This is a genomic window from Streptomyces sp. 142MFCol3.1 (assembly GCF_000424945.1).
Classification (GTDB): domain Bacteria; phylum Actinomycetota; class Actinomycetes; order Streptomycetales; family Streptomycetaceae; genus Streptomyces; species Streptomyces siamensis.
The window spans coordinates 1-114,066 of sequence record NZ_AUKV01000003.1 but is presented as its reverse complement, the minus strand read 5'-3'; the positions used below and the strand labels follow the sequence as shown (position 1 = coordinate 114,066).

100 protein-coding genes, 3 pseudogenes and 1 riboswitch (1 of these 104 only partly in view) are annotated in these 114,066 nt (G+C 71.8%); of the genes and pseudogenes, 58 read left to right on the top strand and 45 right to left on the bottom strand.

Features of this window, described 5'->3' with window-relative positions; all coding sequences use genetic code 11:
- The 3 genes in view from H305_RS0105140 to H305_RS0105130 are tightly spaced (each overlapping or abutting the next) and all read left to right on the top strand, a layout consistent with a single transcriptional unit that may run on beyond the window.
- Positions 1–460: the 3' end of an SAM-dependent methyltransferase gene (locus H305_RS0105140; protein WP_028799472.1), read on the top strand. The gene continues 809 nt to the left of window position 1, outside the view; 460 of the gene's 1,269 nt are visible here — the last part of the coding sequence; the start codon falls outside the window, past its left edge; it ends in the stop codon at positions 458–460.
- On the top strand, positions 457–1,767 hold the full coding sequence (locus tag H305_RS0105135) for an SAM-dependent methyltransferase (protein WP_028799471.1): 1,311 nt from the start codon (positions 457–459) through the stop codon (positions 1,765–1,767). The genes H305_RS0105140 and H305_RS0105135 overlap by 4 nt, the downstream gene beginning before the upstream one ends.
- Positions 1,764–2,597 (top strand): DUF1295 domain-containing protein, encoded by an 834-nt coding sequence (locus H305_RS0105130; RefSeq protein WP_028799470.1) that lies wholly within the window; start codon positions 1,764–1,766, stop codon positions 2,595–2,597. Before H305_RS0105135 ends, H305_RS0105130 begins: the two co-directional genes overlap by 4 nt.
- A gap of 117 nt (positions 2,598–2,714) precedes the next feature.
- Here the strand turns inward: H305_RS0105130 and H305_RS0105125 are convergent, their stop codons facing one another.
- The gene (locus H305_RS0105125) at positions 2,715–3,467 is read right to left on the bottom strand and encodes an anti-sigma factor (protein ID WP_028799469.1); all 753 of its coding nucleotides are present in this window, start codon (positions 3,465–3,467) and stop codon (positions 2,715–2,717) included.
- The gene (locus H305_RS0105120; protein ID WP_028799468.1) at positions 3,464–4,048 is read right to left on the bottom strand and encodes a sigma-70 family RNA polymerase sigma factor; all 585 of its coding nucleotides are present in this window, start codon (positions 4,046–4,048) and stop codon (positions 3,464–3,466) included. The genes H305_RS0105125 and H305_RS0105120 overlap by 4 nt, the downstream gene beginning before the upstream one ends.
- 569 nt (positions 4,049–4,617) lie before the next feature.
- Between H305_RS0105120 and H305_RS44520 the strand changes: the two genes are divergently transcribed.
- The gene (locus tag H305_RS44520; RefSeq protein ID WP_037762490.1) at positions 4,618–5,661 is read left to right on the top strand and encodes a MerR family transcriptional regulator; all 1,044 of its coding nucleotides are present in this window, start codon (positions 4,618–4,620) and stop codon (positions 5,659–5,661) included.
- 33 nt (positions 5,662–5,694) lie between these two features.
- Here H305_RS44520 and H305_RS0105110 read toward each other — a convergent pair whose 3' ends face one another.
- The 3 genes from H305_RS0105110 to H305_RS44515 all read right to left on the bottom strand — a co-directional run bounded on the left by H305_RS0105110 (position 5,695) and on the right by H305_RS44515 (position 9,603).
- Entirely contained in the window at positions 5,695–6,453 is a 759-nt protein-coding gene (locus H305_RS0105110; protein ID WP_028799467.1) for a DUF4142 domain-containing protein, read from the bottom strand.
- Positions 6,454–6,621: 168 nt separating this feature from the next.
- Complete coding sequence (locus H305_RS0105105) at positions 6,622–7,995, bottom strand: cryptochrome/photolyase family protein (RefSeq protein WP_028799466.1); 1,374 nt, start codon at positions 7,993–7,995, stop codon at positions 6,622–6,624.
- 78 nt (positions 7,996–8,073) lie between these two features.
- Positions 8,074–9,603 (bottom strand): SDR family oxidoreductase, encoded by a 1,530-nt coding sequence (locus H305_RS44515; RefSeq protein ID WP_037762487.1) that lies wholly within the window; start codon positions 9,601–9,603, stop codon positions 8,074–8,076.
- A 197-nt stretch (positions 9,604–9,800) separates the two neighbouring features.
- Here H305_RS44515 and H305_RS53925 point away from each other — a divergent pair, with 197 nt between their 5' ends.
- From H305_RS53925 to H305_RS0105085, 3 genes are all read left to right on the top strand, one after another.
- A complete protein-coding gene (locus tag H305_RS53925; RefSeq protein WP_179332286.1) occupies positions 9,801–9,968 on the top strand; it encodes a hypothetical protein in 168 nt (55 codons plus the stop codon).
- A 284-nt stretch (positions 9,969–10,252) separates the two neighbouring features.
- Positions 10,253–10,609 (top strand): YciI family protein, encoded by a 357-nt coding sequence (locus tag H305_RS0105090; RefSeq protein WP_028799465.1) that lies wholly within the window; start codon positions 10,253–10,255, stop codon positions 10,607–10,609.
- A gap of 260 nt (positions 10,610–10,869) precedes the next feature.
- Positions 10,870–12,069, top strand: a complete 1,200-nt coding sequence (locus H305_RS0105085; protein WP_028799464.1) for an RNA polymerase sigma factor — start codon at positions 10,870–10,872, stop codon at positions 12,067–12,069.
- Between the two features lie 102 nt (positions 12,070–12,171).
- Here the strand turns inward: H305_RS0105085 and gndA are convergent, their stop codons facing one another.
- The 3 genes from gndA to H305_RS0105070 form a co-directional block, all read right to left on the bottom strand.
- Complete coding sequence (gene gndA, locus H305_RS0105080) at positions 12,172–13,614, bottom strand: NADP-dependent phosphogluconate dehydrogenase (RefSeq protein ID WP_028799463.1); 1,443 nt, start codon at positions 13,612–13,614, stop codon at positions 12,172–12,174.
- A 101-nt stretch (positions 13,615–13,715) separates the two neighbouring features.
- The gene (gene thiD, locus H305_RS44510) at positions 13,716–14,546 is read right to left on the bottom strand and encodes a bifunctional hydroxymethylpyrimidine kinase/phosphomethylpyrimidine kinase (RefSeq protein WP_051370375.1); all 831 of its coding nucleotides are present in this window, start codon (positions 14,544–14,546) and stop codon (positions 13,716–13,718) included.
- A 48-nt stretch (positions 14,547–14,594) separates the two neighbouring features.
- Entirely contained in the window at positions 14,595–16,010 is a 1,416-nt protein-coding gene (locus tag H305_RS0105070) for a purine-cytosine permease family protein (protein WP_037762484.1), read from the bottom strand.
- Positions 16,001–16,095: riboswitch (TPP riboswitch) on the bottom strand. (Overlaps the previous gene by 10 nt.)
- Before the next feature lie 165 nt (positions 16,096–16,260).
- Between H305_RS0105070 and H305_RS0105065 the strand changes: the two genes are divergently transcribed.
- Both H305_RS0105065 and H305_RS44505 read left to right on the top strand, forming a co-directional pair.
- Positions 16,261–17,115 carry an alpha/beta fold hydrolase gene (locus H305_RS0105065; protein WP_028799461.1) on the top strand — a complete coding sequence of 285 codons (855 nt, stop codon included), beginning with the start codon at positions 16,261–16,263 and terminating at the stop codon, positions 17,113–17,115.
- Positions 17,112–17,945 (top strand): alpha/beta fold hydrolase, encoded by an 834-nt coding sequence (locus H305_RS44505; RefSeq protein WP_051370374.1) that lies wholly within the window; start codon positions 17,112–17,114, stop codon positions 17,943–17,945. Before H305_RS0105065 ends, H305_RS44505 begins: the two co-directional genes overlap by 4 nt.
- Before the next feature lie 153 nt (positions 17,946–18,098).
- Here the strand turns inward: H305_RS44505 and H305_RS54435 are convergent.
- From H305_RS54435 to H305_RS0105040, 5 genes and pseudogenes are all read right to left on the bottom strand, one after another.
- A pseudogene (locus H305_RS54435) lies at positions 18,099–18,439 on the bottom strand (ricin-type beta-trefoil lectin domain protein); the annotation flags it as partial.
- Positions 18,440–18,563: 124 nt separating this feature from the next.
- Positions 18,564–20,645 (bottom strand): beta-galactosidase, encoded by a 2,082-nt coding sequence (locus H305_RS0105055; protein WP_028799460.1) that lies wholly within the window; start codon positions 20,643–20,645, stop codon positions 18,564–18,566.
- A 102-nt stretch (positions 20,646–20,747) separates the two neighbouring features.
- On the bottom strand, positions 20,748–22,091 hold the full coding sequence (locus H305_RS0105050) for an ABC transporter substrate-binding protein (protein WP_028799459.1): 1,344 nt from the start codon (positions 22,089–22,091) through the stop codon (positions 20,748–20,750).
- Positions 22,092–22,214: 123 nt separating this feature from the next.
- Complete coding sequence (locus tag H305_RS0105045; protein WP_028799458.1) at positions 22,215–23,162, bottom strand: carbohydrate ABC transporter permease; 948 nt, start codon at positions 23,160–23,162, stop codon at positions 22,215–22,217.
- Positions 23,163–23,166: 4 nt separating this feature from the next.
- Positions 23,167–24,090, bottom strand: a complete 924-nt coding sequence (locus H305_RS0105040; protein ID WP_028799457.1) for a carbohydrate ABC transporter permease — start codon at positions 24,088–24,090, stop codon at positions 23,167–23,169.
- A gap of 193 nt (positions 24,091–24,283) precedes the next feature.
- On the opposite strand from H305_RS0105040, the gene H305_RS0105035 reads away from it, so the two are divergent.
- The 6 genes from H305_RS0105035 (at position 24,284) to H305_RS0105010 (ending at position 29,310) form a co-directional block, all read left to right on the top strand.
- A complete protein-coding gene (locus H305_RS0105035; RefSeq protein WP_037762481.1) occupies positions 24,284–25,375 on the top strand; it encodes a LacI family DNA-binding transcriptional regulator in 1,092 nt (363 codons plus the stop codon).
- A 115-nt stretch (positions 25,376–25,490) separates the two neighbouring features.
- The gene (coaD, locus tag H305_RS44500) at positions 25,491–25,919 is read left to right on the top strand and encodes a pantetheine-phosphate adenylyltransferase (RefSeq protein ID WP_051370373.1); all 429 of its coding nucleotides are present in this window, start codon (positions 25,491–25,493) and stop codon (positions 25,917–25,919) included.
- Positions 25,920–26,005: 86 nt separating this feature from the next.
- A complete protein-coding gene (locus tag H305_RS0105025; RefSeq protein WP_028799455.1) occupies positions 26,006–26,536 on the top strand; it encodes a GNAT family N-acetyltransferase in 531 nt (176 codons plus the stop codon).
- A gap of 159 nt (positions 26,537–26,695) precedes the next feature.
- Positions 26,696–27,433 (top strand): hypothetical protein, encoded by a 738-nt coding sequence (locus H305_RS0105020; RefSeq protein WP_028799454.1) that lies wholly within the window; start codon positions 26,696–26,698, stop codon positions 27,431–27,433.
- A 408-nt stretch (positions 27,434–27,841) separates the two neighbouring features.
- Complete coding sequence (locus H305_RS0105015; RefSeq protein WP_107439960.1) at positions 27,842–28,780, top strand: aldo/keto reductase; 939 nt, start codon at positions 27,842–27,844, stop codon at positions 28,778–28,780.
- A gap of 140 nt (positions 28,781–28,920) precedes the next feature.
- Complete coding sequence (locus tag H305_RS0105010; protein WP_028799452.1) at positions 28,921–29,310, top strand: hypothetical protein; 390 nt, start codon at positions 28,921–28,923, stop codon at positions 29,308–29,310.
- Between the two features lie 366 nt (positions 29,311–29,676).
- Here H305_RS0105010 and H305_RS0105005 read toward each other — a convergent pair whose 3' ends face one another.
- Both H305_RS0105005 and H305_RS44495 read right to left on the bottom strand, forming a co-directional pair.
- The gene (locus H305_RS0105005) at positions 29,677–30,387 is read right to left on the bottom strand and encodes a dienelactone hydrolase family protein (protein ID WP_028799451.1); all 711 of its coding nucleotides are present in this window, start codon (positions 30,385–30,387) and stop codon (positions 29,677–29,679) included.
- Positions 30,388–31,084: 697 nt separating this feature from the next.
- A complete protein-coding gene (locus tag H305_RS44495) occupies positions 31,085–31,828 on the bottom strand; it encodes a phosphatase PAP2 family protein (RefSeq protein ID WP_037762563.1) in 744 nt (247 codons plus the stop codon).
- A gap of 359 nt (positions 31,829–32,187) precedes the next feature.
- Between H305_RS44495 and H305_RS0104990 the strand changes: the two genes are divergently transcribed.
- Entirely contained in the window at positions 32,188–32,586 is a 399-nt protein-coding gene (locus H305_RS0104990) for a VOC family protein (protein WP_028799449.1), read from the top strand.
- Positions 32,587–32,716: 130 nt separating this feature from the next.
- Positions 32,717–33,787 carry an adenosine deaminase gene (locus H305_RS0104985; protein ID WP_028799448.1) on the top strand — a complete coding sequence of 357 codons (1,071 nt, stop codon included), beginning with the start codon at positions 32,717–32,719 and terminating at the stop codon, positions 33,785–33,787.
- Positions 33,788–33,835: 48 nt separating this feature from the next.
- Here the strand turns inward: H305_RS0104985 and H305_RS0104980 are convergent, their stop codons facing one another.
- The 3 genes and pseudogenes from H305_RS0104980 to H305_RS0104970 form a co-directional block, all read right to left on the bottom strand.
- Positions 33,836–34,348, bottom strand: coding sequence for a mycothiol transferase (locus H305_RS0104980; protein WP_028799447.1), 513 nt, complete (start codon positions 34,346–34,348; stop codon positions 33,836–33,838).
- Positions 34,349–34,375: 27 nt separating this feature from the next.
- Positions 34,376–34,623: pseudogene (locus H305_RS0104975) on the bottom strand (carotenoid oxygenase family protein); the annotation flags it as partial.
- 93 nt (positions 34,624–34,716) lie between these two features.
- The gene (locus H305_RS0104970; RefSeq protein WP_028799445.1) at positions 34,717–35,610 is read right to left on the bottom strand and encodes a LysR family transcriptional regulator; all 894 of its coding nucleotides are present in this window, start codon (positions 35,608–35,610) and stop codon (positions 34,717–34,719) included.
- Positions 35,611–35,737: 127 nt separating this feature from the next.
- Between H305_RS0104970 and mgrA the strand changes: the two genes are divergently transcribed.
- Both mgrA and H305_RS0104960 read left to right on the top strand, forming a co-directional pair.
- On the top strand, positions 35,738–36,730 hold the full coding sequence (gene mgrA / locus H305_RS0104965) for an L-glyceraldehyde 3-phosphate reductase (protein WP_028799444.1): 993 nt from the start codon (positions 35,738–35,740) through the stop codon (positions 36,728–36,730).
- A gap of 212 nt (positions 36,731–36,942) precedes the next feature.
- Positions 36,943–39,438 carry an ATP-dependent Clp protease ATP-binding subunit gene (locus tag H305_RS0104960; RefSeq protein WP_028799443.1) on the top strand — a complete coding sequence of 832 codons (2,496 nt, stop codon included), beginning with the start codon at positions 36,943–36,945 and terminating at the stop codon, positions 39,436–39,438.
- 92 nt (positions 39,439–39,530) lie between these two features.
- On the opposite strand, the gene H305_RS0104955 is transcribed toward H305_RS0104960, so the two are convergent.
- Positions 39,531–39,908 carry a nuclear transport factor 2 family protein gene (locus H305_RS0104955; protein WP_028799442.1) on the bottom strand — a complete coding sequence of 126 codons (378 nt, stop codon included), beginning with the start codon at positions 39,906–39,908 and terminating at the stop codon, positions 39,531–39,533.
- 429 nt (positions 39,909–40,337) lie between these two features.
- Here H305_RS0104955 and H305_RS0104950 point away from each other — a divergent pair, with 429 nt between their 5' ends.
- The 3 genes from H305_RS0104950 to H305_RS0104940 all read left to right on the top strand — a co-directional run bounded on the left by H305_RS0104950 (position 40,338) and on the right by H305_RS0104940 (position 43,808).
- Positions 40,338–40,748 carry a hypothetical protein gene (locus tag H305_RS0104950; RefSeq protein ID WP_028799441.1) on the top strand — a complete coding sequence of 137 codons (411 nt, stop codon included), beginning with the start codon at positions 40,338–40,340 and terminating at the stop codon, positions 40,746–40,748.
- A 96-nt stretch (positions 40,749–40,844) separates the two neighbouring features.
- Positions 40,845–43,184, top strand: a complete 2,340-nt coding sequence (locus H305_RS0104945; protein WP_028799440.1) for an FHA domain-containing protein — start codon at positions 40,845–40,847, stop codon at positions 43,182–43,184.
- 6 nt (positions 43,185–43,190) lie between these two features.
- Positions 43,191–43,808 carry a hypothetical protein gene (locus H305_RS0104940; RefSeq protein WP_028799439.1) on the top strand — a complete coding sequence of 206 codons (618 nt, stop codon included), beginning with the start codon at positions 43,191–43,193 and terminating at the stop codon, positions 43,806–43,808.
- A 36-nt stretch (positions 43,809–43,844) separates the two neighbouring features.
- Here the strand turns inward: H305_RS0104940 and H305_RS44490 are convergent, their stop codons facing one another.
- Positions 43,845–45,167 carry a streptophobe family protein gene (locus H305_RS44490; protein WP_051370372.1) on the bottom strand — a complete coding sequence of 441 codons (1,323 nt, stop codon included), beginning with the start codon at positions 45,165–45,167 and terminating at the stop codon, positions 43,845–43,847.
- A 161-nt stretch (positions 45,168–45,328) separates the two neighbouring features.
- On the opposite strand from H305_RS44490, the pseudogene H305_RS54430 reads away from it, so the two are divergent.
- Positions 45,329–46,420, top strand: a pseudogene (locus H305_RS54430) (DUF6777 domain-containing protein); the annotation flags it as partial.
- Between the two features lie 71 nt (positions 46,421–46,491).
- Here H305_RS54430 and H305_RS52110 read toward each other — a convergent pair.
- Positions 46,492–47,085 carry a hypothetical protein gene (locus tag H305_RS52110; RefSeq protein WP_051370371.1) on the bottom strand — a complete coding sequence of 198 codons (594 nt, stop codon included), beginning with the start codon at positions 47,083–47,085 and terminating at the stop codon, positions 46,492–46,494.
- Between the two features lie 290 nt (positions 47,086–47,375).
- Between H305_RS52110 and H305_RS54425 the strand changes: the two genes are divergently transcribed.
- Positions 47,376–47,888, top strand: a complete 513-nt coding sequence (locus H305_RS54425) for a helix-turn-helix domain-containing protein (RefSeq protein ID WP_028799436.1) — start codon at positions 47,376–47,378, stop codon at positions 47,886–47,888.
- Between the two features lie 15 nt (positions 47,889–47,903).
- Here H305_RS54425 and H305_RS0104910 read toward each other — a convergent pair whose 3' ends face one another.
- Complete coding sequence (locus H305_RS0104910; protein WP_028799435.1) at positions 47,904–48,506, bottom strand: ClpP family protease; 603 nt, start codon at positions 48,504–48,506, stop codon at positions 47,904–47,906.
- A 1-nt stretch (position 48,507) separates the two neighbouring features.
- Positions 48,508–49,161 (bottom strand): ATP-dependent Clp protease proteolytic subunit, encoded by a 654-nt coding sequence (locus H305_RS0104905; protein ID WP_028799434.1) that lies wholly within the window; start codon positions 49,159–49,161, stop codon positions 48,508–48,510.
- Between the two features lie 333 nt (positions 49,162–49,494).
- Here H305_RS0104905 and H305_RS0104900 point away from each other — a divergent pair, with 333 nt between their 5' ends.
- Both H305_RS0104900 and H305_RS44475 read left to right on the top strand, forming a co-directional pair.
- A complete protein-coding gene (locus H305_RS0104900) occupies positions 49,495–49,977 on the top strand; it encodes a VOC family protein (protein ID WP_028799433.1) in 483 nt (160 codons plus the stop codon).
- Positions 49,978–50,284: 307 nt separating this feature from the next.
- Positions 50,285–50,767: a hypothetical protein gene (locus tag H305_RS44475; RefSeq protein WP_199791342.1), complete on the top strand. Its 483-nt coding sequence runs from the start codon at positions 50,285–50,287 to the stop codon at positions 50,765–50,767.
- A gap of 19 nt (positions 50,768–50,786) precedes the next feature.
- Here the strand turns inward: H305_RS44475 and H305_RS0104890 are convergent, their stop codons facing one another.
- The 4 genes from H305_RS0104890 to H305_RS0104875 all read right to left on the bottom strand — a co-directional run bounded on the left by H305_RS0104890 (position 50,787) and on the right by H305_RS0104875 (position 54,403).
- A complete protein-coding gene (locus H305_RS0104890) occupies positions 50,787–51,710 on the bottom strand; it encodes an SGNH/GDSL hydrolase family protein (protein ID WP_028799432.1) in 924 nt (307 codons plus the stop codon).
- Positions 51,711–51,881: 171 nt separating this feature from the next.
- Positions 51,882–52,004: a hypothetical protein gene (locus H305_RS55680; protein ID WP_267880780.1), complete on the bottom strand. Its 123-nt coding sequence runs from the start codon at positions 52,002–52,004 to the stop codon at positions 51,882–51,884.
- Positions 52,005–52,069: 65 nt separating this feature from the next.
- Entirely contained in the window at positions 52,070–53,323 is a 1,254-nt protein-coding gene (locus H305_RS44470) for a PP2C family protein-serine/threonine phosphatase (RefSeq protein WP_078628882.1), read from the bottom strand.
- A gap of 63 nt (positions 53,324–53,386) precedes the next feature.
- A complete protein-coding gene (locus tag H305_RS0104875; protein WP_028799431.1) occupies positions 53,387–54,403 on the bottom strand; it encodes a zinc-binding alcohol dehydrogenase family protein in 1,017 nt (338 codons plus the stop codon).
- Positions 54,404–54,546: 143 nt separating this feature from the next.
- Here H305_RS0104875 and H305_RS0104870 point away from each other — a divergent pair, with 143 nt between their 5' ends.
- From H305_RS0104870 to H305_RS0104860, 3 genes are all read left to right on the top strand, one after another.
- Positions 54,547–55,344, top strand: a complete 798-nt coding sequence (locus H305_RS0104870) for a VOC family protein (protein ID WP_028799430.1) — start codon at positions 54,547–54,549, stop codon at positions 55,342–55,344.
- A 108-nt stretch (positions 55,345–55,452) separates the two neighbouring features.
- Complete coding sequence (locus tag H305_RS0104865; protein WP_028799429.1) at positions 55,453–56,451, top strand: ArsR/SmtB family transcription factor; 999 nt, start codon at positions 55,453–55,455, stop codon at positions 56,449–56,451.
- Positions 56,452–56,568: 117 nt separating this feature from the next.
- A complete protein-coding gene (locus H305_RS0104860) occupies positions 56,569–57,261 on the top strand; it encodes a ribonuclease H family protein (protein ID WP_028799428.1) in 693 nt (230 codons plus the stop codon).
- A gap of 97 nt (positions 57,262–57,358) precedes the next feature.
- Here H305_RS0104860 and melC2 read toward each other — a convergent pair whose 3' ends face one another.
- On the bottom strand, positions 57,359–58,183 hold the full coding sequence (melC2, locus tag H305_RS0104855) for a tyrosinase MelC2 (RefSeq protein ID WP_028799427.1): 825 nt from the start codon (positions 58,181–58,183) through the stop codon (positions 57,359–57,361).
- 32 nt (positions 58,184–58,215) lie between these two features.
- Positions 58,216–58,596, bottom strand: a complete 381-nt coding sequence (gene melC1, locus H305_RS0104850) for an apotyrosinase chaperone MelC1 (protein ID WP_028799426.1) — start codon at positions 58,594–58,596, stop codon at positions 58,216–58,218.
- Between the two features lie 338 nt (positions 58,597–58,934).
- Between melC1 and H305_RS0104845 the strand changes: the two genes are divergently transcribed.
- The 3 genes from H305_RS0104845 (at position 58,935) to H305_RS0104835 (ending at position 61,481) form a co-directional block, all read left to right on the top strand.
- On the top strand, positions 58,935–59,228 hold the full coding sequence (locus H305_RS0104845) for a hypothetical protein (RefSeq protein WP_028799425.1): 294 nt from the start codon (positions 58,935–58,937) through the stop codon (positions 59,226–59,228).
- 178 nt (positions 59,229–59,406) lie between these two features.
- Positions 59,407–60,852 (top strand): MFS transporter, encoded by a 1,446-nt coding sequence (locus H305_RS0104840; RefSeq protein ID WP_037762472.1) that lies wholly within the window; start codon positions 59,407–59,409, stop codon positions 60,850–60,852.
- Positions 60,849–61,481 carry a TetR family transcriptional regulator gene (locus H305_RS0104835; RefSeq protein WP_037762469.1) on the top strand — a complete coding sequence of 211 codons (633 nt, stop codon included), beginning with the start codon at positions 60,849–60,851 and terminating at the stop codon, positions 61,479–61,481. Before H305_RS0104840 ends, H305_RS0104835 begins: the two co-directional genes overlap by 4 nt.
- A 36-nt stretch (positions 61,482–61,517) precedes the next feature.
- Here H305_RS0104835 and H305_RS0104830 read toward each other — a convergent pair whose 3' ends face one another.
- Together H305_RS0104830 and H305_RS0104825 are read right to left on the bottom strand one after the other, a co-directional pair.
- The gene (locus H305_RS0104830) at positions 61,518–62,147 is read right to left on the bottom strand and encodes an alpha-ketoglutarate-dependent dioxygenase AlkB (protein ID WP_028799422.1); all 630 of its coding nucleotides are present in this window, start codon (positions 62,145–62,147) and stop codon (positions 61,518–61,520) included.
- Between the two features lie 148 nt (positions 62,148–62,295).
- Positions 62,296–63,003 carry an SDR family NAD(P)-dependent oxidoreductase gene (locus H305_RS0104825; protein WP_028799421.1) on the bottom strand — a complete coding sequence of 236 codons (708 nt, stop codon included), beginning with the start codon at positions 63,001–63,003 and terminating at the stop codon, positions 62,296–62,298.
- 101 nt (positions 63,004–63,104) lie between these two features.
- Between H305_RS0104825 and H305_RS0104820 the strand changes: the two genes are divergently transcribed.
- A complete protein-coding gene (locus H305_RS0104820) occupies positions 63,105–63,947 on the top strand; it encodes a helix-turn-helix transcriptional regulator (RefSeq protein WP_028799420.1) in 843 nt (280 codons plus the stop codon).
- 57 nt (positions 63,948–64,004) lie between these two features.
- Here H305_RS0104820 and H305_RS0104815 read toward each other — a convergent pair whose 3' ends face one another.
- The gene (locus tag H305_RS0104815) at positions 64,005–64,892 is read right to left on the bottom strand and encodes an aminoglycoside phosphotransferase family protein (protein ID WP_028799419.1); all 888 of its coding nucleotides are present in this window, start codon (positions 64,890–64,892) and stop codon (positions 64,005–64,007) included.
- A gap of 383 nt (positions 64,893–65,275) precedes the next feature.
- Here H305_RS0104815 and H305_RS0104810 point away from each other — a divergent pair, with 383 nt between their 5' ends.
- The 3 genes from H305_RS0104810 to H305_RS0104800 all read left to right on the top strand — a co-directional run bounded on the left by H305_RS0104810 (position 65,276) and on the right by H305_RS0104800 (position 69,494).
- On the top strand, positions 65,276–66,322 hold the full coding sequence (locus H305_RS0104810) for a tetratricopeptide repeat protein (protein ID WP_028799418.1): 1,047 nt from the start codon (positions 65,276–65,278) through the stop codon (positions 66,320–66,322).
- On the top strand, positions 66,319–67,368 hold the full coding sequence (locus tag H305_RS0104805; protein WP_028799417.1) for a polyprenyl synthetase family protein: 1,050 nt from the start codon (positions 66,319–66,321) through the stop codon (positions 67,366–67,368). The genes H305_RS0104810 and H305_RS0104805 overlap by 4 nt, the downstream gene beginning before the upstream one ends.
- A gap of 350 nt (positions 67,369–67,718) precedes the next feature.
- On the top strand, positions 67,719–69,494 hold the full coding sequence (locus H305_RS0104800; protein WP_028799416.1) for a M4 family metallopeptidase: 1,776 nt from the start codon (positions 67,719–67,721) through the stop codon (positions 69,492–69,494).
- A gap of 78 nt (positions 69,495–69,572) precedes the next feature.
- Here the strand turns inward: H305_RS0104800 and H305_RS0104795 are convergent, their stop codons facing one another.
- Both H305_RS0104795 and H305_RS0104790 read right to left on the bottom strand, forming a co-directional pair.
- On the bottom strand, positions 69,573–70,250 hold the full coding sequence (locus H305_RS0104795; RefSeq protein ID WP_028799415.1) for an AIM24 family protein: 678 nt from the start codon (positions 70,248–70,250) through the stop codon (positions 69,573–69,575).
- Between the two features lie 127 nt (positions 70,251–70,377).
- Entirely contained in the window at positions 70,378–70,941 is a 564-nt protein-coding gene (locus H305_RS0104790) for an NADPH-dependent FMN reductase (protein ID WP_028799414.1), read from the bottom strand.
- A 116-nt stretch (positions 70,942–71,057) separates the two neighbouring features.
- Here H305_RS0104790 and H305_RS0104785 point away from each other — a divergent pair, with 116 nt between their 5' ends.
- Both H305_RS0104785 and H305_RS0104780 read left to right on the top strand, forming a co-directional pair.
- Complete coding sequence (locus H305_RS0104785) at positions 71,058–71,738, top strand: TetR/AcrR family transcriptional regulator (protein ID WP_028799413.1); 681 nt, start codon at positions 71,058–71,060, stop codon at positions 71,736–71,738.
- A gap of 79 nt (positions 71,739–71,817) precedes the next feature.
- The gene (locus H305_RS0104780) at positions 71,818–72,945 is read left to right on the top strand and encodes a sulfite oxidase (RefSeq protein ID WP_028799412.1); all 1,128 of its coding nucleotides are present in this window, start codon (positions 71,818–71,820) and stop codon (positions 72,943–72,945) included.
- Positions 72,946–72,993: 48 nt separating this feature from the next.
- Here H305_RS0104780 and H305_RS0104775 read toward each other — a convergent pair whose 3' ends face one another.
- Positions 72,994–74,163, bottom strand: a complete 1,170-nt coding sequence (locus tag H305_RS0104775; protein ID WP_037762552.1) for a glycoside hydrolase family 64 protein — start codon at positions 74,161–74,163, stop codon at positions 72,994–72,996.
- Between the two features lie 325 nt (positions 74,164–74,488).
- Between H305_RS0104775 and H305_RS0104770 the strand changes: the two genes are divergently transcribed.
- The 4 genes from H305_RS0104770 (at position 74,489) to H305_RS0104755 (ending at position 79,118) form a co-directional block, all read left to right on the top strand.
- Complete coding sequence (locus H305_RS0104770) at positions 74,489–75,175, top strand: FadR/GntR family transcriptional regulator (protein WP_028799410.1); 687 nt, start codon at positions 74,489–74,491, stop codon at positions 75,173–75,175.
- Complete coding sequence (locus tag H305_RS44465) at positions 75,172–76,554, top strand: hypothetical protein (protein WP_037762463.1); 1,383 nt, start codon at positions 75,172–75,174, stop codon at positions 76,552–76,554. Before H305_RS0104770 ends, H305_RS44465 begins: the two co-directional genes overlap by 4 nt.
- Positions 76,551–78,401 carry a GMC family oxidoreductase gene (locus H305_RS0104760; RefSeq protein ID WP_028799409.1) on the top strand — a complete coding sequence of 617 codons (1,851 nt, stop codon included), beginning with the start codon at positions 76,551–76,553 and terminating at the stop codon, positions 78,399–78,401. The genes H305_RS44465 and H305_RS0104760 overlap by 4 nt, the downstream gene beginning before the upstream one ends.
- A 93-nt stretch (positions 78,402–78,494) precedes the next feature.
- On the top strand, positions 78,495–79,118 hold the full coding sequence (locus H305_RS0104755; protein WP_028799408.1) for a hypothetical protein: 624 nt from the start codon (positions 78,495–78,497) through the stop codon (positions 79,116–79,118).
- Positions 79,119–79,238: 120 nt separating this feature from the next.
- On the opposite strand, the gene H305_RS0104750 is transcribed toward H305_RS0104755, so the two are convergent.
- Entirely contained in the window at positions 79,239–81,347 is a 2,109-nt protein-coding gene (locus H305_RS0104750; protein ID WP_028799407.1) for an alpha-galactosidase, read from the bottom strand.
- A gap of 185 nt (positions 81,348–81,532) precedes the next feature.
- Between H305_RS0104750 and H305_RS0104745 the strand changes: the two genes are divergently transcribed.
- The 7 genes from H305_RS0104745 to H305_RS44460 all read left to right on the top strand — a co-directional run bounded on the left by H305_RS0104745 (position 81,533) and on the right by H305_RS44460 (position 91,536).
- Positions 81,533–82,711 (top strand): ROK family transcriptional regulator, encoded by a 1,179-nt coding sequence (locus tag H305_RS0104745; RefSeq protein ID WP_028799406.1) that lies wholly within the window; start codon positions 81,533–81,535, stop codon positions 82,709–82,711.
- 18 nt (positions 82,712–82,729) lie between these two features.
- The gene (locus H305_RS0104740; protein WP_028799405.1) at positions 82,730–84,043 is read left to right on the top strand and encodes an ABC transporter substrate-binding protein; all 1,314 of its coding nucleotides are present in this window, start codon (positions 82,730–82,732) and stop codon (positions 84,041–84,043) included.
- Positions 84,044–84,069: 26 nt separating this feature from the next.
- Entirely contained in the window at positions 84,070–85,005 is a 936-nt protein-coding gene (locus H305_RS0104735) for a carbohydrate ABC transporter permease (RefSeq protein WP_028799404.1), read from the top strand.
- Positions 85,006–85,013: 8 nt separating this feature from the next.
- On the top strand, positions 85,014–85,919 hold the full coding sequence (locus H305_RS0104730; RefSeq protein WP_037762550.1) for a carbohydrate ABC transporter permease: 906 nt from the start codon (positions 85,014–85,016) through the stop codon (positions 85,917–85,919).
- 66 nt (positions 85,920–85,985) lie between these two features.
- Positions 85,986–87,818: an alpha-galactosidase D gene (locus H305_RS0104725; protein ID WP_028799402.1), complete on the top strand. Its 1,833-nt coding sequence runs from the start codon at positions 85,986–85,988 to the stop codon at positions 87,816–87,818.
- A gap of 56 nt (positions 87,819–87,874) precedes the next feature.
- The gene (locus tag H305_RS0104720) at positions 87,875–90,250 is read left to right on the top strand and encodes a glycosyl hydrolase family 95 catalytic domain-containing protein (protein ID WP_028799401.1); all 2,376 of its coding nucleotides are present in this window, start codon (positions 87,875–87,877) and stop codon (positions 90,248–90,250) included.
- Entirely contained in the window at positions 90,247–91,536 is a 1,290-nt protein-coding gene (locus tag H305_RS44460) for an SGNH/GDSL hydrolase family protein (protein ID WP_037762460.1), read from the top strand. Before H305_RS0104720 ends, H305_RS44460 begins: the two co-directional genes overlap by 4 nt.
- Before the next feature lie 21 nt (positions 91,537–91,557).
- On the opposite strand, the gene H305_RS0104710 is transcribed toward H305_RS44460, so the two are convergent.
- Positions 91,558–93,357, bottom strand: coding sequence for a hypothetical protein (locus tag H305_RS0104710; protein WP_028799400.1), 1,800 nt, complete (start codon positions 93,355–93,357; stop codon positions 91,558–91,560).
- Positions 93,358–93,697: 340 nt separating this feature from the next.
- On the opposite strand from H305_RS0104710, the gene H305_RS0104705 reads away from it, so the two are divergent.
- Together H305_RS0104705 and H305_RS0104695 are read left to right on the top strand one after the other, a co-directional pair.
- Positions 93,698–94,738, top strand: coding sequence for a LacI family DNA-binding transcriptional regulator (locus tag H305_RS0104705; RefSeq protein WP_028799399.1), 1,041 nt, complete (start codon positions 93,698–93,700; stop codon positions 94,736–94,738).
- Between the two features lie 392 nt (positions 94,739–95,130).
- On the top strand, positions 95,131–96,003 hold the full coding sequence (locus H305_RS0104695; protein ID WP_028799397.1) for a universal stress protein: 873 nt from the start codon (positions 95,131–95,133) through the stop codon (positions 96,001–96,003).
- Between the two features lie 254 nt (positions 96,004–96,257).
- Here the strand turns inward: H305_RS0104695 and H305_RS0104690 are convergent, their stop codons facing one another.
- A complete protein-coding gene (locus H305_RS0104690) occupies positions 96,258–96,611 on the bottom strand; it encodes a hypothetical protein (protein WP_028799396.1) in 354 nt (117 codons plus the stop codon).
- 107 nt (positions 96,612–96,718) lie between these two features.
- Here H305_RS0104690 and H305_RS0104685 point away from each other — a divergent pair, with 107 nt between their 5' ends.
- Both H305_RS0104685 and H305_RS0104680 read left to right on the top strand, forming a co-directional pair.
- A complete protein-coding gene (locus tag H305_RS0104685; RefSeq protein WP_028799395.1) occupies positions 96,719–97,384 on the top strand; it encodes an NUDIX domain-containing protein in 666 nt (221 codons plus the stop codon).
- 71 nt (positions 97,385–97,455) lie between these two features.
- Positions 97,456–98,442 (top strand): aldo/keto reductase, encoded by a 987-nt coding sequence (locus H305_RS0104680; RefSeq protein ID WP_028799394.1) that lies wholly within the window; start codon positions 97,456–97,458, stop codon positions 98,440–98,442.
- 12 nt (positions 98,443–98,454) lie between these two features.
- On the opposite strand, the gene H305_RS0104675 is transcribed toward H305_RS0104680, so the two are convergent.
- Both H305_RS0104675 and H305_RS0104670 read right to left on the bottom strand, forming a co-directional pair.
- A complete protein-coding gene (locus H305_RS0104675; protein ID WP_028799393.1) occupies positions 98,455–100,995 on the bottom strand; it encodes a SpoIIE family protein phosphatase in 2,541 nt (846 codons plus the stop codon).
- Positions 100,996–101,232: 237 nt separating this feature from the next.
- Entirely contained in the window at positions 101,233–102,147 is a 915-nt protein-coding gene (locus H305_RS0104670) for a LysR family transcriptional regulator ArgP (RefSeq protein WP_028799392.1), read from the bottom strand.
- Positions 102,148–102,213: 66 nt separating this feature from the next.
- Between H305_RS0104670 and H305_RS0104665 the strand changes: the two genes are divergently transcribed.
- From H305_RS0104665 to H305_RS0104650, 4 genes are all read left to right on the top strand, one after another.
- Positions 102,214–102,825 carry a LysE/ArgO family amino acid transporter gene (locus H305_RS0104665; protein ID WP_028799391.1) on the top strand — a complete coding sequence of 204 codons (612 nt, stop codon included), beginning with the start codon at positions 102,214–102,216 and terminating at the stop codon, positions 102,823–102,825.
- Between the two features lie 101 nt (positions 102,826–102,926).
- Positions 102,927–104,231, top strand: a complete 1,305-nt coding sequence (locus tag H305_RS0104660) for an MFS transporter (protein WP_028799390.1) — start codon at positions 102,927–102,929, stop codon at positions 104,229–104,231.
- A gap of 37 nt (positions 104,232–104,268) precedes the next feature.
- Complete coding sequence (locus H305_RS0104655; RefSeq protein ID WP_028799389.1) at positions 104,269–105,087, top strand: methyltransferase domain-containing protein; 819 nt, start codon at positions 104,269–104,271, stop codon at positions 105,085–105,087.
- A gap of 144 nt (positions 105,088–105,231) precedes the next feature.
- Positions 105,232–105,600 (top strand): DUF6479 family protein, encoded by a 369-nt coding sequence (locus H305_RS0104650; RefSeq protein WP_028799388.1) that lies wholly within the window; start codon positions 105,232–105,234, stop codon positions 105,598–105,600.
- A gap of 40 nt (positions 105,601–105,640) precedes the next feature.
- On the opposite strand, the gene H305_RS0104645 is transcribed toward H305_RS0104650, so the two are convergent.
- Positions 105,641–106,624 carry an ATP-dependent DNA ligase gene (locus H305_RS0104645; RefSeq protein WP_028799387.1) on the bottom strand — a complete coding sequence of 328 codons (984 nt, stop codon included), beginning with the start codon at positions 106,622–106,624 and terminating at the stop codon, positions 105,641–105,643.
- 135 nt (positions 106,625–106,759) lie between these two features.
- The gene (locus tag H305_RS0104640; protein ID WP_028799386.1) at positions 106,760–107,659 is read right to left on the bottom strand and encodes a Gfo/Idh/MocA family protein; all 900 of its coding nucleotides are present in this window, start codon (positions 107,657–107,659) and stop codon (positions 106,760–106,762) included.
- 290 nt (positions 107,660–107,949) lie between these two features.
- Between H305_RS0104640 and H305_RS0104635 the strand changes: the two genes are divergently transcribed.
- Positions 107,950–109,374 (top strand): M1 family metallopeptidase, encoded by a 1,425-nt coding sequence (locus H305_RS0104635; RefSeq protein WP_028799385.1) that lies wholly within the window; start codon positions 107,950–107,952, stop codon positions 109,372–109,374.
- 39 nt (positions 109,375–109,413) lie between these two features.
- On the opposite strand, the gene glgB is transcribed toward H305_RS0104635, so the two are convergent.
- The 3 genes from glgB to H305_RS44455 form a co-directional block, all read right to left on the bottom strand.
- A complete protein-coding gene (glgB, locus tag H305_RS0104630) occupies positions 109,414–111,573 on the bottom strand; it encodes a 1,4-alpha-glucan branching enzyme (RefSeq protein ID WP_028799384.1) in 2,160 nt (719 codons plus the stop codon).
- 95 nt (positions 111,574–111,668) lie between these two features.
- A complete protein-coding gene (locus tag H305_RS0104625) occupies positions 111,669–113,045 on the bottom strand; it encodes a maltokinase N-terminal cap-like domain-containing protein (RefSeq protein ID WP_028799383.1) in 1,377 nt (458 codons plus the stop codon).
- A gap of 51 nt (positions 113,046–113,096) precedes the next feature.
- Positions 113,097–114,066, bottom strand: a 970-nt coding sequence (locus H305_RS44455) for an alpha-glucosidase C-terminal domain-containing protein (protein WP_037762455.1), incomplete at its 5' end; no start/stop codon positions are given.

The following is a 114,066-nucleotide window of genomic DNA, read 5'->3' as shown; positions in this document are numbered from 1 at the left end:
GGTGAGCGTCGAGATGATCGAGGCGGTGGGCGAGGAGTTCTGGCCCGTCTACTTCCGCACGCTCGACGAACGGCTCGCCCCCGGGGGCCGCGCCGCCCTCCAGGCCATCACCATGCCGCACGACCGGATGCTCGCCAGCCGGCACACCCACACCTGGATCCAGAAGTACATCTTCCCGGGCGGGCTGCTGCCCTCCGTCGAAGCCGTGGAGCAGACCGTCCGCGACCACACCCGGCTGCGCGTCACGAGCAGGGACGCCTACGGCGCGCACTACGCCGAGACACTCCGGCTGTGGCGCGAACGCTTCACCGCCCGAACCGACGACGTCGACGCACTCGGCTTCGACGAGACCTTTCGCCGCATGTGGACGTTCTACCTGGCGTACTCCGAAGCCGGATTCCGCTCCGGCTACCTCGACGTCCAGCACTACCTGCTCACCAAGGAGGACCTCTCCCGATGACTACCGTCCGCCCCGCCCACGAGGGCGCCGCCCACCGGCTGGCGGCGCTGGCCGAGGACGCGCTCGGCGGTCCGCTTCCCGTGCGGCTGCGCGCCTGGGACGGCAGCGAGGCCGGTCCCGCCGACGCGCCCCTGGTGGTCGTCCGCTCGCGGCGCGCCCTGCGCCGGCTGCTGTGGCAGCCCGGCGAACTGGGTTTGGCGCAGGCGTACGTGACCGGTGAGCTCGACATCGAGGGCGACCTCGCCGACGGGCTGCGCAGAATGTGGGGCGCCGTGCGCGAACGCGGAGTGCACCCGCCCCGCCTCACCCACGCCGACCGTGCGCGCGCGGCCGCCGCCGCCCTGCGCCTGGGAGTCGTGGGCCCGCCGCCCCCGGCACCCGCGTCCCAGGCACGGCTGCACGGAGGCCTGCACACCAAGGCCCGCGACCGGGCCGCCGTCAGCCATCACTACGACCTGTCGAACGAGTTCTACCGGCTCGTCCTCGACGAGACGATGGCCTACTCGTGCGGCTACTGGACCTCCGACGAACCCGGCTTCACACCGGCCGACGCCCAGCGGGCCAAACTGGAACTGATCTGCCGCAAGCTGGGCCTCGTCCCCGGCGCGCGCCTGCTCGACATCGGATGCGGCTGGGGCTCCCTGACCCTGTACGCGGCCGAACAGCACAAGGCGCAGGTCACCGCCGTCACCCTGGCCCGCGAACAGGCCGCGTACGTCCTTGAGCAGGTCCGCGAACGCGGCCTGGAGCACCGCGTGGACGTGGTGTGCCAGGACTACCGGGACATCGAGGGAGGCGCCTACGACGCCGTTGCCACCGTGGAGATGGGCGAACACGTCGGCGACGCCGAGTACCCGGCCTTCGCCGCCGCCCTGCGCCGGCTGGTCCGCCCCCAGGGCCGCGTCCTCGTCCAGCAGATGTCGCGAGGGACCACCGCTCCCGGCGGCGGCGCCTTCATCGAGGCGTTCATCGCCCCCGACATGCACATGCGTCCCCTCGGGCAGACCGTCGGCATGCTGGAGGACGCCGGACTCGAAGTACGGGCCGTGGAGTCGCTGCGCGAACACTACGTCCGCACGGTCGAGGCCTGGCACCACACGCTGGAGGACCGCTGGGGCGACGTCGTGCGGCTCGTCGGCGAGGAGACGGCCCGGGTGTGGCGGCTGTATCTGGTCGGCGGGGCCCTGGCGTTCGAGGAGCGCCGCATGGGCGTCGACCAGATCCTCGCCGTACGGCCCACGGCCCACGGACGCAGTGGACTGCCCGCGACCCCGCGGCCCTGGTACACGGGACCGGTCGAGCCGTGACCGGCTTCCCGTGGGGCGCCTTCGCCCAGAATCTGGCTCTCGCGGCAGGCGCCGCGCTCGCCGTCATGCTGGCCACCTTCGCCGTCGCCGTCCGCAAGGGCGTCCATCGCATCGTCGACATCGCCTGGGGGCTCGGCTTCACCGCCGTCGCCCTCGTGACGTTCGCCGCGTCCGGCGGCGCGGGCGACGACGGACGCCGGATCCTGGTGACCGCGCTGACCTCGGTGTGGGGGCTGCGGCTCGCCGTGCACATCGCGCGGCGGGGCCGCGGCCACGGCGAGGACCCCCGTTACGAGGCGATGCTGGCCAAGGCGCCGGGAAACCGCGACCTGTACGCGCTGTACAAGGTCTACCTGCTCCAGGGGGGCCTGGTGTGGCTGGTGTCGCTGCCCGTCCAGGCGGCCCAGTACGTGCCCGGACCGCTCACCGCGTTCGCCTGGGCCGGCACCGCGCTGTGGACGCTCGGCCTGTTCTTCGAGGCGGTGGGCGACGCCCAGCTGGCCCGGTTCAAGTCCGACCCGGCCAACCGGGGCCGGATCATGGACCAGGGGCTGTGGAGCTGGACGCGGCACCCCAACTACTTCGGGGACTTCTGCGTCTGGTGGGGTCTGTACCTGCTCGCCTGCGACTCGGGCGCGTCGGCGGCGGTGGCCGCCGTGTCCCCCCTGGTGATGAGCGCCCTGCTCATCAAGGGCAGCGGAAAGCCCATGCTCGAACGGCACATGGCCCAACGCCCGGGATTTGCCGAGTACGTCGCGAGGACCAGCGGATTCTTCCCCCTGCCGCCGAAGCGGCGCGGGACCGCGTCCACACCTCCGAGCTCGACCTGACAGGCCCCCTTCCGGCCGGCCACACCCCGCTGAGGGTGCGTCGCCCGCCGGAGGGGGCCCGACGGGCGACGCGGGGAAGACCGTCCCGCCCCCGGAGGCCGGAGGGGGACGGGACGGTCAGGCGGGGAAGTCCAGCAGCGCCACCGGCGCGGAGGTCGGCTCGGTCGAACCGCCCGCCGGTTCGACGGTGACGCCCAGACCGGACGCACTGTCCACGGGGCCGCGCATCAGTACCGCCTCGTCGGTGCGCCCCGGGTCCATCAGCCCGGCCGAGCGCATGCTGCCCCCGTCGTCGAACCACAGCTGATAGACCTTGCCGTCCGGCGGCGCCGCCATTCCCGAGACGATGAACACGGCCCGGTCCAGGCCCTTGGACACCACCACGGTGCCCGTCGCGCCGTCCGCCAGCTTCGCCGTCCGCGTCCGGGCGTCCGGGGCGGCCAGCACGGAGGCGAGCTCGTCGCCCTGCCGTTGCGACCGCCGCGCCCGGTCCTGTGCCTCCTCGGCGAGGTCGTGCTGCCACACCGCCACACCGCCGAACAGAGCCGCGGCGGCCAGGCAGGCGGCCGGCACCCAGCGCGACAGGCGGTGCGCGCGGGCCGCGAGACGGCCCGGCCGCGCGAGCGCAACCGTGCGGGGCGCCTCCTGCCGCACGGCAGTGACGCGCCGCAGGACCTCGGACTTGAGCCCGGGGGCGGGGGACACCGTGACCGCGAGGGCCAGCCGCGCGGCGGCGGCCCGCAGCTCCCTGACCTCCTGCGTGCAGGCGTCGCAGTCCGCGGAATGCGCCTCGAACCGCGCCCGCTCGTCGTCGTCGAGGGCGTGCAGCGCGTACGCGCCGGTCAGCGTGTGCAGATCGGCCGTCCTCACGCCGCCACCCCCAGGCAGTCGCGCAGGCGGATGAGACCGTCGCGCAGCCGGGTCTTGACCGTGCCGAGCGGCAGCGACAGCAACTCCGCCACCTCGCGGTACGTCAGCCCGCGGTAGTAGGCGAGCGTCACCGACTGCCGCTGAAGCTCCGTCAGGGTGCGCAGACAGCGCCGCACCTGCTCGTGCTCCAGGCGCGCCTCGACCTGCTCGGTCACCTCGTCGAACTCGGGCGTGCGGTCCAGCAGGGCGGCCCGCTGCTCCCGGGCGGCCGACGCCTCGACCGAGCGCACCCGGTCCACCGCCCGCTGATGGGCGAGGGTGAGGACCCAGTTCATCACCGAGCCGCGTTCGGGACGGTACCGGGCGGCCGTCCGCCACACTTCGACCAGCACTTCCTGGGTCACCTCCTCCGACTGGGCCCCGTCCCGCACCACCCTCCGCACGATCCCCAGGACCGGGCCCGCCACGACGTCGTAGAGCGCGGCGAAGGCCTCCGTGTCGCCACGGGCGACCTCGGCCATCAGATCCGGCAGATTCGGTTCCGCAGCCGGGTTCTTCCCGATCTCCACGGCTTCCTTCACGGGGTGGTCCTCCAGGACGGGCTAGCGCGACGGTACGTACGTGATCCGGAACAGGTACGCGGACGGATTGGCCGGATCGCGGCGAGGCTGCGACGAATTTCCCCGGCGGGCCGTGACAGGGGCTCGGACGCCGGGGACGTCCACGCGAGGGTGTGCACCGGAGCGCCCCCGCGGCGGTGGGCGGCGGCCGGACCGGTCTCGTCGCCCGCCACCAGGTCCGCAGCGATGGGCGCGTCCGCGATCAGGCCGGTCACGAGGACCGGTTCGGAGCGCGCCGGTACGGATGGCGGTGCCGTTGATCCGCGGGCGGGGGAGCAGGACCACCTCGCGGCGCCGCGCGTCGGGCGCGATCGGTGGGGCACCGCACGGCTCCGGGATCGGATCTGCGGTCATGTCCGGGGCTCCTCGGTCGTGCGGGTTCGGTCCCGGCCGCGGCCGGGACGGCCGGACCCGTCCGGCACGGGCCGTCGGGTGCGGACTGCTGCCCACCGGCACGTCCGGATCCCCATCGTGTGAAGCGCACGACCATGCCCACAACTCGCGTCGTTTCTGCGTCGTATAGTCGCCGCATGGGTGACCTGCCACCGGCGGACCGGCACGGACCGGCCGCACGACCCGCCGAGCCGGGACTCACCACGGGCGCCCTGGCGCGCCGCCTCGGGGTGTCGCCCACCACCCTGCGGTCCTGGGACCGGAGGTACGGCGTGGGACCGGCGGCGCGCTCCGGCGGGCACCATCGCCGCTGGACGCCGCAGGACGTGGCGATGCTCGAGGAGATGTGCCGGCTCACCTCGGCCGGTGTTCCGCCCGCCGAGGCGGCCCGGGCCGCCCTGGAGGGCGCTGACCGGTCACCGTCCGAGCACGACCGACCGCCGGCCGACCGCGCGGACACCGCCCGGCCGCGGTCACGGGCTCCCGGCGCCCTGCCGCTGGGGGACGCGCGCAAGGAGTGCAGGGGCCTCGCGCGCGCCGCGGTCCGGCTCGACGCACCCGCGGTGGACGACCAGTTGACCGGGCTCGTCACCGGGCACGGCCTCGTCGTGGCCTGGGAGGAGGTGATGGTGCCGACCCTGCACGCGGTCGGCCGCAAGTGGGAGTCCTCCGGGGACCGCTACGTGGAGGTCGAGCACCTGCTGTCCTGGCACATCTCCCGCGCGCTGCACCGCGCCACCGCCGAGGTCGTACCCGCAACGCCGGGCGTGGGCCCCGTGCTGCTGGCCTGCGTCCCGGGCGAACAGCACAGCCTGCCGCTGGAGGCACTCGACGCGAGCCTCACGGAACTCGGCCTGCCCACACGGATGTTCGGCGCGGCCGTCCCCACGGAGGCGCTCACCGCGGCCGTGCGGCGCCTCGGCCCGGTGGCGGTCGTGCTGTGGGCGCAGGCACGCTCCACGGCCGACCATCCGCTGGCCCGGCACGTCGCGAGCACCGGCTGGGGCGTCAAGGGCGCGCGGTCCCGGCCCACCGTCCTGCTCGGCGGGCCGGGCTGGGCGGGACGGCAGGTGCCGGGGACGCTCCGCCCGCAGGGACTGAGCGAGGCGCTGGCCACCCTCGCGAGCCTGTACGACTCCTTCGCCGCGCCCGGTGAGAACCGGTTGTTGCAGGTGCCCTGACACGGTTCCCCGGCGCCCTGCCGCCGGCCGCGCTCACCCCACCGTCGGGGAGGGGGACGGGGAGGCGGCGGCCGGCGGGGACGCCGGGGAGGACGGGGAGCCGCCCGCGGGCGGGGTGAGCACGACGGTCGGCTCGCCCGGCTGCGGCGCCGGGGGCGTCAGATTCTGCTGGGGCAGTTTCGGAGTGCTGGTCTCCTGGACCAGCACCTGGCCGAAGTTCACCAGTCCGGTCTTCTCCATCACCGTGATGTGGTCCAGCACGGTGTCGTTGGCCTGGTCCGCGAGTTGCCGTACCAGCGTGTTCCGGGTGGTGGCCCGGATCTTCGCGATGACCGGGAAGATCTGACCGTGCGTCACCCGCAGGATGTTGGCCAGGTCGGTGTCGAACTGCCTGCCGCTGTCGCCGCTCAGCGTCGCCACGAATCCCTGCTGCTGCGGGGACGGCTTGTTCGGCAGCGTGATGCCGAGCCGGGCGGCGACCTCGCGGCAGGTGGCGTCCAGCGCGGCGTGGCCCCTGACGAGGTGCTGACCCGCTGTCCTGACGGCCGGGACGGTGCCCTTCTGCAGGGCCAGTAGCCCGGAGGGGTACTCCCACAGGCCGGCCGCGCGCACCTTCACCACGAAGTCACGGTCGGCCTCGGTCAGCGGGCCCGCCGCCGTGTTCGCGATGACACGGCTCTGGTCGCCGGCCGTCGTCTGCAGGCCGAGCACCGCGGGATAGGCGAGCGCGGCCAGGGTCATGGTCAGCGCGCCGGTCACGAAGAGGGTTCCCACGTTCCGTGCGATGCGCATGAGGCCTCCTGGCCGGTGCGGCGGCCCGGAGCCGGACACCGCGGCCGGCCGTGTCGTGAACCGGTCCGGTGCGGACGGGTCCGGTACGAGTGGTTCGGTCGCCCACCAGTACGGCCGCCTGCGGAAAGGAATCCTCTACCCCTGGTAAAGACCGCCCCCCGGAACCGGTCAGAGGCGGCCCCGGGCGTTCTTGAACCGGGCGAGTCCCTCGGCGAGTTCCACCACCGGGTCCGGATAGTCGCAGGCGGCCCGCTCCAGGCCCCGCAGCTTCCACGGTTCGTGCACGGAGGCGTCCGTGAGGCCCTCCAGCTCCGGTACCCAGCGGCGTACGTAGATGCCGTCGGGGTCGTAGCGCTTGCCCTGCACCACCGGGTTGAGGACCCGGTTGGGGCGGGTGTCCGTGCCCGTCCCGGCCATCCACTGCCAGTTGAGCTGGTTGTTCGCGACGTCACCGTCGACCAGCAGCTCCAGGAAGTACCGCGCGCCGACCCGCCAGTCCACGTACAGCGTCTTGGTGAGGAAACTCGCGGTCAGCAGGCGCCCGCGATTGTGCATCCAGCCCTCGTGCCGCAGTTGGCGCATCGCCGCGTCGACCACCGGGTAGCCGGTGCGGCCCTGCTTCCACGCCTCGATGTCCTGCTCGGCGCGCGCCCCGGACCGCCAACGGTCGTGCTGCGTACGGTAGTCCGCGTCCGAGGCCGCCGGACGGGCGGCCAGCACCTGGTGGTGGAAGTCCCGCCAGGCGACCTGGCGCACGAAGGCCGCGGCGCCGGGGCCGCCCGCCGCACGTGCCCGGTGGACGAGCTCCACCGGCGAGAGCGTGCCGAAGTGCAGGTGGGGGGAGAGCCGCGAGGTGGCGTCACCGGCCAGGTCGTCATGGCGGTCGTCGTACGAGCCGATGCCCTCGCGCAGCCACGCCGTCAGGCGTCGCCGGCCCTCGCCCTCGCCGCCCGCGGCCAGCCCTTGCGACACCCCGGCGACCTTCCCGCGGGCGGGCACCTCCTCGGAACCGACGCCGTCCGGCACCCGGACCACCCGGGGCGCGCCCAGAGCCTCCCGCAGATGCTGCTGCGACCAGTGACGGTAGTACGGCGTGAAGACGGCGAAGTGGTCGGAGGCGGCCGGGGTGACGGCACCGGGAGCGACCGCGGTGACCACCGTGTCGTGGACGTGCAGACGGCATCCCTCCGCCTCCAGGGCGGCGCGCAGCCGCTCCTCCCTCCGCTGGGCGTACGCGCTGACTCCGGCGGCCATGTGCACCTCGTCGGCGTCCGCCTCGGCGACCACCGCGCACACCTGATCGACGGCCTCGCCCGACCGCACCACCAGACGGCCGCCGCGCTCGCGCAGCCCCCTGTCGAGGTCGGCCAGACAGTCCGCGAGGAACGCCGCCCGGTTGGGAGCGGTGAACCCGGACGCGGCGATGCCCTCGTCGCGCACGAACAGCGGCACCACGGCGGTCGAGCCGTCGAGGGCCGCCCGCAGCGGCGGGTGGTCGTGCAGCCGCAGGTCCGAGGTGAACAGGACGATGGAGAGGGTCATGGCGTGGCTCCGAGTGGGGGCTGCGGGGGTTTTGGCGTCCACCTGCTTCGGTCCGGGCTACGTCCTCGGATGCGGCCGTCAACGTGACGTCGCGCTGTGCCCCCTGCGCGAGCAAGACTCCTTGGCCGCCGTCCTGGCGATGTTGCGGGCCATGCCGTTGAACACGACGGCGTGGAACGGCGACACGCTCCACCAGTACAACTGGCCGAGCAGTCCGTGCGGGTGGAACAGAGCACGCTGCCGGTACCGGGTGCGCCCGTCGTCGGTCACCTCCGAGTACATCTCCAGCCAGGCCAGGCCGGGCAGCCTCATCTCGGCGCGCAGCCGCAGCAGACGGCCCGGCACGATCTCCTCGACGCGCCAGAAGTCCAGTGAGTCGCCGACCCGCAGTCGCGTGGCGTCCCGCCGCCCGCGCCGCAGGCCCACACCGCCCACCAGCCGGTCCATCCAGCCGCGCACCGCCCAGGCGAGCGGGAAGGAGTACCAGCCGTTGTCGCCGCCGATCCCCTCGATGACCTTCCACAGCGCTTCGGGCGGTGCGTCCACGATCAGTTCGCGTTCGTCGGTGAAGAGGCTGCCGCCGGCCCAGTCGGGGTCGGTGGGCAGCGGGTCGCTGGGCGCACCGGGGTAGGAGGCCGACGACCACCGGGTGGTGACCTGGGCGTCCTGCACGCGTTGCAGGGCCAGTGCCACCGCCTCGTCGAAGCCGATCGGCCGGCCCGGCGGATCGGGCACGTAACGGGTGATGTCGTGCTCGTGGCACACGACCTCGTGCCGCAGCGACTCGGTGAGCGGACGCGCGATGGACGCGGGCACCGGGGTGACCAGTCCCACCCAGTGACTGGAGAGTCCGGGAGTGAGTACCGGCACGGCAAGGATGATCCTGCGGGGGAGCCCGGCAACGGCCGCGTACCGCCGCATCATGTCCCGGTACGTCAGGACGTCCGGGCCGCCGATGTCGAAGGCACGGTTGACGTCCGAGGGCATCCGGGCGCTGCCGACGAGGGTGCGCAGCACGTCCCGTACGGCCATGGGCTGGATGCGGGTGTGCACCCAGCTCGGCGTGACCATGATGGGCAGCCGTTCCGTCAGGTAGCGCAGCATCTCGAAGGAGGCCGAACCGGAGCCGATGATCACCGCCGCCCGCAGCACCGTGGTCGGCACCCCCGATTCCAGCAGGATGCGGCCGACCTCGGCCCGGGACCTGAGGTGCGGGGAGAGCTCCTCCTCCGGCACCCCCGGCGGCGTGAGGCCGCCGAGGTAGACCAGGCGGCGCACTCCGGCCGCACGCGCCTGCTCCGCGAAGATCAGGGCCGCCTTGCGGTCGGTGTCCTCGAAGTCCCCGCTCGAACCGATGGCGTGCACGAGGTAGTACGCGACGTCGATGCCGCGCATCGCCTCGGCGACGGAGCTGGCGTTCGTGACGTCGCCGCGCATGACGTCCACGTCGCTCGCCCAGGGGTGGTCGCGCAGCTTGTCGGGAGAGCGGGCCAGGCAGCGCACATGGTGCCCCTCGGCCAGCAGCTCGGGCACCAGTCGTCCGCCGATGTAGCCGGTGGCGCCCGTCACCAGGCAGTTCAGCCCGGTGCGGGCGTCGTCGTCGCTCATGGGGTCCCTCCGTCAGTCCGGCTCGCCGCCCCCCTTCCGCACTCTCCACCGATCTCTTCCACGCGAGCGGCACCGGCGGATGCGAACGGCGGATCTTCGCACGATCGATGGGACATGTCCGCGGAAAACGCGGGCAAGCGGAGGTCACGGGACTCGTCGGCCCGAGTCCGAGGCCACAGGTGGAGGTGTCTGCCGGTATGGGTACGAAGGTGCTGGAGCGATTTCCTGCCGGAGCCCCGCGCGGATCCTGGACCGCGGAGGAGTACGCGGCCCGGCGCCGCACCGAGGGCGTCCCCGCGACCGTGGTCATGGATCTGAAGACGGACGCGTTCCTCGTGGTCGTCCCCGCCGGGGACGAGGACTGACCTCGCCCGTGCGGGCACGGTGCGGGCTCAGCGGCCCCCTCCGTCGCCGACCGGTTCCAGCGACGCTGCCGATGTCGAGGCGTGCGGCTGTCCGTCGGCACGCCTTCCTGTCGAGGCGCTCCGCCCGGGGCGCCGGCGCCCTGGCCGCCGGCCGCCCGGCGGAGGTGACGAGCGGACGGGGTGGGATGGCCGTCGAAGATTTCTCCCGCTCCTCTCGTGGCGTGTGTCGATCCGGCGGTCTCCCGTTCGTGTAGTCAGGGAGAGACCACCGAGGAGGCCACACCATGAAGTACTACCTCTTGAGCGTCATGCAGCCGGTGGGCGAGCCGCCCGCGCCCGAGGCCCTGGAAGAGATCATGCACAACCTGGACGTCTTCCACGCGGAGCTGCGCGAGGCCGGTGCGTGGGTGTTCGCCGGCGGCCTGCACGGGCCGGAGACGGCCACCGTGCTGCGCGCCCGGGACGGCGACGTCCTGGTCACCGACGGCCCCTACACGGAGAGCAAGGAGTACCTGGGCGGGATCTGCCTGATCAAGGCACCCGACCTGGACGAGGCGCTCGCCTGGGGCCGCAAGGCGACGCTGGCGACCACGCTGCCCATCGAGGTACGGCCGTTCACGCACGAGGCCGAGGGCCGATGATCCGGCCGCGGCCGGGCGGGGCGGAGCGATCGCCACGACGGCTCGGCGGGACCGACGACCCCAGCGCCACGGGAGGGGCACGGGAGGGATGCGGTCGGCCGTCACCATGGGGCAGGGGGATCGTATGACCGTCAAGACGGGGGAGAGGCCCTGTGACGGCCACCGAGGCGGCGGAGATCACCGTCATCGCGGCGCAGGAGGGGATCCGGTGACCACGGCGGAGGAGGACGTATGACCGTCACCACGGCGGGGCGGCGCGCGTGACCGCCACCGCGGCGGAGATCGAAGCCGTGTTCCGCGCCGAGTACGGTCGCGCGGTCGCCGTCCTCATCCGCTTCCTCGGCGACATCGACCTCGCCGAGGAAGCGGTGCAGGACGCGTTCACCACGGCCCTGCGCAAGTGGCCGGAGACCGGCACTCCGGCGAGCCCCGCCGGGTGGATCATCACCACCGCCCGCAACCGAGCCGTCGACCGGCTGCGCCGGGAATCCACCCGGGACGCGCGGCACGCCGAGGCCGCCCGGCTGTACGCACCGGAGGCACCCGCCGAGGAGGGACGCGTGCGCGACGACCGGCTCCGCCTGATCTTCACCTGCTGTCATCCCGCGCTCGCCACCCAGGCCCAGGTGGCGCTCACCCTGAGACTCCTGGGCGGTCTGACCACCCCGCAGATCGCGCGCGCCTTCCTGGTCCCCGAGCCCACCATGGCGCAGCGGCTGGTCCGGGCGAAGGCGAAGATCCGCGACGCGGGCATCCCGTACCGGGTCCCGCGCGACGCCGACCTCCCGGAGCGAGTCAAGGGAGTGCTCGCCGTCGTCTACCTGATCTACAACGAGGGCTACGGCGGCCGGGAGGATCTCTGCGCGGAGGCCGTCCGCCTGGCGCGACTGCTCGTCGAGCTCATGCCGGACGAGCCCGAGGCGCTCGGCCTGCTCGCACTGGTCCTGCTCATCGAGTCGCGCCGGCCCGCCCGCGCGGCAGCGGACGGCGACCTGGTCCTTCTCGCCGACCAGGACCGCTCCCTGTGGGACCGGGGCCTGATCGCCGAGGGCCAGGCCCTGGTGCGGCGCTGTCTGCGCCTGAACCGGCCGGGCCCGTACCAGATCCAGGCCGCGGTCAACGCCGTGCACAGCGACGCTCCCACCGCCGACGCCACGGACTGGGGCCAGATCCTCCGCCTCTACGACCAGCTGACGGTCGTCGCGCCCGGTCCGGTGGTCGCCCTCAATCGCGCCGTCGCGGTGGCGGAGACCGACGGCCCGGCGGCGGCCCTCACGATCGTCGACGCACTCGACCTGGACGGCTACCACGCCCACCACGCCGTACGGGCCGAGCTGCTGCGCCGGCTGGGCCGCACGGCGGAAGCCGCGCGGGCCTACGAGGCGGCCCTCGCGCTCACCCCGAACGACGCCGAGCGAGCACACCTCGAACGCCGCCGCCGGGCCCTGCCGGACGCGTAGCCGGGCTCGCCGTCCACCGGCGATCACGGCCGTGCTCGGCTGAGCCGAAACGACGGTCCGCGCCGGTGAACTCCGGTGCGGGGCACCGTACTTCGGGGTCGGTCACAGCACCTCGGTCTCCGCCCGGCCCGCCTCGCCCCACAGCGTGTGGAAGCTGCCGTCGCGGTCGGTGCGCCGGTAGGTGTGGGCGCCGAAGTAGTCCCGCTGGCCCTGGGTGAGGGCGGCGGGGAGGCGATCGGCGCGCAGCGTGTCGTAGTACGACAGGGCGGCCGAGAACGCCGGCACCGGCACACCCCGGCGTGCGGCCGTCGCGATCACCTCACGCCAGGGGACCTGCGCATCCTTGATCTCGGCGGCGAAGCCCGCGTCCGAGAGCAGGCTGACCAGAGCGGGGTCGACGGCGTAGGCGGCGCGGACCCGGTCCAGGAAGGCGGCCCGGATGATGCAGCCGCCGCGCCAGATCTTCGCCACCTCGCCGAGGTCGATGTCCCAGCCGTATTCGTCGGCGGCGTCCAGGATCATCTTCCAGCCCTGGTCGTAGGCGATGAGCTTGGACGCGTACAGGGCGTGCTCGACCTGGCTGGTGAAGCGTTCCGCCTCGGTGGCGGACAGCTCCCAGTGGGTGCCGCCGGGCAGGTCCCGGTACGCGGCGCGCAGCCCGGACTGGCTGGAGGCGGCACGGGCGAACGTGGCCTGAGAGATCGCCGTGACCGGGGATCCCAGATCGAGCGCGGTCTGTACGGTCCAGCGGCCGGTGCCCTTCTGCCCGGCGGCGTCCACCACGACGTCCACGAACGGAGCGCCGCTCGAGGGATCGGTGTGGGCCAGCACCTCGGCGGTGATCTCGATCAGATACGAGTCGAGGCGGCCCTTGTTCCAGCGGCGGAAGATCTCCGCGATCTGCGCGGGTGTGTAGCCTCCGACGCGCCGGAGCAGGTCGTAGGCCTCGCCGATCAGCTGCATGTCGGCGTACTCGATGCCGTTGTGGACCATCTTCACGAAGTGCCCGGCGCCGTCCGTGCCGATGTGGGTGGCACACGGCTCGCCGTCGACCTTGGCGCTGATCGACTCGAACATCGGGCCGAGTGAGGCGTACGACTCCGGTGACCCGCCGGGCATGATGCTCGGGCCGTTCAACGCGCCCTCCTCGCCGCCCGAGACGCCCGCCCCCACGAAGTGGATGCCACGCTCGCGCAGTGACTGCTCGCGGCGGCGGGTGTCGGCGAAGTGGGCGTTGCCACCGTCGATGATCATGTCGCCCGATTCGAGCAGCGGGGCGAACTCCTCGATGACGGCGTCGGTCGCCGCGCCCGCCTGCACCATGATCATGAGGCGGCGCGGGCGCTCCAGCGCGGCCACGAAGTCCTCCGCCGTCGCGGCCGCCACGAAGGCGCCCTCGTGCCCGAACTCCTCGGTCAGTGCCTTGGTCCGGGCGGGTGTGCGGTTGTGGACGGCGACGGTGTACCCGTGCCGGGCGAAGTTCCGGGCCAGATTGCGGCCCATCACCGCGAGCCCTGTGACACCGATCTGCGCGGTCGCCTTCATGGTGTGCTCCTTGTATCCGGATCTGCGTCCCCGCGTACCCGACGGGCGAGCAGTCGACTGTCGCTCTCCTGGTCAAGTACGGACGGCGGGGGCCGCGGCGTTCAGCGTGACGGCGTTGTCCGCGCGGTGAGTTCCGCGGGCCGCTCCCGCAGCCGCCATCCGTGGTCGACGGGGCCGATGCCGGCACCGAGCGCGAAGCCCGCCGCGATGGCCGACGTGACGTACTCCTTGGCCTGCCGCACGGCGTCGGGCACCGAACGGCCCTCTGCCAGCCCCACCGCGATCGCCGAGGCGAGGGTGCACCCCGTGCCGTGGGTGTGCCGGTTGTCGTGCCGCGGCGCGCGCAGCCAGTGCTCCTCCCTCCCGTCGGTGAGCAGATCGACGGCCTCTCCCGGAAGATGACCGCCCTTCACCAGGGCCCAGCGGGGGCCGAAGTCCAGCAGGCGTCCGGCCGCCCGGCGCATGCCCGCCTCGTCGTCCACGGTCACGCCGGTGAGCTCGGCGACCTCGTCGAGATTGGGCGTCACCACCGTCGCCACCGGCAGCAGCCGGCCACGCACCGCGTCCAGCGCGTCGTCGGCCAGCAGCCGGTCCCCGTGCTTGGAGACGCTCACCGGATCGACGACGACGGGAGCGGCCACGTCCGCCAGCAGTTCGGCCACCGCCGTGACCAGTCCGGGCGACGCCAGCATCCCCGTCTTCACGGCCTGTACGCCGATGTCGTCGACGACGCTGCGGTACTGGGCGCGCACGGCCTCCACGGGCAGTTCCCAAGCACCCTGCACACCCACCGAGTTCTGCGCCGTGACCGCGGTGAGCACGCTCATGCCGTGCGCGCCCAGCGCCAGCATCGTCTTCAGGTCGGCCTGGACTCCGGCGCCACCGCCGGAGTCGGAACCGGCGATCGTCAGGACCAGGGGTGGCCGGGACATGGGAGTGCTCCTCTCGGCGGTGCTGCGTGCGGACGGTGTGCAGGGCCGTCAGCGGACGGGAACGGCGGTGCGGCCGCGTGACCGCAGCGGGGCGTAGACGGCGAGCGCGACGAGGAACGCCACGTAGTAGGAGAGATCGGCGCCGTGCAGCGCTTCGGCGACCGGACCCACGTACAGGCCGGTGTCCATGAACGGGACGGCCGCGGCGAACGCGGCGACGAACGCCAGCAGCGCGGGCCAGGCCGGCTGCGGCAGCGACACCTCGGCGGTGACGTCGAACGCGGCACCACCGCGGGCGCGGGCCCGTGCGACCCAGTCCACGACGACGATCGCGACGAACCCGGGGATCCAGTAGCCGACGAACAGCAGCACGTTCTGGAACCGTGCGGTGGTGTCGGCCGCGTGCATCCACAGCACCAGCGGGAAGCCGAGCACGGCGGCGAGTGCGGCGGCCACCGGGCGGGGGACACGCACCCCCACGGTCTGCAGGGCCAGCGAACCGCTGTAGTCGTTCATCGCGTTGCTGCACACCGCAGCCAGCGCCACCGCCAGCAGCCCGAACGCGCCGGCGGCCCCGCCGCCCAGCAACTCGTCGACGCCCGCGGCCGTCTGGTCCGTGAGCACGGACGCCCCCCACAGTCCGAGGGCCTGCACAACCACGAACGACACCACGAGACCCAGCAGCGTGCACCAGAACATGCGCGGACGGGAGGTGCCCCGCGGCAGATACCGGCTGAAGTCCGTCGCGTACGGCGCCCAGGACAGGGCGAGACTCAGCGCGATGGTGCTGGTCAGCACGAACGCGCCCGCACGGTCGGCGCCCACCGCCGCACCCGTCGAGGCGGGGTGGACACCGTCCAGCATCCGCCAGGCGATGACCGCGAACGAGACGGCGAGCACGAAGGTCATGACGACCTGGAGGCGGTGGATCGCCTCGTACCCCAGGACGCCCAGGGCGCCCTGCGCGGCCATCATGACCAGCACTCCGACCCAGAACGGCCAGCCGCACAGACGGGCCAGCGCGTCCCCGCCGAACAGCCCGATCAGCGCGTCCCAGGCCACCGACGACACCCACTGCAGGATGCCGGGCAGCGCCACGGCACGGCCGAAGGCCAGCCGCGACAGAGGGAGTTGGCCGGTTCCGGTGAGGCCGCCCCAGGTGCTCAGATACGCGGTGGGCAGGGCACCGAGCACGGTGCCCAGGACGACCGCGGCGAGCGCGGTGCCGAAGTCCAGGCCGAGCGCGACGCCGATGGTCCCGGTGAACACACCCGTCATGGTCAGATTGGGTGCGAACCACACCGTGAACAGCCGTCCGGGCCCGCCGTACCGGTTCCCCTCCGGGACCGGCTCGATTCCGTGTCCCTCGACCCTCAGGTCACCGGGAGCGGCCGGCATCCTGCCGTCGAAGACGGCCGGCCGGCCGTCGGCGGGCAACCCGCCGGAAACATGCGCCGATGGCATGAAGACATCCCTCCGCCAGTACGAACTGGTTCAGGTTCGACGGGTGTGATCTCAGCCCTCGATCGGGGCACCCCGTGTCCGGTACGACGCACACCCTAACGGACGCCGCGACCGGCGGGTGAGTCCAGGTGTTAGCCCGTATGTCCGACGTGGGGGCGACGCCGCACACGTCCCGGCGGACACTGGGGGCAACCGTACGGCGGGCCGGCCCGCAGCCCTTTCATCCCCGGACGCGCTGAGGAGTCACGGCATGCCGCTTCTTCACTCGGGCGACCTGGGCATCCACTACCAGGTCGTCGGGGAGGGCGACCCGCTCGTCCTGGTCCACGGCTCCTGGAACGACCACATGTCGTGGCGGCCGGCCATCGACGCCGACGCCCGCGCGTCGTTCCGGGTGATCACCTACGACCGGCGGGGCCACGGCCGCAGCGAGGCGGCACAGGGTCAGGGCACTCGGCGGGAGGACGAGGACGACCTCGCGGCCGTGATCGAGCAGGTGGCAGGGGAGCCCGCGCATGTGGCGGGCAACTCCTTCGGAGCCTCGATCACGCTGGGCCTGGCCACACGCAGCCCCGGGCTGTTCCGGAGCGTCACGGCCCACGAACCTCCGCTCTTCGCGATCGTCGCCGACGACCAGGACGCCATGGCGCAACTGCGCCCGACCCAGGCCTCGGTCGACGCGGCCCTCGACCATCTCCGCAACGGCGAGTACGAGCAGGCCGCCTGGCTGTTCGTGGAGGAGGTCGCCCTCGGCCCGGGCATGTGGGACCGGCTGCCCGCCGAAGCGCGCGAGACGTTCGTGCACAACGCGCCCACCTGGCTGGACGAACAGTGCGATCCCGGTTGGGCGACCCTGGATCTCGACGGCCTCGCCCGCTGCTCCGTACCGCTGCTGCTGAGCCGGGGTTCCGAGAGCCCGGCCTGGACGGCGAAGGTCCTCGACCGGCTGGCGGCGGCCGTGCCACAGGCGCGGTACCAGGTCCTCGAAGGGGCGGGGCACATCCCCCACGTCACCCACCCGGAGCAGTACGTCGACGCGCTCACCCGCTTCATCTCCCGGCTGCCGGCCCCGGGCGGACGGGCGGAAGGAGGCAGCACGCCGTGACCGTGATCTCCCTGAAGTCCGCGCAACTGCGCGACGGACCGACCCTCCCGTACGCCGAGGCCGGGTACCCCGGGGGCACACCGGTCGTCTTCGTCCACGGGCTGGCCGACTCCTGGTGGTCCTTCGAGCCCCTGCTGCGGCGTCTGCCGGCGTCGCTGTACGGATACGCGCCCACCCAGCGCGGCCACGGCGACGCCGACCGCCCTGCCACCGGGTACGCGCCCGAGGACTTCGCCGCCGACCTCGTGGCCTTCCTCGACGCCACGGACATCCCGCGCGCCGTCCTCGTCGGCGCCGCCGGGGGTGGTGTGCCGGCCCGGATCGTCGCGGGCAGCCACCCCGACCGGATCTCCGGGCTGGTGCTGCTCGGTGTGCCGGCGACGCTCGCGGACAAACCGGCGGTCGACGCGATGCGGGAGAGCGTGCGGGGGCTGTCGGATCCGGTGCCGCGTGATGTCGTCGAGGCCTTCATGGCCCCCGCCGTGGGGGACCGCCCGGTCGCCCGTGGCCTCGTCGAGACCATGGTCGAGGAGAACCTCAAAGTTCCCGCGCACGTCTGGAAGGAGACCCTGGACGGTCTGCTGCAGGCCGATCTCCGAGCCACCCTCGCGGGCATCCTGGTGCCCACCCTCGTGATCTGGGGCGAGCAGGACGGGATCCTGCCCCGTGAGGACCAGCAGACGATCCTCGACGCCATCCACGGATCACGCCTGCTCACCTACGAGGGGACGGGCCATGCCGTCCACTGGGAACAGCCCGAGCGGGTGGTCGCCGACATCGCCGCCTTCGTCGCGGGCATCGAGCACCCCGGCACCTCCGCCATGCCCTGACGACCCGCGGTCCCGGCATCCCGCGGAGGTCGATGTGCCCCCCGAGAGGGGCAGGCACACGCACGGGCGAAGGAGGACGGAGACGGTGCGGTCCACGAAGAGTGACGGTCTGTCACCTCGTGATTCTCCATTGCTGGTTGGCGCCGGAGTTGTGTCGCCCTCGCCCTCGCTCATCCACAGCGGCTTGTCCGACGCCTCGGCCAGGTCGCGGACACCGGTGCGCCCGCCCGTGCCGTATGTGTGCACATTCATCCGGCCGACCAGCGAGCGGACGTCCCGCGGGTAGGTGTTCCGGTTCTGCGTGAACAGGCCCGGGTTGGTCTCGTCCGTCGCCGAGACCTTCGTGCCCGTCCTCGCGGCCTTCAGGGCCGGGGCCGGCGCCCGGATCACCTTCTGCTGGAGCTCCGGCCCGATGTGGCGCCTTCCGGACAGCCCCCGACCGGCTTGCCGTCCGCGCCCAGCCGGGTGCTCCGGTAACCGGTGGCGGGCTCGTTGCTCGCCGGTCGACGTTTCGGTGCACCGCCGTGTCCCGCGCGGGGTGCGGCGGAAGGCCCCCCGGACGGGGGCCTGACCGTCCGGGGGTGTCAGGGGAGGGCGACCGCGCGACGGACCTCGTCGTCAGGTCGCCGGCTGCCGCAGCACGGCGACGCCCCTGGGGGACAGGACGAGCGCTCCGTCCTCCTCGGCGCGGCCGGTCAGCGGTTCTCCGGTGATTCCGGCCACCGGCACCGGCTCGTCGGTGCGGTTGACGAGGAAGAGGTAGCGGTTGCCGGCGTCGCGGCGCACGACGAGCTCGACCTTTCCCCGTGCGCCGTCGGGCAGTTCACTGCCGACCCCGGCGTGGGCGAGCAGCGCGGGCAGCAGGCCGCCGAGGCCGTCCGGGCCGAGCCTGGTGGAGACGTACGAGGCCGAACCCCGGCCCACTGTCCGGCGGGTGACGGCGGGAAGGTCGGCGGAGGGACCGGTGAGGTACCGCGCCAGTACCTCCACCTCGGGGTCGACCACCGAGATCCGGTCGGTCCACAGGGTGCCCGTCGCGACGCGCCCCGCGGCCCCGTCCGGCACGCCGTCGTCGTCCAGCCGGACGTCGGCCGTGTCGCCGTCGAGCAGCGGCCCGAACTCCTCGACGCGGATGCCCAGCAGTTCGCGAAGGGCGCCCGGATAGCCGCCGAGCCATACATGGTCGTTCTCGTCCACCACTCCGGAGAAGTACGTGGTGACCAGGTGGCCGCCGTTCTCGGTGTACCGGGTGAGCTGCTTGGCGAGCGCCGCGGGGACCACGTGCAGTACCGGGGCGATCAGGACCTGGTACGTGTCGAGGTCGGCGCGCGGGGGGACGACGTCCGCCCGGACGCCGAGCGCGAGCAGGGCGGAGTACCAGTCGAGGGCCTCCCGCCGGTAGTCGAGCAGGGAGGTGGGGTGCGAGTCCTGCTCGCTCGCCCACCACGACTCCCAGTCGAAGACGATCCCGACCCGGGCCGGCTCCCGCGTGGTCCCGGCGACCGGGGCGAGCTCCCGCAGGGTCCGGCCGAGCCCGGAGACCGCACGGAACACGGCGCTGTCGGGCCCGGCGTGCGGCACCATCGCCGAGTGGTACTTCTCGGCGCCCGCGGCCGACTGGCGCCACTGGAAGAAGCAGACCGCGTCGGCGCCGTGCGCGACGTGCAGGAGCGAGTCGCGGGCGAGCTCGCCGGGGCGCTTGGCCACGTTGACGGGCTGCCAGTTGACGGCGCTCGTGGAGTGTTCCATCAGGAACCACGGGCGTCCGCCGGAGATGCCGCTGACGAGGTTGGCGGAGAAGGACAGTTCGTCCCGGTCCTGCGGATCGGGCACCACGTAGTGGTCGTTGGAGACGAAGTCGATCTCGTCGGCCCAGTCGGCGTAGTTCATGCCCTTGGTGCCGCCCATGACCATGAAGTTCGTGGTCACGGGGATGTCCGGGGTGATCTCCCGCAGTACGTCCCGCTCCGCGCGCAGGTAGTCCTTCAGCGCGTCGGACGAGAACCGCTTGAAGTCCAGCTGCTGCGTGGGGTTGGGGTGGGAGGCGGCCAGCCGGGGCGGCAGGATCTGCTCCCAGTCGCTGTACCGCTGCGACCAGAACGCCGTGCCCCAGGCGTGGTTGAGCCCGTCGAGGGTGGTGTAGCGGACGCGCAGCCACTCGCGGAAGGCGCGGGCGGCGTCGTCCGAGAAGTCGTAGACGTTGTGGCAGCCCAGCTCGTTGGAGACGTGCCAGGCCACCAGCGCGGGGTGGTGCGCGTACCGCTCGGCCATCTTCCGCACCAGGCGCAGCGCGTGGGCGCGGAAGACGGGCGAGGTGGGCCGCCAGTGCTGCCGCGCGCCCGGCCACACCGTCTCACCGGACGCGGTCACCGGGAGGATCTCCGGGTGCGCCGCGGTGAGCCAGGGCGGCGGGGACGCCGTGGCGGTGGCCAGGTCGACTCCTATGCCGCCCGCGTGCAGCAGGTCCATCACGTCGTCCAGCCAGGCGAAGTCCCACTCGTCCTCCGTCGGCTGGATGCGTGCCCACGAGAAGATCCCCACGGAGACGATGTTGACACCGGCCTCCTGCATCAGCCGGATGTCGTCCTGCCACACCTCGCGCGGCCACTGCTCGGGGTTGTAGTCGGCGCCGTACGCGAGACGTGGGGTGGGGTCACCGTCCGGCCCATGGGGGTGCTGGGACAGGAGGGTGGAGATCATGGTGGTCCTTCCGGTGTTCCGTACGGTGCGGCACGGGGTGCGTGGGCGCGCCCGACCGGTCGCGCCCACGGGGACGCTTCCGGTCGGTCGCTTCCGGGCCGGCTACTTCTGAACGGTGAAGCCCTGCTCGTTTCCGTACTTGACGGAGGCGTCCTGCCAGCTCTGCAGACCGGCGGTCAGCTTGGTGCCGGAGACGTAGGCCTTGCCGACGGTGTCGTTGAAGATGGAATTGGCGTAGACCTGGTAGGGCAGGTACGACCAGTCCGCGGCGACGTTCGCGGCCGAGTCGGCGAATACCTTGTTGGCCTTCTGCCCGCCGAAGTACGGGAATTCGGTGTTCTGGAACGAGCTGGACCGGAGGTCCGCGGTGGTCGCGGGGAAGGCGCCGGCGGCGAGGCGGGTCTGCACCCCCTTGCCGGCGTTCGCGTACTCGACGAAGGCGTAGGCGAGTTCCTTGTTCTTGCCCAGCGCGGGCAGCGCGAGCGAGCTTCCGCCGTTCTCCGCGCTGGCCTTGTCGCCGGCGGTCCAGGCGGGCAGCGGCGCCGCGCGCCAGTCGCCGGACGCGGCCTTCACACCGGTGGCGAAGTTGGCGGGCATCCAGGCGCCGGTGGCCAGGGTGGCGATGGTGCCGTCACCCAGTCCCTTGTACCAGTCGTCGCTCCATCCGGTGATCGGCGCGAGCAGCTTCTCGTCGATGAGCTTCTGCCAGACCTCGGTGTACTTCTTCGCGCCCGCGTCCGAGAAGTCGATCTTCACTGTGGTGCCGTCGACCTTGTAGGGCCGCGAACCGGCCTGCCACAGCAGGCTCGTGGTCTCGCCCGCGTCGCCGGTGTCGTTGGCGATGTACGCCTTGGGGTCGGCCTTGTGCAGGTCGCGAGCGGCCGTCAGGTACTCGTCCCAGGTGGTCGGCACCTTGATCTTGTACTTGTCGAAGACCTTCTTGTTGTAGAACAGCGCCATCGGCCCGGAATCCATCGGCAGGGCGTAGATGTTCTCGGTCCCGGCCTTCACGGCGTTCAGCGGGCCGGGCGAGTACTTGTCCGCGAGCTTGTCCGCCCCGTACGGGTTCAGGTCGTCGAGCCCCTTGGTCAGCGCGTACTGGCCCAGCGCGTAGTACTCGATCTGCGCGACGTCGGGGACGCCCTTCTTCGCGGAGATGGCGTTCTGCAGCGCCTTGTACTGGTCGTTGCCGGTGCCCGCGTTGACGAGCTTGACGTGGACGGCGGGGTGTTCCTTCTCGAAGTCGGCGACGACCTGCTTCAGCGTGGGCTCCCAGGCCCAGACCGTAAGGTTGCCGCCCTTCTTGAGGGCCGCGTCTATGTCCTTCGCGGACACCGCCTTCTGCGCGGCGTCGCTGTCGTCGGAGCCGCCGCAGGCGGTCGCGCCCAGGGCGAGGGCGGAGACCAGGGCGAGGCCGCGCAGCAGGCGGCGAGGGTTCATGTGCATGGAGGTGCTTCCACTTCGTCGTGGCCGAAACCGTGCCTGATGAGGGTTGAGGAACTGTGGGGGAGTCGGAGGGCGGGGGAGCGGGTGCGCCGTGGCGCGGAGGCGGGAATCCGGGGCGCGGGGCTACTCCTTGACGCTTCCGGCGGCGAGCCCGGACTGCCAGTACTTCTGGAGCAGGAGGAAGGCGGCGATCAGCGGCAGGATGGTGATGAGCGAGCCGGTGATCACCAGATGGAACACGGGCTGTCCGCCGGCGGTGGCGGCCTGGGCGTTCCAGCTGTTCAGGCCCAGGGTCAGCGGGTACCAGTCGGGGTCCTTGAGCATGATCAGCGGCAGGAAGTAGTTGTTCCAGGTGGCGACCATCGTGAACAGCGAGACGGTCACGATGCCGGGTGCGAGCAGGGGCAGAACGACCTGGAAGAAGGTGCGCACCTCACCCGCGCCGTCGATGCGGGCGGCCTCCAGCAGCTCGCCGGGGACGGCCTCGGTCGCGAAGACCCACATGAGATACAGACCGAACGGAGAGATGAGGGACGGAATGATCACGGCCCAGGGAGTGTCGGTCAGTCCCATCTTGCTGAACATCAGGAAGGTGGGTACGGCCAGGGCGGTGCCCGGTACCGCGACGGCGCCGATGACGATGGCGAAGACGGCGCGCTTGCCGGGGAAGGTGAACTTGGCGAGGGCGTAACCTCCGAGGACGGCCAGCAGGGTGGCACCGCCCGCGCCGGCCACCACGTACAGGACGGTGTTCAGCAGCCAGCGGGAGAAGACGCCGTCGTTGTAGGTGAACGTCTCCTTGACGTTGTCCCACAGGGCGAAGTCGCCGTTGAACCACAGTCCGAACGAACTGGCCAGCCCCTCCTGGGTCTTGGTGGCGCTGATGACGAGCCAGGCCAGCGGCACCAGGGAGTAGAGCAGGACCAGTCCGGTCAGTGCGGTGAGCAGCATGCTGCGCCGGGGGCGGCCGGGGCTGCGCCGCCGACGTGAGGCGCGCAGCCGGGGCACCGGGGCGGCGGTACCGGCCGGCTGAGGTGCGGGCTGGGAGACGGTGCTGACGGGGGTGCTCATCGCTTCACGCTCCCTTGCGCATGCCGCGCAGCTGGACGATGTAGGCGATGACCATGGTGATCAGGCCCATGACGATGGCGACCGTGGCGGAGTAGTTGTGCTGCTGGCCCGAGAAGGACAGCGAGTAGGTGTAGTAGTTCGGGGTGTAGTCGGTGGTGATGGCGTTGGGCGCCAGCTTCTGGAGGATGCTCGGCTCGTTGAAGAGCTGGAAGGTGCCGATGATCGAGAAGATCGTCGCGATCACCAGGGCGCCTCGGATGGCCGGGAGCTTGATGGCGGTGATCACGCGTATCTGTCCGGCCCCGTCGATCTGCGCGGCCTCGTAGAGGGAGTGCGGGATGACACGGAGTGCCGAGTAGAAGATCAGCATGTTGTAGCCGACGAACTCCCAGGTCACGATGTTGCCGATGGACGCCAGGATGAGGTCGGGCCCCAGCGGGTTGGGCAGCGAGACGCCGAGGGCGTCGTTGATGTCGCTCACCAGGCCGAACCGGGTGCCGTACATGAAGCCCCACATGAGCGTCGCGACCACGGCGGGCACCGCGTAGGGCAGGAAGATCGAGATCCGGAAGAAGTCCCGGCCGTAGAGCCGTCCGCTGTCCAGGGCCAGGGCGACGAGCAGCGCGATGCCCAGCATGATCGGCACCTGGACCAGCAGGAACAGCGAAACGCGGGCGAGTGAGGACCAGAACTGGTCGTCCTGAAGGGCCTGTTGGTAGTTGTCCAGGCCCACGAAGGTGGTGCCGCCGATGAGCTGGTCGCGGAACAGACTGAGGTAGATCGAATACGCGATGGGTGCCAGGAAGACAAAGGCGAAGACCACCGCGAAGGGGCCGATGAATCCCCACCCCGTCCAGGAGCGGCGGTCCCGTCTCGCCGGTTGCCGGATCGGCGGCCGTGTCGCGGCCGGTGGCTGAAGCGTCGTCATGTCGTTCCTCGCTCGTCCATCTCGGAACCGGCGCCGGGCGCCGTTACGATGTTTACGCAAACATCGATGCCGCGAGTGCGCTGCGGGCTGTTATGTTTACGTAAACATCTGATGGCGGCATGTCTACACTGCCCCCATCTCGGTGGTCAAGAGTCACCTGATGAATCTGAGACTCGGGCAGTAGGGGAGACGGGTGGACACAGCGGACGGTGCCTCGACGAGCGAGGACCGGGCACGAACACTCACCGGGCGGCGGAGCCGGCGCCGCGCGCAGACCGCGTCCATGGCGGACGTCGCCCGTCTGGCAGGCGTCTCGTCCCAGACGGTGTCGCGCGTGTCCAACGGCTACGCGGGCGTCAACGAGGAGACGCGACGGCAGGTGCTCGCCGCGATGAAGGAGCTGGGCTACCGGCCCAACAGTGCGGCCCGCGCCCTCAAGCGCGGCGAGTTCCGCACCATCGGTGTCATCACCTTCAACCTCTCCACCACGGGCAACATGCGCACCCTGGAGGCGATCGCCACGTCCGCAGCGCAGGAGGGGTACGCCGTCACCCTGCTCCCCGTCGCGGTCCCGACCCAGGACGAGGTCCGCGGCGCCTTCTCCCGACTCGGCGAACTCGCCGTCGACGCGGTCATCGTCATCATGGAGGTCCATCTCCTCGACGCCGCGACGATCTCCCTGCCGCCGCACGTCCAGGTCGTCGTGGCCGACTCCGACGCCGGTGACCGGTACACCGTGGTCGACACCGACCAGGTCGGAGGAGCGCGCTCCGCGGTCCGGCACCTGTTGGACCTCGGCCACCGCACGGTCTGGCACCTGGCCGGTCCCGAGGAGTCGTTCGCGGCCCATCGCCGAGCCGACGCCTGGCGCGCCGAACTCGTCGGGGCGGGCCGGACCGTGCCCCCCGTGGTGCGCGGCGACTGGTCGGCGGAGTCCGGCTACCGTGCCGGGCTGCAGCTGGCCGACCGGCAGGACTGCACGGCCGTGTTCGCCGCCAACGACCAGATGGCACTGGGCCTGCTCCGGGCCCTGCACGAGCGGGGCCGGAGGATTCCCGAGGACGTCAGCGTCATCGGTTTCGACGACATCCCCGAGGCGGGCTCCTTCCTGCCTCCCCTCACCACGGTGCACCAGGACTTCGCCGAGATCGGGCGGCTGTGCGTCGAGGGCGTTCTGCGGAGAATGCGGCAGGAGGGGGTGGAGCACGGCACCACGCTGGTGCCCACGCAACTGGTGGTGCGCGACAGCACGGCGCGGCCGGCTGCTGAGCCGGAGGACCGATAGTGACGTTGCGGTTGTCCCGTCCCGCTGGACGCTCTCCCTGTCACGCTTGATCCGGGTGGTTCGGCTGCCCTGGCACCCCGGTACCGAGGGCGGCCGCTTGTTACTGTTTCCGATCATGCGAGCCCTCTTCCCGGGATCCTTCGACCCGGTCACTCAAGGTCACCAGGACGTACTCCGGCGCGCTGCCCGCCTGTTCGACGAGGTCGTGGTGTGCGTGATGTTCAATTCGAACAAGACCGGCCGCTTCTCCATCACGGAACGGCTGGACCGGCTCCGCGCGGCAGCAACCGGCCTGAGCAACGTCACGGTCGACTCCCACACCGGCGGCCTGCTGGTCGACTACTGCGGTCGAGCCGGAATCGACGTCGTCATCCGCGGAGTCCGCGGCGTCCCCGACCTGGACTACGAAATGCCGATGGCCCGTATGAACCACGAACTGTCCGGAGTCGAAACGTTCTTCATCGCCGCAGACCCCGCCCTGGCCCACATCTCCTCCACCCTCGTCACCGCGATGAGCCGACAGGACCGTGTCCCCGAAGGATGACTCGCGTGAGCCTCCTCCAGGAGGTGGGCGGCGACGAGGGTTCCCATCCGATTGATCGCCCCGGTGCCGTGAGGTAGTCATACCGGATGATGAACGGCGAAAAGATCGGGCTCAGGGCCCGGCACGAAGCGGACGTGCCCGTGCTGCACACGGGGCTCCACGAGGACGTGGCCGTCCGCTCGCAGAGCGACACCCGGCCCTGGCAGCCGATCGCGCAGGACTCGGCGGCCTCCCCCTTCGCGGTGTCCGAACCTTCGGAGAAGGTGGCCCCCTTCTCCGTGGTCGCCCTCGACTCGCAGGAACTGGTCGGCGCGGCCATGCTGTGGTCCATCGACAGCCACAACAGGACTGCGCACCTGGGCATTTCCGTCCTGCCCGCCTTCCGCGGGCGGGGGATGGGCTCGGACATCGTCCGGGTACTGTGCGAGTACGGCTTCGCGGTCCGCGGAATGCAGCGCCTGCAGGTGGAGACCCTGGCGGACAACGCGCCGATGATCGCGGCCGCGCGGAAGAGCGGCTTCACGATCGAGGGCACGCTGCGTCGCTCGGCCTGGGTGTACGGCGGGTTCAAGGACGTGATGGTGCTCGGACTGCTCGTCGACGAGTGGACCGCCTGACCGCGTGCGCGTGAACGGCCGGACGGGCGCGGCGACGACGGACGAGTACGCCGGCCGAGCGCGGCGGTCGGCAACGCCCTTCCGCCGGGCCGTCAGGGCGCCCGGCTTCGTCCTGGCGGGCCGACTGACCGAAGTCCGCTCAGGATGAAGGGAGTTCGTATGCCGCTGAAAGAACCGCGCCACGTGCTGGTGCACGCCAGGGGCGAGCCGTCCCCCTTGTACGAGCCGTACGAGGGCGAAGCGCCCGAGGACGTAAGGACGTTCTCCCGCGGCATCGCGCTGGACGCGCCCGGGCTCGGCCTGCCGGACGACCTGGCCGATCCGCTGCGCTCGTGGTCGCCGGCTCGCCCGCCGGAGGGTTTCGTCTCCCGCCCGGCCCTGCGCAAGCACGTCGGGCTGGGCCTGGCGGTCACCCGGCGGCCGGCCCGGCATCCCGGGCCGTCATGGGCCGTTCGCTACCGGGACGAGCGGTCGAAGTGGGTGTGCTGGGGCTGCGGCCGGCTGCACTGGGGGCGCGACAGCCATGGCACGCCACCGCATCCGGTGGACGTCACCGTGAAAGGCGAGTTCGGTTTCGGCCCGCTGCGCGCCGACGGGTTCGGGGACTTCGCCCCCGACGACCCGGCTGCCGCCCTGCACCTGTCCGACGGGCTTGTCACGGCCCTGTGCACGTGGGCCGCCGGCATCGACACCACGATGAACCTGTACGTCCGGGACCTGGTGGACGGCAAGTACGACGCCGACTTCGATCGGCTGTTCCGCCAGGGGAAGGACCTGGCGCGACAGGTCGCGCGCGAGCTCGGCCCCGCCAGGAAGGTGACGTACAAGGGCCTGGCCAACGGCGGGCCGGCCGCCATGACCTCAGTCACCTGGCAGGGGGACCGGGAGCTCTGGTGAGTGTCGTCCGGATCAGCTCGGATCAGGCCGTATCAGGCGTCGCGGCCCCGGGCTGCTCCGAACGACACCCCCTGGACGCCGGGCGGGCGCTGTGCCCGGCGTGTTGAGAAATGCTCGGGCGGGCGCCTGGCGCGGTACGCACTAGCATGCTGCGCGGAGACGGATCCTCTCGTGGGATGCCGGCTTCACCCACAGACGGCCTCCTGCCATAGCAGGGGGCCGTCGTGCGTGGGGGCTCGCCGGGAACGGGCGCAAGGGGCCTGGCGGGCTCGGGGCCCCTCGCACGACCATGGGCCACATGAGCTGGAAGGCTGGGCCAGGGACGTGAGCCGGTCGGCTCCGCGGCGGGACCGCACGCGGGCCGGCCGTGCGGGCCGGATGTTCGTTGGCCCCGCCGCGCATGACGGCATGTGCCAAACTGCCCCGATGACCTCAGAGATGATCACCGCGGACGCCGCGGGAACGTGGAGGCTGGGCGAACTCAGCGTCAACCGGGTCGGTTTCGGGGCCATGCGGCTGACAGGCAGCGCCGCGTTCCACCACGGGACGCCGAGCGACCGAGGGCGGTCGATCGCCGTGCTCCGACGGGCTGTCGAGCTGGGCGTCAATCACATCGACACGGCCGCCTTCTACTTCTCGTCGCTGCGGTCCGCGAACGAGTTGATCAACAGCGCGCTGGCGCCGTACGCCGACGACCTGGTGATCGCCACCAAGGTCGGACCGTACCGCGACTACGCGGGGGACTGGGGTACCTCGGCCAGGCCCGACCAGCTGCGCGCCCATGTCGAGGAGAACCTGCGGCAGCTCGGCCGCGACCACCTCGACCTCGTGTATCTGCGACGCATGCGGCAGGACTCGATCGCCGAGCACTTCGGGGCGCTGGCCGAGCTGCGCGAGGCTGGACTCGTGCGGAACCTGGGCGTCTCCGACGTCGAGGTCAGGCACCTGGAGGAAGCTCGGGCGATCGCGCCGGTGGTGTCCGTGCAGAACCAGTTCGGGCTCGGCACCCCGGATCCGCAGGCCGACACCGTCCTGCGCGCCTGCGGCGAACTGGGCATCGCGTTCGTGCCGTTCTTCGCCATCGCCGGCCAGGGCGGTGCGATGGGCCCGGGGGAGGCCGACGCGCCAGAGGTGACCGCCGTCGCGCAGGCACACGGCGCGACGCCTGCCCAGGTCCGCCTGGCGTGGACGCTCCGGCAGGGTCCGCACGTGCTCGCCATCCCCGGCACCGGCAACCCGGACCACCTCGCGCAGAACGTGGCGGCCGGCGCGCTTCGCCTCACCGACGAGGAGACGGCCCGCCTCGACGCGGTCCGCGCCGGGGGGCCGGTGACGCAGAGGCGCTGAGTGGGACAGAGGGCCCCTGCCGGTCGTGGCGGGAGCCCCTCGTTCGTCAGCCCGCGTACGCGCTCAGCGGGTCACAAAACGATTTGGACGCGTTCTCGTCTCCACAGGCACCCCTTGGACCACACCTTCAGGAGGAACCGGTGTCATACCCGCAACGGCTCACCCCCGAGGAGAAGCTCGCCGATGCGAAGAAGCTGTTGAGCCTCCCGCGTATCGTCGTGATCTGCGGCTCCACCCGCTTCATGACCGAGATGAACGAGGCCGATCTGCGGGAGACCGAAGCCGGAAAGATCGTCGTCAAACCGGGCTGTGACATGAAGTCGCCGCACGCACTTTGGTCCGATCCCGGCGAGGCCGAGGCGCTGAAGGTTCGACTCGACGATCTGCATCGGGCGAAGATCCGGCTCGCTGACGAGGTGCTCGTAGTCGGCGACTACATCGGAGACAGCACCCGATCCGAAATCGCCTACGCCCGGTCGCTGGGCAAGCCCGTGCGATTCACACACCCCGAAGTCGACCCTGATGCCTGACCGCCCGCTGGCACCTCGACAACCAGGGCCGGCGGCCCGCCGCCCGACCGTTTCGCGGTGGCTTCGGCCGCCGCCCTCCCCACACCCTCCGCCGGCATCCCGCTCCCGGGTGCGACGGATGTGCGGGTTGTCCCGTCGGATGAGCAATGCGCGGAATCCCAGGAGTCGGGACTACGACCTGTCGAAAGCCGCGGACTGTGCGATGGAGCTCCGACGGCACCCGCGCGGGGATGCGGAGGGGCGTCGTGACCACTGCCCTCAGGGTGAACGCCTACCCGGAAGTTCCCGCGACGCGGATAGCGCTCGACAACGCGGGGTTGACGCCCAAGTGCCGTCCCTGGCCGAGCGGGTGCGGTGGTGCCGCGCTCAGTCCAGCTGCTCCCGCAGGAAGGCCAGTGTGCTCTGCCACGCGGACGCGGCGGAGGCGGGGTCGTACGTTTCCGGGCGTCCGTCGTTGAAGAAGGCGTGGCCGGCGGGGTGGAGGCGGATGTCAGCAGTGATGCCCGACTGCCGCTCGATCGCCTCGACCAGCCGCTCGCGGCTCTGCTTCGTGATGCTCGTGTCCTGTTCGCCGTAGTGCCCCAGGATCTGGGCCTTCAGATGGGAGAAGTCGGGCAGCTCGCCCTGGACCACTCCGTAGAAGGGCACTGCCGCGCCGACGCGGGGGTCGGCCGCGGCCTGCTCGATGACGAAGCCGCCGCCCATGCAGAAGCCGATCGAGCCCACCGACTCCGAGGTGACCTCGGGCAGTGCCAGCAGATGGTCGACGGCGCCGGAGAGCAGCTCGACGCCGCGCGCGACGGGCAGTTCCCGCATCATCCGCAGGGCCTCGCCGCTGTCGTGGGCGACGCTGCCGCCGTACAGGTCCGGGGCGAGGGCCACGAAGCCCTCGGCCGCGAGCCGGTCCGCGACGTTCGCGATGTGATCGGTCAGGCCCCACCACTCCTGGATGACGATCACTCCCGGGCCCGATCCCGACGGCGGCAGCGCGAGATAGCCGTGCGCGGTGCCTCCGGCGCTCGGGAACGTCACGTTCTGACGGGCCGGGGCGCCCGTCGACTTCGGCAGCTCGGACATGGCGGTCCACTCCTGTGGGGCAGAGTCGGAACGGGGTCCCGATGGGGGATGCGGGCCCTGGACGATCTTCACGATCGATCTCCACCATGCCATGTGCGCACCCGACGCCGTCGACCGCCTCGCACCACCCGGCCCGCCGCCACCGTCTGGAGCAGCCGCACGCGAGGATCGGGAGCGGGACGTGCGATCGGTCCGGCGGTGTCGTCGCGACCGGCACCGCGTCGGCACTGCTGTTGGTCATCCCGCGGGCCAGGGTGACGGAGGCGCCGACAGGCGCGTCGAGACGCAGCAGCCGGGTGGTGATCGCGCCCAGCGCGAAGGACAGGCCGCGGACGGCGGCGGACACGGCCGGCGCGGCCGCGAAGAGCAAGGGCTCCGGGCGGGTGAGGACGGTGCGAGCGCAGCGCCGGCGTTGACACAGGTCAGAGGCAGTGAGCCGGGCAGCGCCGCCGGGACGGCCGGGTCGAGCAGGCGGGCGGTGAGTCGCTGCGGCAGGGCCGTGCGGCACAGGTCTCCGGCGCCGCACGGCGGCATCCCGGACAGCGCGAAACCGCTGCCCGCGGACTGCGCGGCCCCGGCCGGCGTGCCCGCGTGCGCGCGGCCACGGACCAGGACCGGGCGCCGTCGCGGCGGCGAGGTAGGCCGCGCCCGCGGCCCAGCAGAGGTGGCTGCCGCGCCCACGGCCTCGCCGAGGTCGCTAGGGAGCGGATGGAGGGCGGGCTTCCGGCTCGGTGTGCGATGCATGGCGGCGCTCTTCCGTCGTGGGACCGGGGCGGAGAGAGGGCGCCGATATCGCTGAGTGGGCACGGGGTGCGAACCGTGCGAGGGCATAGGTGCACAGGCCGAGCCAGCAGGTGGCGAACAGCCAGCCGCCGAGGACGTCGGAGAACCAGTGGACGCCCAGATAGACCCGCGACAGCCCGACCAGAACGGCCCAGCAGCCGATGGCCAGGGCGATCGGCCGGCGGCCGCGCGGAGCTCTGGCGAGCACGGCGAGCGCGAGCAGTCCGGCGGCGACGGCCGACGTGGTGGTGTGGCCCGAAGGGAAGGACCAGCCCGAGGCGTGGGTGGCCCAGCCGGCGGACGCGGGGCGGGGGCGGACGACGAGTGACATCACGCCGTACCGGACCGCCTGCGCGGCGGCCAGGCAAAAGAGACAGGCGATGACGGCGGTGAGCCGCTGACGAGCCGTCCGCGCGACCATGAGGCCCGCCAGGGTGGCCAGTACGTACGGAAGGACTCCGGTGCCGGTGTCCGTCACGCCGCGTGCCAGGGCGAGCGCCACGTCCGGACGGTGCCCCAGCGACCAGGCGGTCAGGTCCTCGTCGCCGAACAGCGCGGTCCCGCCGCGCCCGGCGACGACCAGCGTCAGCAACACGAACGCGACCGCGCTGCCCAGCGCCGTCGAACCGGCGGGCTCCGTGGTGTCCTCGCGCTTCACGACAGCGTCCGGAGACCGTCGGCGTCGCGCGACGACGCCGCGCACCGGGCTGCTGCGGACATCGGGACCCCTTCCACCACGGGCGCGCGGTTCACCGAGCACCCGATGACTACAATTCTGTAGACGGTCTACAGAACAGTAGACGATTCGCGCGACACGTGCGTTCCCGGGACGGCCCGGCCGATTTCGCCGCCTGTGCGGACTCGCCGGTTCCGCTCCCTGTGCGACCGCTCGAATCCGGCGGCTCCGCGGCTCCGCGGCTCGCGGATCTTCGTGACGCACGTCGCTTCCGCTGGTCATCCCGACCATCCAGGGGATGCCGTACTCTACGTGTTACGTATAACCCTGGAGGGGCTCCGATGAGACGCATCGCCCTGGTCACCCTCGTCGTCGACGACTACGACGAGGCGATCCGCCACTACACCCAGGCCCTCGGCTTCCGGCTGGTCGAGGACACGCCGCGGCCCGACGGCTCACGCTGGGTCGTTGTCGCGCCGGACGCCGGGCGCGACGGCAGCGGGCTGTTGCTGGCCAGGGCCAAGGACGACGCGCAGCGCGGCCGGGTCGGCGACCAGACCGGCGGGCGCGTGGGCTTCTTCCTGCACACCGACGACTTCGCCCGCGACCACGAGCGGATGCGGGCGGCGGGCGTGACCTTCCTGGAGGAACCGCGGCACGAGCCGTACGGCTCGGTCGTGGTCTTCCAGGACCTGTACGGAAACCGCTGGGACCTGCTCCAGCCGGCCCCCGCCCCCTGAGCGGTCCGCCACCCCCTCCACACGGCCCGGCGGCGCACCCGCCCGGCCCGCACCCGACGTCCCACCCGCCGAGCCCCGAGTGCCACCGGAGCTTTGCCGAGCCTGCCGAGAACCCCGAGGAAAGACACGCATGACCGCGCCCAGCATCGACATCGACACCATCCGCGGCCTCCCCAAGGCCGTGCTGCACGACCACCTCGACGGCGGTCTGCGCCCCGCCACCCTGGTGGAGCTCGCCGATACGGTCGGCCACACCCTGCCGACCACCGACCCGCAGGCATTGGCCGACTGGTACTACGAGGCCGCCAACTCCGGTGACCTGGTGCGCTACATAGCGACCTTCGAGCACACGCTCGCCGTCATGCAGACTCGCGAGGGGCTGCTGCGCACCGCCGAGGAGTACGTCCTCGACCTGGCCGAGGACGGCGTCGTCTACGGCGAGGTCCGCTACGCGCCCGAGCTGATGGTGAACGGCGGGCTGACCCTGCCCGAGGTCGTCGAGACCGTGCAGGAGGGCCTCGCCGCCGGCATGGCCAAGGCGGCCGCCGCGGGCAGCCCCGTACGCGTCGGCACCCTGCTCTGCGGCATGCGGATGTTCGACCGCACCCGTGAGATCGCCGATCTTGCGGTCGCCTTCCGTGACGCCGGCGTCGTCGGCTTCGACATCGCCGGCGCCGAGGACGGCTTCCCGCCCGCCGACCACCTGGCCGCCTTCGAGCACCTGCGCGGCGAGAACGTCCCGTTCACCATTCACGCCGGCGAGGCCCACGGCCTGCCGAGCATCCACCAGGCCCTCCAGGTGTGCGGCGCCCAGCGCATCGGGCACGGCGTGCGGATCACCGAGGACATCATGGACGGCAAGCTCGGCCGGCTCGCCGGGTGGGTGCGCGACCGTCGCGTCGCCCTGGAGATGTGCCCGACGTCCAACCTCCAGACGGGCGCGGCCACCTCGATCGCCGAGCACCCCATCACCGCACTGCGCGACCTCGGCTTCCGTGTCACCCTCAACACCGACAACCGCCTCGTCTCCGGCACGACGATGACCCGCGAGATGTCACTGCTGGTCGAGGAGGCGGGCTGGACCGTGGAGGACCTGCGCACCGTCACGGTCAACGCGGTCAAGAGCGCGTTCATCCCCTTCGACGAGCGCAACGCCCTCCTCCACGACGTGGTACTGCCGGGCTACGCGGCTGCGCTCTGAGAAACCCCGGGGCCCTGCTCCGCCGCCCGGCAGCCTACGTACGGGCGCCTATGCACGGGCGCCGAGCAGCCCCCGTACGTAGGCGGCCTGGCCGACGTGCTGCAGATCGTCGGCCAGGACGCTCACCAGCCGGACACCGAAGGTGACCGCCGGGGTCCAGCGCTCGTCCACGACGCGCTCCAGGTCCTTGGCGGTCACCTCGCGCAGGACTCCGAGGGTCTGCTCGTGGACGGCGTCGTAGTACCCGGTCAGCAGGTCGCCCGAGTCCACGCGGACCTTGGCCACCTGCTGCGAGCTGTGCCCGTACCCCGTGTCGTGGCGGGGCAGGCCGAGCCCGAAGCGCTTCTCCCAGCCCTGCGCGAGCCACACCTGGTCGAGGCCGGCCGCGTCGGCGACGTGGTCGTCCTGGACGCGGGTGAGGTGCCAGACCAGCCACGCGATGGAGTTCGCGTCGGCGGAGGGACGGGCGTCGAGGTCCTCGACGGAGAGTCCCTCGACGGCGGCACGGACTTCTTCCTGGATGCGGCTGAACGCGTCGATGAGGACGTCCTTTGCATGCATGCGTCCACCATCGCGCATCACCGCTCCTCACGCGTCCGGGATCCGGCTCCCGTGGAAACCGAGCGGTACCCGTCCCGGCAGGTGGATGCGGGCGAGCGGCGCGCCGGTGAAGTCCTGGGCGGCGAGGACGACCAGGTCCGCGGCGCCGCGGTCGGGGTCGTGCACGTAGGCGAGCGCGTATCCGTCGTCCTCGGCCCTCGCCCCGTGCGTGGGGACGAACACCGCCCCCCGGCGGAGGCGTCACGCGGCAGACGATGGACCTGGGTGGTGCCGCGTCGCTCCCGACTCGCGTTCCCGTACGGACGTCCACGAGTCTGCGGCGGCCGAGCGGTGGTGCCAGGAGTGCCAGAACCCCTCTCGGGGTGGTGTCAGACCCCCTCTTCGGCGGTCTCCAGGAGTGCCATCAACGCGCGCGCCGCCGGACTGGTCGCCTCCGGCGGCGGAAGCATGGCGACGGTCTCGTACGACGTCTCACGTGCTCCCTTGAACGGGAGCGAGACGAGATCGCCCGCTTCGCGCTTCAGGCCGAAGTGCCGCGGCACGACGGCGATGCCGAGACCTTCGTGGACCAGCTCCAGCAGGCTGTGCACGTCGTTGACCTCCAGTGCCACGGTCCGCCGTACGTCCGCCGCGGCGAAGGCCGCGTCCGTGGTGCGGCGCGGTCCCCAGTCGTGGTGGAAGTCGACGAACGCCTCCCCGCCCAGCTCCTCGGGCGTGACCACCGCGGCACCCGCGAGACGGTGTGCCGGGTGGCAGAGCACGGTCATCGGCTCACCGGTCAACGGGACCGAACGCAGCTGGTCGGTGTCCGCCCGGGTCCACACCCCGAAGGCCAGGTCGAGCCCGCCCGCCGCGACCTCCTCGGCCAGCGCTTCCGCGCCCGCCTGACGCAGCCGGATCTCCACGTCGGGGTGACGCCTCCGGAACCGGGCGAGCAGCCGGGCCACCTGGACCCCGGCGATGCACTGTTCGGTGCCGAGCGAGAGAGTTCCGCGCAGCACGCCCTGCACGGCGGCCACCGCGTCCTGGGCCGACCGGACCTGCGCGAGGATCCGCTCCGCCTCGCCGAGCAGGGCCCGACCGGCCTCGGTGAGCGTCACACGGCGGGTGGTGCGCACGAACAGCGCGGCCTGAAGCTCCCGCTCCAGGGCGCGGATCGACGACGACAGCCCCGACTGCGACACCATGAGCCGCTCGGCGGCCCGGGTGAAGTGCTGGTCCTCGGCGACGGCGACGAAGTGCTGAAGGTGGCGCAGTTCCATGACGTGGAAGCCTAGCCGTCGATTGAGAGCCCTCGTCGCTCAATGCCATCCGATTCTCCCGTTGGACCGCTGTCGCGGGCGCGGGCGAGAGTGGGGGCCTGACTTCCCGGCCTTCCAGGAGTACGCGTTGTACACCGCACACCCCGACCGTTACGCGGACATGCCCTACCGGCGCACCGGACGCAGCGGCCTGAAGCTCCCCGCGCTGTCGCTCGGCCTGTGGCACAACTTCGGCCCCGACCGGCCCGTGGAGACCCAGCGAGCGATCCTCCGCCGCGCCTTCGATCTCGGCGTCACCCACTTCGACCTCGCGAACAACTACGGGCCGCCGCCCGGCGCGGCCGAGTCGGCCCTCGGCGACGCGCTGAAGGCCGACTTCGCGCCCTACCGCGACGAGCTGGTCGTCTCGACCAAGGCCGGTTACCTGATGTGGCCCGGACCCTACGGCGAATGGGGCTCCCGCAAGTACCTGCTGTCGTCACTGGACCAGAGCCTGGCCCGGATGGGCCTCGACCATGTCGACATCTTCTACTCGCACCGCCACGACCCGGAGACTCCCCTGGAGGAGACGATGGGCGCCCTGCACTCCGCCGTGCAGCAGGGCAAGGCGCTGTACGTCGGCGTCTCCAACTACTCGGCGGAGCAGACCCGTGAGGCCGCCCGCATCCTGGGCGAGCTGGGCACCCCGCTGCTCATCCACCAGCCCCGCTACTCCATGCTCGACCGCCGCCCGGAGGCGGAGGGGCTCCTGGACACGCTGGACGAGCTCCAGGTCGGTTCCATCGCCTACTCGCCGCTGGAGCAGGGCCTGCTCACCGGCCGCTACCTCGACGGCATCCCGCAGGGGTCCCGCGCCGCGAGCGACAGCCCGTTCCTGAGCGCGGAGACCCTCACCGAGGACCTCGTACGGAAGCTGCGGGCCCTCGACGAGATCGCCAAGGAGCGCGGTCAGTCCCTCGCCCAGACCGCGCTGGCCTGGGTGCTGCGCGGCGGCCGCGTGACGTCCGCGCTGATCGGCGCGAGCAGCCCGCAGCAGCTCGAGGACAGCGTCGCGGCCATCGGGAACCTCGACTTCGACGCGGACGAGCTCGCCCGCATCGACGCGATCATCGAGCCGTGACACGGACCGGCCGGGCGCCTCGGCGCCCGGCCGGCAAACTCATCGCCGTGCCCCGAGGGGCGACGGCTCCTGCGGCCGCAGTGTGGGGCCTGTGGGACGCGAGTGCATTTGTGTGACCGGAGCAGTGGGCCAACACTGGATGAGCATCGGAAATCGACACAGATGGCGGCCGGCACACGGCCGAGGTGCCGTCGCCGGACAGGTGGCCCCCCGTGACGATCTCGCCCTTCGGGTCGAACGACCCGTTCTCCGATCTCTTCAACCGCTTCTTCGGCATGAGCCCGGCGACGTCCCCGCCGGCGGTGCAGCGCGTGCCCATCGGGCGCCTGCTGAGCGACTCCGCGCACGAACTGTTGGCCGCGGCCGGCGCTCGCGCGGCCGAGGACGGCTCGGACCTCGACACCGTACACCTGCTGTGGGCCGCCACCCAGGTGCCCGCCGCGCGTCAGGCACTTGAGCACGCAGGTGTGGACATCGACGAGCTGGAGCGGGACCTGCGGGACACGCTGCCCTCCGGGCCGGGCACCGGTGAGCCCGCGCTCACACCCGCGGCGAAGCGCGCCCTGCTCGCGGCGCACGCGCGGTCACAGGCGGCCGGAGCGTCCTACGTAGGCCCGGAACACATCCTCGCCGCACTCCTGGCCGATCCGGGTTCCGGCCCGGGCCGGACGATGCGGGCCGAGGGGGCCGCGCCCGGCGGGGGCCGCGCGGCGTCGGCCGGAGGTCACGCAGACACGCCCACCCTCGACGCATACGGGCGGGACCTCACCGAGGAGGCGCGCAGCGGCAAGCTCGACCCCGTCGTCGGGCGCTCGGAGGAGATCGAGCAGACCGTCGAGGTCCTCTCCCGCAGGACCAAGAACAATCCCGTCCTGATCGGCGACCCGGGCGTCGGTAAGACCGCCATCGTCGAGGGCCTCGCCCAGCGCATCGTCGCAGGTGAGGTACCCAAGGCGCTGCGCGACCGCCGGGTGGTCGGACTCGACCTCTCCGGGCTCGTCGCCGGCGCCAAGTACCGGGGCGAGTTCGAGGAACGGCTGAAGAAGGTGATCGACGAGGTCACCGAGGCCGAGAAGAGCGTCATCCTGTTCATCGACGAACTCCACACGGTCGTCGGCGCGGGAGCCGGCGGCGAGGGCGCCATGGACGCGGGCAACATCCTCAAGCCCGCACTGGCCCGCGGAGAACTGAGTGTCGTCGGTGCCACCACCATCGACGAGTACCGCAGGTACATCGAGAAGGACGCCGCACTCGAACGCCGGTTCCAGCCGGTCATGGTCCCCGAGCCCAGCGTCGAGGAGACCATAGAGATCCTGCGCGGGCTGCGCGACTCCTACGAGGCACATCACCAGGTCCGCTTCACGGACGAGGCGCTGGACGCCGCCGCGGCGCTCTCCGACCGCTACATCAGCGACCGCTTCCTGCCCGACAAGGCCATCGACCTGATGGACCAGGCGGGCGCGCGGGTGAGTCTGCGCAGCGTCGACGACTCCACCGGGACCGTCGACATGGAGGACCGGCTCACCCGGCTGCTCCGCGAGAAGGACGAGGCCGTCAGCACCGAGGACTTCGAGCGCGCCGGCGAACTCAAGCTGCAGATCAGCGAGTTGGAGGAAGAGCTCGCTGGTGTCGGCGAGGGCCGGACCCCCGCGCCCAGCGTCACCGCGGACGACATCGCCGAAGTGCTCTCCGCGCGCACCGGCATCCCGGTCTCGCAGCTGACCGAGACCGAGCGGGACCGGCTGATGAAACTCGAGGACGTCCTGCACGAGCGGATCATCGGCCAGGACCAGGCGGTCACCGCGGTCGCCCAGGCGGTGCGCCGCGGCCGGGCCGGCATGGGGGACCCGAACCGGCCGACCGGCAGCTTCCTCTTCCTCGGCCCGACGGGTGTGGGCAAGACCGAACTCGCCAAGGCGCTCGCGGAACTGCTCTTCGGCGACCCGGAGCGCATGATCCGCTTCGACATGAGCGAGTTCCAGGAGAAGCACACGGTCTCCCGGCTCGTCGGCTCCCCGCCCGGATACGTCGGGTACGAGGAGGCCGGACAGCTCACCGAGGCGGTGCGCCGCAAGCCGTACAGCGTGGTGCTCTTCGACGAGGTCGAGAAGGCGCACCGCGACGTCTTCAATCTGCTGCTCCAGGTCCTCGACGACGGGCGCCTGACCGACGCGCAAGGACGCACGGTCGACTTCCGCAACACCGTCGTCATCATGACCAGCAACATCGCCTCGAAGCACATCCTCGACCACCAGGGCGACCTCGACGAGATCAAGGACGACCTGATGGCCGAACTCCAGGCGCACTTCCGTCCGGAGTTCCTCAACAGGATCGACGAGATCATCGTCTTCCACGCCCTGGCCCGCTCCGACCTGGTGCGGATCGTCGACCTCCTGCTGGACCACAGCCGGCGTCGGCTGCGGGCGCAGAAGATCGACCTGGAGGTCACCGAGGCCGCGAAGGAATGGCTGGCCGACCGGGGCTACCAGCCGGAGTTCGGCGCCCGGCCGCTGCGCCGCACCATTCAGACGGAACTCGACAACCGGCTGTCGAACATGCTGCTCGACGGCACGCTCAACCCGGGTGACACGGTGTTCGTGGACGTCAAGGACGACGAACTGTCGCTGAACCTGAAGGAGCGGGCCGCCGGGGAGGGCACGACAAACGCCGCAGGGCCGTCGGAGGGGGAGAGGCAGCCTCAGGAGTGAGGCAGGACCGGGAGCTCGGCCGGCGGTGGACACCGGCCGAGCTCACCCCCGTGGCCCTGCCCGCGGCTCCGCGCCACGCCCCGGGCCGCGGGTTACCCAGGGAGGCGGTCCAGGAAGCCGTACACGCTCCGGATACGGTCCTCGCCGTCCAGGGTGATCACGTCGGACCCGGCGACGGGCGCCGAGCCGTCCGACTGGTCCACCAGTTCCCAGCCGAAACGCGCGGTGTCGTGATGGCCGTCGACGCTGCCCAGGAGCCGGAAGGAGAACCCGGGGAACTGCTCGTGCGCCGCGGCGATCACCGAGGCGATCTGATCGTGGCCCCGCACGTCGGCCAGTGGGTCGGTGTAAGTGCCGTCGGTGGCCCAGGCGGCGGCGACCGACTTCGTCAGCGCGTCCTGCCCGCTCGCGTTCCAGGCCTCGAAGTAGCGGGCGACGGCGGTCTCGTAACGATCGGTGTTCGCGGACATGGCGAATCAGCCTCCATCGAGGTCGTAACTGCTGGTCGGAGTCCCAATCCAGGGCGGTTGCGCCCCGTTGGGATGCGGTACGACCACCATGCCGGGAGCCGTCCGGGGCGTCGATTACCCCTCGGGTAATGCCCGGGCTCCGCCGTGCCGCGTCGGGACTTCGCCGCGCGCACGGACGGGCGGGACGGCCGGAGTTCGCGCTGTCCTGTCCCGTGTGGGGGTTTCGGCCAACCGCGGCCGTGAATATGCCAAGAGACTGGCTGGAATGGCATGGTGACAGAGTGTCAGTAGTGACGATACTCGATACCAGGGCAATTCAGCCACGCTCTGTGAGCGTCACCGCCCGATCAGCACCATCGTGCACAGCAGACGAGCCGCGGGGAAAGAGAGGCCCGGCCGGCAGCGAGCGACGCCAATGGGGGAACGATCGTGCACGACGAATTCCTGTGCCACGTCACCGCGTACGGCATATGCGGTGGTCGGCGTGTCGGCGTACCCCTCGGGACCTATCGCGCGCCGACCTTGGCACTGGCCCTGTGGTGGATGCGCGACCGCGCCGCATGGATGGCGGAGCGGCTCGACCCGCAGCCCGAGGACCCCGCCTTCCCGCCGAACTCGATCGCGCCGGTGCCGGACACCGTTCCGGACGTGCCGAGCATGCTGCGCGCCTGGTGCGGGGACGCCGCTCAACAGGAGCTGGTCGCGGAGGAATTGGCCGCGGGGAAACTGGTCCGCGTCGCCACCAGCGACGACACAACCGAGTACGAGCTGCTCGCCGAGTCCGTCGACGCCCTGCGGATGCAGCGGACAGCTGCCGTGCTGGGCATCTCCGCCGCCTGAGCACCCCGTCCCCGCGGCGCGAGGGCACCCGCGTCCGGTGTGCCGAGAGACCCTGCCGATCAGGCGCACATGTGGGCGAATCGTTAGAATTTTGGCATGCGAGAGCGGCCGGTCACCCCCACTGCACCGGAACTCGTCCTCGAGACCGAGACCGGCTCCACGGTGATGAGTCCCAGCCGCGACTACCGCGTGGGGCGCGACCCCCTGAGCGACGTCGTCCTCGAGGACGAGCGGGTCTCGTGGCACCACGCGGTGATCCGTCCGGAGGCCGACCACTGGACGCTGGAGGACGAGCACAGCACGAACGGCACGTACGCCGACGGCCGGCGCGTTCACGAGTGGGGCGTCGGCCCCGGCAGCGTCATCCGCTTCGGCAACCCGGCGGACGGCCCCCGCGTGGTCCTCGCGGACCGCCCGCCCCCCGCCTCCGAGCGCCCCTCGGGCGTCACCGCGCCGGGCGCCACGGGCACGTTCCGGCGGCCGAGCGCCGTCCGGCCGCTGCCCACCCGCACCGTCCGCATAGGCCGCGACGCGTCCAACGACCTGGTGATCGAGGACCTGATCGTCTCCCGGGAGCACGCGGAGCTGCGGGCCCACGCGGACGGCACGTACGAGATCGTCGACCTCGACAGCCACAACGGCACGTTCCTCAACGGCCGGCCCGTGGGCCGCGCCGCGGTCACACCGGGTGACATCGTCGGCATCGGCCACGCCGCCTACTGTCTGGTGGGCGACGAGCTCCAGGAGTACGTCGACACCGGCGAGATCTCGCTCGACGTCCAGGACCTCACCGTCGACACCGATCGCGGACGCAAGCGGCTCCTGGACGAGGTGTCCTTTCCCGTCGGCGCGAAAAACCTGCTGGCCGTCGTCGGCCCGAGCGGCTCGGGGAAATCCACCCTCCTCAACGCCCTGACCGGCCAGCGCCCCGCCGACCAAGGCACCGTCCTGTACGACGGCCGCGACCTGTACCGCGACTACGCCGAGCTGCGCCAGCGCATCGGCCTGGTCCCGCAGGACGACATCCTGCACACCCAGCTGACCGTGCGCAGGGCCCTCGGCTACGCAGCCCAGCTGCGCTTCCCGCAGGACACCGCGAAGGCCGAGCGCCGGGCGAGGGTCGACGAGGTGATCCGCGAGCTGGGCCTCGAACAGCGCGTCGACCAGTCCATCCACAGCCTGTCGGGCGGCCAGCGCAAGCGGGTCAGCGTGGCCCTGGAACTGCTGACCAAGCCGTCCCTGCTCTTCCTCGACGAGCCGACGTCGGGCCTCGACCCCGGCATGGACCGCTCGGTGATGCACATGCTGCGGGGCCTCGCCGACGACGGCCACACGGTCATCGTGGTCACCCACAGTGTGCTCAGCCTCGACGTCTGCGACCGGCTGCTCGTGCTCGCCCCCGGCGGCAGGGTCGCCTACTACGGGCCGCCCGAGGACACCCTCGCCTTCTTCGGCTACCGGCAGTGGCCGGAGGCCTTCGAAGCCTTCGAACGGGACCACGGCCGGAACTGGGCGCAGGAGTACCGGGAGTCGCCGTTCCACCGCCAGTACATCGAGAACGCCAGCAGACAGCCCCATCTGGCACGCGGCGCGACCGGTCCCGTCGCGCCGCCCCACAAGCCGCAGAGCTGGATCGTGCAGCTCGTCACTCTTGTCCGACGCTACGCCAGGGCCCTCAGCAGCGACCGGACCTTCCTCGCCGTCATGATCGTGCTGCCGTTCGTCATGGGCGTGATGGCCCGTGCCCTGGCCGGCGGCCGGCTCTCCCAGGAGACGGCGATGAACGCGCTGCTCATCCTGTGTGTCGGCGGAGTCCTGACCGGCGCGGCCAACGCCGTGCGCGAACTGGTCAAGGAACGGGTGATCTACCAGCGCGAACGTGCCGTCGGCCTGTCCAGATCGGCGTATCTGATGTCGAAGATCGTCGTCCTCGGCGCCATCACCGTGCTCCAGGCCGTCGTCCTCACCCTCGTCGCCCTCCTCGGCGTCGACCTCGGCGCGCCTGGCGGCAAGGGCGTCCTCATGCCGCCCCTCGTGGAGCTCACGGTGGCCGTGTCCCTGCTCGCCTTCACCGCGATGATGCTCGGCCTCCTCGTCTCCGCCCTGGTGACCAAGGAGGAGGTCACCATGCCCCTTCTGGTGCTGCTCGCCATCGTCCAAGTGGTCTTCTGCGGAGCACTGTTGAAACTGAACGGCGTGCCCGGCATCGAGCAGCTGTCGTGGCTGGTGCCCGCGCGCTGGGCCCTGGGCGCGATGGCCGGGACCATCGGGCTGGCGCGGATCGTCCCCTGGGACCTGACCGCCGATCCGCTGTTCCGGCACTCGGCGGATGTCTGGCTGTTCAACATGGGGATGCTCGTGGTGCTCTGCGTCGTCTTCGGACGGCTGGTCGACCGGCTGCTCCAGCGACACGAGCCCGCCGTCCTGCGGAAGTAGGTGCCGATGACGACTCCCGGCTTCCATCCCACGCATGTCGTGCCGCAGGACGGTCTCCCGGCCTGGGAGGAACCGGACCCGTCCCGGCCGACCGTGCCGCTCGATCCGCTGCTGCCCGTCCAGTTGGTCGACCGGCTCGGCGACTGGGGCCGCGTCGTCTGCTCCAACGGCTGGTCGGCCTGGATCGACGGCCGCCTCCTGGTACCGGTGCCGCAGGCGCCCCCCGAGGCGGGCAGTCCGCTCGCCCGCACCGCGGACCCGCGCCCGCTGCTGACCCGTGTGGAGGACGCGCTCATCCGCTATCGGAGGGCCGCCGAGGAACTCGCGACCGGGCGGATCGACGGGGAGAGCTTCCGCGACCGCACCAGGGGCCAGCGGATCGGAGTGATCGTCGACGGCGAATCGGTCTGGCTCTACGACGGCGAGCACGAACGGTGGGTGTACTGCGACGGGACACGGCTGAGCACCTTCGCGGCCGAGCACGACCCGTCGGCCGCGGCACCGGAGCACCCCGCGGACCCGTACCCGCGGGAGCAGACCGGGGTCGTCCAGGCACCGGCTCGGGACGACCGGGAACCCACGCGCCTGGTGTCGTACGACGGGGACGAGCTGGGAGAGACCTGATGGGCCGGACCGGGGTGCACCCACGACCGTGCGGCGTCAGGCGGACGGCGTGCTGTCGGAGGGACCGGGCCCCGCCCCGGCCTGGCCCCCGCGGTGCACACGCCTCGCCGACAGACCGCCCACGAAGCCCGTGACGAGGCCCCACAGCGCTGCCCAGCCGAGCGCGGACCACACGTCGGGCCGCAGGAGCAGCTCGCCCCCCAGACCGCCGCCGAGGTCGCCGAGGCCGAGAACCGACAGACCGAAGTGCGCCGAGACACGGCCGACGAGGCAGATCATGAGCACGGTGAGCACGAGCGCCACCGCCATGTGCACCGCGTGCTGCCGGCTCCGCATCCGCGCCGGTGACCGGGCCGCCATCAGGAAGGCCGCGGCGAGCAGCAGCACCGCGTCGACGACCGGCAGCCACCACACCCGGCCGTCGTGGGCGGCGAGGGTGCCGAGGTCGAGGGTGGAGACGTCCGGTGTGCGGAGCACCTCCTCGAGCAGGGGCGGCATGGGCAGCCCGAAGGGCCCGTCCACGCGTCCGTGCCAGGTGGCGCCCAGCCCGATGGTGAAGGCGAGCCAGACGAGGTTCGGGAGGCCGAGGAGGATCGCCGCGAACGTGTCGGCCGCATGACCGCGGGTCGCCGCCACGACAAGCCCCACGACCACACCCAGGGCCACGTACGCGAGCAGCAGGGCCACCATGGCGAACGCGGCCGGACGGACCGACTCCTGGAAGCGCAGCAGCCGGGCGGGCAGCGGTGCCCCGGGCGAGACCAGCAGGGCGAGCACGAGCACGCCGAGCAGCCACAGCATCCCGAAGCCCAGGGTCTGCGGCACGTTCGCCTCGAACCGCACCTCGGGCGTGACGCCGAACAGGTCGCCGATGTCGCCGATGGCGTCGTCGCCGAGGGAGATCGTGAACGTGTGGCGGGCCGGCAGCGCGAGCGCGACGAGGACCACGAACCACACGACGGCGGTCCGGGCCGCCCACCCTGCCAGTTCACGGGCGCCGGTGACGGCCCGGTGGCGCAGCGGCCGCAGGAAACCGGCCGCGACGACCAGGGTTCCGGCGAGCGACACCGACAGGGGAATCACCGTCAGGCCGGCCTCGGTGTCGGCGACGACGCCTGCGCCGCCCGCGAATTCGACGGTCCCGCCGACCGCCGTCACCACGGTCGCCGCCACGACACGCGCGAACGCGCCGTCAGGAAGGTCCGCCGCTCCCGCCGCCCACAGTCCCAACGCCGCGACGGCCATCATCATGACCGTCCCCGCCAGTACGGCCATAACGGCCTGACCCCAGCCGTGGTGAGCTGCCGTCCGCTCACCACGGAGGGCTCTTGCCTGGTCGGACGGGGTTTCGGGACTCACGCTGCCACGTTATGCAGGGCCTGCGCGGGCCGCTTCTCGGAGGGGGCCGACCGCGTCGGCTTGCGGGGGGCACGGGGCTGGAGCACACAATGGTTCAGTTGTGGAAGAAAGCGGCACGAGATGCACCAGGTGCTGCGGAATCCCTACAACGGGAGTAGCTCGTGAGCGTCGAACCGCCGACTTCCGGCCAACCCACAGGACCGCCCTCCGGCCCGCTGGCGCGTCCGTCGCAGCCGAGCCAGCCCAGTCCAAGTCCCACTCCCACTCAGCCGGACAGCCGTGTTCCGTCGGAGCCACCGCCGGGCGGGACCGGTCCGGGGGGTGGCGGAGGCGGTGGGGGCGGCGGGGGAGGGGCGTCCGGGCGTGGTGGTCCGGGGCAGGGGCCCGGGCATCCCTGGTGGAGATCGGCACCCCGAGTCGCGCTGCTGACCGGCGTCGTGGCGCTGGCCGTGGCCGTCGGTCTCCTGTTCAGCAACAACTCCGGCGGTGGCAAGAACACCGCCGGTGAGGTGTTCCTCCAGCCGGCGGCCGCGGCAGGGCCCGACCCGTTCACGGAGTCGACGGCGACCGACACCGGCACCGCGCCGGGGACTTCGAAGACCGGCACCTCGGTGCCGAAGACCACGGAGCCCGGTACACCGGGACAGAAGACGACCGAGCCGGGGACCACGCCGCCGAGAACACCGGAGCCCGGGACCACGGCGCCGAAGACGACGCCACCGAAGACGACAGCTCCGGGGGGCACGGCGCCGAAGACCACCGGTGCGCCGGTCGAGACACGCACGCAGGGCGGGGGCACCACCGAGGTGCCCGGCAACGTGACGCGTGGCGTGGAGGGTTCGGCGCCGGGGCTGTACACCGGTCGGAAGAACGTCTCCCCGTGCGATGTGGAGAAGCAGATCAAGGCGCTGCAGGCGGACCCGTCCAAAGCCAGCGCCTTCGCCTCGGTGGAGGGCATCACAGCGGGGCAGATTCCCTCGTACCTGCGGTCGCTCACGCCGGTGCAACTGAGCGCCGACACACGTGTGACCAACCACGGTTACCGTTCCGGCGGCCCCACCAGCTACCAGGCGATCCTCCAGTCGGGGACCTCGGTCCTCGTCGACTCCCACGGTGTGCCCCGTACGCGCTGCGGTTGCGGCAACCCGCTGAAGGAGCCCGTCCAGCAGAAGTCCACGCCCAAGCAGACGGGCCAACGCTGGGCGTCCTTCCAGCCGCAGAACGTCGTGGTGATAGCGCCCTCCGTGACGATCATCAACGTGTTCGTCATCTTCGACTCGCACGACGACAAGTGGATAGCGCGGTACCGGGGTGACAACACGCATCACGACCGTCCGACGCACCGTCCGCCACGGCCCTTCCCGACGGTGGTCGTGACCCCCACGCCGTGCGTCACCCCGACCGGTGGCGGGGCGTGCGCCCCCACCACCCCGTCGTCGCCGTCGTCGCCCTCCTCGTCGTCGTCCGGGCCCTCCAAGTCCGGCTCGTCGACCTCACCCTCCGAGTCCTCGGCCTCGCCGTCGAAGTCCGAACCGTCCAAGTCCGAGTCCTCGAAGTCGGAGTCGCCCTCGTCGTCGAAGTCGGAGCCGTCCAAGTCCGAGTCCTCGAAGTCGGAGTCGCCCTCGTCGTCGAAGTCGGAGCCGTCCAAGTCCGAGTCCTCGAAGCCGGAGTCGCCTTCCGCGTCGAAGTCGGAGTCGCCGAAGCCCGAGTCCTCGAAGTCCGAGCCGTCGAAGTCGGAATCACCGAAGCCCGAGTCCTCGAAGCCGGAGTCGCCTTCCGCGTCGAAGTCCGAGTCGCCGAAGCCGGAGACCTCGAAGGCCGAGTCGCCTTCCGAGCCGAAGTCGTCGGCACCCGAACCGACCGCCACGCAGTCGGCCCCGCCCGCCGAGACGCCGACGCTCTCGTCCGGGCCCGTCACGTCCGCTCCCGTCTCGCGGGAACCGGCCCCGTCGGAGCCCGCCGAGACGGCCCAGGAGCCGGGTCGGACCGGCGAGCAGCCCGGTGAGACCGCCCAGCAGCCGGCCGAGACCGAGCAGGAGCCCGCCGAGACGGGCGGCGGGGCCTGAGGGGCAGCCCTCCCTCCCCACCCACGCCGCCCGCGATGCGGACCCTTGGCCCCACGGATTCACGGATTCCTGGAGTGCGGGATTCACCGAGAGCGGAACGCCGATCCCTTCTCGTCCGGCTCAGCCCTTCTAGGCTGAAGGGGTGAGCAACGACGCGCCCGACGAAGCCCGAGTCATCCCCCTGCGCCCGGCCGCCGGGTCCGGTCCGGCCCGGGCGGTGCCCGCCGCCCCCGCCACGGCACCGCGACGAGCCCGGCCGGTCCTCGCACCGCGCCCGGTGCCCCAGGCGCCCCCGGGACGCGAGCCGTTCGGGGGCAAGGAGCCCCTGTGGCGCGACCTGGTGGGCGACGTCCTGCGGCGCGAACGGCTCGCCCAGGAGCGCACCCTGAAAGATGTGGCCGAAGAGGCCCGGATCTCCATGCCGTACCTGTCGGAGCTGGAGCGCGGGCGCAAGGAGGCATCCTCCGAAGTCCTCGCGGCGGCCGCGCGCGCCCTCGGCCTCGGCCTCACCGACCTGCTGACGCTGGCCCAGGACGAACTCGTCCGGCTGGACCGGCTCGCCGGGCTCGGGCCGGGCCGTGGCCGCGGCACCTCGGTGACGTCGGCCGCGAGGCCTTCGACGTCCGGGCACGACGGCATGTGCCTGGCCGCCTGACCCGGGCCGGAGCCGTCAGAGCACCGCGAGCCGTCGGCTCAGCACCTCGTCCGCGAGCCCGTAGGCGACCGCCTCGTCCGCAGTGAAGATCTTGTCCCGGTCCATGTCCGCGCGCAGGGTCGCGATGTCGTGGCGGGTGTGCCGGGCGAGGACCTCCTCGACCTGAGAGCGGATACGGATCATCTCCTTGGCCTGCAGGCTCAGGTCCGAGACCGTGCCCTGGCGTCCGCCGCTGGCCGGCTGACCGAGCAGGACGCGCGCGTGCTCCAGCACGAACCGTCGCCCCGGGTCGCCCCCGGCCAGGAGCACCGCCGCCGTCGAGGCCGCCTGCCCGACGCAGAAGGTGGAGATGGGGGCTTGGACGAACGTCATCGTGTCGTAGATGGCCATGAGCGAAGTGAACGAACCCCCGGGCGAGTTGATGTAGATCGCGATCTCGTTCTCCGGGCTCGACGACTCCAGATGGAGGAGTTGCGCGATGACGACGTTCGCGACCCCGTCGTCGATCTCGGTGCCGAGGAAGATGATCCGCTCGGACAGCAGACGGCTGAAGACGTCGTACGACCGCTCGCCCTGCGGGGTGCGCTCGACGACGTTCGGGATCGTGTACGTACCCATGTCAGAGCCCCATCCTTCGTCGTGAGGCGGCCGGGCGGACGTCGTCGAGCGACTCCACGACCCGGTCCACCATGCCGTACTCCCGTGCCTGTTCGGCCGTGAACCAGCGGTCGCGGTCGCCGTCCCGGGAGATGGTCTCCTCGCTCTGCCCGGTGTGCTCGGCGGTGATCCGCTCGATCGCCTTCTTCGTGAACTCCAGGTTCTGCGCCTGGATCTCGATGTCGGCCGTGGTGCCGCCGATGCCGGCCGACGGCTGGTGCATCATGATCCGCGCGTTCGGCAGCGCGTAGCGCTTGCCGCGCGTGCCGACGGTGAGCAGGAACTGCCCCATGCTGGCCGCGAATCCCATGACGAGCGTGGACACGTCGTTGGGGATCAGCCGCATCGTGTCGTAGATCGCCAGGCCGGCGGTCACGGAACCCCCGGGGCTGTTGACGTACAGACTGATGTCGGTGCGCGGGTCCTCCGCGGACAGCAGGAGCAGTTGGGCACAGACCCGGTTCGCGGAGACTTCGTCGACCTGTGTGCCGAGGAAGACGATCCGCTGTCCGAGCAGTTGCGCGGCCAGGTGGTCGTCGAAGCGGGACGGCGGGGTGTCGCCCTCCTCGGCCCGCGGCGTGTGGGCCGGGTAGCGGCCCGTGACGAGTGGAGACATCGGTCCTCCTTGTGGTGAGGCGGCCGACGTGAGTGGCCGCGCCCTCCACTCTCGGCCCGGCCTCGCGGCCGTGTCCGGTTTCTCTGCCCGCGGCAGATCTGCCACGGGCAGAGGCCGACACGGCCCGGCCGGCCCGCCGATCTGCTGCACCGAGGCCACGAGGCATTGCCGGCCCCGGCGTCCGGGGCCGAGCGGCAGGCGGGGACCGCCGCACCGGCCCCTGGGCGGGGCGCCGGGCAATCGTCACCCGTACGGCCCGCGGGCCACCGATGAGTTTGCGGGCGACGACCGGTCGAAAAGGGTAAGGATGTTTTCCCGCCCGAGGAGGTACACATGCCCGCCGACGGATTCACCACGTGCCTGTGGTTCGACGGCCAGGCCGAGGAGGCCGCCCACTACTACGTCTCGATCTTCAAGAACTCCAAGCTCGGCAGGATCGGCCGCTACACCGAGGCGGGGCCCGGCCCAGCAGGATCCGTCCTGGCCGCCGAGTTCGTGGCCAACGGGCAGAAGTTCGTCGCGATCAACGGCGGCCCGGAGTTCACGTTCGACGAGGCCATCTCGTTCCAGATCCACTGCGCGGACCAGGAAGAAGTGGATCACTACTGGAACAAGTTCGTCGAGGACGGCGGCGAAGCGGGCCCGTGCGGCTGGATCAAGGACAAGTACGGCCTGTCCTGGCAGGTCGTGCCCAGCCGGCTCATCGACCTGATCAGTGACCCGGACCCGCAGAAGGCGACCCGCACGGTCCAGGCGATGTACCGGATGTCCAAGCTGGACATCGCGGCCCTGGAGAAGGTGTACGCGGGCGAGTGACGGTCCGGCCGCGACGGGCCGCACGCCCGCAGCTGCGCGGTCGTGCGGCCCGCCCGAACCGGAACCGTCCCGGCGTCGGGGTGGGCCGGGCGCCCTCAGGCGGGCCCCGGTGGCCGAGTAGAGAGCAAGCGCTTCCTGCCCGGACGGCGGGCACGTACACCCCTCGGGCACCAGGGATGCCCCGGATTTCCCGGCCGGCGGACGCGGATGTCCGGGAAGGGCGCTCCTCCTTTGCGACCGGCCGCCGGCGCGTGTCGGCGGCTAGACTGCTCCGGCATCGGCCACGCCGGGGGAATCGGGGGACGCGGTGGGCGACGACCTGAGACGTCGGATGGTCCTCCTGCTGGAGGGCGACGCGGACAGTGACCAGGAGGAACTGGATTCGCTCACCCGGCAGTTGAGGGAACGGCTGCTCGAACTCGAAATCGAACGAGCCGAGTTGAACCGTTCGGGCACAGTTCCCGATCGCGCCAAGCCGGGCGAGGTGATCGCCGTCGGAGCGCTCGCGGTGACCGCCGCGCCGGTCGTGCTGCGGAGCGTGGTGCAGACGGTGGCGTCATGGCTCCGCAACCGGCCCGTCCGCACCGCCAGCATCTCGATCGGCGAGGACCGCCTCGAACTGCGGGCGGTCTCCTCGGACGACCAACGAGCCCTGATCGACGCCTTCCTCGCCCGCCACGTCGCGCCCGCGTCGGCCTCGGCGGATCTGGCCCCGGGAGCCACGTCGGCATCCGGGAGCGGCCCGGCGCAGGGGCCTGAGCCGACCTCGGACGGCCTCGCCGACCGGTGAACCCTGCCGCCCGGACCGGTCAGCCGGCGTGTTCGGCGACCACGCGAGTGATCTCGCGCGTGATGCGCTGGATCCCGGGGGAACGGACCGGGCAGGGTTTCGGGGTGGTCGTCGTGGCGGCCAGGCAGAAGTGCAGGTAGTCGTCGTCGCGGTGGAGGGCCGTGCGGTCACTGCCGGGCCGGGTGCAGTACGTCGGATGGGCGCGTTCGTACGACGTGCAGGGCAGGTACTGCGTCCAGGTGTAGCGGGCCGCCTTCGCGCTCACCGTCCTGCCCGCGTCCGCCACCAGGTCGCCGGAGGCGCGGGCCCGGGCTTCGTACAGCGCGTTGACCCTTTGGACCCGGGTGGGGGTGATCGGGTCGGGTCCCTGGAGCACCCACACGATCCGTGGCCGTGAGGTGCCGTCCGCCGCCTCGGCTATCTGGTCCGTCAGCCGCTTCATGTCCGCCTCGTACCGCTGGAAGTACGGGCCGCGCTGCTTGTCGTAGGTGATGCCGTCCATGCAGGGGGTGTAGCCCCAGGAGTTGCCCCAGAACTGCAGCACGACGAAGTCCGGCCGCAGCGAGCGCACCAGGGCGGCCGCCTTGTCGCCGGCCGGCACGAGCGACTTCGCGCCGGTGCCTTCCAGGTAGTCGCACAAGGTGGTGCCCGAGCGCGGGGCGCTCGTGTAGCGCGCGTGCAGCCGGTCCCGGAGCAGCCTGCCGAGGACCTTCTGGTTCTCCATGGCGAGCGAGTCACCGAGGTAGAGCACCTTCGGTGCCTTCGCGGGGGTGACCGCCCCCGGGGAAGCCGCCGCACCCTGATGGGTGGTCCGGGCCGAGGGGCCCGTGCCGCCGGGCACGGCGGGAGCGGGCGGGGACGCCTCCGGGCTCGATGCGGGGTCGCCGCACGCGCCGAGCAGCAGCCCGGCCAACAGCACCCCCACGATCCACGGTTTCCGCATACGGCAACTCCCGCCCCGTCCACCGAAAGGGTTCTCCAGGCAAGCACAGGCGGGCGCAAGGCGGAAGACACGCGTCGGCCATGCGGCGCACCCGGGGCGGGCGCGGGCGGCAGCGGGCACCAGGGCGGAGTCCGGAGCGAGGGCGGGCTGTTCTCGCCGGCACGGCGTCCGTCACCGCTCGGGGAGCGTGCCGCCCAGCAGTTCCAGCAGGTCCACCAGCGGAAGCCGCTTGGCCAGATGGGCGTCGAACCCGGCGCTCCATGACTCGCCCCGGTCGGAACCCCGGCTGAACACGCTCGCCGCGTGTCGGCGAGAACCCCATGCCCGTCGCGGCCCGGCGCAGTGGGCCGGTGGTGGTGTCACGTCGTCGGCCGGTGGCGGATGCGGGCCGCGAGTACCGCCACGTCGTCCTCCGCGTGCCGCGTGTCGAGCTTGTCGAGGATCCCGTCGAGCAGGTCGTCGATGTTCGCCCCCGGCGGCAGGCGCAGTCCGGCCAGCCGGGCGAGCGACTCGTCGATGTCCTCTCCTCGGTGCTCCACGAGACCGTCGGTGAACATCACCAGGGTGTCGTCGGGCGCCAGCTTGCGGCCGGCCTGTTCGTAGCCGCCGACCCCCGTGCCGAGCGGAGGGCCGACGGGCAGGTCCACCAGCTCGCCGGTGCCGTCGCCGCGGAACACCACCGGGGGCAGGTGCCCGGCGCTCGCGAGCGAGGCCATGCCGCGAGCGGGGTCCACACGCACGAGAAGACTGGTGGCGGGCCGTCGGGTGCCGTCCTCGGCGACGGCCGCGTCGAGCCGGCGCAGCACCCGGTGCGGCGGTAGGTCCGTGGCCGCGACGTAGCGCAGCATCGAGCGGTACGCGTTCATGTCCACGGCCGCGTCCAGTCCGTGCCCCATGACGTCGCCCACGACCAGCAGGGTGCGCCCGAAGTGCAGCCGCACGGTCTCGAACCAGTCCCCGCCCACCAGGGTGCTGCCCCCGGCCGGCAGATAACGCGTGGCCAGTTCCAGGTTCGGATGCGGGCGGCCGGGCTCGGCGAGCAGTGCTCGCTGGAGCGACAGGACCGTACTGCGCATGGCGCCGTGCCGTCGCGCATGGCCCAGGTGGACGGCCGCGAGACGGGCCGCGTAGTGCGTGCGGGACGTCTCGGCGTCGCTGAAGGCGGGCCCCCGCCGGACGGTGACGAGCACCCCGTACTGCTGTCCGTGGACGAGTAGGGGCACGGTCATGACCTGCCGGGGAACGTGGCCCGACAGATCGAGCGAGGCGGCGATCGGATGCCCCTCGTCCAGCGCCCGGACGGACTGGGGGCGGGGTCCGTGTGCCGGGGGAAGCAGCTCGACGCGGCCCGCCGTGGCGACACGCGACAGGTCCAGGCCGGGTGAGCCGCGGGTGGCCGGGACGTCGGCCGGCAGCAGATCGACGGCTGCCGCGTCGCAGAAGTGACGGCACACGAACGCGACGAGCTCGGCGCAGGTGGCAGGTTCCTGCAGCGTGGTCCCGATCGACTCGACGGCGTCGACCAGCGCGTCGGGCGGCGGCCCCGCACTCGCGGTGGCGTCCGGCGCGTCGGCCGGCGCCCCCGCGGTGGCGTCACCGCCCCGGTCCCTCATGCCTCCTCCCTCCGCACCGCCCCTCTGGCACCATCCACACACGGGCGTGGCGACCCCGCATGCTCAGGCCGACGGCGAAAGATCGTTCACCAGTACCGCCGCTCCGTCGAACCGGCCCGCCTTGAGGTCCCGCAGGGCGTCCTGCGCCCGCGACAGAGGGTAGGGGTGTGTCGTGGCGCGGACACCGTGCCGGGCCGCGAGCGCCAGGAAGTCACGCCCGTCCCGTCGCGTGTTCGAGGTGACGCTGCGCAGCTCCTTCTCGTAGAACAGCTCGCGCTCGTAGTGCAGCACGGGGACGTCGCTCAGATGGATCCCCGCGACCGCCAGGATCCCGCCCCGGTCGAGTGCGCGCAGGGCGACCGGGACCAGGTCTCCGACCGGCGCGAACAGGATCGCGCTGTCGAGCGGCTCGGGCGGCTCGGCGTACGCCCCCCGGGCGGACGCGGCCCCCAGTTCGAGCGCCAGCCGTCGCGAGGCGGCGTCGCGGGTCAGGACGTGCACGGTGGCACCCTGTGCGAGCGCCAGCTGCGCGCACAGGTGGGCGCTGCCCCCGAAGCCGTACAGCCCGAGCCGCCCGCCGGGTGTCAGCCCGGCCCGCAGCAGCGCACGGTAGCCGATGATGCCGGCGCACAGCAGCGGCGCCGCGGCCGCGTCGTCCAGGTCCGCGGGCAGCCGGTACGCGAAGGCCGCCGGGACGGTCGTGTACTCGGCGTAGCCGCCGTCGGCGTCCCAGCCGGTGTACTCGGATGCCGGGCAGAGGTTCTCCGCGCCCCGCGCGCAGTAGGCGCAGGTGCCGTCGGTACGGCGCAGCCACGCGACGCCGACCCGGTCGCCGAGGGCGAAGCCGTCGACCGCGTCGCCCGTGCCCGCGACCACGCCGACCACCTCGTGCCCAGGAGTCACCCCCGGCCTGCGTACGGGCAGGTCGCCCTCGCTGACGTGCAGGTCCGTGCGGCACACACCGCAGGCGCGGACATGCACGAGGATCTCGTCGGGCCCCGGTGACGGAACCGGCTTCTCGACGAAGCGCAGCGGCCCCTGTTCGATGGGCCCGGGCCGGGCCACCTCCCACGCGTGCATCATCATGTGCCTCGTTCCGTCGGCGACACTGTGCCCGTTCACCAGTGTCCTGCGGTCGCTCCCGCTCGGCGCGCGGCCCGTGCGGAGCCTGGCTAGCGTGAAAGGCGCACACCCGGTTCACCGAGCGTTGGAAGGTCGACGCCATGGCCCTACAGCCCGAAGGAACGCCCTGTTGGGCGGACGCGATGTTCAGCGATGTCGAGGGAGCGAAGAGCTTCTACGGTGACGTCCTGGGCTGGACGTTCGGCGAGTCGTCGTCGGAGTACGGCAACTACACGCAGGCGTACGCGAACGGCAAGGCGGTGGCCGCGGTCGTCCCGCCGATGCCCGGGCAGGAGGGCCAGTCGGCCTGGTGCCTGTACTTCTCCTCACCCGACGCCGCCGCCACCGCCACGAAGATCAGGGACAACGGCGGCGAGGTGCTGATGGAGCCGATGCAGGTCGGCGAGTTCGGCACGATGGCGCTGGCCCGCGACCCGAGCGGCGCCGTGTTCGGCGTCTGGCAGGGCGGCACCCACGAGGGCTTCGAGGCGGTCGCCGAACCGGGCGCGTACGCGTGGGCCGAGCTGTTCACCCGCGAACCGGAGAAGTCCGACACCTTCTTCCCGGCCGTCTTCCCGCTCAGCGCGCGGCAGATGGAGGACGACAACACCGACTACCGGATCTTCAGCGTGGGGGAGAACCCCGTTCTGGGCCGGATGAAGATGACGGAGGAGTTCCCGCCCGAGGTGCCGCCGTACGTCAACGTGTACTTCACCGTCGAGGACTGCGACGCGGCCGTGGCGAAGGCGGCCGAGCGCGGCGCCGTCCTGCGGTTCGGGCCCATGGACAGCCCGTTCGGCCGGTTCGCGGCGCTCAGCGACCCGCAGGGCGCGTCCTTCTCGGTCATCGACGTGAGCACCACCCAGGGTGAGATGCCGGCGATGAACGAGGTGTCCTGAGGCGCTGCCCCACGAGGGCAACCGCGCGGTTGCGGTATTCGTCCCTCCTTGTGGCGACGGCGCTCAGGGGCCGAGCCGGCACGAGGAATGGCGAGTGGAAGAGACCGCATGCTCCGCATTCACTTCACGTCGACCGATCTTCAGAACATCCGCGTCGCGCGGCAACCCGATCCGCTGTGGGAACTGGTCTGCAGCGTCTGCCGGTTGGAGACGGGGCAGGGTCCGCTGGACTTCGGCCACTGGCGGCGCGCGGCCCGTGAGCGTCTTTCCCAGGATGCCGCTGCGGGCCGCGCGCTGGGTCCGCTGCGCGCGCTGATCCCGGCGGCCGGCTACATCCCGGACTTCCTCACGCCGCCGGTCACCGGTGGTGGCCTCGCGGCGGGCCTGGACGAGTTGCGGGGCACGCCTCGTACGCGGCTCACCCGTGAGCTGACGCGACTGGCCGAGGCGCGCCCGCTGCCCGCGTGGACGACCTCGCTGGGCAGGCCCGGCGGCGACGGGCTCAGGTCCCTGACCCTCGCTCTCGGCACCTACTTCCGGACCCTGCTGGAGCCGTACTGGCCGCACATCCGCACGGCCGTCGGCAACGATGTCGACGTGCGCTCGCGGGCCCTGCTCGACGGCGGTACGCAGGCCCTCCTCGCCGGGTTGGGGCCGCTGGCACGATGGAGGGCCCCGGTGCTCGAAGTGGACTATCCCACCGAGCGCGATCTGCACCTCGACGGGCGTGGTCTGCTGCTCGTCCCGTCGTACTTCTGCTGGCGCCGGCCGACCGCGCTGGCCGATCCGGGCCTCGACCCGGTGCTCGTCTACCCGGTGGCGAAGGCCCCGCTCACTGTCGCCAGGAGCACGGACGACGGGCTGGAACGCCTGCTGGGCCGCACTCGGACCGCCGTCCTCGCCGAGGTCGCGGACGGCGGCCCGCGTTCCACGTCGGAGGTGGCGCGGGCGGTGCGGATCGCGCTGCCCAGCGCCAGCTACCAGATCGGCGTCCTGCGCGACGGCGGTCTCCTGGCGAGCCACCGGGACGGCAAGTACGTCCTGCACACGGCCACCCTCCTGGGGCTGCGGCTGCTGGGCACCGGCGGTTCCTCCGGAGCCGGGTGAGCCGTTGCCCCTGCCCCGGCGCAGACACCGGCACCGGCTCCAGGCTCCCGCACCGGCTTCAGGCTCCCGCGCCGCCTCCGGGATCGGCTCCGGCATCGGCACCGGTCGGCGCGTGGCATGATCGAGGTCATGCCTGAACGTGTTGTGGCCGCCTGCGACGGGGCCTCGAAGGGAAACCCGGGACCCGCCGGATGGGCCTGGGTCGTCGCCGACGGGGACGAGAGCCCCACCCGCTGGGAGGCCGGCCCGCTGGGCACGGCGACCAACAATGTCGCCGAACTGACCGCGCTGGAGCGCCTGTTGACGGCCGTCGCACCCGACGTGCCGCTGGAGATCCGGATGGACTCCCAGTACGCGATGAAGGCCGTCACCACCTGGCTGCCCGGCTGGAAGCGCAAGGGCTGGAAGACGGCCGCCGGGAAGCCCGTCGCCAATCAGGAGCTTGTCGCCCGTATCGACGAGCTCCTCGACGGCCGCACCGTGGAGTTCCGCTACGTCCCGGCGCACCAGGTGGACGGCGACCTGCTCAACGACTTCGCCGACCGGGCCGCGAGCCAGGCCGCGGTGGTGCAACAGCCCGCGGGCAGCGACCTGGGGTCCCCGGAGCCGCCGCCCTCCCCGGACACCCCCGCCCCGGCGGCCCGGCGCCGCACCTCCGCCAGGCCCGCGCGGCAGGGCACGTCGACCCGCACCATCAAGGCCAAGTTCCCCGGCCGCTGCGTCTGCGGCCGTTCCTACGCGGCGGGCGAGTCCATCGCCAAGAACGCGGAGGGCTGGGGGCACCCCGAGTGCCGGACGGGCGCGGCCTGAGGCCCGGCAGTACGGACCGGCCGTCGCGACGGCGACGGCCGGGGCTGCGTGCCCTGCGTGAGCGCAGGAGCGATCCACCGGGCCCGAGCGGGCCCGGTCAGGCCGTGTCGAACGTGTAGAAATCGGTGTGGTCCAGCAGGTCCGACGGCCGCACGTCGTTCCACGGCTTCATCGTCTCCCCGATGTCCACCACGTTCGGGGTGCCTGCGAGCGGCAGATAGCCGGAGTCCGGATGCCGGCGCTGCCACTCCGCCCACAGCTTGTCTATGTAGGCGTGGTGGAGCCAGAAGACCGGGTCGTTGGGGGAGACCCCGGTGGCCATCTGGCCGCCCACCCACACATGCACCCGGTTGTGGAGGTTGACGCCGCGCCAGCCTTCGAGGTGGTTGCGGAAGCCGTCCGAGGAGCTGTTCCAGGGCGCCATGTCGTACGTCGTCATGGCGAGCACCGACTCCACCTCGGCGCGCGTGGGCAGCTCCCGCACACCTGCGCCGAGCGAGCGGCGCAGATAAGTGCGGCTGTCGACACGCACGTTGATCGGCCAGTTGCCCGAGGAGGCCGCGAACGGGCCGTCCGTCACCCGCCCGTCGAGGCTGCGCCCGGTGCCGCCCAGGAAGTCGGGCGCCCACAGCGAGGAGCGTGTCGTCCGGTCGGTGCTCCAGTCCCAGTACGGCAGCGCGACGGAGGCGTCCACGGACTGCAGCGCCCGCTCGAACTCGACGAGGAATCTGCGATGCCAGGGCAGGAACGACGGCGAACGGTGGCCCGTCCGTTCGCCGTTGTCGGTGTCACCGAGGATGAAGGCGTTGTGCGTCGTCACGAAGGCGTCGTAGCGGCCACTGCGCTTGAGCTGCACCAGCGCGTCGACGAAGCGCCGCTTCTCGTCGGCGGTGAGGTTCGCCTGGTTCTTGCGTACGGTCATGTGCGGGACTCCACGATCTGCTTGCGGGTGGTTCAGTTGCCGTTGAAGGGGACCAGCGGAGCGCCTTGGAGCTCGACGACCGCGGCGCGTGCGGCGGCACGCGGGGTGGCGACCGGGTCGTAGTGGCTGACCACGCTGATCCAGCTGCCGTCGGCGTTCTGCATCACGTGCAGTTCCACCCCGTCGATGAACACGGCGTATCCGGCGCCGTGATGGTGGCCGCCGCCGCTCGCGGGGCGGCCCTGTATGCGGCGGCCCCGGTACACCTCGTCGAAGGACTCGGGCTGTCCGCCGTGGTGATGGTCCGGTGTCGGTGCGGCGTTCGCCGGGGTCGCGGTGACCGCGGCGGCACCGGCCACGGCGGTGAGAGCTGCCGCGGCACCGAGGGCGCGGCGACGAGTGAGTTCCGGCATGCGGATCCTCCGTTGATCGGCTCGGTAGATGACCCGGTATGCCTATCGGATCGTCAAAGAGCGGGAGAAATCGCCGAATGTCGGTTGGCCGCGATCAGGACAATCACGTACACGCCGTGCAAGATTGAACGAAGATGATCTTGTTGTGCGGGGTGTCCGGGGATCGCCGGAGGGAGGAATTCCTCCCGTGTGCGGGTCCGCTGTCGATGATCTTGTGGCATCGATCCCCTGTGAGTGGCGCGGCTCACGCGCACAGACTGACGCGATCCGCGCCCGCGTTCCGCCGTGAGCCGTGGAATGCCGCCTCCTGCTGCTCATCGCGGCCGATCGGCCGCTCCGTGCACGGCATCGGCCGGCGCCGACTCCTCGACCTGTTCGCCGAACGGGCCCGGACCCTCGCTGTGCGCGTCGAGTTCGAGCGCGAGGTCCCGGCCGGCCCGCTGCCCGACGCGGACCTCGTCGTCGCCGGAGACGGCGGGAACGGCGTACTCCGCGACCGCGGCGCCCAGCACCTCGGTCCCGATCCCGCCCACGGGCGCAACCGCTACATCCGGCTCGGCACCACCGAGGTCTTCGGCTCCTTCACCTTCGCCTTCGCCGAGACCGGCTCGACCGCGCGGCGGGGCGACTGAAGGTGCTGCGCCGCTTCAAGCGCCGGCTGGGACCGCGCGTGGCCCGCATGGTGCAGTCACGCTCCCGCCCGTAGCCGCCGAAGCGGTATCCGGAAGGGCGCACAGTTGGGTGAATGGCGATTCACCGATAAGGTGAATATGAATTCACCTGGTTTCCGCATTGACTTCCGGAGAACCCATGACAGCCCTGCGGGACCGGCTCACCGTCCCCGTCCTGGCCTTCGGCGGCATCCTCATGGCCGTCATGCAGACCGTGGTGGTCCCGCTGCTGCCGGACCTGCCACGCCTGACGGGTGCCCCGGCGAGCACGGTCTCCTGGATGGTCACGGCGACCCTGCTGTCCGGAGCCGTCCTGACGCCGGTCCTCGGCCGTGCGGGAGACATGTACGGCAAGCGGCGCGTCCTGCTGGTGGCCCTCGCGCTCATGACGGTCGGCTCGCTGCTGTGCGCCCTCACTTCGGACATCGGCGTCCTCATCGCGGCACGCGCCCTGCAGGGCGCGGCGGCCGCCGTCGTGCCGCTGTCGATCAGCATCCTGCGCGACGAACTGCCCCCGGCGAAGACGGGATCCGCGGTCGCACTGATGAGCTCCACCGTTGGCATCGGCGCCGCGCTCGGGCTGCCGCTCGCCGCGCTCGTCGTCCAGTACGCCGACTGGCACGCGATGTTCTGGGCGACGACCGCGCTCGGCGCCTTCGGACTCGCGCTCGCCTGGTGGGCCGTGCGCGAGTCGCCCGTCCGCGAGCCGGGCCGCTTCGACACGCTCGGCGCGCTGGGCCTGGCCGCCGGACTCGTGTGCCTCCTCCTCGGCGTGTCCCAGGGCGGCACCTGGGGCTGGACCAGCCCCGGGATCGTGGGCCTCTTCGGCGCCTGCGTCCTGATACTCGCACTGTGGTGCCGGCAGCAGCTGCGCGCCGAACGCCCCCTGGTCGACCTGAAGCTGGCCGCCCGGCCGCGCGTCGCCCTCCCGCACATCACGGCGCTGCTGACCGGATTCGCCTTCTACGGCAACTCCCTGGTGACGGCGCAGCTGGTCCAGGCTCCCGAAGCCACCGGCTACGGCCTCGGCCTGTCCATCGTCGCGACCGGCCTGTGCCTGCTGCCCGGCGGAGTGACCATGCTGCTGTTCTCGCCCCTCTCGGCCCGCATATCGGCGGCCCGCGGCCCGCGCGTCACGCTGGCCCTCGGCACGGCGGTGATCGCCTTCGGCTATCTCCTGCGGATCATGGACAGCCGCGACCTGTGGATGATCATCGTGGGCGCCACGGTCTGCGCGACCGGCACCACCCTCGCCTACTCCGCCCTGCCCACCCTGATCCTGCGGGCGGTGCCGGCCGGGCAGACCGCGTCCGCCAACGGTGTCAACGTTCTGATGCGCACCATCGGACAGGCCGTGTGCAGCGCCGCGGTCGCCGCCGTCCTCGTACATCACACGAGCCTCGTCGGGGGTGTCCCGGTTCCCACGCTGCACGGTTATCTGCTGGCCTTCGGGATGGCGGGTACGGTCGCACTGGTGGCCTGCGCAGCCGCTCTCTCGATACCCGGCGACCCCGCCTCCCGCGGCACCCGGCGCAGTCGCGGCCGTACCGGGGCCCGCCGTGACGAGGCCCTCGAAGGAGCATGAGAACAGTGATCACCCCGCACCCCGGCGACACGGCGTCCCCGGCCGGCGCCCGGCACGAGGACGACGTGAGGAGGGGACCCGCGTCGCGTCGCGACGCGGAGGCGACGAAGGCGGCCATCCTCCGCGCCGCCCGCCATCTGCTGGCCCGGCACGCCCATGGGGACATCACGCTCAAGGCGGTCGCCGAGCGGGCCGGGGTGAGCGCGCCGCTGATCCTCAAGTACTTCGGCAACAAGGACGCGCTGTTCGCCCGCGTGATGTCCTTCGAGTCGGACGCCGAGGCCCTGCTGGACGCGCCCCTGCCAGACCTCGGCCGCCACATGGTCCGTCACCTCCTCGAAGGCCAGACCCTGCGCGGCGCCGACCCGGTCCTGCGGATCGTCTTCGCCCCGCTCCACGGAGAACAGGGCGACATCCTGCGCGCCAACTTCCGCACCCAGGTCGGGGAACGTCTCGCCGACCGCCTCACCGGCCCCGACGCGGGCCTGCGCGCCGAACTCGCCGTCGCCACCCTGCTCGGACTCGGCGTCATGTACGGCATCGCGCGCGGCACGCACCTGCGCGCCGCGGAGATCGAGGACATCGTCGACCGGTACGCGCCGGCGGTGCAGAGGCAGCTCACACCGTGACCCGCGGGGTCAGCGGCTCCCGCACCGGCCGCGGGCTCAGCTCACCCCGTTCGGGCGGAACTGCACACTGATCCGGGGTCCCGTGGCGCGCGCCGACTTGGGGACGGCGTGCTCCCAGGTCCGCTGACAGGAACCGCCCATCACGATCAGGTCGCCGTGGCCGAGGGGCCGCCGCAGGGTGTCTCCCCGCCCGTGCCGAGGCCGCAGCAGCAGGTCGCGCGGGGCACCCACGGACAGGATCGCCACCATGGTGTCCTCGCGGGCGCCCCGGCCGATCCGGTCCCCGTGCCAGGCCACGCTGTCGCGGCCGTCCCGGTAGTAGCAGAGGCCGGCCGTGGTGAACCGCTCGCCCAGTTCGTCGGCGTAGTGCGCGGACAGCGCGTCCCGCGCCTCGTCGAGCACGGGGTGCGGCAGCGGATCGTCCGCGCGGTAGTGGGCGAGCAGCCGCGGTACGTCGACCACCTGCTCGTACATCTGCCGCCGCTCCGCACGCCAGGGCACCTCGGCGACGAGCCGCGCGAAGAGCGCGTCCGCGCCGCCGAGCCAGCCGGGCAGCAGGTCGATCCATGCGCCGTCGCCCAGGACGGTGCGGCGCAGTCCGTCCAGCGGACCGAGATGGAGCTCGTCGGTCTGGTCGAAGAGCGAGCACTGGAGATGCGTGGCCATGTGGCCAGCGTACTCCGTAATCGAAAATATGTTCCATGCTGGGGTGGGGGCGGGCGGGCCACCACAGAGGCCGGCGCCATCCCGCCCCGTTCGCCGGGCGGGACGCCGGTGCGGCTCCCTCAACCGGCCGGCCACCCGCCCGCTCCGCTCACCAGGGGACCGGGCCGGACGCGTCGAAGTAGCCTCCGGTGGGGCCCTCGGAACCGATCCGCGCCATGCGGACGATGATCTCGGCGCCCTGCTCGACGGTCTGCGTTCCCGTGTTGCCGTTCAGGTCGGTCGCGGTGAAACCGGGTTCGACACAGTTGATCCGGATGTCGGGGAAGGCCTTCGCGTACTGGGCCGTGATCATGTTGACCGTGGTCTTCGACGCCGGGTAGGCGATGCCCGGGTAGCCGTACGCCGGGGTGCCGGGATCGGTGACCAGGGTCATCGAACCGAGGCCGCTGCTCACGTTCACCACGACGGGGGCGGCGGACCGGCGCAGCTGCGGCAGGAACGCGTGCGTGACGCGCACCACGCCGAAGACGTTCGTCTCGAACGTGGCCCGCATGGTCTCGGCCGTCTCGTCGGCGGCGCCGATGACGGTGTTGCCCTCGCCGCGCCCTTCGATGCCGGCGTTGTTGATCAGTACGTCCAGTCCGCCGTCGGCCTCGATGGCCTTCGCCGCCGCGGCGACGGAGGCGTCGTCGGTCACGTCGATCACGACGGCCCGCGCGCCCAGCTCCTCGGCTGCCTGCCTCCCGCGCTCCGGGTCGCGGCTTCCCACGTAGACGGTGTGACCCGCGGCGACGAGCCGGCGGGCGGTCTCGAAGCCGAGACCCTTGTTCGCTCCTGTGACGAGTGTCGTAGTCATGGCTCCAGGCTCCGGCGGGGCGGCGCGGTCAGCCAGGCGTCCCGTCTTCCTGGGACCGCCAGTACCAGGAAGACGGGCGCGAAGCGGTGCACAGTGGTGGCATGGCGAGTACGGAGTTCGGGAGCACGGTACGACGGTGGCGCGACCGCGTCCCGCCACAGGCGGCGGGACTGCCCGCGGGAGGGCAACGGCGCGCGGCCGGGCTGCGTCGCGAGGAACTGGCCCTGCTGGCCGGGATCTCGGTGGACTACGTCACCCGCCTCGAACAGGGCCGGGCGGCCAACCCGTCGGAGCAGGTCGTCGAGGCGCTGAGCCGGGCGCTGCGGCTGTCCGGCGCCGAGCGCGAGCATCTCTTCAGGGTCGCCGGGCTCGTGCCACCGGGCCGTGACGCCGTCCCCGCCCGCATCACGCCGAGCGTGCACCGTCTGCTGGACCGGCTGACCGGGACACCTGTCGCCGTCTACGACGCGGCCTGGACGCTGCTGCTGTCCAACCCCCTGCACGCGGCCCTGATGGGCGACCCCTCCGGGTGGCGCGGCCATGAGCGCAACGGCGTCTGGCGTGCCTTCCTCGGCCCGGCCGGCCGGGCCCGCTACACGCCCGAGGCCCGGCGCGCGTTCGAGGAGGGCCTGGTCGCCGACCTGAGGGAGACCGCGAGCCGGTACCCGACGGACCAGCGCCTGGCGCGGCTGATCGCGGAACTGCGGGCGAAGAGCGAACGGTTCGCCGGGCTGTGGGACTCGGGCGCGGTCGGCCGGCACCAGGCCTCGCGGAAGACCATCGACCACCCGCAGGTCGGTCCTCTGACGCTGGACTGTGACGTGCTCACCGTCGCCGGTGACGACCTGCGCATCATGGTCTACACGGCGGAGCCCGGCACGGACGACGCCGAACGCGTGGCGCTGCTCGGGGTGATCGGCACACAGTCGCTCGTGGAGTCCTGAGCGGCGCGGCCACCCGGCCGCGGCCGGGTGGCCGCGCGGCGTCGCGCAGGCCGGTCCTCAGAGCTCGGTGAGCACCTCACGGATCACGTGCTCCGCGTTGGCCGCGATCACGGGGTTCGTCGTGCGGTAGTAGGGCAGTTGGATGAGAGCCATGGACAGGGCCCAGCCGCGTCCTCGTGCCCAGGTGGCGTCGTCGGCGCCCGCCGTGTCGCGGAAGGCGGGCCGCGCGGAGGCGGGCAGCAGGTTCCAGGCGGCGATCAGATCGCAGGCCGGATCGCCCGTGCCGACCGTGGCGAAGTCGAGGACGGCGGAGAGCCGGCCCTGGTGGACGAGCAGGTTCATGGGCATGAGGTCGGAGTGGACCCACACGGCCGGGCCCGTCCACGGCGGCTGTGCCAGCGCCGCCTCCCAGGCCGCGGTCGCGGCCGTCGTGTCGAGGGTGCCGTGCAGCGCGTCGATCGCGGCTCGCGTCTCGGCGTCCACGGTGACGAGCGGCCCGCCACGGTAGGCGGGCGGACCACCGGGCAGATCGACGTCCCGCATCGCGGCGACGAACCGGCCCAGGCCGAGGGCGAGTTCCTCCGCGTCGTCGAGGGCGCCGACCGCGGGAAGCTCCCCTTCGAGCCAGCGGAGCACTCCCCACGACCACGGGTAGTCCTCGCTCGGGGGCCCCACGGCGAGCACCTCCGGGACGGGAACCGGCAGCCGCGGTGCGAGCCGCGGCAGCCAGATGCCTTCCTTCACCACGTCGTCGGCGCCCGCCGCGATGCGGGGGAGGCGGACCACCATGTCGTCGCCGAGTCGGTAGACCGCGTTGACGGTACCGGCCGACTCGACGCGTTTCAGCGGCAGTTCGGCCCACTGCGGGAACCGGGCGGCCAGCAGCCGTCTGACGAGGGCGTCGTCGAGCGGCGCCTCGTATGCGTGCATCGGGCCTGCGGGCATCGGCGCCTGCTTCCGTGGATTCGGTGGGGTCAGCGGGTCCCGCGGGCCGGCTCAGAGGGGCCGCGGCAAGGTCAAGCCCCGCCATCCTGCGCCGCGTTCGGGTAACGGCACAACGCGATTTGGGGCTTCCTCACGCTCCGAGGCAACCTCCCGGGCACCGGCTTCGTCTTGATCGGCAACGGGTGGGTGGCGCGCCGGACTTGGCGGGACAGGGATTCCCGGGTGAAAATCCGGCGCACTATACGCTGTGCGTATACTCGAAGTGTATACGCTGTGTGCATAGTTGCGTGGACGCGCGACGGCCGCCCTTCCGGACAGGCAGACAACGCCACAGCGGAGCCGCGAGCGAACGCGGCCGACCGGTGGCAGACGGAAAGGCATTCATGTACGGCAAGGCCTTCGCCCCGGAGTACCAGGGCGCTTTGACCACTCTCTCCGTGAACTCCTCGCTGACCGACGTCCTCGCGGCCGGCACCGAGCAACTGCACGCGGCCGAACGTGCGGGTGAGCACGGTGAAGCGGCCCGCTCGGGCCTCGCGGTCGCCGAGGCCCACCGCCGCCTCGGGCAGGTGAAGGACGCCGACCGGGCGTGGAAGGCGAGTTACCGCACGGCGCGCGCGGCCGGTGACACGGCGGCGATGGCGTGGGCGCTGTGGAGCGGCGGGACGCTGGCCCGGCAGCGCGGCGCGTTCCCGCTGGCGTGGCGGTTGCTGGGACTCGCCGCCGAACTCGGTGAGAGCGCGGGCGACATCGTCGTGCGCGGCTACTCGCTGGCGGGGATGGCGGAGACCGGACGCATCCAGGGCGACTACCCGGCCGTGACGGCCCTGCACGAACAACTGCTGGCCGAGGCCCGCAAGCGGGGCGAGGCCCGTCACACCGTGTGGGCCCTGGAGGGAATCGCGCAGATCCATCGGAACACGGGTGCCTACGACACCGCGTACGCCATGTTCGAGGAGGCGGCGGAGATCGCCGGGCGGGCCGAGGACCGGCGCGGCCATGCCTGGGCCCTGCGTGGTCTCGCCGACATCGTCTCCGTCCGGGACGGGGACGTGGACCGCGCGCTGGAGCTGCTGAGCGAGGCGGAGCTGTCCTGCCGCGCGATGAAGCTGTCCGGCGCCCTCGCCTACAACCACAAGATGCGCGGGAACGTCCTGTACCGGGCCGGGCGTTACGAGCAGGCCGGCGAGGTGTACGCGCAGGCGCTCGCGGAGTTCGAGGCGATGAGCGAACCGCGCGGCCGGGCCTTGTCACGGCTCGGACTGGTCAAGTGCCTGGCCCGACTCGGACGCGACCGCACGGAGACCGCCGCCGACCTCGCAGACCTGGCCCGGGCGCTGGAACACATCGGGCTGCGGCACGCCCGCCGAATGGTCGAACGGGCACGAACCGAACTCGGCCTGCCGACAACGGCGGAGGTGGTCCGATGAGCCCCACCGCCCTCCAGTCACCGCCCTGCGCCCCGGAGATCCTGCGCCGCAGCCGCGCGCTCGTCGCCCCGGCCCTCGCACAGGCGGTCGGGAGCCTGCACCCCTGGGTGGCCGAGATGGCCGGATACGCGCTGGGCGACTGCGAGGTCGGCGGCGCCCCCGCGACCGGCGCCCGGGGCAAGGGTGTGAGGCAGGCGCTCGCGCTGCTCGGTGCGGAAGCCGCCGGAGGTCCGGCCGAGGCTGGCGTGCCGGGTGCGGTCGCGGTGGAACTCGTGCACACCTTCTCACTGCTCCACGACGACATCATGGACGGTGACGCGCTGCGTCGGGGCCGTCCGGCGGTGTGGAAGGCGTACGGCACCGGGCCCGCCGTCCTCGCGGGAGACGCGCTGTTCGCGCTGGCCGTGGAGACCCTGGCCGCCGCACCGGCCGGGGTCCGAACCGGCGGCGCCGTAAGGCAGTTGACCACCGCTCTGGGTGACCTGGTGCGGGGCCAGGCCGACGATCTGGTGTTCGCCGGACGGCCCTGGACGGGGCCCGGGGCGGTGGGTGTGGCGGAGTACGAGGTGATGGCCGAGGGCAAGACCGGTGCGCTGCTCGGTGCCGCGCTGTCCCTCGGTGCCCAACTGGCCGGCGCGACGGGGGAGATGGCCGCGATGCTCGACGGGGTCGGCCGGCATCTCGGGGTGGCCTTCCAGATCGCCGACGACCTGCTGGGCATCTGGGGCGATCCGGCCGTCACGGGCAAACCGGTCCATGGTGATCTGCGACAGGGGAAGAAGACCCTTCCCGTCCTCGCGGCGCTGAAGGCGCCCGGCGGCGCCGCGCTGGCGCGACTCCTCGCCTCGGAGTCCGCTCTCGACGACGTGGGGGTGCACCGTGCGGCGGCCCTCGTGGAGCGGGCCGGTGGGCGCGCCGCGGCCGAGCGGGAGGCCCGCCGTCATCTCGCCTCGGCGGAGGGGCTCCTGGCCGACGCGTCGCTCGCCCCGGACGCCGCGGGCCGGCTCCGCACGCTGCTGTCCTCTCTCGCGGAACGCACGGTCTGACACCGGCGAGCCGGCGGCCCGTCGAGTCCGTCGGTTCCGTTCGTCCGGCGCCGACCGCGCTGCGACATCGGTCACATGTGCGCTCCGGCGGCCCCCGTCGGGCAACCTCGTCATTCCCCCTCACATCTGTCCGGTCGACGCGCAGTTGGCCCTCGCGCCGGTCGCCACGAAGTCAACGCATTCGTAAAGAGATCCCCTCAGAAGCAATAAAAGGGATCTTTCTTCTTTACATGTACATGGCGGATCGGTGAGGGTGTGGACTCGGGGCCCGACCAGCCCCCGCGGCGCCCGACAGCGCCGTGTCTCACGGTGGTCGGCGATCCCGGCCATCCCTGTTACGAAGGAACTCAGTGCGTAGACCCCACATACGCCGCGTGGCGATCGCCGTCGCGGTGACGACGGCCGCCACGCTTCCGGCGGGCCCCGTCTTCGCGGCGCCCGACTCGCCCGCCCGGACGGCGGCTTCGGGCTCCTCGCCGGTGGACGCCGCGCGCGCCGCCGCGTTCGCCCATGCCCCGGCCACCGGTGTCGCCGGGGGCGACACCCTGCGCGCCAAGGACGTCATGACGGATCCGGACGGCAAGCAGCACGTCCGCTTCGTCCGTACCCACCAGGGCCTGCCGGTGCTCGGTGGCGACCTGGTCGTGCACCTCGACGAGGCGTCCGCCTACCTCGGCGTGACACGGGCCGCCGACCACGCGGTCAAGCCGGCGACGACCAGGGCGAAGCTCACGCCCGAGCAGGCGCGGCAGAAGGCGGCCTCGGCTGCCAAGGGCGACGCGGGCGCCGCCGAACTCGTCCTGGACGCCCGTGAAGGCGCCTCGGCCCTCGCCTACCAGGTGCGGGTCACGGACAGCGACACCACCGAGGCCGGTGGTTCCCGCACGGTCGTCGTGGACGCGGGGACCGGCCGGATACGCAGCAACGTCCCCGACAACGACGAGTTCATCTCGCCCTCCCTGGCGGACACCCTGCGCAGGCGCGGGGAGCACGCGACCCCGCAGACCGGTACGGCCGGGGCGCCGACCGCTCTCGTCGGCGCGACGGGTGCCGCCCACTACCCGGCCACCGCCAACGGCACCGGCTCGTCCCTGTTCGCCGGGAAGGTGGCGCTGAAGACCACGCAGACCGCGCGGACCAGCTTCCTGCTCAAGGACCCGACCCGGTGGAACACCGAGACGCGGGACGCCAGGGGACAGGAGCTGGAGAACTTCTCCCGTGGCAAGAAGTTCACCGACGGCGACAACAAGTGGGGGACCGGGACCACCGCCGGCCGTGCCACCGCCGCGGTCGACGCCCAGTACGGCATCACCAAGACCCTGGACTTCTACAAGAAGACCTTCGGTCGCAAGGGCATCAAGAACAACAGCGCAGCTGCCCGCGGCATGGTCCACTTCGGGAACAAGGTCGGCAACGCCTTCTGGGACTCGGTCTGCGGCTGCATGCTGTACGGCGACGGTGACGGCGACATGTTCAAGAAGCCGCTGGTCGTCCTGGACGTCACCGGTCACGAGCTGACCCACGGCGTCGTCGACGCCACCGCCGGCCTCGAACCGACCCGCGTCGACAGGGACGGCAACCAGTACGGCGAGCCCGGCGCCCTCAACGAGTCGCTGGCCGACATCTTCGGCTCGAACGTCGAGTTCGCCACCGACAACCCGAAGAACCCGCCGAACTACCTCCTCGGGGAGAAGCTGGGCCTCGCGCAGAAGTTCCTGCGCCGGCTCGACCACCCCTCCCTCGACGAGCTCGAAGGCACGATCGACTACTGGTCGCCCGCCGCCTTCGACACCGAGGTCCACGCGGGCTCCGGCGTCTCCTCGCACGCCTACTACCTGCTCGCCGAGGGCAGCGGCCGCAAGACGATCGGCAGCGTGACGTACGACTCGCCGACGTACGACGGCTCTCGGGTGACCGGCATCGGACGGACGAAGGCGAGCGCGATCTTCTACCGGGCGCTCACCCGCTACATGGTCTCCACGACCGACTTCCACGACGCCCGGAAGGCCACGCTGAAGGCCGCCTCCGACATGTACGGCGCCGACAGCACGGAGTACAGGACGGTGAACAAGGCCTGGGCCGCCGTCAACGTCACGTCCGCCAACACCCCCGCCGCGGGGCACTGACGGATCGCACGACGAGGGTGCCCCGCCGTCCGGTGGGGCACCCTTTCGTCATCTCCCCGGCCGGGGCGCCGTGGAGCCTCAGTGCTGCTGAGTCTTCGGCGGCGTCGCCTCGCTGGGGCGCACGACGACGAACCCCTCGCCCTCCAGCTTCAGTTGCACGGCCTCACCCGAACCGCCGCGGATCATCGAGCCGATCGACTGGGAGCGGTGCAGCGACGTGTGCAGGTGGGCCGACCAGCCCACCACGGCGTCGGTGTCGACGAACACCGGCTGCTGCTGCGAGACGGGTATGACCAGCGGGTTGCCCTCGCATATCAGCCCCAGAGCGCCGTGGCCGGTGAAGACGCTGTTGAACAGACCGCCTCCGGTGATGCCGGCCCCCTTCACCGTCTTGATCTCGTACGACAACGTCGCGTCGAAGCACAGGACGTTGCGTCCGTTGACGGTGAACACGTCGCCCGGCTCGATGCCGACGATGAAACAGTTCTGCGCCTCGTGCGCGAACCAGGCCTCGCCCTGCCCGCGGACGGTCATCAGCGGCAGTCCCTCCCCGGTGACCGCCCGCTTGAGCATGCCGCCCACGCCCTGGCCCTTGCGCTCGAACTGGAGATTGCCCCGGTAGGCGATCATCGCGCCCTGGCGCGCGAGCATCTCGCCGTTGACGGCGTACCTGATCGACTTGGCGTTCTGGATGGTCATGCCGGCCGCGACGGCGGGCTGCACCATGTGGTCACTGGAAAAGAGGTCACCCTTCATGCGGGCATCGTGGCCCCGGAACCATGCGTTCCGCCGAGATCGTTCCGAGTTGAGACACGCGGGGGCAGTCCTGTGACACGCGGAAGGGCCGGCCCGGTGAACCGGGGCCGGCCCTCACGGGAGTCGGTCAGGCGGCGTTGGCCGTGCCGACCTTGCTGTGCAGTCGGTGGACGACCTCGGTCAGCTGCTCGGCGACCTCGCTGTCGTCGGCGGGGTGGGTGTCCGCGAAGCGGGTCACGGAGCCGGGGATGGAGAGCTTCACGTCCTCCAGGACGGTGCCGCCCGCGATGCCGACGGCCTTGCGGGCCTCGTCCTGCGCCCAGACACCGCCGAACTGGCCGAACGCGGTACCGACCACGGCGACCGGCTTGCCGCCGAAGGCGCCGGCGCCGTACGGGCGGGACAGCCAGTCGATGGCGTTCTTGAGCACGGCCGGGATCGTGCCGTTGTACTCGGGCGAGAAGAGCAGGAAGGCGTCGGCGCTGCCGGCGGCCTCACGCAGCCGGGTGGCGGCGGCGGGGACAGTGCCCTCGACGTCGAGGTCCTCGTTGTAGAAGGGGATCTCGGCCAGTCCCTCGAAGAGCTCGACCTCGGCGCCTTCCGGGGCGAGCCTGACGGCCGCCTCGGCGAGCTGGCGGTTGTGGGACCCGGCGCGCAGGCTGCCGACGAGCGCGAGGATGCGTACGGACATGGTGTTCTCCCGAAGCTGAAACATTGCCGCAATAAAACGGACCGAGGTCCGTTTAAAGGTGTACCACTTAACCGGACCGCAGTCCAGTTGTCCCCGGCTCCGGCTACGCTGGGTGCATGTCCACCACCCCGCTCCCGGAGTTCCCGAAGCCGCAGGAACCCTCCGCCGAACCCGTCCTGATGGAGTTCGCCACCCCCGCCGAGGGCCCGCAGCTGCGCGCCGACGCCGCGCGTAACCGCGCCCGTCTGCTGGAGGCCGCCGCCCGCCTGGTGGAGCGGCACGGAGTGGCCAACGTGACGATGGAGGCCGTCGCCGCCGCGGCCGAGGTGGGGAAGGGGACCGTCTTCCGGCGCTTCGGCGACCGCACCGGCCTGCTGACGGCGCTGCTCGACCACACCGAGCAGCAGTTCCAGACGGCCTTCATCAGCGGTCCGGCACCGCTGGGCCCCGGAGCGTCGCCCCTGGAGCGGCTGCACGCCTTCGGCTGTCGCGCCCTGCGCCTGACCTCCGACCAGCTCGACCTGTACCTCGCGGCCGAACCGAGCCCCTCCCGGCGCTTCAGCTCCGCGCCCTACCGCGTCCGCTTCATGCACATGTGCGTGCTGCTGCGCCAGGCCGACCCGGCCGCGGACATCGAACTGCTCGCCCAGACCCTGATGGGGTACCTGGAACCGGCCCTCGTCCACCACCTGACCCGCCAGCGCGGCATGCCGCTGGAGCGCCTGGAGTCCGGCTGGCACGACCTGGTGGACCGGACGGCCCGCCCGTCGGCCGACCGGCGTCCGTCCGGCACCTGACCTCGTTCCCGGGACGTCACCGGCCCGGCGGCCGCCCTCCGTCTGGCGCCCGCTCGCCGCCCGGGCGGACAATGCCGTCATGGCGCACCGCCTCGACGATGTGAGCGCACCCGCACGGCTGGCCGGTCCCGACGAGGGCATCAGCCAGGAGGAACTGGCCCTCGCCGCCCGCAACCACGGGATCCCGCTGGAGGCCCTGAGGTACGACGTGACGCCACCGGGCCTGCACTACGTGCTGACCCACTACGACATCCCGTACGCGGACGAGGGCTCGTGGGAGCTGGCGATCGGCGGGCGGGTGCGCAGGCCCCTGCGGCTGGGGATCGACGCGCTCAGGAAGTACCCCGCCGTGACGAGTCGGGTGACCCTGGAGTGCGCGGGCAACGGCCGGGCCCTGCTGACCCCCCGGCCGGTGAGCCAGCCGTGGCTCGTGGAGGCGGTCGGCACGGCCGAGTGGACCGGTGTGCCGCTGCGGGTGCTGCTCGCCGAGGCCGGGATCGGACCCGGCGCGGTGGACGTGGTGTTCACCGGCGCCGACCACGGGGTCGAGCGCGGGATCGAACAGGACTACCGGCGTGCGCTGCCGCTCGACGTGGCCCTGGGCGACGCGCCCGAGATCCTCGTGGCGTACGCGATGAACGGCGGCCCGCTGCCCCCGCAGCACGGGCATCCGGTGCGCCTGGTGGTGCCCGGCTGGTACGGCATGGCGCATGTGAAGTGGCTGCGGGACATCACCGTGGCGGACACGCCGTTCACCGGGTTCCAGCAGGCCGTGGCCTACCGTCTGCGGCAGGACGCCGACGACGAGGGCGAACCGGTCACCCGCATCGCCCCCCGCGCACTGCTGGTCCCGCCCGGCTTCCCGGACTTCATGTCCCGCACGCGGGTGGTCCGGCCGGGACCCGTCACGCTGGAGGGACGGGCCTGGTCGGGCCGGGCGCCGGTGACCGGCGTCGAGGTCAGCACGGACGGGGGAGGGTCGTGGCGGCCGGCCGAACTCGGGCGGGGTGCAGGCCACCCATGGGCCTGGCGCTCGTGGCGCCTCGCCTGGACGGCCACACCCGGACGGCATGTACTCGGTGCCCGGGCCACCGACGCCGAGGGGCACACCCAGCCCCTCGATCAGCCGTGGAACCGGGGCGGCTTCGCGAACAACCTCGTCCAGCGGGTCCCTGTTCTCTGCCTGGACCCCGACGACGACGTCTGACGGGTGGCCGGGCGGACCCCTCGCGCTCCCGGCCACCCGCGGCGCCCGTCAGCTGAACGGGTCCAGCGTGACGTAGGCCTGTTGCGGACTGCCGTCGTGGACGAGCGACTCGTGGTTGCCGACGTCGTCGAACGCGAACGCGTACGCCTTGCCGTCGGCCATCTGCGCATGGACGGCGCGCGCGTAGTGGTTGGTCACCCCGTCCTGGTAGAAGCCTGCCGAACTCGTGTCGGGCTGGTTCGGATTGGCCAGCAGGGTGGAGCGGTTGAATCCCGCGCACAGCGTGCGGGAAATGGGCCCGCGCACCAGGTCGTTGGGTGCGTCGAGCCGCTTGTAGCAGCCGAAGACGCTGTCGGAGTCCGGCTTCTGGAAGCTGGTGACGACGGCTCCGGAGCCGTTGGTGAAGTTCATGACGTCACCGGAGACGCGGCCGTAGTACTTCGTGCCGGGCTGGTCGGTGAACGGTGTCACCGTCAGCGTGGACGAACTGTACTTCTGCCAGACGCGGTTGATGTAGTCGTCCATCACCGAGGCGGGCAGTGCACCCGCCTCGATCCCGTGGCCTGGGGCCAGGGCGCGCAGCACGGTGCCGTCGGACCGGGTCTGGATCAGGCCCGCCCAGCCGCCGGACTGGGCCCGCAGCGCGTTGAAGAACCCGTCGTACCCGCCGGGCTTGAGATGCCCGGTGGTCTTGGTGCTCCCGTCGCCCGCCTGGACGCCGACGGCGTAGGGGGCCGAGAACATGTCGACCTGGGTGCTGTTGATCCACAGTCCGGAGTCGTTGAGCGTGTACTCGGACCAGTTGAAGAGGATGTCGCGGTTCGGATCGCTCGGGTTCTGCACGGCCGGCTGCACGAGGCCGCCGGTGGTCAGCCGGAAGTCGAGCTTCTGCCCGTAGGAGAAGTAGAGCCGGCCGGAGAACTTGGGGATGCGGATCGTCTTCGACTGGCCGTTCGCCGGTCCGGCGATCGAGGCGTCCGGTGCGGGAGTCGGCGGATTGCCGCCTGCGGGCCAGGCGTGGAAGGTGCCGTTCGCGTCGGCCCAGCCCTGCTGGCCGGTCGACAGCAGCGTACCCAGGTCGTAGATGTAGACCGGGTCGCTGCGGCCGGAATTGTTCGTGATCTTCAGGGGGATGGTCGCCGGTACGGCCGCCTCGGCGCGGGACGGTGTCCCGAACGCGAGGAACGACGCCGTGAGGGTGGCCGCGGCCACCGCCAGAGCGCGCCATCTGGGTTTTCCGGGCACTCTCTACCTCCTTGACGTGGGGGTTCAGCGAGGTGGATTTCTTCGGACGGTCGTCGTCCGTTTCCTGTGAGAGCGCTCTCAGAATTGCTTCGCGTGGTGTGCATGTCAACTGTTCACGCAAAGTCGGTCCGGTCCAACCTCCTTGATTTCGTATGGTGTTCGCGCGGGGAGACGACGGAGCTCGGCGATGGTTCACCGGCGGGCGCCTCAACGACCCCCTGAGGCATGGGGGTTGACCCCGCCCGTCGCTCACTGGTTCAGTGGATCAGCCACTCATCCACTCGCCTTAGGGAGAACCGTGGAGGCACTGCCCCGCGAGACCATCGTGGACGTCCTGGAAGACCGGTTGCGCACGGACATACTCGACGGCCGTCACCCGGCCGGGAGTTATCTGCCCCCCGAGCGACAGCTCGCCGACGGCTACGGAGTCACCCGCACCACGCTCAAGCACGCGTTCGGCCGTCTCGTCCAGGCCGGCCTGCTGGAGACCCGGCACGGCGTCGGCACCCGGGTGCGTGACTACGCGCGCCTCGGCGGGGCAGACCTGCTGCCGATGCTCGTGCGCCACGACGCCAAATGGGTCCAGGAGGTCTTCGAGGTGCGGCGCGGCGTCGGCGCGTTGATCGCCGGGCGGGCCGCCGCGAGGGCCACCCGCAGACAGCACGCCGAACTCCGCACGCTCCTCGCGGCCGTACGGGATGCCGAGGACGCCGACGCGGTGCAGCTCGCCGACGTCGAAGTGCACCGTGCGCTCGCCCGTGCCACCGGCAACCGGGTCTACGTCCTGCTGACGAACACGCTCTTCAACGCGTACCTGCCCGTCCGTTCCCTCCTCAAGGGACCCTTCAGCGACCCGGAGACCGCCCATGACCGGCTGGCGCCGGTGGTGGCGGCGGTGACAGCAGGCGACACCGGAAAGGCGCACGCGGCGGCCGAGGCGTACCTTCGCGCCACCGAGCGGATCATGCTGGACGGTCTCGCATGAGGGCCACCGAGTTCACCGAGACGATGCTCGGCACGGTCCGATTCGACGCCGAGCCGCGCGAACGGCGGCTCAGGCTCGACCTGCGCGCCGACGCCGACACGGTGCTCCGCCCGCACCGGACGACCATGGCGCGCCTGACGGGCCGGGCACGGATCGCCGGGCTCGCCGACGACACGGGGGCGAAGGGCGAACTGGAGGTGTCACCGCTCGCCCGCAGGCGCATCCGCTACCGCCTGACCTTCACCGCCGACGGACGCGTCCTCACCCTCGACGGCTGGAAGTCCGTCACTCCGCGCCGCCCGGTCGCGTCGATGACCGTCCTGCCGTTCACGCTGTACGAGGGCGACACGAGGGTCGGCGCGGGCGTCCTGCGCTTCCCGCTGCTCACCGGTCTGCTGCCCTTCCTCCTCAGCTTCCGCTTCCCGCGCCGCGACACCCAGGCAGAGCTCCTCGCCCCCCGCTGGAACGGCACCCCCGGGCGCACCGAGGTCTGGTACACCACGCTGACCGACCCGGCGACCGGCACCGGGCTCTGGCTGCACCACGAACTGACCGCGCCCGCCGACGGATCCGAACCGACGGCCCACGGCTGGGTCGCGGCCTTCCCCCGCGAGGGCGAGGTGCGGCACGCCCGCTTCGGACCCGTCCCCTGGACCCGGCCGGAGCACGGATTCACGAGCGACGACGTCACCGTCACCGCCGGGCACCTGACCGGCAGCGCGGACGACTTCCACTGGAAACTGACCGAACGCCCGGAAGAACCACCGCTGTTCACCTTCCCGCGCTGGGCGTGGCGACGTCCGCTGCTGCCCGCGGCACAGATGCTCCCGGCCGCACGCGCCGCCTACGACGGAGAATTCGCCTACGGCGATCACACGTTGACCCTGCGCGGCGCGCCCGGCGCCTCGGCCCGCATCTACGGCCATGGCAACGCCCAGCGCTGGACCTGGCTGCACGCGGACCTCGGCGACGGCGACGTCCTCGAAGTGGTCGCCGCGGTGTCCACCCGCCCGGGGCTGCGGCGGCTGCCGCCCCTGGTCTTCCTGCGCCTGCGCCACCGGGGCCGGACCTGGCCGCGCAGGGCGGAACGGTCGGCCGTCGGCTGGCTCGGCATGGGCCGGTTCCGGGCCGGATTCGGACTGCCGCGATGGACGGTGACCGGCCGGACCGCCCTGCGCCGCATCCGCGTCGAGGTCGACCAGCCCGCCGAGCGGACCCTCGTCCTGGAGTACCGCGACCCGGACGGCGCCCGCGCGGTGTGCCGCAACAGCGAGACCGCCGACGCCCGTGTCGTGCTGGAACGCTGGTGGGGCCGCTGGCGCCCGGAGGCCTCCTGGGTCCTGGACCGCACCGCGCACGCCGAGGCGGGCGACCGGTGACCGCCGCTGGACTCGTCGCCGCGCTGCTCGCGGACACCGGCGACGAGGAGTGGCCCGCCCGCGTGCCGGACCGGCTCGACTCCGTGCTCGCTTCGCTGCCCCTGCCCGCCCGGGCCGGAGTGCACACCGCGGTCGCCGCCCTGGACGCGTACGCCGTCCTGCGCGCCGGCCGGCGGCTGGCCGCGCTCGGCGCCGACGAACGCGAGAGCCTGCTCCGCTCGCTCGCCGCGCGTCCCGCACTCGCCCCGCTGCTCGACGTCCTCAAGGTGCCGGTCATGCTCGCCGCCGGCACCGAACGGATGCCGGCCCTGCCCGCACCCGCGCCGGCGCCCGAGGACCCGCCCCTCGACTGCACCCCGGCACGGGACTGGCCGACGCGCTCCACCGCCGACGTCGTGGTCGTCGGGTCCGGCGCGGGCGGTGCGGTGGCCGCGCGGACCTTCGCACGTGCCGGACTGAGCGTCGTCGTCCTGGAGGAGGGCGAACACCACTCGACCGCCTCCTTCGGGCGCCGGGCCCCGCTCGACCGCTTCACCGAGCTGTACCGCGACGGAGGCGCCACTCTCGCCCTGGGCCGTCCGCCGCTCCTGCTTCCGGTCGGCCGCGCGGTCGGCGGCACCACGGTGGTCAACTCCGGCACCTGCTACCGCACTCCGGACCATGTGCTCACGCGCTGGAGCCGGCGGTTCGGATTCGCGCTCGCCGAGGGCCTCCCACCCCGGCTCGACGAGATCGAGCGCACCCTGCGCGTGGCCACCCAGCCGCTCGACGTGCTCGGCAACAACGGCCTGCTGGCGCTCGCGGGCGCCGAGCGGCTCGGCTGGCGGGCCGGCGCGCTGCGGCGCAACGCGCCCGGCTGCAAGGGCTCGTGCCAGTGCGTGGTCGGTTGCCCGACCGGCGCCAAGCAGAGCGTGCAGCTGTCGGTCCTGCCCGACGCGTGTGCGGCCGGCGCCCGGATCGTCACGGGCGCACGGGTCCGCCGCATCCTGCTGGACCACGACCGTCCCGGAGCACCGCGCGCCGCGGGCGTGCGGGTGCGGCGGCCCGACGGCAGCGAGCTGGAGATCCTGAGCCCGCTCGTCGTCACCGCGGCCGGCGCGCTCCAGACACCGCCCCTGCTGCGCCGTTCCGGCCTCGGCGGGCACCCGCGCCTGGGCCGGAATCTCAGCGTGCACCCGGCCACCAGCGTCGCCGGACGCTTCGCGCAGCCCGTCACCGCCTGGCGGGGCGTGCTGCAGAGCGCGGGGGTCGAGGAACTGCACGACCGCGGGATCCTCATCGAGGCCACGGCCAGCCCTCCCGGGATGGGCAGCTTCGTCCTGCCCGGACTGGGCCGCGAGCTGCGGCGCGAACTGGAGGACTCGGAGCGGCTCGCGACCGTCGGGGCCATGATCGCCGACCGCCCCTCCGGCCGGGTCCGGGGCCGCGACCGCACCCTGGTGAGCTACGACCTCGACCTCCGCGACGGCGACCGGCTGATGACCGCCGTACGCGCGATGGGCCGCCTGCTGTTCGCGGCGGGGGCCGAGGAGGTCCTCACCGGTGTCCCGAGCGCCCCGCGGGCCCGCTCCGCCGGCGAGCTCGACGAGCTGCTCACCCGGGTAGACGCCCGTGACCTGCACCTCTCCGCGTTCCACCCGACCGGTACGGCCGCGGCCGGTGCCGATCCCCGGCTCGCCCCCACGGACCCCGAGGGCAGACTCCGAGGCGTCCACGGAGTCCTCGTCGCGGACGGCTCCGTGCTGCCCGGCTGCCCCGAGGTCAACCCGCAGCTGAGCATCATGGCGGTCGCACTGGCGATCGCGCAGACCTGCCTCGACCGCGAAGGGGGCGGCGCTACGGGCTGACCCACCACCCCGAATGGGTCACGCGGTTCGCGGACACCGGGCCGGGCGCCGAGCATGGGGAAGTCCCGTACCGCGGCCAGAGGACGAGCCTTCATGAGCACATGTACTTCCCACGGCAGAACCCGGACCGGCCGGATCGCGGTCCTGGCGGCAGCGCTCGCGTGCGGCTCCCTGCTCGTCTCGTGCGGCTCGGGCGACGACAGCGCAGGCTCCTCGGTGAGTCCTCGCCCGACGCCGCCGAACACCGCCTCCTTCAGCGGGACGGCGCCCTCCGCCATGGCCTCGGCCGCCTCCTCGATCATCGAGTCGGCCAGCGCCAGAGCGTCGGCGGCGGCCTCCTCCGCCTCCGCCAGGGCATCGGAGTTCGAGGCGTCCGTCTCCGCCGAGACCGCGCGCTCGGCCGCCGTCGCGGAGAAGGAGCTCAAGGACGTCAAGGACGGCGGCAACGCGCGTTCGGAGGTCGCCATGACCGGACTGCCCACCGCGGAGACCGGTGGACTGCGCGCCGTACTCGTCACCATCACCAACAAGACCGACAAGAAGGCGTCGTACGCCGTGCAGGTCGACTTCAAGAACCCGGACGGCAAGGTCGTCGAGACGAGGTTCGTGGGCGCGGAGAACCTCGAACCGGGCGCGCGGAAGCAGCCCATCGTGATCAGCAGGGAGCCCACGGAACCCAAGCTGACTCCCGCACTGGCCAAGGCCCAGCGCTACTGATCCCCCCGCGGCGCGCTCCTCGGGCGGCCGCGCCCCGCAGCGCCCGTCCGGCCGGTGCGGCGGAGCGCGGTGCCCGGGGCGCGGTCGACGCGCTCGGCGCCGGGCGGGCGGTCGCCTACGTCAGGCCTCCGGTTCCCGCACCAGGTGGATCAGCGCACTCGACCAGTCTCCCCGCGGCAGATCCGGGTGGAGACCGTACTCGGTGAGCACCGTGGCGTGGTGGACGGTGTCCGTGGCGGTGTCGCGGTAGCGCGCTCCCGGAGCGAGACCGCGCAGGCGGAGCGGCCGGCGCGGGGCGCCGTGGCCCGCGGTCCTGCGGCCGGCGAGCAGTACGGTCTCCGAGGCGTCGGGGGCGGTGTACTGGACGGCGCAGACCCCCTCTTCGGAGGGTGGTGACAGACGGTCCATCCGGCCGTGCTGGACGAGATGGCGCACCCGCTTGTACTCGGCGATCAGGGCCGCCCCCTCCCGCAGTTCGTCGTCCGACCAGCGGGTGAGGTCGCCTCCGATGCCGAGGGCCCCGGCCATCGCCACATGGAAGCGGAAGCGCAGCGGAACGGTCCTGCCGGTGAGCTGGTTCGGCACGTCGGTGACCCAGGCGCCCATGGTGCGTGCCGGATAGACCTGGCCGTAGCCGTGCTGGATCCACATCCGGTCGGCGGCGTCCGTGTTGTCCGACGCCCACGCCTGGTCCGTACGGGACAGGATGCCCAGGTCGACCCGGCCGCCCCCGCCGCTGCACGACTCGATCCGCAGCCCCGGGTGGTCCGCGCGCAGACGGTCGACGACGGCGTAGAGGTTGCGCACGTACGCGGGACCGAGACGGTCCGCGCCGTCGGGCCGGTCCGGCCAGCCGGCCTCGCTGAACGCCCGGTTCATGTCCCACTTCAGGAAGTCGATGCCGTGGTCGCCGACCAGCCGGGTCAGCCAGTCGTGGGCCCAGTCGGCGACGTCCTGGCGGGCGAAGTTGAGGACGAGCTGGTTGCGGAGCTCGGAGCGCGGGCGGCCGGGGAAGTGCAGCACCCAGTCCGGGTGGCTGCGGTAGAGGTCGCTGTCCGGGTTCACCATCTCCGGCTCCACCCAGAGACCGAAGCCCATCCCCAGGTCGTGCACGGCCCGGACCAGCGGCCCCAGTCCGTCGGGGAAGCGGTCGGGGGCGGGCGTCCAGTCACCGAGACCGGCCCGGTCGCTGCGCCGCTTTCCGAACCAGCCGTCGTCGACGACGAACAGCTCGACCCCGAGTTCCGCCGCCCGCTCCGCGAGCGCCTTCTGACCGACCTCGTCGACGTCGAAGCCGGTCGCCTCCCAGGAGTTGTAGAGCACCGGAGCGGACTCGTCGCCGTGCGGCAGGACATGGGCCAGCGTGTAGGCGTGCCAGGCCCGGCTGGCCGCGCCGAACCCGCCGTCCGTGCACAGTGCCGCGAACGGGGCAGTGGTGAACTCCTCGCCGGGCGCGAGCGGAACCGTCGTCCCGTCGTGCCCCGCCCCACCGGTGAATCCTGCCCGCCCGTCCGGGGTGCGCTGCACGGTGACGCGCCAGCTCCCGCTCCACGCGAGGGCGGCGCTCCACACCCGCCCGTGGTCCTCGGTCGCCTCGCCGGCGTCGAGCATCACCCAGGGGTTCGCGTGATGGCTGGTGATGCCGCGACGGCTCGTCAGCACGGTCTCGCCGTGCGGGAGGGGTTCGCGGCGCAGTCGGCTCTCGGCGGACCACTGGCCGGTGACATGGCTGAGCCGGTAGTCGCCGAGCGCGGGCAGCGACCATGCCGCCGAATCGGCCCGCAGCAGGGTGACCTGCTCGTCACCGGCGTTGCGGACCACGGTCCAGCGTTCGATGACGTCCGTGTCGGGCCGTACCCGGTAGTGCAGCGTGACGTGCAGGGGCCGGCGGCGGTCGCGGAACTCCAGCGCGAGTTCGCCGTCGTGGACGCGGTGCCCGGTGTGCTGCCACTCGAAGGCGCGGGATCCGTCCGCGAAACGGACCTGGAGGGACGGGGGGCCGTAGCGGGTCCCGCCGTCCACGGGAAGTTCCTCACCGACGCCGGCTCTTCCCTCGAAGCTGCTGACCTCGGCGGGTGGGGGTCCGGCGAGTTCCTCCGCCTCCGCGAGTGTCAGCCTCGGGCCCCACGCGAGGTGGCAGGGCGCCCCGGAGGCGTCGACGCGCAGCGCGTACGACGTGCGCGGTGTGGTCAGCAGCCAGACCCCGGTGTCCGGGGCGAAGGAGATCATCGACGGGGATCCTCACGTTCCGCTCGTGCCATGAGACGTGGGAAAGCCAACCCTGACCTTCGATCATGTGTCAACACCTCATGTGTATCTGTCTTTTGCAGGTGGAGGTCGCCTCACAACAGAGTCTCAAGCTAATCCTGTTTCTTTCATTGACAGCAGAAAATAAGGGACCTAGGTTCCGGGCCATGCGTTCGACCTCTCCCACCGAGGCGTTCTTGGCCCACACCCCCGCCGCCTCCCAGATCTTCACCACCGTGCTGTCCCACGGCCCGCTCACCCGGTCGGAGATAGCCGGGCGGACCCGTCTGTCGGCGGCCGCGGTCACCAAGGCGGTCAAGCCCCTCATCGAGGCCGGCTATCTCGTCGAGGACGTGGACGAGGACGCCCGGCAGTCCTCACTCGGGCGTCCCGCCAACCCGGTGCGTGTGGACGGGGGACGGGCGCTGTTCATCGGCGTCAAGGTCACGGGCGACGAACTCATCGCCGTGCTCACCGACTTGTGCTGCCGCATCAGGGTCGCCCGTCACCTGCCCCTGCGCAGCCGGGACCCCAAGGCCGTGCTGGCCTCGACGGCGGCACTCGTCCAGGAACTGCTCACCGAGGCCGACGGCTTCGGAGTCCGGGTCCAGGGACTCGGCATCGCGGTCTCAGGCGACGTGGACCGCGCGGCCGGAGTGGTGCGCTACTCGCCCTTCCTGGACTGGCGTGACGTGCCGCTCGCCGAACTCGCCGGGATGACCACGGGACTTCCCGTCACCGTCGACAACGACGTCCGGGCGCTGACCGTCGCCGAGCAGTGGTTCGGCGCCGGAGTGGGGCTGTCCGACTTCGCGCTGGTCACCGTCGGCGCCGGCATCGGCTGCGGACTCGTGGTGCACGGCCGGGTCGTGTCCGGCGCGCACGGCGTGGCCGGCGAGATCGGGCATGTCGCCATCGACCCGGCAGGCCCCCTCTGCCACTGCGGAAACCGCGGCTGTGTCGAGGCGATCGCCGCGGACTCGGCGATCGTCGCGCAGGTCCGGGAGGCGACCGGCGTCGAGGTGGCCGACGCCGCCGCGGCACTGGACCTGGCCCACTCGGGCGACCCCGGCGCCCGTGAGGTGTACGCACGGGCGGGCGAGGCGATCGGCCGGGCCCTGGCGACCGTGGCCAACCTGCTCGGTCCCGAGCGGGTGATCATCTCCGGCGAGGGTCTGGCCGCCTACGACCTGTTCGCCGGACAGATCCGTGACGCGTTCGCCGCGGCAGCCTTCGGCTCGGCCGCGCGGTGCGACGTCCAGACCCGCCCGCTGCCGTTCGAGGAGTGGGCGCGCGGGGCCGCCGCCACCGCGATCCAGTCCTTCATCAGATCAGACACGCACTAGCACGCACGAGGAGTAACGATGACGCAGCAGAGCCGCCCTCACCTGGCTGCGCGCGGCCCAGGCCGGCGCAATGTGGTCGGTGGGCTGTTCGGACTCGGCGCCGCCGCCCTGGGCGCACCCCTGCTGAGCGCCTGCGGCGGGGGAGCGGGGGCCGACCCGAAGACGGTCACCTTCGGGTCCAACGGCGCCGACGCCACCCCCAAGTCGGCCTACGCCGCCGTCACCAAGGCGTTCGCCCGGGACAGCGGACTGAAGGTGAAGACGAACACCGTCGACCACGACACCTTCCAGAAGAGCATCTCCACCTACCTCCAGGGCACCCCGGACGACGTCTTCACCTGGTTCGCCGGCTACCGCATGCAGTACTTCGCGAAGAAGAAGCTCTGCAGCCCCATCGACGACGTCTGGGACTCGATAGGCGCCAACTTCAGTGACGCCACCAAGCAGCTGTCCCGGGGCGAGGACGGCAAGTACTACTTCGTTCCGCTGTACAACTACCCGTGGGCCGTCTTCTACCGCAAGAGCCTGTTCGCCGAGCGCGGCTACCAAGTACCCACCAAGTGGGGCGAGTTCATCGCGCTCGCCAAGCGGATGAAGAAGGACGGCCTCGCGCCCGTCGCCTCCGGCTACGGTGGCGGGGACAGCTGGAGCATCCTCGGCGCCTTCGACTACCTCGACCTGCGGGCCAACGGCTACGACTTCCACATGGCACTGATGCGCGGCGAGGTCTCCTGGACCGACAAGCGTGCGGTGGCCGTCCTCGATCTGTGGCGCGAACTCACCCCGTACTACCAGCAGAGCGCCGGCGGGCGCTCCTGGCAGGACGCGGCCCAGTCGCTCCTCGACAAGAAGTCCGGCATGGCCGTCATCGGCCTGTTCCTCGGGCAGCAGGTCACCGACGAGAAGATCCGCGCCGACATCGACTTCTTCCCCTTCCCCGAGATCGACGCCGCCCACGGCCAGGACGCGGTGGAAGCCCCCACCGACGGCTTCATGCTCAGCCGCCGGCCCAAGAACGACGACGGTGCCCGGAAGTTCCTGGAGTTCCTCGGCGGCGCCGGGGCCGAGGAACTGTACATGGGCGTCGACCCCAGCAACCTCGCCGTCAACACCCAGGCCGACACCGGCTCGTACAACGCGCTGCAGAAGAAGTCCGCCCAGCTCATCGCCTCCGCCAGGCACATCAGCCAGTTCGCCGACCGCGACAGCGATCCCGGCTTCGTCTCCACCGTCGTCCTGCCCGGCCTGACCGAGTGGCTCGGCCACCCGGACGACGGCGCCGGAACGCTGAAGAAGATCGAGTCCCAGCGCTCCCGCTTCTTCACCGGCTGACCAGGACCGGAAAGGCCGCACCCACCGTGTCCTCCGCCCCCCTCGCACCCAAGCGCTCCCGCTCCCGCGCCCGCCGTCTCACCCCCGGTGACCGGGTCTTCCTCGCGGTCGTCATCGGCATCCCGCTGGCCGCGCTGCTCTTCTTCGTCTGGCTGCCTGCACTGGCCTCCCTGGGACTGTCCTTCACCACCTGGGACGGCATCGACCTGGCCGACATCCACTGGATCGGCCTCGACAACTACCAGCAGATCTTCGGCAATTACCCGCCCTTCTGGCCGGCGGTCCGGCACAACGTCATCTGGCTGCTGTTCACCGCGCTGCTGCCCACGCCGTTCGGCATCTTCCTCGCCTACCAACTCGACCGGAAAATCCGCTTCACCCGGATCTACCAGACCGCGATCTTCCTGCCGATGGTGCTGTCCCTGGCCGTCGTCGGTTTCATCTGGGAGATCATCTACAACCCGGACACCGGACTTCTCAACGGCATCCTGAACGCCGCCGGACCGGGCCACCACATCGACTGGCTCGGCAACCCTGACCTCAACCTGTGGGCCGTGCTCGTCGCCTCCGGCTGGCGGCACACCGGCTACATCATGATCCTCTACCTGGCCGGACTGAAAGGCTTCGACCCGGCACTCAAGGAGGCCGCCGCGCTCGACGGCGCCAACGGCCGGCAGACGTTCCTGCGCGTGGTCTTCCCGGCGCTGAAGCCCGTCAACGTCATCATCCTGGTCGTCACGGTCATGGAGTCCCTGCGGGCCTTCGACATCGTGTACGTCCTCGGTGGCGGCGTCGGCAGCAAACCCGGCATGGAGCTGCTGTCCCTCCTCATCACCGACAACATCATCGGCGAGTCCAGCCACATCGGCTACGGCTCCGCCCTCGCGGTCGTCCTGCTCCTGGTCTCCCTCGCCGCCATCGGGACCTTCCTCGTCCAGACGTTCCGCAAGGAGGACCAGTGACCACGACCATGACCCGGCCCGCCTCCGACGTGCGGGAACCCCGGACACGGCCGGCACCCGGCAGGCCCAGGCGGCAGACAGGGCGTCACCTGCTGCTCGGCGGCATCGCGCTGCTCTGGCTCGTCCCGCTGCTGTGGGCCGTGTACACCTCGCTGCGCCCCTACTCCGACACGGCCAGGCACGGTTACCTCTCCTGGCCGCACAGCCTCGGCCTCGGCAACTTCACGGACGCCTGGAACCAGTCCGGCATGCCGCACTTCTTCTGGAACTCCGTCCTCATCACCGTCCCGTCGGTCCTCGGCACCCTGCTCTTCTCGGCAGCCGTCGCCTTCTTCGTCTCCCGCTTCGACTTCCGCTGGAACATCGTCCTGCTGATGCTCTTCACAGCGGGCAACCTCCTCCCGGCGCAGGTCCTCATCACCCCCCTGTACCGCCTCTACCTCCTCATCCCGCTGCCGGAGTGGATGAGTGACTCGCTCCTGCTGTACAACTCCGCCTGGGGCATCATCGCCATCCACATCGCGTATCAGTCGGGGTTCTGCACCTTCGTCCTCAGCAACTACATGAAGACGATCCCCAAGGAGATCTCCGAGGCGGCACTCGTCGACGGTGCGCCCGTCTGGCGGCAGTTCTTCCAGATCATCCTGCCGCTGTGCCGCCCCGCGTTCGCGGCCCTCGCCACCCTCGAATCGATCTGGATCTACAACGACTTCTTCTGGCCGCTCGCCCTCGTCGAGACCGGCGACAAGCGGCCCATCACCTCGGCCCTGGCCAACCTCCAGGGCCAGTACTTCACCAACCCCAATCTGATCGCGGCCGGTGCGCTGATGACCGCGATCCCCACGCTGCTGGTGTACTTCGCGCTCCAGCGCCAGTTCATCAGCGGACTCACCATCGGCTCGGGCAAGGGCTGAGCCGCCACGACGCCGAAGTCCCATCGCGTCCCCGCCCCGCTGACACCGTCCCAGGAGGTCCGACCCATGCGGTCATCCTCGTACCCCGTCATGCCCGTCCTGAGAACCATGGCCGTTCTCGCCCTCACCGCGGGCGTCGCCACGGCCGTCCCGGCCCAGGCGCACGCCGGGCCGGTCACGGCGCCGGCGCCCCCCGGCGCCGCGTCCACGGCCGACGCCCCGGCCCTGGCCGCCAAGCCGTACATGGGCTGGTCGAGCTGGAGCATGCAGTCGTCCAAGTACCCGGGCCTCAACCCCGACGGCGACTACAGCTACCTCACCGAGGCGAACGTCCTGAAGCAGACGGACGCCCTGGCCGCCAAGCTCAAGCCGTACGGCTACGAGTACGTCAACATCGACGCCGGCTGGTGGCGCGACCTGTCCTGGAAGCCCGAGTTCGACCAGTACGCCCGCCAGAAGGCCGACCCCCGCCGCTTCCCGAACGGCATGAAGTCCGTCGCCGACCGCATCCACGCCAAGGGCCTCAAGGCCGGCATCTACCTGCCGGTCGGCCTGGAGAAGGAGGCCTACAACGACGGCAAGTCGCCCATCCACGACGCCGAGGGCTGCACCACCGGCGACATCGTCTACGGCGACCTGCGCACCACCAACGGCTGGGACAGCGCCTACAAACTCGACTTCTCCAAGCCGTGCACCCAGAAGTACGTCGACTCCCAGGCCCGGCTGCTGGCCGACTGGGGCTACGACTTCCTCAAACTGGACGGCGTCGGACCGGGATCCGGCAAGAGCGGCGACCAGTACGACAACGTTGCCGACGTCGCCGCCTGGCAGAAGGCCATCGCCGCCGCCGGACGCCCCGTCCACCTGGAGGTGTCCTGGTCGCTCGACATCGGACACGCCGCCGACTGGAAGAAGTACTCCAACGGCTGGCGCGTCGACACCGACGTCGAGTGCTACTGCAACACGCTCGTCAGCTGGGAGAACTCCGTCGACGACCGCTGGGACGACACCCCCGGCTGGACCCGGCACGCCGGACCCGGCGGCTGGAACGACCTCGACTCCCTGGACGTCGGCAACGGCGCCATGGACGGCCTCACCAAGGCGGAGCGCCAGAGCTACGCGACTCTTTGGGCCATCGCCAAGTCCCCGCTCTACACCGGCGACGACCTCACCCGCCTGGACGCCTACGGTGTCTCCCTGCTGACCAACCGCGAGGTCATCGCCGTCAACCAGGGCAGCACCCCGCCCGCCCGACCGGTCACGCCCTCCGACGCGCAGCAGGTGTGGGCCGCGAAGAACGCCGACGGCAGCTACACGGTCGCCCTCTTCAATCTCGCCGACGAGCCCGCCGCCGTCACCGCCCACTGGGCGTCGCTCGGCCTCACCGGCAAGGCCGCGGTCCGCGACCTGTGGAATCACGAGAACCTGGGCACCTACAAGGACAAGGTGGCCCAGGCCCTGCCCGCCCACGGCTCGCGCCTGTTCACCGTCACCCCGCGCGGCGGCGCCCTCAAGACCACGGCGTACGAGGCCGAGGCCACGGCCAACACCCTCGCCGGCAACGCCTCCGTGGCCGACTGCTCCGCATGCTCCGGCGACCACAAGGTCGGCAATCTCTACCTCGGCGGCAGCCTCCGCTTCAACGACGTGACCGTGGACAAGGCGGGCACCTACCTGATCAAGGTCGCCTACGTCAGCGGTGACGCCCGCTCCGCCGACATCTCGGCGAACGGCAACAACGCCACCTCGCACAAGTTCCCGTCCACGGGCGACTGGGGGAGCGTCGAGAGCGTGAGCGTGCCCGTCGCGCTCAAGGCGGGCAGCAACACGATCACCTTCGACAGCGGTTCGGGCTACGCGCCCGACATCGACCGGATCGACGTACCTCAGTCCTCCTGATCCCGCGGGGCCCCGGCACCTGACCGCCGGGGCCCCGCCCTGCCCCGGAGACACGCATGGACACCGCATTCGGAAGCCACCCCAGCAGACGCCGCCTGCTCTCCCTCGCCGCCGTGGCCGGAGCCGCCACCGTCCTCGGTCCCCTGCCCGCCTTCACCGCCTCCGCCGCACCCCGGCGCCCCACCACGGCACCCGGCCCGACCGCCGGCCCGCATCACGAACTGTGGTGGCGAGCGCCCGCGGACGAGCACTCGATGATCCGGCAGGGCCTGCCCCTCGGCAACGGCCGGCTGGGCGCCCTGGCGGGCAACGACCCGGGCCGGGAACTCCTCCTGATCACCGACGCCACCCTGTGGACCGGCGGACTCAACGGCACCCTCGACTCCGACGGCCAGTTCCCCTACTCCCGCGACGACTTCGGATCCTTCACCCTCCTCGCCCGTCTCACCGTCGACATCCCCGACCACGACCTGTCCGCGGTGAACGACTACCGGCGCGCCCTCGATCTCACGCAGGGCCTCGTCACCACCATGTACCGGCGCTCGGGCACGGAGTACCGGCGCAGCATGTTCGCCAGCCGACCCGACGACGCGATCGTCCTGCACTTCGACCAGAGCGGCGGCGGCAGTTACAGCGGGACCGTCACCCTGGACGGCACACACGGCGAGAACGTGAAGGGCCTGTCCTTCGGCGGCGCGCTCCCCGGCGGTCTGCGCTACGGAGCCGCGGTGAAGGCGTACGGCAGCGGCGGCAAGGTCACCGTCGACGGCCCGCGGATCACCTTCACCGACTGCAGGAGCCTCACGGTGGTGGTGAGCGGAGGCACGAACTACCGGCCCGACGCCGCCACCCACTACCGCGACCCGTCCCTCGACCCGGAGCGGCTCGCCCGCGCCAAGGTCGGCGACGCCGCCGCACACAGCGCCGCCACCCTGCTGCGCACCCATGTCGCCGACTACCGGGCCCTGTTCGCACAGCAGGACCTCTCGCTCGGCACGTCCTCCGCCGAGCAACGCGCCCTCGACACCTGGGAACGCCTCCAGGCCCGTGCCAGGGACGATGTCCCCGACCCCGAACTGGAGGCCGCCTACCTGCAGTTCGGCCGGTATCTGATGATCTCCGGCTCCCGGGGCAGTCTGCCGATGAACCTCCAGGGTCTGTGGCTGGACGGCAACGACCCCGACTGGATGGGCGACTACCACACCGACATCAACCTCCAGATGAACTACTGGATGGCCGACCGCGCCGGACTGTCGGGCTGCTTCGACGCGCTCACCGACTACTGCATCGCCCAGCTGCCCTCGTGGACGGACCTCACCCACCGCCTCTTCAACGACCCGCGCAACCGCTACCGCAACTCGACCGGACGGATCGCCGGCTGGACGGTCGCCATCTCCACCAACATCCACGGAGGCATGGGCTGGTGGTGGCACCCGGCGGGCAACGCCTGGCTCTGCAACAGCCTGTGGGAGCACTACGAGTACACGCGCTCCCGCGCCCATCTCGCGAAGATCTATCCGATGCTCAAGGGCGCCTGCGAGTTCTGGGAGGCGCGGCTGCTGACCACCACCCTGCCGGACACCGGCGAGGAGGTGCTCGTGGCCGACAGCGACTGGTCGCCCGAACACGGCCCGCTCGACGCCAAGGGCATCACCTACGCTCAGGAACTGGTGTGGGCTCTCTTCGGCAACTACCTTGCCGCGACGGAGGAGTTGGGCAAGGACAAGGCGTATGCCGAGACGATCGACTCCCTGCGCGAGCGGCTGTACCTTCCCCGCGTGAGTGACCGGACCGGCTGGCTGGAGGAGTGGATGTCACCCGACAACCTCGGCGAGACCACCCACCGACATCTGTCCCCCCTCGTGGGGCTCTTCCCCGGGGACCGCATCCGGCCGGACGACTCCACGCCCAAGACCGTCGTGGACGGCGCCACCGCCCTGCTCACCGCCCGCGGTACCGAGAGCTTCGGCTGGGCGAACGCCTGGCGTGCCCTGTGCTGGGCCCGTCTGAAGAACGCCGACAAGGCGTACCGGCTCGTCGTGAACAACCTCCGCCCCTCGACGGACGGCAGCAACGGAACGGCACCCAACCTCTTCGACATCTACGAGGTCGACAAGGGCCGCGGCATCTTCCAGATCGACGCCAACTTCGGCACCCCCGCCGCGATGATCGAGATGCTCGTCCACTCGCGCCCCGGCCACCTCGAACTCCTGCCGGCGCTGCCCGACGCCTGGGCGACGTCGGGCTCGGTCACCGGAGTCGGCGTACGCGGCGGCTTCGTCGTCGACCTGAACTGGCGCGCCGGCACACCGACCGAGGTACGGATCCACAGTGTCGGCGGCCGGACGACGACCGTGGCGTACGGCAGCACCTCACGGCAGGTCACCGTGGCGCCCGGGGCGTCCGTCACCCTCCGCGGGTTCGACCGATGAGGGCGCGCACGGGAGCGCGCCGGACGGCCGTCACCGTCGTCGCCCTGCTCGTCACCGTCCTCGGCGGACCGGCGTGCGCGACCACCGTCCAGGGACACACCGCCCAGAAACCCACCCCCCAGCCGTCCGCCGCCCGGACACTCTCCGCCCCGGCCCGGACATCCTCGACCCAGGCCCGCGCCGCACGCGATGACGTCATCACCTGGGGCGCCAGTGCCGACCGCGTGGGCGGCGCGGTCGCCGACCACAGCTACCGGCTCGTCGTGCACACGAGCGCCGGCGGGGACCAGGCCCGGATCCGGCTCTCCAACGCGTTCGGCGACGGGCCCGTGACCTTCGACAGCGTGTACGCGGGCCGGCAGAGCGCCGGCGCGGAACTCGTGCACGGCAGCAACCGGCGCCTGACCTTCGGCGGCGCTGTCTCCGTCACCGTGCCCGCCGGAGCCACCGCGTACAGCGACCCGCTGCCGGGCCGCCTGCCCGCCGCGACCGACCTGGTCGTCAGCCTGCACACGGCCCGCGCCGAGGGCACCGCGACCGGGCACGGGATGGCCATGCAGACCTCGTACGCGGCCCCCGGCGACCACACGGCGGAGGAGGGCGCCGCCAACTGGACCGAACGGACCGGCTCCTGGTTCTACCTCGACGCCGTCACCGTCCGGGCGGCCGGAGACACCTCCGCCGTGGTCACGCTCGGCGACTCCATCACCGACGGCTGGCAGTCGAGCAGCGACCTGAACCGCCGCTGGCCCGACTACCTCGCCCGTCGCCTCCAGCAGGCGGGCGGCATCGTCCGGGGTGTCGCCAACGAGGGGATCTCCGGGAACAAGGTCCTCGCGGACGGTGCCGGACAGAGCGCGCTCAACCGACTGCAACGCGACGTGCTGTCCCACCCGGGAGTCCGCACGGTCTTCCTCTTCGAGGGCGTCAACGACATCAAGTCCCATTCCGGTGTCACCGCCCAGGACATGATCGACGGCTACCGGAAGATCGTGGATCGGGCACACGCGGCTGGTAAGTGCGTCGTCGGGGCCACCATCGCGCCCTTCAAGGGCTGGTCCGAATGGGACGCGGCGGCGGAGGCCGTGCGCGTCGAGGTCAACGCGTTCATCCGGGACGGCGGCCTGTTCGACGCCGTCACCGACTTCGACCGGACGCTGCGCAGCCCCTACGACCACGAACGCGTCCTGCCGTTCTTCGACGGCGGCGATCACCTGCACCCCAATGACAAGGGGATGCAGGCGATGGCCGACGCGGTCGAGCTCGGGAGCCTGGCCTCGTGCTGAGGCCGGCCCTCCGGCATGCGGTCAGGGGTACGACACCACCGTGGACGGCACGGTGGAGGTGCCCGAGGTCGGCGATCCCGTGTCGTTGACGACGCGCTCGTACTGTCCGTTGCCGCCGAGCGAGACCACCAGGAGGTCGTGGAACTTCACGCCCGGCACGTTCGGTGCCGCGAACCCGTGGTGCTGCACGATCGTCGGATCGACGTTGTAGTAGCAGTAGCTGCCCAGGCCCCATCCCTCGTGCGTGGTCACGGAGTCGGCGACCTTGTAGGCCGCGTATCCCTTGACCGAGCCGTTCTGGATGGCGGCCTGGTCCGGCGCGTCGTACGCCTTCTCGTTCTGGAAGAAGATGGTCCGGCCCCGCTGGCCGTACCACTGGACGTCGTACTTGTTGAAGTGCTCGACGAAGAGGCCGGTGGCCAGCACGTCGTCGCCGTTGACACGGATCCCGTAGTCGGCGCGGTTGGTCTCCCAGCCGACGCCGGTGCCGTGGTCGGCGCGCCAGATCCATGTGTGGTCGACGATGGTGTGGCGGCTGTTGATGACCATGCTGGTCGTCGCCTTGCCGGGGCCGGCACCGCCGATGCGCACGAAGACGTCCTGCACGGTGGTCGGGTTCGCCGAGTGGTTCGCCGAGGCGCCGGCGGGCCCGACCTCCAGCAGGGTGGCGGAGTTGACGGGACCGGCGTCGATGAGGAACCCGGCGAGCCGCACGCCGTTCACGTCGGCCGTCTTCATCGCGGTGACGCCGTTGTCGGGGATCAGGGTGGCGTAGCCGAGGCCCAGCACCACGGTGTTGGCGCGGTTGATCTCGATCGGCCGGTCGAGGTGGTAGATCCCCGGCGTGAGCAGCAGGTGCAGGCCCTGGGCGAGTGCCGCGTTCAGGGTGGCGGCCGTGACACCGGGCTTGGCCACGTAGAACCGGCTGAGCGGCAGCGACGAACCGCGCGGGGTGCCGCTGCCCCAGGTGGTGCCGCGCGCGTTGGTGCGCTTCTCCGGCAGGAAGACGCGGTACTCGCTGCCGTTGAGGTACAGGAACGGCTTCTCCCGGGACACCGGAGTGGTGTCGAGGGTGGTGTACGGCGGGTTGGGGAAGGACTGCGCGGGAGCACCCTGGACGCCCGAGAAGACCATGTTCCAGACGGCGTTGACCCAGCCGCCCACCGAGCTGTCGCGGGTGAACCACTGCTGCTGCGAGTACGGACCCACCTGGCCGTCGATGCGGCTGTCGGCGATGTAGCCGCCGCTGGCCCAGCCGTATCCGTTCGGGGCGAGGTTGAGGCCGCCGCGTACATGCATGCGGCGGAAGGGCGCCGCCTGCGCGACCGCCCAGCGGTTGGTGCCGTCGACCGGGACCAGCGCGAGGTTCTCGGCCGAACGCCAGAAGTTCTGTGTGGCGTTGCCGTTGAACCAGCCGGCGTCGACCGTCACGTCGCCGTTGATCGTGGTGTCGTCCGGCGACAGGCCGAGACCGGCGATCGAGGTGTAGAAGCCGAGCTGGGCGTTGAGCCCGTTGTACGTACCCGGCTTGAACAGCAGCGCGTAGCGGCCCGTGCCGAACTGTGCGGACTCCTGCTGACGGAAGACCTCGTCCAGCCTGTCCTGGATGTTCGGAGTCGACGGGTCGAAGACGAGGACGTTCGGGCCGAGATCGCCGCCGCCCGGAAGGGCCGGCGGCTTCTTGGCGGGGGTGGCGGACGCCGGTGACGACAGAGCGAGCAGTGCCGGGGCCGCGGCGGTGGCGGCCATGGCTCCGAGAACGGCCCGTCGGGCCGGCGCGGGCCGGCCGGAGTCGGGACCATCTGTGGGGATTCGGGGCATGGGGGCGACTCTCCTGGTTCAGGAAGTGAACGATGGAAGGTGCGGGGAGCGCTCTCTTGCCGATGCATGCTTCATCCGTGTGAACACAGCGTCAAGAGTTGTCGCAGCAGTCCCACGGATTGATGTCCTTTCAACCGTCAACTCTGTTGTGTTTTGCAGTAGTTCACTGACAAATGTGCTCGACCGGATCACCCGTGTGGACGGCGAATGTGTTCAAGAGGTGCTCTCAAGAAGGTGGTTGGATCGTCGCAGCGGCTTCTTGAGTGCATTCCCGGCCGGGGAACGGGCCTTCAGGAGAGCGCTCTATACCCCCGCGGGGCTGGGCCGTTAGGGTGCGGGCATGAGCAGACAGGCACCCACGCTGGAGGACGTCGCGCGGGAGGCCGGCGTCTCGCGTGCCACCGTGTCCCGGGTCATCAACGGCGTCCGCAGCGTGGATCCCGCGCTCCAGGACGTGGTCCGGCAGGCCATCGAGCGCACGGGATACGCACCCAACCGGGCTGCCCGGTCACTGGTCACCCGCCGGACCGAGACGGTCGCCCTCATCGTGTCCGGCGCGGGCGACGTGGCCGACGAGGAGGAGAACGCGTTCACGGCACAGGTGTTCGCCGACCCGTTCTTCGGCCGCGTCGTCACCGGAGTGGTGGCACACCTGCGGCCCCGCTCGATGCACCCGCTGCTCATGTTCGCCGACTCCGCGCGCACCCGGCAGCAGGCCCTGAACGACCTCCGGCAGGGCGGCGCGGACGGCGCCCTCGTCGTCTCCACACACGCCGACGACCCGCTGCCCGCACTGCTCGCCGACGCCGGGGTGCCCACGGTACTCTTCGCCCGTCCGTCCCGGCCGGTGCCGCTCAGCTATGTCGACCTGGCCCACCGGGACGGCGCCCGCATGGCCGCCGAGCATCTGCTGGACCGGGGATGCCGGAAGATCGTCACGGTCACCGGACCGCTGGGCGTGTCGGCGAGCCAGGAGCGGCTCGCCGGATTCCGCGACACGATGGCGCGCCGCGGCCATCCGTACGTCCCTGTCGCGGAGGGCGGGTTCACACTCGACAGCGGCATGGCCGCGATGTCCGGCCTGCTCGCCGAACACCCCGACGTGGACGGCGTGTTCGCGGCCAACGACCTGATGGCCCAGGGCGTGTGCCAGATACTCAGGGAGCGCGGTCGAAGCGTGCCGGCCGACGTCGCGGTCGTCGGTTTCGACGACTCCGCCGCGGCGGTGGCCTGCCGCCCGCCGCTGACCACCGTGCGCCAGCCGGTCGAGGAGATGGCCTCGGTGATGGCAGGGCTCCTCACCGAGCACATCCAGGGCGCACGCACCGAGCCCACCTCCGTGATCTTCGATCCGGAGCTCGTGGTGCGCGCGTCCGCCTAGTGAGCCGGCTCGCAGACGCGTGAGCAGTAGCGGCAGATGGGTGCGAGGATCTGGTCGGCAGTCCTGGGCCACTTGAAGAGCCTGGCCCGGTCGTTCCAGACCTTGATCCAGTCCTGGAGCGCGGCCCTGAGGCCGTCGAGGGAGCAGAACGCTCCGCGCTCCAGGCAGCGCCGTTCCAGTTCGGCGAACCATCGTTCGGCCTGGTTGATCCACGAGGTCTGCCCGGCAGTTCCCGGCGTCGCCGGGCAGGCGGCCGCTGTCGGACGGGCCCTGGGGCAGGACGGGCCCGACCGTGTCCCCGTGCCGGACCCCGCCGACGGTGACGGACACTGGACCGTCAGGACGAGTGCGGGACCGGCGAGCGGGTGGGCCGGCGAGGGAGAGGCAGGCGCATGACCGACCGGATCACCGTGGGCGTGGACGGATCGTCCGAGAGCCGGGCCGCGCTGGCCTGGGCGGGCCGGGAGGCCGTCCGCCGAGGGCTGCCGCTGCGGCTGGTCCACGTCTGGCACTGGGCGCCCCACGACGTGATCGGCGGCGGCGACCGTCACGACCACGCACGCTGGGCACGGGACATGGTGCAGGAGGCGGCGAGTTCCCTCACCGACCGGCACTCCGGTCTGGAGGTGACCGCCGAGGTCCTGGAGGGCGCCGCCGTCGAACTGCTGCTGGCGGAGGCGGCCGCGACGCGGGCCCTGGTCCTCGGATCACGCGGATACGGCACGATCGTCGGCTTCCTGCTCGGTTCCGTCGGGCAGCAGGTGATCGCCGAAGCCCCCTGCCCGGTCGTCCTGGTCCGCGCCGACGACCACGCCCCGGCCGAGGCGGCCGGCCGCGAGATCGTCGTGGGGCAGCAGGGCGGACGGGAGGACAGCGCCGCGGCGCTGGGGTTCGCCTTCGAGACCGCCGCCGCGCGCGGCGCCGCCGTGCGTGCCGTCAGGGCGTGGAGTCTGCCGCCCGTGTTCGCCTACAGCCCCGGCTCGCTGAAGATGCTGGACGAGGCCGGAGGCCTGGAGCCGTACGAGCGGGAGGCGCTCGCGGAGGCGCTCCAGCCGTGGCGGGAGCGGTTCCCCGGTGTGCCCGTCACCCAGCACGTCGAGCTGGGCAGCGGCGGACAGGTGCTGCTGTCGCTGGCGGGGCAGGCCCAGCTGATGGTCGTCGGGCGGCGCGCCCACCGCTCGGCGGTCGGGTCGCGGATCGGTTCCGTGGCCCACGCGGTGATGCACCACGCGGACTGCCCGGTGGCGGTCGTGCCCCACGCCTGAGGGGTGCCGTGAGCGGGTCCCGGTGGCCGGGGACGCCGTGCCGCTGGGTCGCCCGAGGCCTCTGGTGCCCTCGCCGACCTGGCCGTGGACGGGCGAGGTGCTCCAGGGAGCCGTCGACAGGGTCGAGGCCCCCGACTTCGGTCCTGACGTCCGCGGGGACGGCCGCCCCGGATCCGCCGGGACGGCCGTCCCCGCGCCGGCCGTGGCGCGGGGTACCGCACCGCCGGTGCGCTCACTCCGCTCCGCCGGCGTGCCTACGCGTCGCCCGCCCGGGACATCCGCAGGGCGAGGTCCTGCAGCAGATCGGCGGTCTTGACGTCCGTCCGCCCCGAGTCGTGGACGTCGGCGAGTTCGGAGAACAGGAAAGCGAACGCGCCCACGAGCGAGATGGCGGCCGGCAGATAGGCGTCCGCGACGGCCTGCCCGGCCTCCGCGGGCCCCGCGTCGCCCGGCACCTCGACGCGGGGGAACACCTCCGTGACGAGGGCGCCCAGTTGCGTCTCGGCCGACTCGACCCCGGATTCCTCGTCCTGGGCGATCCTGCGCACCATCGCGTTGGTCTCGGTGAGCACGCCGATGGCGCGCAGGATGATCTCCGTCTGTTCCATGCCGTGAGCCTAGACGGGCGAAGCCCCGGTGTGGCCTCGATGTTCGTGCCGGGATGGTAGACAGGGCACATGAACGACTTCTCCCGCCGTCGCCCGGATCGCGTGCGATGACCGCAGGAATCGACACCCCGGACCGCCGGGGCCGCACCGGACTCGACCGCGTCGGCCGCGATCTGACCGGCAACCCTCGCGTCAAGGTCCGCGACGTGCGCCTGCTGTCCAGCCACTGGTACGTGGAGCGCACCACCAGGTTCGACTTCCGGCACGCCGACGGCACGTGGAGCACCCAGGAGCGCGAGACCCACGACCGCGGCAACGGCGCCACCCTCCTGCTCTACGACACAAGCCGCGAAACAGTGCTGCTCACCCGGCAGTTCCGCTATCCCGTGTACGTCAACGGACACCCCGACGGCATGCTGGTCGAGACGCCGGGCGGGCTCCTCGACGAGGAGGACGAGCACCCGGAGGTCGCCGTGCGCCGTGAGGTCGTCGAGGAGACCGGACACACCGTCGGCGAGGTCCACCACGTCTTCGACGTCTACATGAGCCCCGGGTCGGTCACCGAGCGGGTGAGCTTCTACGCCGCCTCGTACGGCCCCTCCACGCGCACGCACGAGGGCGGCGGCCTGGACGAGGAGGGCGAGGACATCGAGATCGTGGAACTGTCCTTCGCCCGTGCCCTGGAGATGATCCGCACTGGGGAGATCGCCGACGCGAAGACCATCATGCTGCTCCAATGGGCCGCCCTGGAAGGCCCGTTCAAGAGGACTTGACTTGAAGTGCTCTTCAAGTTCCAGACTCCCCTCCGGGCCCGAGGACTTCGGGTCCGGACGGGAGGGACACCATGAGGTACCGCACCATCGGCACCGACCCGGGAACCCGCCGCGAGGTGAGCGTGCTCTCGCTCGGCGCGATGCTGTTCGGCTCACGGACGGACGAGAGGACGTCCTTCGCCGTGCTCGACCGCTATGTCGAGGCCGGCGGGAACTTCATCGACACATCGGACAACTACGCCTTCTGGACCGACGACAGCCAGGGCGGACACAGCGAGGCACTGCTCGGCCGCTGGCGGCGCAGCCGCGGCATCGGCGACGAGATCGTCATCGCGACCAAACTCGGCGCACGCCCGCTCGCCCCGGGCACGGGCTACGTGGACAATCCCGAGGGCCTCTCCGCCAAGACCGTCCGCGAGGCGTCCGAGCGCAGCCGGGAGCGCCTCGGCGTGGAGCGGATCGATCTGCTGTACGCACACATAGAGGACCGCACGGTCGACCCGCGCGAGACGGTGGAGGCGTTCGGTGAACTCGTCGCCGAAGGCGGCGTCGGACTGCTCGGGGTGAGCAACCACGCCGTGTGGCGGGTGGAACGCGCCCGGGCGCTCGCCGCGTCGGCGGGCCTTCCCGGATACGAGGTCCTGCAGTACCACCACAGTCTCCTTCGGCCGCGGAGCGACGTGCCGAGCGATCTGTTCCCGGAAGGGAGCCTCGGCGCGGCGACGGGTGAACTGCTCAGCTATCTGCGCGCCGAGCCCGCCCTGACCCTCGTGGCCTACTCGCCGCTGCTGACCGGCGCCTACGTGCGGGACGACAAACCGCTCCCGCCGGGCTACGACCACCCGGGAACCCCGGCGCGGCTCGCAGTGCTGCGGGAGATCGCCGAGGAGACGGGGGCCAGCCCCAACCAGGTGGTCCTGGCCTGGCAGATCGGCGGCGAGCCGCCCATCGTCCCGCTGGCCGGCGTCTCCTCCGTGGCACAACTGGACGAGAACCTGGCCGCGGTGGACCTGGAGCTGACCCCGGACCAGCGGGCGCGACTGGACGCCGCCCACTGAGCCCGCAGCGGCCTATCCGGGCCCGTCCTGCGGGGACCTGAGCGTGGTGAGGAGCAGCGCGATGTCGTCCGGGCGTTCGCCGGCCTGCCGGGCGGGCGCGGTGAGCAGGTCGGCGGCCCGGGAGAGCGAGGAGCCACCCGGCTTTCCGCGCGGCGTGCCCGCGCGGGACAGGATCGTCCGCAGCGCCTCGATGCCGTCGTCGATGTCCGTGCCGGGCCGCTCGACCAGCCCGTCGGTGTACAGGGCGAGTATCGCCTCGGGCTCAAGCCGCAGCTCCGTCACCGGGTAGTGGGCCCGCGGGTCCACGCCGAGCACCACACCACCGGGCAGGTCCAGTACCTCGGTGCGCCCGCCGGGATGACGCAGCAGTGGCGGCGGATGGCCTGCCCGCGCCGCACGGGCGAGGCCCGTCACCGGGTCCACCCGCACATAGCAGCAACTGGCGAACTGGCCCGGGTCGAGGTCGATGAGCAGCCTGTTGGTACCGCTCATCACCTCGTCCGGCGACCGGTCGCCGAGCGCGAAGGCCCGGACCGCGCTGCGCAGCTGTCCCATGGTGGCCGCCGCCTGCACACCGTGCCCCTGCACGTCACCGATGACGAGGGCGAGTCCGTCGCCCGCCTCGACGACGTCGTACCAGTCGCCGCCCACGTCCATGCCCACGGTGCCGGGCAGATAGCGGCCGGACGTCTCCACCAGGGGATGCGCCGACAGCCGGTGCGGCAGCAGGGCCTCCTGGAGCCCCCGTGCCAGGGCGGCTTCGTTGTCGTAGCGCCGGGCCCGCTCCATGGCCTGCGCGATCAGCCCGGCGAGCGCGGTCAGCACCGTACGCTCCTCCACGCCGAAGCCACGGGAGCGGTCGAAGCCGAGGATGCACGAACCCACCGGGCGTCCCGAGGCGATCAGCGGCAGAAACGCGCGCGCCCCCTCCACGGCGTCCAGCGGGATGCCCGGATAGGCCGCGGCCAGTTGGTCCATCGACTCGAAGAAGAGTGCGCGGCCGTGGGTGAGGGTCTCCACGCCGGGCAGTCTCGCGTCCAGACCCACCCCGTCGAACGGGGCGAGGAACCCCTGCGGGAAGCCCGTCTCCCAGGCCAGGTACAGACGCCGTTCCTGGAGGAGATAGATGGCGAGACGACGGCCGCCGAAGGCGGGCAGCAGCTCCCGCATCACCACCTCGGACACCTGGCGGGCCGTCACGGCCTCGGTCAGCGCGATGGCGAGGACGATGGGCCGGTACAGCGGCGCCGTCGTCGGGACGCCACTGCCCGGCTCTTCGTCCGTGTCCCGGCCGGCGGTCACCGAGGCCGGGTCGAGCGGGGCGGCCTCGGCGGTCTCGGCGACACGTCCCACCGGCACGAGTCGGCAGGTGAGGCTGGCCGGGCCGGGGAACACGGAGAGCGTCAGCCAGGCGCCTGCGCCGTGTCCCGGCGCGCCCTCGCGGCGCCCGTGCGGGATCCGCACCTGGAACTGCACCGGGTCCGGTGACAGCAGCGCCCCGCGCAGATGGTCCTCGTACACGGGGCGGTCCAGCCACGGCACCGCCTGCCACAGCGACCGTCCGAGCAGTTCCGTCCGCGGACGCCCGAGCAGCTCGGCCGCGCGTTCGTTGGCGTAGATGATGAGCCCGAGCCGGTCGAGCGCGAAGACGGCCTCCGGCAGCAGGTCCGCCGCCTGGTCCGCCGCCGGGCCCGGGCCCGGTTCGACGACGACGCCGCTCACCCGGTAGGGCGGGAGCGGGCCCGGCCCCGATGACCACAGCTCCACCACCCGCACCTCGCCGTCCGCGGTGCACAGCGGTATCGGGTGGTGCGGCGGGTGCCCTGCGGCGGTCTCGCGCAGGGCGGCCATGAGCAGGAGGGGTTCATCGGGGGCGACGGCCGCGGCGAGGGCCTCCGACGTTCCGGTGGATCCCGCGTGGTCGCTGCCGAGCAGGGCCCACAGACCGTCGTCCGCGATGACGCCGCCACCGACCGGGTCCCAGGTGAACCGCCCGACGCAGCGCGCCGTGGGACCGTCGGCCGGCGGCCGCGTGCACATCGGCTCCCCGTCCCACCGGACACCGGGCCCGTCCTTGTCCAACGCGGCCAGCGCCGTGCCCAGTTCCGCCGCCACCGCCGTCATCCGGTCCCGGTCCGGCAGCACCTCGGTGGCGTCCGAGGCCGACGGCCGCAGCACCGTGAGCACGCCGTACGACGTCGAGGCCCCCACCACCGGGACGTACAGCGACCCGAACGGGAACGGCAGGCCCGCCGCGAGCTGGGGATAGCGGCGCATGGTCTCGGTCGCGTCCGTCAGGAGGACCTCCACGCCGAGCCGATGGGCGTCGGCGACGGGGAAGGGCCGGTGCACGTCCATGCGCCACCAGGGCCGGAACAGCGGGCCGGGCAGACCCGCGAGCACGGCGAGCCGCAGCAGGCCCGGCGTGCTCGAACGCAGATAGACGCCCCCCGCGAAGCCGCGAGCCGCACGGATCGCATCCGTCACGGCCCCGCTGAGCAGGGCATCCAGGTTCTCCAGCGCCTGGACCTCACGCTCGGCGCTCCCAGTCATCGGTCTGCCCTCGTCCGCCCACCCTCAGGTGGGGTACCACAGCAAGAATGCGCCTTCGAGGCCCCTGACCGCACCTCGGCGCCCGTACGGGGCAGGGCCGTGCGCCACCCCTTGTCAGGGGCGCGCCCGGTCGTGCCCAGCGCGAACATACCGGCTCACCGGGATGTTCAGGAGCCGTCCGGCACCTTGTGATTGAGGAACCGACCCGCGGTGATCATCGAACCGTCCCGCGGTGATTCAAGAACCGTCCCGCGTGACGAGGGTCTCGGCCGCGACGGCGGCGACGGCGTCGGCCACCGACGCCAGCGCGGGGGAGTCCAGCTTCCACTGCTGCCAGTACAAGGGGACGTCGACGATGCGGCGCGGCGCCAGTCGGACCAGCCGCCCGGCACGCAGCAGTGGTCCGGCCTGCGCCTCGGGCACTATGCCCCAGCCCATCCCGGCCACGACGGCGTCCACGAACCCCTCCGACGTGGGCATGAAGTGCCGCAGCGCACTCGCGGCACCGCCTCCTCGCAGGGCGCGCACGAACTCGTCCTGGAGGCCGTCGTTGCGGTCGAACACCACCAGGGGCATGTCTGCGATCACGTCACGCAGCGGCGTCCTCGCCCCCGCCCACCGCTCGGCGAGACCGGGGCTCGCGACCGGCAGATAGCGCATCCGGCCCAGGGCCCGCACGGAACAGCCCGTCACGGGGTCCGGCGAGGAGGTCACGGCCGCCATGACCAGCCCCTCACGCAGCAGCGTGGCCGTGTGATCCTGGTCCTCGCGGCGCAGCTCGAAGCAGAGGCGGAGGTTCTCGGGCACCCGGGTGAGCGCCGGGAGGAACCAGGTGGCCAGTGAGTCGGAGTTCACCGCGATCGACACGCGCGTGGGCTCTCCGGGGCCGGCCATGCCGAGCGCCGCGTGCGCGTCGCGCTCCAGCCGGGCGAGCTGACGCGCGAAACGCACGACGACCTCGCCGGACTCCGTGGGCCGCACCGGCTTCGACCGCAACAGCAGCACCCGGCCGGTGCGCTGTTCGAGCGCCTTGACGCGCTGGCTGACCGCCGACGGAGTCACATGGAGCGCCGCCGCCGCCGCGTCGAAGGTGCCCTCGTCGACCACGGCGAGCAGTGTGCGCACCTGGTCCGCGGGCAGATCTGTCATCACGATCGCTAATGTTACGTAAGAATCTTTAGCTGTACTCCCGCCGACGTGCTCCATAACGTCGACGGCATGACAGCCGCTCTCACCGCAGCGACCGCTGGTTTCTGCACCGGTCTCTCGCTCATCGTCGCCATCGGAGCCCAGAACGCGTTCGTCCTGCGCCAGGGAATCCGCCGCGACGCGGTCCTCGCCGTAGTGGCCATCTGCGCGCTGTCCGACGCCGTCCTCATCGCTCTGGGCGTCGGAGGCGTCGGCGCGGCGGTCGTGGCGTGGCCCGCCGCCCTCACCGCGGTCGGGCTGATCGGCGGCGGCTTTCTCCTCGTGTACGGGTTCCTCGCCGCACGCAGGGCACTGCGGCCGTCGGCCCTGACGCCGTCGGCCGCGCCGGCGGACTCACGACGGCGTGCCGTGCTCACCTGCCTGGCGCTGACCTGGCTCAACCCGCACGTCTACCTCGACACCGTGTTCCTGCTCGGCTCCATCGCGGCCGACCGCGGGCCGCTGCGCTGGACGTTCGGGCTGGGCGCGGCGACGGCGAGCCTGTGCTGGTTCGTCGCGCTCGGCTTCGGCGCCCGGCTGCTCGGCCGGTGGCTGGCCCGGCCCGCGTCGTGGCGCGTGCTGGACGGCCTGGTCGCCACGACGATGATCGCCACCGGTGGCCTCCTGATCGTCGGGGCGTGAGGTCGGCTCCACAACGTTCCGTCCCCCGGAGGAAACGAACCGTTCCCGCTCGGCCATAGTGATCCCTGAAGCGAAAGATGTATCGAGCAATCAGGACGAGTGTGGACACGAGCGAGAGCAGCAAGGACAGCGGCCCCGGGACACACGACGAGGCCCCACCGCCGCCGAACCGGCGCGGGTGGCGCCGGTGGACCATGGACACCCGGCCGCTGCGCCGCCCCGCCTACCGCCGGCTCTGGTCCTCGACCATCGTCACGGCGGTGGGCAGCCAGCTCACCGCGGTCGCCGTGCCCAAGCAGATCTACGACATCACCGGCTCCTCGGCCTGGGTGGGCTACGCCAGCCTCGCCGGCCTGCTGCCGCTGGTGGTCTTCGCGCTGTGGGGCGGCGCCATTGCGGACAGCATGGACCGGCGCAAGCTCCTCCTCGTCACCAACACCGGCATAGCCGTCACCTCACTGCTGTTCTGGGCACAGGCGGTCAGCGGACTCGACTCCGTACTCGTCCTGATGGTGCTGCTCGCCCTCCAGCAGGCGTTCTTCGGTCTGAACTCCCCGGCGCGCAACGCCTCCATCGCCCGGCTGGTCCCGGCGGAGGAACTGCCCGCGGCCAACGCGCTCGGCTCCACCGTCATGCAGACCGGCCTGGTGGCCGGGCCGCTGCTCGCCGGCGCGCTCATCCCCGTCATCGGCCTGCCCGAGCTCTACCTGATCGACGCCCTCGCCCTGTCCGTCACCGTGTGGGCGGTGGTGCGACTGCCCGCCCTGCCGCCCCTGACCGACGGGGCGTCCAAGCGGGCGGGATGGCGCGAGGTGGCCGCCGGGTTCCGCTACATCTCCGTCCACAAGGTGCTGTTGCTGTCCTTCCTCGCCGACATCATCGCCATGGTCTTCGGCATGCCCCGCGCGCTGTTCCCGGAACTCGCCGCGCAGACCTACGCGCCCTACGGCGAAGGGCTCGCGCTCGGCCTGCTGTTCGCGGCGATCCCCATCGGCGCCGTGATCGGGGGCCTGATGTCGGGCACCTTCTCGCGCGCCCGGCGGCACGGCCTCATGGTCATCGTCGCGGTCGCGGCCTGGGGAGCCGCCATCACCGGCTTCGGACTCAGCACCAGTCTGTGGGTGGCGGTGGCGTTCCTCGCCGCGGCCGGGGCCGCCGACATGGTCTCCATGGTGTTCCGCGGCGCGATCCTGCTGTCGGCCGCGACCGACGAGATGCGCGGGCGGATGCAGGGCGTCTTCACGGTCGTCGTCGTGGGCGGGCCGCGTCTGGCCGACGTCCTGCACGGCACGGCCGGCTCGCTCTTCGGACCGCGTGCCGCGGTCGCGGGCGGCGGTCTCCTGGTGATCGCCGCCGTGCTGGGCCTGGCGGCCGCGACCCCTGCCCTGAGGCGTTACACGATCTGACGCCCCAGGGGGCCGGGGTGGCTCTAGAGTGATCGCCATGGGGGCGACACGACCTACATCGCAGTTCCACGCGCCGAACATCGGTGCCTCGTCGGGCGTCGACCGGCTGGTGGGGGCGCTCGACGCGCAGGACGCCAATGACGGCGTCCGCCGACTGCGCGCCTGGGCGCACACGGCACTGGACGTACGGCCGGGGGAGCGGGCGCTCGACATCGGCTCCGGCACCGGTTCGCAGACCCGGCACCTGGCGGCCGCGGCGGCGCCCGGCGGCGCGGCACTCGGCATCGAGCCCAACCCGGGGCTGCGCGCCGTGGCCGAGCAGCGCACGGAACCGGGCGGCCGGGCCCGCTTCATGGACGGCGACGCGCTCTCCCTGCCCGTGCCCGACGCCTCGATCGACGTGGTGTGGTGCGAGCGCGTGCTCCAGCATCTCCTCGAACCGGAGAAGGCCGTCGTCGAGATCGCCCGTGTCCTGCGTCCCGGCGGACGGGTGGCCCTGCTCGACACCGACTGGGCGACCACGATCCTGCACCCGGGGGACCCGGAGACCGTCGCGGCCGTCACCTCCGGCGCGCTCTCGGCGGCGGCCGACCCGTACTCGGGACGCAAACTCGTGGGCCGGCTGGCGGCGGCCGGGCTGGTGGTCGACGACCGGGGTTCGCAGGCGCTGCTCCAGGACCACACCACGGTCGCCTGGCCGCTGATCCGCATGCTGGGCGAGTCCGCCGTACGCCGCGGCCTCGTCACCGAGGCGCGGCGCGACCGCCTGTACGAGGACCTCACCGAGGCCGCCGCGCAGGGGGCCCTGCACATGTCCGTGACCATGTTCGGGGCGGTGGCGCACCGCCCCGGGTGACCCGGTCGGCGTACCGGAGCGAGCGGTGGTCATCGTGTCCGGTTTGAATGGGCATATCGTCCGAATCGAACCGGAATACAATGGTATGACCGTCGCTGACGGAGGTACCGCAGTTTCCCCTGGCATTGGGGGTACACGAGCAACATGAACACCGCGACCTATGAAGTGATCGCAGCCAGTTCCGCGGTGAACGCGGTCGCCGCCTTCGTGGGTGGTCTCGTCATCGCAGGTGCGCTTGTCTGGGCCGTCCGGTTGGGCATCAGCGTGCGGCGCGAGGAGCTGGACCCGCCCACCCCCGAGGAGCAGCCCAAACTGCCCGCCGAGGGGGCGATCCACGAGATCCGGGAGATGCGGGAACCCGACGAGGTCCCGCACGCCGTGGACGAGAGCGAACGGCTGATGCCGTACAACCTCCACGCCGCGGGCAGCAAACACGCCGACGATCAGCATCGCAAACGCTGGGTTCCCGGATCCAGCGGTTCCTTCGGAAGCGGCGGCCCCGGCAGGACCTGAACGGGCCACCCGCAGTGGACATGACCGCCCTGTCGGGCGGTCATGTCCGTTTGTCATGAGGGAGGTCGGCCGCCGAGTCCTCCGGAGCCAGGTCGGGGCGCAGCCGCAGCCAGGACGGCTGCCGCAGCAGACCGGCCCGGGTGCGGGTGCTGTAGCGGACCTCGCCCACCAGCCGCGGCAGCACCCAGTGCGCCCCGGCCGCCCGCGGCACCGGCGTGAAGGGGCACCGGTCCGTCGCGGCGGCCCGCAGCAGCCGGGCCAGCTCGGCGCGCTCCGTCTCGTTCCAGCCGGTCCCCACGCTCCCCACGTAGCGCAACGCGCCCTCCGCGTCGCGCTGTCCCACCAGCACGGCACCGGGAAGCCCGGCCAACCGCCCCTTGCCCGGAGCCCAGCCGCCGACGAGGACGTCCTCGGTCCTCATGTTGCGGATCTTGATCCAGGAGCGTGAGCGCACCCCGGGCTCGTACACGGAGTCCAGCCGCTTGCACACCAGCCCCTCCAGACCACTCTCCCGAGTCGCCCGCAGGGCCGCCTCGCCGTGGCCGACGAGCGCGACCGGCGTCGACCAGAACGGTCCGGCGAGAGCGAGCCCCTCCAGTTCCTCGCGCCGTCGCGCGTAGCGCAGCCGGGTCAGGTCCCCCGCGAGGTGCATGACGTCGAACAGCACGAGGTGCGCGGGGGCCTGCGCGGCACGGCGAGCCGCCTTGCCCGGTGATCCGGCGAGCCCCATACGGGACTGGAGCAGCTGGAAGTCGCCACGCCCGCGCTCGTCCAGGACGAGGATCTCGCCGTCCAGGATCGCCGGTGTCCTCCCCAGAGCGTCACCCAGCGGACGCAGCTCCGGGTACGCGGCGGTGATGTCCTCACCGGACCGGGCACGCAGCACCAGACTGCCGTCCCCGGGCAGATAGACCACGGCGCGCTGGCCGTCCTGCTTCGTCTCGTACGCCCAGCGCATGTCCTGGCCCCTGGGTGGGAGCGTGCCGGGCGTGGCGAGCATGGGAGCGATCAGCGGCAGTCTCACAGCTGTGTTCTCGACAGGCCTCGCGCGGCGCACGCTCGGGCGGCGGCCGTTTCGCCTGAACGGCGGCCCTCCTCCGCCTCCCGTGCCCGCCGGTCTCGGGACGGTGCCGCCGGCCGGCCGTGCCGTCGGCTTCCGCTACCGGACCTGCTCCAGGGCTTGTGCCATCAGGGTCTGGAGACGCAGCCCGCGGTGCGCGTCGAGTTCGCCGGACCGTCCCGTCCGTACGGCCGTGGCGAACTCGCGGCGCAGCACGGGCCAGGACTCCTCGTGGTCGAGCGCCGAGCCGTCGAAGACCAGTTCGGGATGCCGGCCGAACAGTTCGATCCGTGTGATGCCGCGCTCGACCTCGACCGAACCGGACAGCGAGGCCTGGCTGACCGCGCCGCCTTCGTGTTCGCAGGTGAGCTCGACCCACCGGCGGGGGTCCCCGGTGGCTCGCACGCGGAGGACGGGACCGAGGGCCGCGTCCAGCAGATCGAGCATGTGCGGACCGATGTCCAGCAGCGCCCCGTGTTCCAGGCGCCACGGGGTCGCGAAGTCCCCGCCCAGGAAGGCGCCGCCCACACAGCACGACCTCGCCCCGGAGACGTCCAGCTTCTGGGCCTTCGCCAGGAACCGCCGGGTCTCCGGGTGGTAGCGGTTCGACAGGACGAGCTGGGAGACGACTCCCGCGCTTTCGATGGTGTCCACGAGCTCCCGCGCCGCGGGCAGATCGAGGGCCAGGGGCTTCTCCAGCAGCAGGGCCTTGCCCGCCTTCGCCGCCTTCGGAGCCAGTTCCGCCTGCACGTCGGGCGGGACGGAGAAGGCGACGGCCTCGCAGGTGTCGAGCAGCTCCTCGAACGTCCCCGCCACGGCGGCCCCGTAGGGTGCGGCCGTCTCCCGCGCGGCCTCGGGACGCCGGGCCCACACCGACGTCAGTCGCGTCTCGGGCCCGGCGGCCAGCACGCGCGCGTGGACCATGCGTGCCCATGGCCCCGCGCCGACCAGCCCGACCGAGACGGGTGCGTGCGGCCAGTCGTGCGCGTTTACGGTCACGAGGAGCTCCTTAGCTGTGCTGTGCTGCGCTGTGCTGTGCAATGCGGTGCGGGTGCGGGTCGTCCGACGAGCCGACGACCCGTCAGGACCAGGGCCGTCGAACCGCCGGACCAGCACACTTCACCACGCCGTCCCGCACTCCGGCCAGACCCGGCCGTCGCCGGGGCCGCGACCTCCGCACCCGGCACCCCTCCGCCCGCCCGTAACTTGACCTGATCGAGGGGGATACCGGCCGAGGAGCCTCATAGGCTGTGCGCGCGAGTGATCACCGTCGACCCGAAGGAGCGAACGTGACGCCACGCCCGCAGCAGGCCGCAAGACGCTCAACAGTCCTTCGCCGGGAAGCCGTTGTCGCCACCGTCCCCGTCGCCGTGGCGGCCCTGCTCGCCGCGGCCGGCCCGGCCGCCGCGGGGACCGCCGGCCCGGCCGGCGCCGGAGATCCGTACTTTCCCCTCGCGGGCAACGGCGGCTATGACGTCCGTCACTACGACCTGACCCTCGGCTACGACCCGCACAGCCGTCACCTGGAGGGCAAGGCGGTCGTCACCGCCCGTGCGACACAGCGCCTGACCCGCTTCGACCTCGACCTCAAAGGGCTGAAGGTCACAGGCGTCACCGTCGACCACGTCAAGGCCGCGTTCAGCCGCGCCGGTCAGGAACTCGTCGTCACACCCCGGCGCGCCCTGTGCGAGGGGCAGGAGTTCAAGGTGACCGTCACCTACTCCGGTACACCGAAGCCGGTCACCGACCCCGACGGCTCCCTCGACGGCTGGATCCCCACCGACGACGGCGCGTTCGTGGCCGGCGAGCCCCAGGGGGCCATGACCTGGTACCCCGCGAACAGCCACCCCACGGACAAGGCGTCCTACGACTTCACCCTCACCGTCCCGAAGGGCTACACCGCCGTCGCGAACGGCCTCCTGCGCGGGCGGCGCACCTCCCACGACCGGACGACCTTCCGCTGGCGGCAGTCCGAACCGATGGCCGCCTACCTGGCGACGGCGACCGTGGGGAAGTTCGAGGTCGAGCAGTACACCACCCGGGACGGGCTCAGGGTCTACAACGCGGTCGACCCGCGTGAGGCGACCGCCGCCGCGCCGGTCCTGAAGAAGCTGCCGTCGGTGCTTGCCTGGGAGAGCGAGGTGTTCGGGCGCTACCCGTTCCGCGCCGCCGGCGCCATCGTCGACCGGGCACCCCAGGTCGGCTACGCGCTGGAGACCCAGACGCGGCCCGTGTACGACTCCGCGCCCGACCTGGGCACCCTCGTCCACGAGAGCGCCCATCAGTGGTTCGGGGACTCGGTCTCCCTCACCCGGTGGAAGGACATCTGGCTCAACGAGGGCTTCGCGACGTACGCCGAGTGGCTCTACACCGAGCAGCACGGCGGCGGGAGCGCGCAGAAGACGTTCGACTCCCTGTACGCCAGTCCCGCGAACAGCGATCTGTGGGCGTTCCCGCCCGGCGACCCCGGCAGCGGCGCGCACATCTTCGACACGCCCGTGTACGCGCGCGGTGCCATGACCCTGCACAAGGTGCGCACCGCCGTCGGTGACCGTGCCTTCTTCCGCATCCTGCGGAACTGGGCCGCCGGGCACCGTGACGGTCACGGCACCACGGCCCAGTTCGTCCGCCTGTGCGAGCGGGAGTCCGGCAAGGACCTCGGGCACCTGTTCCGCACCTGGCTGGAGACCGCGGGCAAGCCGTCCTCGCCCTGAGCCGCACCGCGACAGCGGCTCCGCTCCGCGGGGCGGCCCTCAGGCGGGGCGGAGCCAGACGGTGGCGAGGGGCGGCAGGGTCAGCTCGATGCTGGTGGGACGTCCGTGTGACGGCTCGGACTCCGTCTTGACGGGGTGGGAGACGTGGATGCCGCTGCCGCCGTAGCGGGTGTGGTCGGTGTTGAGGATCTCCTGCCAGGCAGGGATGTCCTCGGGGACGCCGATGCGGTAGCCGTGCCGCACGGCGGGGGAGAAGTGCGAGACGGCGAGCAGGGGGGTGCCGTCGGCGTCGTACCGGACGAAGGCGAGCACGTTGTCGTCCGCCGCGTCGGTGGTGATCCAGCTGAACCCGGAGGGCTCGGTGTCGCGCTGCCACAGCGCGGGCTCACGCCGGTGGACCGTGTTGAGCTCGCGGACGAGGTCGCGGACGCCGCGGTGGTCGGGTTCGGCGGCGTAGGCGGGGTCGAGGAGCCACCAGTCGGGTCCGTGCGCCTCGGACCATTCGGCGCCTTGGGCGAACTCTTGCCCCATGAAGAGGAGTTGCTTGCCGGGGTGGGCCCACATGAAGCCGAGGTAGGCGCGCACGGTGGCACGCTGCTGCCACCAGTCTCCGGGCATCTTGGAGACCAGTGAGCCCTTGCCGTGCACGACCTCGTCGTGCGAGATGGGCAGGACGTAATTCTCGCTGTAGGCGTACACCATCGAGAAGGTCATCTCGTTGTGGTGGTACTTGCGGTGGATCGGTTCGCGCTGGATGTACTCCAGCGAGTCGTGCATCCAGCCCATGTTCCACTTCAGCCCGAACCCGAGACCGCCGTCGGACGTCGGCCGGGTGACGCCTTCCCAGGCGGTCGACTCCTCGGCGATGGTGACGACGCCGGGGTTGCGGCGGTAGACGGTGGCGTTCATCTCCTGGAGGAAGGCGACCGCGTCGAGGTCTTCGCGTCCGCCGTGCTCGTTGGGGACCCACTGTCCGGGTTCGCGGGAGTAGTCGAGGTAGAGCATGGAGGCGACCGCGTCGACGCGCAGGCCGTCGATGTGGAACTCCTCGCACCAGTACACGGCGTTGGCCACGAGGAAGTTGCGGACCTCGTGCCGCCCGTAGTCGAACTCGAGGGTGCCCCAGTCGGGGTGGGCGGCGCGCCGTGGGTCGGCGTGCTCGTAGAGCGCGGTTCCGTCGAATTCGGCGAGGGCCCAGTCGTCGCGGGGGAAGTGCGCGGGCACCCAGTCCATCAGGACGCCGATGCCCGCGCGGTGCAGGGCGTCGACGAGGTACTTGAAGTCGTCGGGGGTGCCCAGGCGTGCGGTGGGGGCGTAGAAGCCGGTCACCTGGTAGCCCCACGATCCGCCGAACGGGTGCTCGGCGAGCGGCATGAACTGCACGTGGCTGAAGCCCAGGTCCGATATGTAGGCGGGGAGCTGCTCGGCGAGCTGGCGGTAGGTGAGGCCCGCGCGCCAGGACGGCAGGTGCACCTCGTACACGGAGAACGGCGCCACATGCACCGGGCACTTCGCCCGCCCCGCCATCCACTCGGCGTCGTTCCACTCGTAGTCCGACTCCGTCACGATGGAGGCCGTGGCGGGGGGTGTCTCGGTGCGCCGGGCCATCGGGTCCGCGCGCAGGGTGCGGGTCCCGTCCGGGCGGGTGATGTCGAACTTGTACCGGGTGCCTTCGCCCATACCGGGGAGGAACACCTCCCAGATCCCGCTGGAGCCGAGCGACCGCATCGGGAAGCCGGCGTTGGTGTCCCAGTGGCAGAAGTCGCCGCAGACCCTGACCCCCTGGGCGTTCGGCGCCCACACGGTGAAGCGGGTGCCGCTGACACCGTCGACCGTCATGGGGTGCGCGCCGAGGGCCCGCCACAATTCCTCGTGCCGGCCCTCGCTGATGAGGTGCAGGTCGAGTTCGCCCAGCGTGGGCAGGAAGCGGTAGGGGTCCTGGGTCTCGAACGGGGTGCCGTCGTACGTCACCGACAGCGTGTAGGCGGGGATCGTGTCGAGCGGCAGGACGCCCGAGAAGATCCCGTCGCCCGTGTTCTCCAGTTCGGTGCGCAGCCCGTCCACCATCACGGCCACGGACTGCGCGAACGGGCGCAGTGCACGGAACACGACGCCGTCCGGGACGAGATGCGCGCCCAGCAGTGCGTGCGGGTCGTGGTGGGCACCCGACAGCAGACGCGCGCGGTCCGGCGCGTCCATCGGGGCGGAAGCGGCCGGCCGTACGCCGGCCGTTGCGATGCGGGCTGTCACGGCTTCAGCCTCCTCGGGGGAAGGGGAACGGGTTGGGCAACTGGTCATCGGACCTCGGCAGAGGCGAGGCGGCCGACCGCGGCCATCGGCACGGGCAGCCAGTCGGGGCGGTGTCGCGCCTCGTACAGCACCTCGTACACGGCTCGGTCCGTCTCGTAGGCGCGGAGCAGGTCGGGTTCCTCGCGGGGATCCCACTCCGCCTCGGCGGCGTAGCCCGCGCAATAGGCCTCGCGGCAGCGTTCCGCCCACTCGGGCCGCCAGGGCTGGCGGGACCGGGCGGCGTAGTCGAAGGATCGCAGCATTCCCGCGACGTCGCGAACGGGGGACTGGAGGCGGCGGCGCTCGGCGAGCGGGCGGGCCGGCTCGCCCTCGAAGTCGATGACGGACCACCGCTGCCCGGCGCGGAGCACCTGGCCGAGGTGGAGGTCGCCGTGGATCCGCTGCGCGGGCCGGACGCCCGAGTCGAGGGACGCGAGCGCGTCGAACGCGGAGCGCAGGCCGGGCGCGTACGGCCGGAGTTCGGGCACCGAGTGGACGGCGGCGTCGAGTCGTTCGCGCATCGCCTCCGCGAGACGTCTGTTGCGGGGCGGGCTCGGTGCGTCGACGGGCAGTGCCGAGGCCAGGGCGAGGTGCACCTCGGCGGTGGCGCGCCCCAGTTCGTAGGCCTCGTCGGTGAAGTCGCGGTCCGCGGCGAGGGATTCGAGGGCGAGGCTCCAGCCGTCGGTGGCCCCGGGCAGGAACGGCTGGAGGACGCCGAGTGTCGCCTCCTGCGGCTGCGAGGTCCGGAACCACGCGGCGGGAGCGGGGACCCGGGTGCAGCCCTGCCGGGCCAGCGCACACGGCACCTCCAGGTCCGGGTTGATGCCGGGCTGGATGCGGCGGAACACCTTCAGGATGAACGAGTCCCCGTACACCAGGGACGAGTTGGACTGCTCGGCGTCCAGCAGTCGGGGAGCGAGACCGGTCGGCAGGGTCACCCGTATGTCGCGCTCGAAGCGCAGCGGGCCCGCGGTGCCGGGCCGGCGCAGGCGCTCCAGCAGCAGTCCGGCGGTGCGGGTGTCGTGCAGCGCGTCGTACACCATGAGGCCGGAGAGCGGGCCCGTGCTCGCCCGGCCGATGACGGCATGGGCGAGCCGCGGCGGCACGACCTTCCGTATCCCGAGCAGGAGTTGGTAGCAGTCGTCGGCCGGGGGGGTGCCGGCACCCCCGGGGGAGCGGGAGTCCAGGAACTCCGTACGGACCAGCAGGTGCAGACACCCGGGGTACAGCTCGGTCGACGACACCAGGGTCAGATCCGTGACGGGCCTGCCCTTGCCCGCGAACCAGCGCTGCCGCGGCAGCCACTCCCGCAGCAGCCCGGCGAGCGAGGTCAGCAGCGGAGCGGGATGGCCGCTCGGACGGTGCAGCGCGGTCTTCGCCATGGCGACACGTCCTTTCAGGGGCGGGCGGGCTTTGGGCACGGCGGTGGGCGTTCAAGATCGCCTGGCGGTGACGGGGGCCATCCCGGGACGGAGCCGGAACCAGTAGAAGCCGTGTCCGGCGAGGGTGAGCAAGTAGGGGAGTTCTCCGATGGCCGGGAATCGCACTCCGCCGATCAGTTCCACGGGGTGGCGTCCGTTGAACTCGCGCAGGTCGAGTTCGGTGGGCTGGGCGAAGCGGGAGAAGTTGTGGACGCACAGGACGAGGTCGTCGTCGGCTTCGCGGAGGAAGGCGAGGACGGCGGGGTTGGAGGAGGGCAGTTCGGTGTAGGTGCCGAGTCCGAAGGCCTTGTTCTGTTTGCGGATCTCGATCATGCGGCGGGTCCAGTGGAGCAGGGAGGACGGCGAGGACATGGAGGCCTCGACGTTGGTGACCTGGTAGCCGTAGACGGGGTCCATGATCGTGGGGAGGAAGAGGCGGCCGGGGTCGCAGGAGGAGAAGCCGGCGTTGCGGTCGGGGGTCCACTGCATGGGGGTGCGTACCGCGTCGCGGTCGCCGAGCCAGATGTTGTCGCCCATGCCGATCTCGTCACCGTAGTAGAGGATCGGTGAGCCGGGCAGGGAGAGGAGCAGGGCGGTGAAGAGTTCGATCTGGTTGCGGTCGTTGTCGAGGAGGGGGGCCAGGCGGCGGCGGATGCCGATGTTGGCGCGCATGCGCGGGTCCTTGGCGTATTCCGCGTACATGTAGTCGCGTTCCTCGTCGGTGACCATTTCGAGGGTGAGCTCGTCGTGGTTGCGCAGGAAGATGCCCCACTGGCAGTTGGAGGGGATGGCGGGGGTCTTGGCGAGGATCTCGGAGACGGGGTAGCGGGACTCGCGGCGGACGGCCATGAAGATGCGGGGCATGACGGGGAAGTGGAAGGCCATGTGGCATTCGTCGCCGCCGGAGGGGAAGTCGCCGAAGTAGTCGACGACGTCCTCGGGCCACTGGTTCGCCTCCGCCAGCAGCACCGTGTCCGGATAG

Bases quoted from the DNA above. Each gene is read 5' to 3' on its own strand.
- H305_RS0105135 (WP_028799471.1), top strand. From the start codon at position 457: ATGACTACCGTCCGCCCCGCCCACGAGGGCGCCGCCCACCGGCTGGCG.
- H305_RS44520 (WP_037762490.1), top strand. From the start codon at position 4,618: ATGGGTGACCTGCCACCGGCGGACCGGCACGGACCGGCCGCACGACCC.
- H305_RS0105110 (WP_028799467.1), bottom strand. From the start codon at position 6,453: ATGCGCATCGCACGGAACGTGGGAACCCTCTTCGTGACCGGCGCGCTG.
- H305_RS0105105 (WP_028799466.1), bottom strand. From the start codon at position 7,995: ATGACCCTCTCCATCGTCCTGTTCACCTCGGACCTGCGGCTGCACGAC.
- H305_RS44515 (WP_037762487.1), bottom strand. From the start codon at position 9,603: ATGAGCGACGACGACGCCCGCACCGGGCTGAACTGCCTGGTGACGGGC.
- H305_RS53925 (WP_179332286.1), top strand. From the start codon at position 9,801: ATGGGTACGAAGGTGCTGGAGCGATTTCCTGCCGGAGCCCCGCGCGGA.
- H305_RS0105090 (WP_028799465.1), top strand. From the start codon at position 10,253: ATGAAGTACTACCTCTTGAGCGTCATGCAGCCGGTGGGCGAGCCGCCC.
- gndA (WP_028799463.1), bottom strand. From the start codon at position 13,614: ATGAAGGCGACCGCGCAGATCGGTGTCACAGGGCTCGCGGTGATGGGC.
- thiD (WP_051370375.1), bottom strand. From the start codon at position 14,546: ATGTCCCGGCCACCCCTGGTCCTGACGATCGCCGGTTCCGACTCCGGC.
- H305_RS0105070 (WP_037762484.1), bottom strand. From the start codon at position 16,010: ATGCCATCGGCGCATGTTTCCGGCGGGTTGCCCGCCGACGGCCGGCCG.
- H305_RS0105065 (WP_028799461.1), top strand. From the start codon at position 16,261: ATGCCGCTTCTTCACTCGGGCGACCTGGGCATCCACTACCAGGTCGTC.
- H305_RS0105055 (WP_028799460.1), bottom strand. From the start codon at position 20,645: ATGATCTCCACCCTCCTGTCCCAGCACCCCCATGGGCCGGACGGTGAC.
- H305_RS0105050 (WP_028799459.1), bottom strand. From the start codon at position 22,091: ATGCACATGAACCCTCGCCGCCTGCTGCGCGGCCTCGCCCTGGTCTCC.
- H305_RS0105045 (WP_028799458.1), bottom strand. From the start codon at position 23,162: ATGAGCACCCCCGTCAGCACCGTCTCCCAGCCCGCACCTCAGCCGGCC.
- H305_RS0105040 (WP_028799457.1), bottom strand. From the start codon at position 24,090: ATGACGACGCTTCAGCCACCGGCCGCGACACGGCCGCCGATCCGGCAA.
- coaD (WP_051370373.1), top strand. From the start codon at position 25,491: ATGCGAGCCCTCTTCCCGGGATCCTTCGACCCGGTCACTCAAGGTCAC.
- H305_RS0105025 (WP_028799455.1), top strand. From the start codon at position 26,006: ATGATGAACGGCGAAAAGATCGGGCTCAGGGCCCGGCACGAAGCGGAC.
- H305_RS0105020 (WP_028799454.1), top strand. From the start codon at position 26,696: ATGCCGCTGAAAGAACCGCGCCACGTGCTGGTGCACGCCAGGGGCGAG.
- H305_RS0105015 (WP_107439960.1), top strand. From the start codon at position 27,842: ATGTGCCAAACTGCCCCGATGACCTCAGAGATGATCACCGCGGACGCC.
- H305_RS0105005 (WP_028799451.1), bottom strand. From the start codon at position 30,387: ATGTCCGAGCTGCCGAAGTCGACGGGCGCCCCGGCCCGTCAGAACGTG.
- H305_RS0104990 (WP_028799449.1), top strand. From the start codon at position 32,188: ATGAGACGCATCGCCCTGGTCACCCTCGTCGTCGACGACTACGACGAG.
- H305_RS0104985 (WP_028799448.1), top strand. From the start codon at position 32,717: ATGACCGCGCCCAGCATCGACATCGACACCATCCGCGGCCTCCCCAAG.
- H305_RS0104980 (WP_028799447.1), bottom strand. From the start codon at position 34,348: ATGCATGCAAAGGACGTCCTCATCGACGCGTTCAGCCGCATCCAGGAA.
- H305_RS0104970 (WP_028799445.1), bottom strand. From the start codon at position 35,610: ATGGAACTGCGCCACCTTCAGCACTTCGTCGCCGTCGCCGAGGACCAG.
- H305_RS0104955 (WP_028799442.1), bottom strand. From the start codon at position 39,908: ATGTCCGCGAACACCGATCGTTACGAGACCGCCGTCGCCCGCTACTTC.
- H305_RS0104945 (WP_028799440.1), top strand. From the start codon at position 40,845: ATGCGAGAGCGGCCGGTCACCCCCACTGCACCGGAACTCGTCCTCGAG.
- H305_RS0104940 (WP_028799439.1), top strand. From the start codon at position 43,191: ATGACGACTCCCGGCTTCCATCCCACGCATGTCGTGCCGCAGGACGGT.
- H305_RS0104910 (WP_028799435.1), bottom strand. From the start codon at position 48,506: ATGGGTACGTACACGATCCCGAACGTCGTCGAGCGCACCCCGCAGGGC.
- H305_RS0104905 (WP_028799434.1), bottom strand. From the start codon at position 49,161: ATGTCTCCACTCGTCACGGGCCGCTACCCGGCCCACACGCCGCGGGCC.
- H305_RS0104900 (WP_028799433.1), top strand. From the start codon at position 49,495: ATGCCCGCCGACGGATTCACCACGTGCCTGTGGTTCGACGGCCAGGCC.
- H305_RS0104890 (WP_028799432.1), bottom strand. From the start codon at position 51,710: ATGCGGAAACCGTGGATCGTGGGGGTGCTGTTGGCCGGGCTGCTGCTC.
- H305_RS44470 (WP_078628882.1), bottom strand. From the start codon at position 53,323: ATGAGGGACCGGGGCGGTGACGCCACCGCGGGGGCGCCGGCCGACGCG.
- H305_RS0104875 (WP_028799431.1), bottom strand. From the start codon at position 54,403: ATGCACGCGTGGGAGGTGGCCCGGCCCGGGCCCATCGAACAGGGGCCG.
- H305_RS0104870 (WP_028799430.1), top strand. From the start codon at position 54,547: ATGGCCCTACAGCCCGAAGGAACGCCCTGTTGGGCGGACGCGATGTTC.
- H305_RS0104865 (WP_028799429.1), top strand. From the start codon at position 55,453: ATGCTCCGCATTCACTTCACGTCGACCGATCTTCAGAACATCCGCGTC.
- H305_RS0104860 (WP_028799428.1), top strand. From the start codon at position 56,569: ATGATCGAGGTCATGCCTGAACGTGTTGTGGCCGCCTGCGACGGGGCC.
- melC2 (WP_028799427.1), bottom strand. From the start codon at position 58,183: ATGACCGTACGCAAGAACCAGGCGAACCTCACCGCCGACGAGAAGCGG.
- melC1 (WP_028799426.1), bottom strand. From the start codon at position 58,596: ATGCCGGAACTCACTCGTCGCCGCGCCCTCGGTGCCGCGGCAGCTCTC.
- H305_RS0104840 (WP_037762472.1), top strand. From the start codon at position 59,407: ATGACAGCCCTGCGGGACCGGCTCACCGTCCCCGTCCTGGCCTTCGGC.
- H305_RS0104835 (WP_037762469.1), top strand. From the start codon at position 60,849: ATGAGAACAGTGATCACCCCGCACCCCGGCGACACGGCGTCCCCGGCC.
- H305_RS0104830 (WP_028799422.1), bottom strand. From the start codon at position 62,147: ATGGCCACGCATCTCCAGTGCTCGCTCTTCGACCAGACCGACGAGCTC.
- H305_RS0104825 (WP_028799421.1), bottom strand. From the start codon at position 63,003: ATGACTACGACACTCGTCACAGGAGCGAACAAGGGTCTCGGCTTCGAG.
- H305_RS0104820 (WP_028799420.1), top strand. From the start codon at position 63,105: ATGGCGAGTACGGAGTTCGGGAGCACGGTACGACGGTGGCGCGACCGC.
- H305_RS0104815 (WP_028799419.1), bottom strand. From the start codon at position 64,892: ATGCCCGCAGGCCCGATGCACGCATACGAGGCGCCGCTCGACGACGCC.
- H305_RS0104810 (WP_028799418.1), top strand. From the start codon at position 65,276: ATGTACGGCAAGGCCTTCGCCCCGGAGTACCAGGGCGCTTTGACCACT.
- H305_RS0104805 (WP_028799417.1), top strand. From the start codon at position 66,319: ATGAGCCCCACCGCCCTCCAGTCACCGCCCTGCGCCCCGGAGATCCTG.
- H305_RS0104795 (WP_028799415.1), bottom strand. From the start codon at position 70,250: ATGAAGGGTGACCTCTTTTCCAGTGACCACATGGTGCAGCCCGCCGTC.
- H305_RS0104790 (WP_028799414.1), bottom strand. From the start codon at position 70,941: ATGTCCGTACGCATCCTCGCGCTCGTCGGCAGCCTGCGCGCCGGGTCC.
- H305_RS0104785 (WP_028799413.1), top strand. From the start codon at position 71,058: ATGTCCACCACCCCGCTCCCGGAGTTCCCGAAGCCGCAGGAACCCTCC.
- H305_RS0104780 (WP_028799412.1), top strand. From the start codon at position 71,818: ATGGCGCACCGCCTCGACGATGTGAGCGCACCCGCACGGCTGGCCGGT.
- H305_RS44465 (WP_037762463.1), top strand. From the start codon at position 75,172: ATGAGGGCCACCGAGTTCACCGAGACGATGCTCGGCACGGTCCGATTC.
- H305_RS0104755 (WP_028799408.1), top strand. From the start codon at position 78,495: ATGAGCACATGTACTTCCCACGGCAGAACCCGGACCGGCCGGATCGCG.
- H305_RS0104750 (WP_028799407.1), bottom strand. From the start codon at position 81,347: ATGATCTCCTTCGCCCCGGACACCGGGGTCTGGCTGCTGACCACACCG.
- H305_RS0104745 (WP_028799406.1), top strand. From the start codon at position 81,533: ATGCGTTCGACCTCTCCCACCGAGGCGTTCTTGGCCCACACCCCCGCC.
- H305_RS0104740 (WP_028799405.1), top strand. From the start codon at position 82,730: ATGACGCAGCAGAGCCGCCCTCACCTGGCTGCGCGCGGCCCAGGCCGG.
- H305_RS0104730 (WP_037762550.1), top strand. From the start codon at position 85,014: ATGACCCGGCCCGCCTCCGACGTGCGGGAACCCCGGACACGGCCGGCA.
- H305_RS0104725 (WP_028799402.1), top strand. From the start codon at position 85,986: ATGCGGTCATCCTCGTACCCCGTCATGCCCGTCCTGAGAACCATGGCC.
- H305_RS0104720 (WP_028799401.1), top strand. From the start codon at position 87,875: ATGGACACCGCATTCGGAAGCCACCCCAGCAGACGCCGCCTGCTCTCC.
- H305_RS44460 (WP_037762460.1), top strand. From the start codon at position 90,247: ATGAGGGCGCGCACGGGAGCGCGCCGGACGGCCGTCACCGTCGTCGCC.
- H305_RS0104710 (WP_028799400.1), bottom strand. From the start codon at position 93,357: ATGCCCCGAATCCCCACAGATGGTCCCGACTCCGGCCGGCCCGCGCCG.
- H305_RS0104705 (WP_028799399.1), top strand. From the start codon at position 93,698: ATGAGCAGACAGGCACCCACGCTGGAGGACGTCGCGCGGGAGGCCGGC.
- H305_RS0104695 (WP_028799397.1), top strand. From the start codon at position 95,131: ATGACCGACCGGATCACCGTGGGCGTGGACGGATCGTCCGAGAGCCGG.
- H305_RS0104690 (WP_028799396.1), bottom strand. From the start codon at position 96,611: ATGGAACAGACGGAGATCATCCTGCGCGCCATCGGCGTGCTCACCGAG.
- H305_RS0104685 (WP_028799395.1), top strand. From the start codon at position 96,719: ATGACCGCAGGAATCGACACCCCGGACCGCCGGGGCCGCACCGGACTC.
- H305_RS0104680 (WP_028799394.1), top strand. From the start codon at position 97,456: ATGAGGTACCGCACCATCGGCACCGACCCGGGAACCCGCCGCGAGGTG.
- H305_RS0104675 (WP_028799393.1), bottom strand. From the start codon at position 100,995: ATGACTGGGAGCGCCGAGCGTGAGGTCCAGGCGCTGGAGAACCTGGAT.
- H305_RS0104665 (WP_028799391.1), top strand. From the start codon at position 102,214: ATGACAGCCGCTCTCACCGCAGCGACCGCTGGTTTCTGCACCGGTCTC.
- H305_RS0104655 (WP_028799389.1), top strand. From the start codon at position 104,269: ATGGGGGCGACACGACCTACATCGCAGTTCCACGCGCCGAACATCGGT.
- H305_RS0104650 (WP_028799388.1), top strand. From the start codon at position 105,232: ATGAACACCGCGACCTATGAAGTGATCGCAGCCAGTTCCGCGGTGAAC.
- glgB (WP_028799384.1), bottom strand. From the start codon at position 111,573: ATGGACGCGCCGGACCGCGCGCGTCTGCTGTCGGGTGCCCACCACGAC.
- H305_RS0104625 (WP_028799383.1), bottom strand. From the start codon at position 113,045: ATGGCGAAGACCGCGCTGCACCGTCCGAGCGGCCATCCCGCTCCGCTG.